Below are 115,343 nucleotides of genomic sequence, written 5' to 3'. Positions count from 1 at the left end.
TGAAGACGTAGTAACCTAAATCGCGGTACCCAAACCAGTTGGCTTTGTTATCCCAGAAGAACTGATAGATATGGTTGGGAACCCCGTCACCGAATACAAAGAACGAAAGTTCCAGTTCATTGTCTTTATTGACAATCAGGTTGGCATGGGGCTTGTCATACCCGGCATAATAGTTTTTCGAATTGATGTATTCCTGCCAGGACCCTTTAACCGGGTCATAGCCAAAAGCCGTAGCGTGCCTGAATTGGGAAAGCAGGTAAAAAATCCGGCCGCTGTCCTGGTCCTGGACCCGCTGCATGTGATGGATATTATCCTCTGTCAGGAGGTCCGTGATATATACGAGTTTTTTATTCTGCTTTACCGTCATGCGGGTATAGCCATAATTGCCTGCCTTGAGACGGATTTCCGTAGGTATGCCGTTATCGACGGATACGATTTTATAATTTTTGGCAGAATGTTGTTTGTCAAAATGAACATCATCGAGGACAACGAATTTGGCAAAAGCCAGATTGCACACCATAAAGGTCATAGTGCAGGCTGCGATTGCAAGTTTCTTGAGCAGTTTCAATTACATTCACGTCTCCCTTTCTGTTATTTCATGGCGTCGCGGATGACGGAATTGACGGCGGCATTGGTCGCTTCATCGTAGAGCGGCGAATGGGACAAGTCCTTATTGGTATCCGTATCGACTTTTTTCGTTTCTCCTGCCGGGCTTGCCGGCTGGGGGCGCATGGCGGCCGTGCGCACGTCATGAATCCGCACGACACCTTTCCCTATCCGTTCATTCAGTTTCTGTACGGTCGTATCGGCCAAAGGACGGCGCACGATGACATCGATGGTTTCGTTCTTATAATCCGGCACGGAACCAACGTAGTTCTGCACGCCTTCTTCGGAAACGATGCAGTTGATAGCCCTTGTCATGAGCTGGTCGTAATCGGCACGGGCAAAGCGGACGTGGCGGAATACCAGCACATCATAGCGGCTCACATCTTTTTTCAGGCGCTGCTTCAGGAACATGCGCGGCGAGCCTCTGAATCCGAGGACCAGTTTGTCCCCATCCCAGTAGAGCGTCCCCTGCTGGAAAAAGGCAGGCATGCTGCCATATTCGGCATTGAGGGCCCGTATGACCTGGCTTTCCACATCGACGTGGGATACGTAATCGGCATCAGAATGCATCATATGGTATATCGTTTCGGCAGCAGCCGCCCGGGTCATACCTTCCCGGGGACGGAACAGGTTGTCCGTCGTCGTCATGAGGTCTTTCCGCTGGAGATATTCTACGGCCGTGCGGTTTTCCGGAGCTACGTCGGCAATGTCGCCGTAGGGCAGCTGGTGGTTTTCAATTTCTTCCAGGCCACAGTACTTCAGGTAGCGGTAGAGGACGGCGGCAAATTCTTCCCGCGTCACCGGTTCATCGGGGTGGAAGGAGCCATCTTCATAGCCTTTGAGTATCCCCTGGGCTGCCACGGCGGCCATGGCATCATTGGCTTTGGGCGTCGGCGCATCACTGAAGACGAGCGGCGATTCCGGCAGTTTCAGGGCGACGCTGTATATGAGCTGCGCCAGGTCTCCCCGCGTCAGTACCTGCTGTGGGGCAAAGGTCTTTCCTGCAGCGAAATCCAGGCACTGGTTATCGTACAGGTAATCGATGGCAGCACGGCTCTTCAGTCCTCCCAGATCGGTATAGGGAGCTTCCGCCAGAGCCGTCACGCCGGAAAACAGGGTAAAGGCCACAAACAGGGCCGCCAGTTTCTTCGGTTTCATCATAGTTCCTCCTGCTACTGAATGACGATACGCAGTACACCGCCGATTTCCTTATTCAGTGCCGTCTGGGTTCCTTTGGAAATGGAATTTACGGTGAGCAATACCTTTTCATTGAGATAATCGACGTCGGTCTTGACAAAGGAGCCGGTCGGTTCATTGGCGCGGTATACCTTTTCGGCCCGGGCCATGATGTTTTTGTAATCATTGTAACTGTAGGTCGAACGCTGGACGATGACGGAACCGCCTTCAATCTGGGAATCTTCCGCCAGGGCCTGTTCCAGCTTGTCCCGGTTGGCCTGGGTCTTGACGCCTACGTGGAGTTTATTGCCCTGCCAGTACATGATGCCGTCTTTGGCAAAGTTCTTGATAGATCCGTAGACATCAGTGATGTCTTTAAATACCTGTGTTTCCAGGGTATTTTGTTTTTCCGAACTGCCCTTGCCGTTAGTGAGGATGCGGTAGAGGACGTTGACAGCTTCGCCACGGGTAATTTCTTCTTTCGGCTGGAAGGTATTATTGGCCCCTTTCATATAACCGGCTGCAGACAGGGTATCGACGGCTTTCCGCGCCCAGGGAGCGATGGCATTTTCATCGTCATAGGGGACAGCCGTATCCTGGACGGTAATGCCTTTATAACTCATATAATTATAGGCGATGACGGCAAATTCTTCCCGCGTAATGTTCTGCGTCGGGCGGAAGGTGTTGTCACTGTAACCGTTCATAATCTGTTTATCGACGAGGGAATCGATGGCCCGCTGGGACCACCGGCCCTGGATATCCTTGAAGCTGGTCTTGGGGACGGCCGGGCTTTCATTGAGCATGTTGTTGATGATGGAGGCAATGCCTTCACGGGTGATGGGATCATCGGGATGGAAATATCCATCGGCACCGCTGACATAATGGTTGTCATAGAAATATTCAACGGCCTGTTTCCCCCAATACGTATCGATATCGCGCAGACCGCCCGTCGTTCCCGCAGCCATGACGCTGCCGCTCAATACGGCGGCAACGGCAGCTGTCATCAGAATTTTTGTATATTTTTTCATGTTCGTCTCTCCTATCCCATGTAGTATGTTCAGGTAGCAATTATACTATCTGTATCATTTTATCACATGCCATGGTATGTCACAAGCCGGCCGGTCAATACTCGCCAAACCAGTGCTGTATCTGTTCTATGTCACTCGTGTCCTGCAATGCCAGCTGCAGCAGCAGCCGTGCTTTCTGGGGCGACAGATTGTCTGCACCGATCATCTGTGGCCACAGGGGTACAGGGCTGACGATGCCGCCGGCCGCCCTCGTCGTACGGGCGAAGACGATTCCCTTCAGCTGTGCCTCTTTGATGACTGGCAGGAGGTATTTCGGCATATTCCCATGGCCCATCCCGGCCAGGACGATACCCCGTACGCCCCGTTCCATCGCCGTTTCGATAAGCGCGGCCGTCATGCCGATATGACAGTACAGAATCCAGACAGGCGGCAGATGGTCTTCTGCCGGGCAGGTCCAGCGGGAGTCATACGTATGGCGGCGCAGCGGCTGCTGATAGAAGACGGGAACTCCATCCTGCATAAATCCCAGGGCGCCCAGCTGGCCATCGGTAAAAGTATGGACATGGGTCGTATCGGTCTTTTCCACGAACCGGGCCGAGCAGATAGTGCTGTTCATGACCTGCAGGACGCCGTATTCCCCCGCTCCGGGCGTTGCTGCCAGACGCACCGCTTCCAGCAGATTCATAGGACCGTCGGCACTGATTGCCGTAGCCGGACGCATGGCTCCGACGAGGACAACGGGTTTGTGGGTGTGAACGGTAAGATTCAAAAAATAGGCTGTTTCATCCATCGTATCCGTGCCGTGGGTAATGACGATACCATCTACGTCGTCCCGGCCAGCTATATCCTGTACATGGCGCGCCAGCTGCAGCAGCAGTTCTTCAGTCATACTGGAACTGTCGATATTGCAGAACTGTTCTCCCCGGATAGAAGCATAGCTGGTCATTTCCGGTACCGATTGGATGAGATCGTCAATAGAAACTTCCCCGGCCTGATAGCCAATGAGTTCAGACTGGGATGCGGCCCGGCCGGCAATAGTCCCTCCACAGCCGATGATATAAATAGCAGGCAGCATAGTGATTTCCCCCTGTCATAAAATGATACAGAATTACTTCATCTATTATACCATATCTGCCATAGTCTTCCTATTTTTACTGTGAAAAGCCAAATGTATAAATGCCGGATGTATAAATAGTATAAAAGTATGTACTGACGCAATACTGAGCAAAATTCATCATAACAGCAAAAAAAAGACCGCCCCACAAAGCAGCGATTGCTGTATGGGGCGGCCTCTCCGTCCGTTTTATCTCTATAGTCGTTCTATTGTCGTTCTATTGTCTTTCTACGCGCCTTCCGGACGGTTTGGCAGGCTTCTTTATTTTGCCATCATCTGGGCAACTTTATTGGCAAAAGCCGCCGGGTCGTCAGGCAGGATGCCTTCCAGAAGCAGGGCCTGATCGTAGAGAAGTTTGCAGTAGTCTTTGAAATCCTGGGAATCTTTGCCAGCGGCATGAAGCGTCTGGAGACGGCCGAACAAGTCGTGATTAGGGTTGATTTCCAGAATGCGGCGGGCTTTGAGCATAGGGTTATTGGCTGCGGCAAAGGCCTGTTCCATGGCGATGGACGGGCCGGCTGCATCAGCGACAAGGCAGACAGCACCGGATTTCAGGCGGTTTGACAGGCGGACATCGGCCACTTTGTCACCGATGACTTCCTTGATATCCTTGAGCAGGTCTTCATTGCTCTTGGCCAGGTCTTCGGCTTTCTTCTTTTCTTCCTTGTATTCGTCATCGTCGAGGTCGAGATCGCCCTGGCTGATAGAATGGAATTTCTTACCATCGTATTCACCAATGGCCTGTACGGCAAATTCATCGACCGGGTCGAGCATGTAGAGGACTTCCAGGTCGCGGTCGCGGAGAAGTTCCATCTGCGGCATGGCATCGATGGCAGCCCGGTCCTTGCCGGTAGCGAAGTAAATCTTTTGCTGACCGTCTTTCATGCGGCCCACGTATTCTTTCAGCGTGCAGAGCTTGCCGTCTTTGGAACTCATGAACAGCAGCAGGTCTTTCAGTTTATCGACGTTGTTTTCACCGGTCATCATGCCGCTGTATACGCCGATTTTCAGGGACTTGCCATATTCAGCCCAGAACTTTTCGTATTTGGCCCGGTCTTTTTCCAGGGTGCGGGCCAGCGTCTTGAGGATGTTCTTTTCCAGATTACGTCCGATGAGTTTCAGTTCACGGCTCTGCTGGAGCAGTTCACGGGAAATATTCAGGGACAGGTCTGGCGAATCGACGAGGCCTTTGACAAAGCGCAGGTAGTCCGGCAGGAGGTCTTTGCATTTGTCCATGATGAAGACGTGGCGGCTGTACAACTGCAGGCCCGCTTCGTAATCCGTATAATACAAATTAAATGGTGCACTGCCGGGAATGAAGAGCAGTGCCGTATATTCGACGGCCCCTTCGGCTTTGGTATGGAAGATTTCCATGGGGTCTTCCCATTCGTAGAACTGGTGTTTGAAGAAATCCTTGTATTCTTCCGGTTTGATATCCGATTTATTGCGCGTCCACAGTGGCTGCATGGAATTGAGGGTCCGCGTTTCAACTTTTTCTTCTTCCGGCGCATCTTCGATAGTCTTGCCATCAGCATCTTTCGGTTTTTCCTTGGTTACATAATCCATGGTAATCGGATAACGGATGTAATCGGAATACTTCTTTACCAGACCGGAAATAGTCATCTGATCGGTATAATTTTCTTCACTCTTGTCGCCGTAGAAATCCTTGCCCAGATGGAGGATGATGGTCGTACCGTGTTTCGGTTTTTCACATTCTTCCAGGCTGTACGTACCATCACCGGACGATTCCCATTTATAGGCCTGTTTTTCACCGGCCTTGCGGGTAACGACCGTCACCGTATCAGCTACCATGAAGGCCGAATAAAAGCCGACACCGAACTGGCCGATGAGGTCTTTGTCCGTCGAATCGCTGTCCTGGGCTTCCTTCAGTTTTTCCAGGAAGGCTTTCGTCCCCGATTTGGCAATGGTCCCCAGATTCTGCACCAGGTCTTCTTTATTCATGCCCAGGCCATTATCGGAAATAGTCAGCGTGTGGGCATCGGGTGTCAGGTGGATTTCAAAAGCCGTATCCCCTTCCAGGATGTCGCGGTTGGTCAGCGATTCATAATGAAGCTTATCGATTGCATCGGATGCGTTGGATATGAGTTCACGCAGGAAAATTTCATGATTCGTATAGATAGAATGAACCATCAGGTCCAGTAGTTGTTTCGTTTCCGCTTGGAATTCAAACGTTTCTTTCGCCATAGTCACATACTCCTTTACAGAAGCTCCCGGCTTCTTTAATTTTGTGTTAGCACTCTTTTTACAGGAGTGCTAATTCTCTTTCTTTATAATACATCAAAAAGTCAAAGTGTCAAGAGGGGAAATAGACCATTGAACGGTTTACAAATTCCGTTTATAATAAGAGTGTGTACTTTACGGCATACTTGTATTTCATTTTACTCATTCATTACATATTATATATTGGGGGGATTCTATATGGAAACATTTGGACTGGAACGGGCAGGTATCATCAATCCGTCTGCCGTATACCACAATCTGAGCCCGGCATGCCTCACGGAAGCGGCACTGCGCCGCGGCGAAGGCGTGCTCAGCGATACGGGAGCCCTGGTCGTCAGGACGGGAAAATTCACGGGCCGGGCACCGAAGGATAAGTTCATCGTCGATACGCCGGGGGTCCACGACCTCATCGCCTGGGGCAGCGTCAACCGCCCGATTACTAAGGATAAATTCCGCGCCCTGAAAGATAAAATGACGGCCTATCTGCAAAACCGGGAAGTCTTCATCTTTGACGGCTTCGCCGGAGCCGACAAAAAGTGCCGCAAGAAATTCCGCGTCATTACGGAACTGGCCAGCGAAAACCTCTTTATCCGCAATCTGCTCATCCGGCCGAGTCAGGAAGAACTGTTACAGTACGGCGAACCGGATTTTACCATCATCGTCACGCCGGGCTTCAAATGCAATCCCACGGCGGATGGCGTCCATTCGGAAGCGGCCATTCTCGTCGATTATGAAACGCGGTTCATCCTCATCGCCGGGACACAGTATGCCGGGGAAATCAAAAAGAGCGTCTTTTCGGTCATGAATTTTCTCCTGCCCCGGGAAGGAGTCCTGCCCATGCACTGTTCGGCCAACATGGACCCGATCACCAAGGAAACGGCTATTTTCTTCGGCCTGTCGGGTACGGGCAAGACGACCTTGTCGGCCGACCCGGACCGCAAACTCATCGGCGACGACGAACACGGCTGGTCCGACCGGGGCATCTTCAACTTTGAAGGTGGCTGCTACGCCAAGTGCATCGACCTCGACCCGGACAAGGAACCAGACATCTACCAGGCCATCCGCTCCGGTACGCTGGTAGAAAATGTCATCCTCGACCCAGATACGCGCAAGCCTAATTATTTTGACCATAAAATCACGGAAAATACCCGCGCCGGCTATCCCATCGAGTACATTCCCAATGCGGCTATTCCCGGCATAGGCGGTGTGCCGACAGTCGTCATCTTCCTCACGGCCGATAGCTTCGGCGTCCTGCCGCCCATTTCCCGGCTTAGCAAGGAAGCTGCCATGTATCACTTTGTCACGGGATTTACCTCCAAAGTAGCCGGTACGGAACAGGGCATCACCGAACCGGTGCCGACCTTCTCTACGCTCTTTGGAGAACCGTTCATGCCGCTGGATCCCGATATCTATGCCCGCATGCTCGGCGAACGGATTGAACATCACAATACGAGCGTCTACCTGGTCAACACGGGATGGACGGGCGGCCCCTACGGCATCGGCAGCCGCATGGAACTGAAATACACCCGGGCCATGATTACGGCAGCCCTGAACGGTACACTGAAAAAAGCAGACTTCGTTCACGATAACCGGTTCAATGTCGATATCCCCCAGTCCTGCCCGGGCGTCCCGCCACAAATCCTCAATCCCCGCGATACCTGGTCAAGTCCCGACGCCTATGATACAATGGCAAAGAAGGTGGCAAAGATGTTTTTCGACAATTTCCATGAAAAATATCCCCACATGCCGGCAGATATCATCAATGCCGGACCACAACCATAACGTCCCGAGGAGGTCTCTATGAAAAAACAAATCATTGCAGCCGTCACCGTCGCATCCCTGCTGGGCTTTGCCGGCGGCAGTGCCGTTCAGGCATTTAATCTCGGTTCTATCCTGAAAGTCGGCGGTATTTCCGTCCTCGTTTCCAAATACGGCGATGAAATCAATACCTTCCTGAATAAACTGCTCATGAAAAACGGCGTCGGCACCGACTACGCCACCAAAGTCGTTCCTATCCTGAGCGGCGGCACGGGAAAATACATCGGCGCCGTCCAGGTCGTCGGGCCGTCCGGACAGGTGGATAAAGTCAAGGCCGTAGCCCAGATTGAAGGCGAATTCAACGGCATCGCCCGTGCCAAGGCGCTCATTCCGGTGGCGACGACCGACGTGACCAATCTGAACCGCGTGCAGGGTGTCGGCGTCTCGGCCATCATCGACTTCAAATTCTGATGTATGTCCCGTTTATCTGAAAAAAATAATCAGGATTGAGTTTCATTACAATTTCACACAAAGGAAAAGCCCTTGTCCGCCCGTCCGTTTCCGGCCTGACAAGGGCTTTTTTTACCGGATTTCCTTCCGATGCTCCAATCGGACAGCAGTCCTGCCCAACTGTAGTAAAAACGACACGCATTTTCTCATTATCATTTAATTTGACATTTTGATAATAGCAGAATATAATAAACTTACGATATAACCCTTGTAACAGGGGATACGGTATTGTGTGCAGGAGGTCGTTTATCATGAAATCCGCTGCTTATATTCTCTCTTATATCATCATGCTGCCCCTGGCAGTAGCCGTCTTTTTCATCGTCATGTTCCTCTGCTGTGTCGCCACCGAATCGTTCCTGCAGGTGGCCCGGACACTGACCGGCCCCCTTCTGTCCGCTGCCGGCCGGAATCTCCTCGTTGTCTGCCTGTCTGCTCCCTTTGCCATACTGGCCGGGTCGGCCATACTGGCAAAGACGGCCCATGAATTCCGCTATACCCTGCTGCGCGCTCTGGGCCAGTAGCAGGACGGATATAAAAAAACTGCCGCATCCATGAGCGGCAGTTTTTTTTATGTTTCTTCATCGAATTGTGCTTCGTACAGCTGGTAATACAATCCGTAACGACTCATGAGTTCATCGTGGGTACCGCTTTCGGCCACGCCTTCTTTGGTCAGGACCAGGATGCGGTCGGCATGGCGGATGGTCGCCAGGCGGTGGGCAATGATCAGCGTCGTCCGGTGTGCCGACAAAGACCGCAGGGATTCCTGTATTTTTTGTTCCGTTTCGTTATCCAGTGATGACGTAGCCTCATCCAGGATCAGCACGGGTGGATTTTTCAGGAAGATGCGGGCAATGGCGATGCGCTGTTTCTGACCGCCTGAAAGGAGGACTCCCCGTTCACCGATGAAGCTGTCATATCCATCGGGCAGGGCGCAGATAAAATCATGGGCATCGGCAGCAGCGGCGGCGGCGCGGACAGCCTGTGGCGATGCCATCTCGTCGCCAAGGGCAATATTTTCCCTGACCGACCCGGCAAAGAGGAACACATCCTGCTGCACCATGCCGACCGCCCGCCGCAGGGAGGCCAGCGTATACGAGCGGATATCGCGGCCATCAAGGAGGATTTCTCCTGCCGTGACGTCATAGAACCGTGGCAGAAGGCTGGCAATGCTGCTCTTCCCTACGCCCGTAGATCCGACGACGGCGACGGTTTCCCCCGGTTCGATGGTGAGGTTGAAATCTCGCAGCACGGCTGGTCCCTTTTCATAGGAAAAGGAGACGTGGCGGAATTCAATGCGCCCGCGGACCGGACCTGCATCTATCGCATGGGGACAGTCGGTGACAGCCGGGGGCGTATCCATGAGCCCCGTATAGCGCCGGAATCCGGCCATGCTGCGCTGATACCGTTCTGTAAGCAGGGTCAGCTGCATAATGGGCCGGATGAACAGGAGCAGGTACATGAGGAAGACGACCAGGTCGGCGACGGTCATAGTGCCCATCATGATGTAATAGCTGCCGGCGGCTATGATGATCAGGTTATTGAGGTTGGTAAAGAATACGACCGTACTCATCAGGTAGGCCTCGAAGAGATAGGTCCGCTGCTGGGCGCAGCGCACATCCGTACTGGTACGGCGGAACCGTTCCAGTTCATACCGTTCGGCGGCAAAGGACTGGATGACCCGGATGGCACTGAAGCTTTCCGCTGCCCTGGCGCTGAGGCGGCCCATCTGCTGCCGGGCCAGGAAAAAGGTCTGCTTCATCCGCCCGTTGAGAAAGACCGTATCCAGCGTTTTGAGTCCCAGCACGAACAACACCAGAAGAGCCAGCTGCCAGTTGATGGAAAACATAAAGAAGGCACTGCCTGCCATGGTGATGACGCAGACCAGGACCAGATTGGGAAGCTGGAAAACGAGGTCGCCGATTTCGGAAATATCGCTGATGATCCGTGAGACCAGCTGGCCGGTCTGTGCCGTATCGAAAAAGGAAAAGCTCAGGCCTTCTATGTGTTCAAAGAGCCGGCAGCGCAGGTCGTGCTCGATGTGGACCCCCATGGTCCTTCCACAGTAGCAGACGGCGAAGCTGATGAGGAGGCAGAGGACGTACAACCCCAGAAGCAGCAGTCCGGTCTGCCAGAGGCGCGCCATATCCCGGGCTGGCAGGATGTCATTCAGGATGTGGCGTACAATCATGGGAAACCCCGTTTCCATACCGGCTGCAAGGACCGAGCCGGTCATGACGACGGCAAGGAGCCGGGTGTACGGACGATAACAGGAAAGGAAGCGCCGGATCATCCCCGGCTCCCCGTATCCGCCATGGTTTCGGGAACGAGGATCAGATAATCACCCTTATCCCGGCACAACGCGGCCGCCTCGCTGCGGCTCAGGCGGGACGGGTCATAGCGGACAGCCGTAATGACCCGGATCGTAAGTCCCGGATTCCGCTGGTGGAGCTGTTCGACTGTCCCCAGCCATCCTTCGCAATGAGCGGCGCCAGTCACATGGAAAACGAGATGTCCGCCGTGCGCCCGGGCATAGCGGTCGATGCTTTCGGCCATGGTATTGTCCTTCAGGCACTGGGCCGCAAAGAGCCGGGGAATCGTATCCTGCGAAATGGGCATAGCCTGCCCCCGGAGACGCATCATCGTTCCGGTAAATGCCCGTTCATACGCCAGGGAGCCGGGATATACGGTCTGCGGCATATAGGCTCCCCATGTCTCTTCTGCCTCCCGGAGGGAGCCTGTATGGGCATAGACGGCTGCGGCTTTCCTCGGTATATTGGCGGCAATTACGGGAATCTTCTGCGTTCTGGCAAAGGTGACCATTGGCCGGTAGGCATCCCTGTAATTGGGCCAGGGGCGCCCGGCTGCAAGGTATTCGTCTTCGCGTATCTTCCCGGCCAGATACGAATCCAGTACAGGCTGGGTATCCCGTTCCGCCATTTCCAGCGACAGTGCCAGTTTCCCCTGTTTCTGCTTGTACAGATCCTGCAGCAGGGCAGCTTCTGTTTCATGGATGGAAGCATTATCATGAAATTCTCCCAGAAACAGGACGTCCGTATCCGTTTCTCTGGCCGCCAGCTCCTGACTGGTCAGGACCTGCCCTGTTTCCGCATCCATGATGGGAAGCTGGCCCGGACGGCTTTCCGTCACCATCGACGCCCCGGCAGCCGCCGGTACCGCCAGGAAGAGAGCGCAGGCTGCAAGGCACAGCCGTTTCCACAGGTTTGCTGTTACGTCATTGCATGTTTCTATGATTACCATTTCCATTCTGCTCCTATACGCCACATCCGCCCGTCGATGTAAATGTCATCGACTTTTTTATTGAATATGTCATCGACGCCGCCGTAGAGAGAAAATCCACTGCCCAGCTTTTTGCGGAATGAGAAGTTCAGCGTATTATACGTGTAATCCTGTCCGTCAAAGCGGTAGTCACTGCTGAACTGGTCCCAGAGGACGGCACTGAATCCGTTTTCTTTGTGGTCGTCATACAAAAGCTGCACCGTCGTCGTATTCTTTGCCCGGTAATTGAGCCGTTCATCGGTCCGGCCATTGACGGCATCGAGATAATTATGGGTCAGTTTCACCGTCCAGCGGTCTCCGAAGCGATGACCCAGTTCGGCTTCTATCCCGTCGATATGGGCTTTGGCGACATTGACATAGGTGTACGTCGTGCCATAGAGACGATCAGCTTCGATGAGGTTGGACACGCGGTTGTTGAAATAGGTCAGCTTGCCAAAGTTCCTGCCCTTATCATATTCCAGGCTGAAATCATAGCTCGTCGATTTTTCCGGATCCAAGTCGGGATTGCCGTAAATATCGACGGTCGTCGAGCCCATGGCCCGGTGCATTTCCATATACAGTTCGCTGATGGAAGGCGCCTTGTAGCCCCGGCCGTAATTGGATTTAAAGCGCCAGTTACTGTTCAGGTTATATGTCAGGCCGATTTTCGGCGTCGTCTGACTGCCAAACTGGCTGTTGTGTTCATACCGGACAGATGGTACGAGGAGTAATTTGTCGTTGACCTGCCACAAGTCTTCGATATAGCCGGCATAGGAGTTGACTTCGTGACCGGCTATATCTTTATCCAGTCCTACAGGAGAACCGGCAAGGCGGGTGCCTTCATATTTCAGTTTGCGATATTCTGCTCCGAATGTCAGATTATGATGGCTTCCCAGATACATCGTATCCCGTGCTTCCGTAACCCAGGTGCTGTATTTGGCCCGGTCCATATCAGACCGGGGATACATGCCTCCCAGGATGGTCTCCATCATTCCCGGGAAGAGATCTCGTCCATTATCGATGAGCGAATTTTTTTTCAGCTCATTATAATACGTTCGGAACATATATTCATTCCGTTTCGTTTTTCCCGTATATTCAACACTGGCGGCCTTTTCCTGTTCATGATAGTATTCATGCTTGTCTTTGGCCGTGTATAATTTCATGGGCCCCCGGGAAAACCATGCCGGAGCGAAATCAGAGCGCAGGTCGTCATCGTGATATTCCAGGTCGAAGCGGAGTTTATTATCATTTTCGTTTTCAAAGTCGTAGACGCTGGCCAGATGATACATGCGGCGCATGCCGTAGAGCGAGCGGTTGGACCCGTCTGTTACAGATGTCATGCCACTCATAGTCGCCGCGCTGCTGTATGTATAGCGGTTGAACGGACGGCGCCGGTCGAGACGGGCATCGAATGAAGTAGACCAGCGGTGATGTTTGCCAAAATTGATGTTCATATATTCTGCCGTATTCTGGGTCCCCGTCACGACGCCCACTGTGCCGCCAGCTTTATCGGGAACTTTGGTGATGATGTTGATGACCCCGCCCATGGCATCAGACCCGTAAAGAGAGCTCGACGGACCGCGGACGATTTCGATGCGGTCGATATCGCTGAGGTCCATCCGCTCCAGGGCATAGACATTGGTCGTCACATCCGTATCTTCGGCCGCATAACGTCTGCCATCTACGAGGATGAGTGAATGATTGGTGCTCATGCCACGTATCATGACGGCGTTGCCAGTCATGCCGGCTTTGGAAAGGTTGACGTTATTGGCCAGCTGCAGTGCCGATACGACATCACTGGCGCCCATGCGCTGCAGGTCTTCCTGAGTCCATACTTCGACGGCCTGCGGCACGGCCCGGACTTCCTCCTTTGTCTTGGTCGCCGTGACGATAACATCTTTGGACTGGAGCTGCTGTTGGCCTTCTGTGCCTGCGGCCTGTACCGGCAGGTACAGGGATGTCATGATGGCAGCAGCCGCCAGGGCCGCTGCGTTCGGGTGTATCATCTTACCATCTCCTTTTATTTTGTAGCATAGGGAATACATACGGTATACAGGCGGTTTCCTTCCCGTACCTGGGTGACAGCAGCCTGTATCTGATACAGAGGTTCAATAATGTCTTTGGTGAATACCTCCTCTACCGGGCCGTCTACGACGATGCGGCCCTTTTTGACGGCAATGAGGCGGTGACTGTAACGGGCGGCGTGATTCAGGTCATGGAGAACCATGACCACCATCATATGGGTCGTCTCATACAGATGGGCAATGAGTTCCATGAGATCGAGCTGATGATGGATATCGAGATACGTCGTCGGCTCGTCGAGAAGGAGGATTTCCGGTTCTTTCGCCAGAGCCAGGGACAGCCAGGCGCGCTGCCGTTCGCCGCCGGAAAGTTCGGACAGGCGGTGATGCCGGAGCTCCGTCATTTCCGTTTCTTCCAGGGCCTTATCGGCCGCCCGTATATCGTCTTCGCTGAGGCTGGAAAACAATCCCTGATAGGGCAGGCGCCCCATGAGGACCAGATCGCGTACGGTCATGTCTCCCGGAGCCTGTGCCGACTGGGGCAGGAAGGAAATAATACGGGCCAGGGCATCGGCTGAAAAGCTGTTCATATCGCGGCCATGGAGATAGACCGTCCCGGCTGACGGCAGGAGCAGGCGGGCCATGGCCTTGAGGAGCGTCGATTTTCCCGACCCGTTGGGGCCGATAATCGACACGATTTCCGGTTTGTCCAGTGTCACCTGCAACTGGTCGGCAATCACCCGGGCGCCGTACTGCAGGCGCAGGTCCTTCATTTCTATACCTGTCATGCAGCTCTCATCCTCCTTTTCAATAAGTAGAGGAAAAAGGGCGCGCCGATGAAGGACATGAAAATGCCTACAGGCACTTCCATGGGGCTGAACAGCGTACGGGCTGCAATATCGGCGCCGGCTACGAGGATTGCCCCGAACAGGGCCGCGCATGGCAGCAGGGGCTCAAAATCAGAGCCCACGACCAGGCGCATGACGTGGGGCACGATGAGACCGACGAATCCCAGGAGTCCGGCGACGCTGACAGCCGATGCCGCCAGCAGGGCCGCCAGGGCGATGAGCATCGTCCGCGTCCGGTCTACGTGTACGCCCAGGGTGCGGGCCACGTCGTCGCCGAGCTGCAGGGCATTGAGCCGGCGGTACAGGCACAGCGTCCCTATGATGCCGATGACACTGTACGGCACGATCATGCGCACGCTCTGCCAGCTGGCACCGGCAAATCCGCCGGCCAGCCACGATACGGTCCCCTGCACCTTATCGGAAAAGAATACGGAAAGGGCGGTCATGCCGCCTCCAAAAAATGCGGCCACGGCGACGCCGGCCAGAACGAGGCGCAGGGGGTTGACGCCCCGTTCCCAGGCCAGCAGGAATACGACAGCCGCCGCCCCCAGTGCCCCGGCAAAGGCGGCCAACGGCACCAGCGCCGTAAGGCTGGGTGCCAGCATCATCAGGGCCATGGCGGCCAGTCCGGCTCCGGCAGAGATGCCGATGATGCCCGGATCAGCCAGCGGATTGCGCAGGATTCCCTGGAGGATGCATCCGGACAAGGCCAGATTGGCGCCGGCCAGAGCGGCACAGATGACGCGGGGCATGCGCAGGGTATAAATAATACGGTAATCCTCAGTCGTTCCCGGTGCCGTAAGGGCCAGCCAGACATCCCGGACGGGAATCGTCACGGCTCCGGCCATAACGGCCAGGACGAGGATAATCAGCAGCAGTACACAGCCCAGCAGGATGACGGCCAGCCGCCGTGTCTGTCTTGTTTTGACTCTGTCGTCATATATACCAGTCATAAGGTTCCTCCTTGATACAGGCACTGGGACATATATTCCATGGCATCGGCAATGTGGCTTCCCGGATTGACCGTGAATAGCCGGGCCGGAAGCTCATACACCCGCCCCTCCCGGACAGCCGTCACCTGGCTCCAGGCATCACTGTCGCTCATGGACTGACGGAACCGCTTCAGTTCGTCTGCGCTCTGTCCCATGGAAATGATGAAAATGACCTGGGGATCGTTTTTGATAACATATTCCATGCTGAGCGGCACATAAGGCCCCTGGAGGGAACTGTCCAGATCGGCAATATTAGTACCGTGGAGCCGCTTGAGCAAATCCCCGGAGAAGCTGTACGATGTAGCCATGTTATTGCTTTCCGGCGAACTGAATACGATAAGGCTCCGCGGGCTCGTCTCATGGGAAGCGGCCTCTACGACGGCATCACACCGTTTTTTGATTTCATCAGCTCTGGCGTTGGCTTCTCCTTCCTTGCCGGTCAGTTCGCCGAAAAAGCGGAGTGTTTTTTCCGTATCTTCCAGCGAATCAAGTGAATTAATATACAGTGGAATACCGTTTTGTTCCAGCGTCTGCCGTATCTGGTTGTGGAACGGCACATTGACACCGATGACCAGATCGGGCTTCAGGGACAAAATCGTTTCCATATTCGGGCTATGGATAATGCCCACAGCCGGTACGTCTTTCATGGCATCGGCCAGTTCCGGCGACATAGAATCCGACGTCGGTTTCCCTGCGATGGTATCTCTGCCACCAGCCGCATAATACAGATCCAGATTGGATACATTGAGAAAGACGACACGCTGCGGATGGACCGGTATGGTCAGTTTCTGCCCCGTCGCATCGGTGACCTGGCGGGTCTGTGCCCGTGGCGCCGTATCTTCCGGTGCTATCATGAGATAGGCCACGATTCCCAGGATAATCAGGCAGACGATGGCAATGATTCCTTTCAGTATATGTTGCAAGAAATTCCCTCCTTTGTTCATAAAATCACTATGGGACCATTGTACAAATATTGTTATCGATTGTCAATATCATTATTTTTAATTCATATATTTATTACAGTTTTCTAACAAATAAAGACGGCACGTTCCCAGGGAGGAGATACGACCTGACAACGTGCCGTCTTTCTATGAAAACTGCAGCGGAAAAGACTACTGTCAAGGGAAGGGAATGACTCTTCCGCTGCAATGAAGGAGGTAGCTTAGTCCATCATGTGTTTCATGACCGCCTGGATTTCATCAGGACGCAGCTGCTTCATCGTTTCTGCCATAAGCTGCATGGCCCTGATTTTATCTGTCATGCCACCGGAATGTTTTTTCATAGCCTTCATCCGGGCAACGATATCGCGGACTTTCTGTGAATCTTGTGCCGCAATGCCTTCCATAGCCAGACCGTTTTTACCTGTCAGGAGATACTGCATACATTCCAACGTCGTCTGCGTCACATTGACCTGCCAGAATTCACCGGCTGCCGTCAGTTTGCATAGGACGCCCGTATCCTGTACGAGTCCCCGCTTTTCCCATAACTGGTACAGCCAGCGCAGTCCGGCCAGTTCCGGTCTTGCCGCAGCCAGGCCATCCAGATTCAGATATCCCTGTTCGAGCTGCTGCTGGACCGTATCAACCAGATTTTGCAAATCATTTTGTTTTATCAAAGCCATGAAGGGTTTCTGCCCATGTTCTATCATTGCTTCATAGGGCAGGAGCGAACGGTGCAGCATTGTCGAATAGCCATCAATATGGCCACCGGCACCGCTTCCAAAAGGAAACATGGCGGCATGGCTGCGGGCCAGGCAGTTGTACAGGCTCCGTTCCCGGTTGCTGCAGCTCCAGTGACAGATGTTCAGCCGTTTCCAGGCGTGACGGTCCATATAATCCCTGGCCAGAGCAAAGAGATTTGCTTCCTCTTCTGTCGTCGCGGCCGGGGGAAGGCGGCCGCTTTCGATAGCCCGGCTGAGGTCACTGTCTTCAAAGACATTGAGCTGATACAAGTCCGCGCCATCGACACCGGATGCAACCAGGGCATCGAGGTCTTCTTTCCATACCCGTTCTGTCTGACCGGGCAGGCCATAGATGAGGTCGATGACCACGGCGCATTGTTCATACGCTTTGAGGGCCGCCAGATTCTTCAGGACCGTATCCTGGTCATCGAGGCGTCCCACCTGACGCCGTATCTGCGTGTGGAAGGACTGTACGCCCAGAGACACGCGGTTGACGCCACATCGGAGCCATGTTTCCATTTTCTCCGGCACCAGATCGTGGATACGGCCTTCCAGTGTCAGTTCATAATCGTTGGCCAGAGGCAGGCAGCGCCGGATAGTCTGCAGCAGCCGCCGTGCATTGGCAGCCGACAGGGACGTCGGCGTACCGCCACCGATGAAGACGGCGTGAATGAGTCCGTCCCGCAGCCGCGGCTGGTCCGCTGCCATTTCCAGTTCCTGTACGAGGCAGTCGATATAGTGGTCTTCTTCGTCCTGATTGGTCCCATTCTGGAAAAAGCCGCAGTAGAGGCATTTGGTCTTGCAGAACGGGATATGGATATACGCCGTCTGCAGCCGGGTCCGGTCCGGGCGCTGTGCCATCAGGCGCTGCCATATATCCTGGGCCTGGTCAGCCGGCAGTACCTGTCCCTGCAGTCCCGCATGAACAACACGCTTGCGGGGGAAGGCCCCCGTAAGCGGATCTGCTGTCTCTACTCCGAATTGCAGGGCCCGTTCCTCTGCCGACAAGGATTGATAATACGTTTCCAGATTCATGTCATCCCTCCGTTATGCGGCGGTACACATCCCGGGCAAACGCTGCCGCCTGACTGAGATCGGCCGCATCAGGGTGTTTTGCCGCTTCTGCATGAAGTGCGTCCCGCTCCGGAGACCGTCCGTGGGGCGACCCGGCAGGAAATTTCTTGTACATCATTTCAATCACTTTCGGATCGACGGCTCCCTGGCAGATAAAGGTCCCGTCTGCCGATTTTCCGTCCGGCAGGAGCGCTTCAGCCTGTTTCAGGCTGCTGGCAGCATGCTCCGACTTAGGATTGGCACCCAGGGTAGCAAAGAGACATATGTGGTCATTTTTCAGAGTGCGGATGACATCCTGCGCCTCCTGATTGGCCGTACCGCGGTCCACCCAGAACCCCAGGAATACGCAGTCGTACGCCGTCAGATCCGGTTCATCTGCCAACGGCTGGCAGGGCGTGCCCGGCGGAAGAGCCGCCGCTATGGCTTCGGCCACTTTTTTGGTATTGCCCGTACGGGTAGAATATACTACGATTGTTTTCATTCGTCTCACCTCATTAATACTAGATAGCTTATGTAACGGTATATCATCTGCGTGTCTGTATCGCCTAATTCAGGCGGAAATTTACATTTGTCGTGATAGTCACGGTGCTGCCCGTGGGATTGGGATAGGGGCAGGAGGCATAGGCCGCACGGACGGCAGCATCATCGAGCAGACTCTGCCCGGAACTACCTGCAACAGATACGCCCAGGCAATTTCCACCAGCATCGAGGGTCGTCTGAATGGTGACAGTTCCCTGCAGATTCCGTTTGACTGCCATGAGCGGATAATTTTTATTGGCATTGACCGCCGCCTGCCAGCCATCGATATCGAACGGTCCCGTTCCTGTACCCGGGGTCTGGCTGTTGCCGCTTCCCTGTCCATCACCAGAACCGTCGCCATATCCCTGGCCGTCGCCGGTCCCATCTCCGGCGCCATCACCGATGCCACTGCCGATGCCACTGCCGTCACCGGTTCCCGTGCCGCTTCCCGTTCCTTCGCCGCTGCCACTGCTGCCGCCGGCAGGAGAATCCCCCCCGTTTCCGGCGTCTGCAGCTGGCGCAGAAGGTGGAGCCGGTGCTGCAGTCTGCGGAGCTGCATCCTGCCGCGGCACGTCGGCTGCCGGTGTCACAGCCGGTACGGCAGCAGGAGTCTGGGGACGCAGGGCCGATTGATTCTCTGTGACTGCTTCCACTCGTTTTTCCATGTCTGCAGCCGACAGTTTATCCGGGAAAAGAGTCTGACCCGCACTGCCACCTCCGCCACCGCCGGCATAGCCGCTACCCTGGCTTTGTGGTTCCGACGAATCGAGATCGATGACGACCATCTTCGGTTCATGATGGATAACGGCTCCGGCGCACAGCAAAACAAATACGGCAGCGACGACTACATGTACGGCCAGGGAAATAGTATATGCTTTTTTCCATGTCATGATCCGTGTCATGTATTATCCCTTCTGTTCTGCCGCGATAGCCAGCCGTTTCACGCCGGCTCCTTTCAGCATATCCATGACGGCTACGACCTGTCCATGTGCCGTCTGCTTGTCTGCCTGGAGAATAACGGCAGCGTTAGCATTTTCCGTCATGTGCTGTTTCATCAGCTGCGACGCTTCATCAATGGTAACAGGTTTATTGTCCAGTGTAATATGGCCTTCCTTGTCCAGGGTCAGAATGATGGGCATCTGCACAGGGGCACTGGCACTCTGCGCCTGGGGCAGCTGCACGGACAGTGCTTTCTGGGCCACAGTCTGCAGGCTGTTCATCATAAAGAAGACGAGAAGGAAAAAGATAATATCTATCATGGGGATAATCATGAAAATAGGTTTCTTTTTCATGCGCATATCTTGAAACATCAGGCTCTCCCCCAGCTTTCTTTCTTGGCATTCAGGACATCGGCGCACAGGCCTTCCGTATCGGTCACGATGACATCGAGCTGATGGCTGAAATAGGTATAGACGCAGAACGCCAGGATAGCCACGCACAACCCGCTGGCCGTCGCTACCAGTGCTTCCCCGACGCCACCGGTAATAGCTGCGGCACCGGCACCGTTATCGAGGATACTGAAGGTATTGATCATTCCCGTTACGGTTCCCAGCAGCCCCAGGAGCGGGGCGATGGTGACGATGGCGCTGAGATAATCGAGATAGCGGCGGAACCCGACGGCTTCTGCTGCCATGCGTTCCATAAAGGCATGACGCATGGCTTTTTCATTCTGATCATTGCGCAGGCCCTGTTCTACGACGCGGCTGATCGCCGTGGGAAAACTCTGGCAGATTTCACCGGCCATATCCCATTGCTGATGGGCCGCCGCATGGCGGACACCAGTAAAGAACTTCTTCGACTGGCGGCGGTTCTTTTTATAATAGGAAAACCGTTCGACGGCAATGGCCACCGTAATCAGCGATAAGAGCAGCAGGGGATACATGACGATGCCACCACTATGAAACAAATGCAAAAAATAAGAAAACCCTTCCATTACTTCCACTCCTTCTGTAATCCATACCGTATTCAGGCGTAGTACTACCTCTGCATATCAGCAGAACAAAAAAGAAACGACCGATACAAATCCCAGCCACAAGGCCACTGTATATCCCAGGCATTCCCAGGTTCCGTCCCGGACTACTTCTCCTCTGATTTTGTGCATAAGGTCCTCCTTTTAATATCGATAGTAATTATCACCTGTAATCATGATATCAAATCTCAACAATATTTTCTACTCCAATTAGTCATCGGCTGCTCCAATCGGACATTTTCTTTTCCCTGTCCACGGATTTTTCCAGGCCGGTTACGGCGTACCCTTTTTAGAACCGGTATTCCATGCCGGCACGCCAGATGCGCCCGTCCAGATAAATTTCATCTATTTTCTTATCGAAAATATTATCTACGCCGGCAAACAGGCGGAACCGGTCATTGAATTTGCGGTTTACGACAAAATTCAGGGTGTTATAGGTATATTTGTCGTTGGAATCACTTTCATAATAGTTGTTGACCCACTGTTCCCAGATGGTGAAATTATATCCGCTGGTCTTATGATCATCATAGGTAAGCTGCAGTGTCGTGATGTTATCGGCTATGCCATCCACGCCGTGAGCTGACGAAGCCGCTGACGCCGACTTATTGCTGGCACTCGTCCAGTTGCTCGTCGCCTTGATATCCCAGCGTTTGGACAGATTGCGCCCCAGGGTCAGTTCGATGCCGTGGGTCTTGGTCGTGCCGTCGATGTTGTAATACTCGCTCACGCCGCGCATACCACTGACACTATGGGTGGAAATCATATTGTCGATAGTATTGTGGAAATAGGTCACCTTGCCAAAGGTCTTCCCCCATTCGCCTTCATAGCTGACGTCCCAGTTCGTCGATTCTTCCGGCTGGAGATCCGGATTGCCCATGGTCAGGACGCCCATGTGGGTGTAGTCCATATACAATTCACTGACCGTCGGGGCCTTGAATCCTTTGCCCCAGTTGGCTTTGAACCGGTTGTTGTCATTGAGAAGATACGTCACGCCCAGATGCGGTGTCGTCTTGCTGCCGAATTCACTGTGCTTGTCATAGCGGACGGCAGGGATGATGATCCACTTGTTCCCAGCCAGCCATTCATCCTGGATATAAGCGGCATAGGTATTGACATCTTTACCATTGTCGCCGCTTTTGCCGAAATTGACTCCTTCGACGACATAGCGGTCATATTCCGTGCCATAGGTCAGGGTATGACTGCCATTGATTTGATGGCTGTTCTTGGCTTCAATGCCCCAAACGGAGTATGTATTGGTTTCTCCCGTTTCTTTTGCCAGGGCCGTATAGGGCAGGAACCGGAATTTATCCATCTTGCTGTAGAATGCGCGGATCATATAATCATCTTTTTTATTCTTCCCCGTCAGGCTCAGGCTGGCATCGCGCCGTTCCGTTTCCAGTTTGGCATCCTGCAGACGGATGATACCGCCCCAGGCACCGGTATTGTATTCCTTGTGGCTCCAGTCGCCGGTCAGCTTATCTTTATAATATCCCAGGTCGAGATTTAAATTCTTATCCTTGCCCAGTTCATAGGTCCCGCTGAAGCGATAATTCTGTTTTGGCCCCTGCAGGTTTTTGATGGGCAGTCCCGATACGTTATGTTCCGTCCACTGGCGGTCTTTAGAGAAATCCATATCAAAAACGCCGCTGAATTTCCCCTGTTTCCCCAAATCGATATGATAATAGTTCTGCATGTTCGTCGTACCGGTCGTAGCTCCTACAGTGACCGACGGTTTTCCTGTCGATTTCTTGGTGATGATATTGATGACGCCAGCCAGCGCATCGGAACCATACTGGGCAGAAGCGGCACCGCGGACGATTTCAATGCGTTCAATCGTATTGACGTTGATCCGGTCCAGGGCCAGCAGATTCTGTGTCGTAGCCGTATCTTCAATAGCTGTACGCTGACCATTGATGAGGATCAGAGTCTGATTGCTGGCCATGCCGCGCATGGAAACGCGGTGGCCAAATCCAGTGCTCGTGTTCATGATCTGTATATTATCTGCCAGTCGCAAAGCCGAGTAGACATCGGTAGCACCCAGCTTCTGGATGTCTTCTGCCGTAATGACTTCTACCGTATTTGGAACCGTCTTTACTTCGGCTTCTGTACGGGTAGCCGTAACGACGACGTCTTTGCTGAGCAGGTTCTGCGTATCTGCCTGTGCCGTACCAGCAGCTGCCGCATAGGCCGGCATGGCCATCGCAGCCAGAATAATGCCTGTCATATATGATTTGTACTGATGATTCATGTTCCTATACACCCCTCTGTTGTTTTATGATATTAATAATCAATAACGATAAAATAATACCATAAAACAAATAAGTATGCCACTCCAATCGGACATTTCCGGCTCCATTTGGACATTTTTCGCAAAAAAAGAGAGACTATCTCATAGAGACAGCCTCTCCAGGCACATCATCATCGTGCCTGATAGTTATGACTTATGTTTCTGCCGGTACATACTGGGCGTCAGGCCTGTAAATTTCTGAAAGGCCTTGGCAAACTTACTGCTGTTTTCATATCCGACACGGGCTGCGATTTCCATAATGCTTTCTTCCCCTTCAACAAGCAGGCGCGCGGCCTCACTGACGCGGTATTCCTGCATGTACTGAAATATGGTCTTACCGTACATTTCTTTAAAGCACCGTTTCAGTGTCGTTGCAGCCAGACCGCCACGCTGTGCCAGTTCGTTGATGGTCAGGTGTTCTTTCACATGCTGGGTCAGGAGATAATGGATTTCCTTCACGGCATCGGCCTGTTTCTTATTGAGCTGTATCTGGTTCTGCTTCTGCACCGGTTCCAGCGTCGTGAGAAACAACAGGATTTCCATTACTTTCAGGCGCAGATACCGCTTCCGTATCGCTTCCGGCACGTGATACAGTTCATAAAACAAATGGCGCATGGATGTATTTTCTTCAAGAATCATACCAAAGCGGCTGTGATAGCAGAACCGGCTGCACAAACCGGACAAGTCCAGCGAATCATCGGTCAGCAGCCGGTCCAGTACTGGCTGGGCTTCCGGGACGTGGACGATCAGGGATACGCCATGATAGTGGGATGACGGGAAAAAGGCATTGTGGCAGTAACCGGCACTGTCCCGCCAGCCGATGGACATATCGCCCTTTCCCATATACAGGTATTCCCCGTTCTGGAAATGGCACTCGATCCGGCCCTTTTCACAATGATTGATGGCAAATACGTCCGGTCTGGGCCGTGCGGGGAAGGTAACGTTCTGCACATGGGATGTAATGTACTGCAAAGTGATGCCGGGATATACGGTATAGGCCGCAATGCGCAGCTTGCCGGACGCACTTTCCATAAGAGTCAGATTATCGTCTTCCGTCTGCCTGATCTGTAATGCCTCTTTCCATTTCATGACTACCGCCTCTTTTCCGTTCCATCATGCCACCGGTAATACTGCCGGGGTGCCCCTTTCTGTCCGGTAAACCCATGCCAGAGGAATTCCGCCTGTTCCAGCGTAATCACCAGGGCATGCAGCACGACAGGCATCTTTTCCACCTGTTCCAGCGTCAGATGGCGTACCGCCAGAGCCTGCTCGTACTCCGCATCACCCGGGCCGTACCAGTCGGCCGTTCCGGTGAGCTGCATCCCCGCAAGGTCCGACAGACCGGTGAACGGGTCGTATACACTGAGACTGACATGACGGTTCCGGTAGAGATTGGCAAACTTCATCCCGCCTTCAGTGAAGAGATACATCATTCCGTCCCGGTACACATACTCGATAGGAGTGCAGCGCACGCTGGTACCGCTTCCCGTCGCCAGTGACGCCGTATTGTGACTGGTCAGGAAGTGCTCCACCGCCTGACGTACATCTTCATCGGGAAGCCTTCCCGTTTCATCCAGCCACTCACGGCGCAGCTGGCAGGCGATGGCAATGACATCATCGGGAAAAGACTCCCGGTCTGCAGGCAGTACCATTTCCAGTGGGATGCCGTCACGGTGAGCCTGCTGATGGAATCGTGCCGCCTCTGCCCGGTTTCCCAGCAGGACCGCAGCCAGATGAGAGGCATGCCAGGAATATCCCGCCAGAGCAGAACGCAGAGACGAGCTGTCCGATGTCACAAACAAGACGGCCCCATACCGGGCGGCCAGGGAAGGAGAAACGTGCTGCCACGACAGATAGCGGCACATGCCAAGGACCCGGGCAAGACATATCGCCGTTTCTTTTGTACGCTCCAGTTCATCATATACTATCAGGGTATTCACCAGTATCGCATCCTTTATGTGAAATTGAATATTATTAGCAATAATATTGTAGCAGAAATCCCTCCATTTGAAAAGATGATTTCTCCCATCCATCCCATCCTGCACCGGCCTGTACGGCCACGAGCCAGTTTTTCTGCCATACCAGTGCAAACGTGCTATAATAAAGATAGACAAAGGGAGCTGATGCGTTTACACCAAAGGAGCTGATTGCTATGACAAAAACAGCAGCAGATATTATGGAAAAAAATGTCATCACAGCTAAAAAAGATACGACGATTTTCGATCTCGTCGATATGTTTGTCGAACATAACATTTCGGCCATCCCCGTCGTAGACGACGACAACACGGTCATCGGTATTGTCACCGACGCGGACCTCCTGTACAAGGAAGTCAAGCCCCATGTTCCACAGTATGTCAATCTCCTGGGGGCCAATATCTACTATGGCAACCTCAAAGAATACGAACAGGGATTCAAGAAGCTGTTCGCCTGCACAGCGGGACAGCTCATGACCAAAAAAGTCGTCATGGCCGGCCCGGATGCCACCATGGAGGACCTGGCCAGCGTCATGGTCGCCGAACACCTGAAATCCATCCCTATCGTCAAGGATAAAAAGCTGCTCGGCCTGGTCGAACGGAAATGTATCTTGAAACAACTCTATACCGAATACGGGGAAGACGATCCGGAACCACAGACCACCTGACAGGATACGTCCACTGCATAAGACAGAGACTGCCGCTTCCACAGCAAATTCCTGACGGACTACCTCTTCCACGAGAACGGTATAACTCATATTTTCCCTCTCCCTTTTTTCTGATTTCTGTCACAACGTTTTTAACCTAATCCGCCAGAAGTCCTCCACCTCTTAGGTGGGGGATGAAGGCGGGTATGGCGAATTTACGTAAGTAATTGAGCCATACCATTGCTCTGTAGATAGTTCTGTAGATAGTTCTGTAGTATAATTAGTCGTATATGAGAAAGAATTGATTATACTATGAAATTGGATAGCAATAACCATTCAGTATTCTTGCTCTATTACCATCTTGTTTTGGTGGTAAAGTATCGCCGCAAAGTATTCTCTATACAGAACTATCAAAATTCATCAATGCTTATAAAAGTGCCAGCTCTAGGCTAATCAAAAAAGATTTTCCAGAGGTTAGGCGTAAATTGTGAATACATAGAACATCAAGGCTGGTGAGATTATAGTGAATAAGGCATACCGATACAGGCTCTATCCAACGGCTGAACAAAAAATTATGTTTGCCAAGACTTTCGGCTGTGTCCGATTCATCTATAACAAGATGCTTGGAGACCGCCTTGATTACTATAAGGAAACCGGTAAGAAACTGAATAATACTCCTGCACAGTACAAGGAAGAATTCCCTTGGCTGAAAGAAGTGGACAGTCTTGCTCTTGCCAATGCACAGATGAACCTGAACAAGGCATATAACAATTTTTTTCGCAACCGAAAACATTTTGGCAAACCGCACTTCAAGTCTAAGAAGACAGGCCACTGCTCATATTCTACGAACAATCAGAAAGGCTCTGTCCGATTAGAAGGAAATAAGGTTAAATTGCCTAAAGTTGGTTGGGTAAAATTATGTCTGCATCGTCCCCTGATGGAAAACAGCACGATAAAGACCGTTACCATAAGCAGAACACCTTCAGGAAAATTCTATATCAGTATTTTGGTGGAGTACGAAAACCAAATACTCCCTATAATGCCGAAGAAATTTCTTGGGCTTGATTTTGCCATGCACGGTCTATATGTTGCTTCTGACGAAGATGATGCGAATTATCCAGACTTTTTGCGTAAAACCGAGAAGAGATTGGCTCAAGCACAAAGAAAACTATCCAAAAGGCAAAAAGGAAGCCACAATCGTGAAAAGCAAAGGCTTCGCGTAGCTGTGCTTCATGAGAAAATTGCCAATCAACGCCGCGACTTCCTGCACAAAAAAGCCCGCTACTTGGTAGACCACTATGATGCCATAGGTATTGAGGATATCAGCGTCAAGGCGATGGCTAAACGCAAGAAAGGCGGTAAATTCAGTTTTGGTAAGTCCGTAGCAGATAATGGCTGGAATATGTTCACAAATATATTGGAATACAAATTAGCATGGCAAGGAAAACAGCTTGTAAAGGTAGACAAGTGGTATCCAAGCAGTCAGCTATGTCATGTTTGTGGCTTCCAAAACGATGCAACTAAGGACTTATCTGTAAGGGAATGGGATTGTCCTAAATGTGGCAGTCACCATAACCGAGATAAGAACGCTGCGATAAATATACGAGAAGAAGCTAGGCGAATATCTGCCTGACATAACGCATAAAGTACCGTGGGTCGCACGGAAACTTACGCCTGTGGAGAGAGTGTAAGTCGCCACAACTCTTCAGAGTCAGTGGTGCTGTTCTCGTTGAAGCAGGAAGCACCCGCCTCTATAGACGGGGGTACGTTCACTCCGCGTATTGCCATCTCATATGCTTACTTTATATACATATAGAATTCCAACATATGATTTCACTTCATTATACGATGTAGCAAAAACAGGATTAATGAAATCTATATAATACGTCCCATAGACGGAGAAAATACACATGACCTACTCTATACATAAAAATAAAGCATCCATAAACCGCCGGGTTTATGGATGCTTTGGTTTTTATGTTCTCACTCAGGCTTTTTCCTGGGTCTGTTTCTTTTTGTGGCTCTTGAAAAACGGCAGGGCTACTTCCGGGAAGAGGGTATAGCTCAGGACGTCTTCCGGGCTGGCATCGGGGAATCCTTCTTTAGCCAGTTCTTCTTTGGCTTTGCCCAGTTCCGGTTCCAGGTCGTCGGCCGGGCGGTGGTCGATGACGGGTTCGTCGCCGATGCACATTTTGCGGAATTCTTCGGAGATGGTACCCGGTACACGGCCGTATTTGCCGCGGACGATGTCGCGGACTTCGTTGGTAATGATTTTATAGCGGCCGAAGAGTACGTTCAGTGCAGCCGCCGAGCCGGTAATCTGGCTGGTCGGTGTGACCAGTGGCGGATAGCCCAGATCGCGACGAACGTTCGGCATTTCAGCCAGTACGTCGTCAAAGCGGTCTTCCGCACCCTGGTTCTTGAGCTGGTTGTACAGGTTGGTCAGCATGCCGCCGGGGATCTGGTATTTGCGGACAGCCGGATTAATCTGGGCCGGCATGGTCAGTTTGAATTCGTCGGCCAGTTCCTTGCGGACTTGTTTGAAGTGTTCCGTCAGGGGCCATAATTTTTCGATATCGATACCGGAATCGTAGATGCTCCCCTGGAGGGCCATGACCATTGTTTCCGTGGCCGGCTGGCTGGTGATTTCCCCAAAGGGGGACAGGGCCGTATCGATGATATCGACGCCGGCTTCGATGGCCTTGAGATAGGTCATTTCTCCAAAGCCGCAGGTGCAGTGCGTATGCAGTTCGATGGGCACGTGAAGGTGCTTTTTCAGCATGCGTACCAGGTTGTAGGCGTCATACGGAGCCAGAAGGCCCGACATATCCTTGATGCAGACCGAATCGACACCCATGTCTTCCAGTTCGCCGGCTACGCGGGTAAACGATTCCAGCGTGTGGATAGGACTGATAGTGTAGACCAATGTTCCCTGCACATGGACGGATTTCGTGTCTTTGGCCGCCTTGATGGCTGCTTCCATGTTGCGCGGGTCGTTGAGGGCATCGAATACGCGGATGATGTCTATGCCGTTATCAACGGCACGATTGACGAATTCGTATACGACATCATCGGCATAATGGCGGTATCCCAGGATGTTCTGTCCCCGGAACAGCATCTGCAGAGGCGTCTTTTTGACGTATTTCTTGATGGTCCGCAACCGTTCCCACGGGTCTTCATCGAGGAAGCGCATGCACGTATCAAAGGTAGCGCCGCCCCAGCATTCCAGGGCATTATAGCCGATGTCATCCATTGCTTCCAGCACGGGCAGCATCTGCCTGAGGCGCATTCGTGTCGCCGCTATGGACTGATGCCCGTCGCGGAGCACTGTTTCTGTAATTTTTACTTGAGCCATTCTATATCCTCCATCTGGTTTCATCCTATAAAATCTAGTACTATTACGTGGTACTAAAGACATATACAGGTATTATACCATATTTGGCTGCAATAAGACAGACTCCCCTTACGTGTATAGACAAAAAGAACATTCCCTCATGATTTATATGCATGAAGGAAATGTTCTTTTCCTTATCCTGTCAGTTTCACTGCTGCAGGAATTTATTTGGCAGCGCCGGCTTTATCGGCAGCCAGGATGGCTTCATAGACTTCATCGGCAGTGATGTCGGCGCGGACGTTTTTGGTGAATTCTTTCGGCGATGCGGCGATTTTAGCAGCCCGGCGGATGTCGGCTTCGACAAATTCCGTTACGCCCAGATCAGCCAGTGTGGACGGCAGGCCGACGGCGTGGATATAGTCGAGGACGGTATTCCATTCTTCTTCCGGAGCTTTTTCGAGGATGAGCTGGGCGATGAGGCCAAAGGCGACTTTTTCGCCGTGGGACGTGCCGTTGGCATGAATCTGCGGTACGGCACCGAGGCCGTCATTGATGGCATGGGCAGCAGCCAGACCGCCGCAGATAGCGCCGAATCCGCTGAGGTAAATGCAGGCTTCGACGACGTTTTCCAGGTCTTCGTTCACTTCGTTGCGGTCTACCGCTTCCAGAGCCTTGACGGAATGTTCGAGGAGGAGGTCATAGCAGAGCTTGGCCATAGCCAGTGACGTGTGGGAGCAGTTGCCCCGTGCCATGGTGCGGGCACCGGTACGCCAGCAGGCGCGGGCTTCAAAATACGTAGCCAGGGCATCGCCCATGCCGGATACGAGGAATTTGCGCGGTGCCTGGGCAATGACGCCCGTATCGACGAGAACGACGTCGGGGTTGCGGACCATATTGATGACTTTGACGACGACGCCTTCTTCATTGTAGACGACGGAAAGGCCGGCACAGGGTGCATCGTTGGATGCGATGGTCGGGATGATGACACAGGGGATGCCGCCCATTTTGGTTGCCACGGCTTTGGCCGTATCGATAGCCGTGCCGCCGCCGGCACCGATGATGATGTCACAGCCGGCAGCCGTTCCGTCGGCTACGGCCTTTTCGATGGCTTCCATGGTGCACTGATTGTGGAATTCGGAATAGACTATTTCCTTTTCTACACTATTCAATGCCGTTTCGATGCGGTCGCCAATACGCTGTTTATTATTGGGGGAACAGATGAGCAAGAATTTATTGCCCAGTTTTTTTACGAATTTTCCCAGGTTATCGAGTTCACCTGCGCCCTGAATATACTGTCCTACGTCTCTGAGTACTACTGCCATTGTACGTAAACCTCCTTGATACTATACCTTTGCATAAAAATAATACCTTCTCATACAGACGATTTTACCATAGAATGAGAAGAAAAGGAAGATTTTTATACGAATTTACGTATGAATTTGTATATTCGTATTTTTCATAGAATCCGTGGAGCGTTTCATTTTGACATTCTCTGCCCGGCATTATACAATAAGACATATATTCATTATTATATGCATGGAAATGGAGGCCTTTTGTATGGCTATTACGACACAGGATATAGAACAGGTACTGGAACGGGACATCCGCCCCATTCTGGCATCGCACCACGGCAATGTAGTACTGCAGGATTTTACAGACGGCAAAGTGTACATCCGCCTGACCGGCATGTGCAGCGGCTGCCCGTCGGCGACGATTACGACGGAAGAAATCGTTGCGGAACGACTGAAAGCGGTGTTCCCGGAAATCGAAGATGTCATCCTCGACACGAGCGTGAGTGATGACCTCATCGCCCAGGCAAAGGCCATTCTCAGCCAGCATCATACAAGGTAACGGCTATGGTTATCGGCATCAAGTACTGCGGTGGCTGCAACAGCACGTACGACCGGGCACAGGAAGTACAGCGCCTCATGAGAGATTTCCCCGACCACACCTGGGTCTATGCAGCCCACGGCGTCCGCCAGGCCGATTACTGGCTCATCGTCTGCGGCTGCCCCTGCATCTGCGCCAATACGGAAGGGCTCGAAGCAAAAAAGGACATCATGACGCTGCAGTGTCCCGACGATTTTACGGCTGTCCGCTCCCTGTTATAACGCCTGCCTGCATCGTATGCGGCAGCAGACAAAACGAAACGAACCTGGTCCCACTCAGGAGGACCAGGTTCGTTTCGTTTTTAGTGAAGGATTGGTATTGTATGAGAAGTAAGAGGATGGCTCTTACAAGGCCGCTAATTTCTTGTACGTTTCCCGCCGTTCCCGTGCGTCATCTTCAGCCTGCTGCAGGAGCTGAGGTGCCATATCGGGGAATTTCTGGATCAGGGACGCATAGCGGACTTCGCCGCGGATGAAATCCTGGAAGCTTTCTGTCGGTTCTTTCGAATCGAGGTGGAACGGATTTTCTCCCTGTTCTTTGAGGTCCGGGTTGTAGCGGTAGAGCGACCAGTAACCCGATTCGACGGCTCTCCTGGCTTCCAGCTGGGTCTTGGCCATGCCGGCTTTGATTCCATGGTTGGAGCACGGTGCATAGGCGATGATCAGGCTCGGGCCGTGGTAGGCTTCGGCTTCGCGGATGGCTTTCAGTGTCTGCTGCTTGTCGGCACCCATAGCAATCTGGGCGACATATACATACCCGTAGGACATGGCCATGAGGCCCAGGTCTTTCTTGCGGACCCGCTTGCCGGCCGAGGCAAATTTGGCAATAGCTGCCGTCGGCGTCGATTTGGACGACTGGCCGCCTGTATTAGAGTACACTTCCTTTACCATGATGTAGTTCTCCCCTTACATATTCGTCATGTACTATTCTTCAATATGGGCAATCTTCTTAGCCAGTTCTTTCTTCATTTCCAGGTTCCCCTGACGGGAAATCATGATGCGCTGTGCCTGCGGGCTGCCGGCACCGTGCATGGATTCTGTCCGGTAGCCGACGGCGGCCGTGCCCAGGCAGAGGTTTTCGATGAGGCGCAGGACTTTCAGGCGGTTTTCCGTCGATACGGACGATACGCCTTTGAGGTATTTATCGACATACGGCCCGATTTTCGGATCCCGCAGGTCGATTTCCGACGGCGCCGTGACGACCAGGCCGCCAGCAATATCTTCGGCCAGGCGGACGATTTCATAGGGGAAACGGGTGACGTTCTGCTTGCACACGTTGGCCAGCAGCAGGTCGATGAGGTAGTTGCCCGATTTCGTCGGTTTGCCCAGGGCCGAGCAGGCGATGCCGCAGCCGAAGAGCGTTTCGTTCAGGTGCTGCATTTCGATGATCTTGTCTTTGATGTGCGATGCTTTGGCACAGCCGTTATAATCGGCTGCCAGTGCCGCAGCCCCGATGAGGACGTCGCCTACGCCGACTTTGCAGCCGCCATAGGACTGACGGTGATATCCGGCAAAGCGTTCGACCATCATGCCGGCAAATTCCACTTCGCCGTTGAGGAAGATCTGGTCATTGGGGATAAATACGTTATCGAAGATAACCAAGGCTTCCGTGCCGCCGAATTCGGGGTTGCCCGTATCCATGGGAGCTCCTTCCAGTTTACGCGTATCGCAGGACTGACGGCCGACGATCATGAAAATGCCTTCGGCATCGGTCGGACAGCAGAAAGAGATAGCGTAATCCTTGTCATCTTCCCGCATGGCGATGGTCGGCATGACGATGACTTCGTGAGAGTTGATAAAGCCTGTCTGATGGGCTTTGGCACCACGTACGACGACGCCGTCAGGACGGCGTTCGACGACGTGGAGATACAAATCGGGATCATCCTGGGCATGAGGAGCCTTGCTGCGGTCGCCTTTCGGGTCGGTCATGGCGCCATCGACGGTAAAGTCGTTCTGCTGTACCCGTGTGAGGAATTTCTTGAAGTTTTCATGATAATGAGTGCCGTATTTCTGGTCGATTTCATAGGTCGTGGAGAATACGGCGTTGGATGCATCCATGCCGACGCAGCGCTGGAAGCAGGCTGCCGTCTTCTGGCCGAGGAGACGCTGCATCCGGACTTTGTTGATGAGGTCCTGGGTGCTCTGGTGGATATGGGTAAAACGGTTGATCTTTTCACCAGTCAGGGACGACGTAGCCGTCATGAGATCTTCGTATTCCGGCATCTGGGCCAGGTCGTAGGTCATGCGGACCGAGTTCAGGGACGGACGCAGGATGGGATCATCGACGACGTTGTCGATTTTTTTGCCGAACATGTACACCTGCAGATTGAGCTTGCGCATGCTTTCGATATACTGTTCACCAGTCATTAATGCCATGAGTGTAACCTCCTAACAAAAAAGTTTTACAAATATTCGTTATACGAATATACGTTTATAATTCTTAATAAAGAACTTTGTTCCATATTTTGTACATTTAGAAGCAGGCAGGCGGTTTGCTTCGCACTGCAAGCCGCGTCTGTCTGCATCTGATTGTTGTTTTATTATAAATACCCAAGACGCATGCTGATTTCCTGTGCTTTTTCCTTGACTTTGCGGCGAAGGAACCGCAGGTAGGAAATGGTTGCCTTGCTGGCCAGGACACTGATACTGATGGCCGCGACGACTTCCTTTTCCCGGTTGTAAACGGGAGCTGCAATACAACAACCTCCGAGGATATTGCCCTGATCATCAAAGGCGTATCCATAGCGCCGTACCCGGCGGATTTCCCGGTAGAGCCGTTTTTTATCGGTAATTGTGTACGGTGTATACTGTTCCAGTGTAACGGGATCGATGAGTGCGTGCAATTCGTCATCGGGAAGAGATGCCAGCATGACCAGGCCGCATCCCGTCGCATGGGCACCCAGTTTAAAGCCGATATTGAGGACAGAGCTGACTGCCTTGGCCGACGCCTGTTTGCCGATAAAGATAGCAAACCGTCCTTCGCGGATAACGGCGTGGGTCGTTTCTCCCGTCTCTTCCTGGAGCGACTTTATGCCCCTCGTCAGTTCGACGGAAAAATTCGTCGTACTCATACACTCTGCAGAGAGCGCCAGCAGGGCCAGCCCTGGATAATACACCTTCGATTCCGGATCGTATTGGACGTATCGTTTCTGCATCAGTTCTTGCATCAGGTAGGATAAGGAACTCTTGGGAATCCCCGATGCCTTCTGTATCATAGTAAACGTCGGAGCTTTTTCAGCCTGTACGACGATTTCCAGCACATCCAGCGCCCGGGCAGCGGAACGTACGATGGTACTATTGCCTGATTTAACCATATATAACCTTCTTCCTTAATGAAGTTCAATATATCGAACATCCCCTTAGGAGACATTGTATCATCGCTCTATTTTTCTTGTCAAATAACGAGTGGCAATACAACGGGAAAACAAAAGGTGTACATGGCATCACTACAGGTGGAAAAATGAATCGTTAGTCACCAAAATCGAAAATCTTGGCCGGATTGAGGATGAGGTTCGGATCCAGTGCTTTCTTGATGGCTTCCATCATGCCCAGTTCGACAGGATCAGTAAACTTCTTCATTTCAGCTAACTTCCGCAGGCCGATGCCGTGTTCGCCCGAGAGGCAGCCGCCCAGACTGTAGACGAAACTGTACAGCGTATTATGATACTGCGGGATTACTTCGTTCCATTTTTCTAAGGACATATCCATCTTCAGGGCGTTGACATGGATATTGCCGTCGCCAATGTGGGCCGCGACCGTCGTTGCGATGTTGTACTGTTTTTCGATTTCCGGCAGTTTGGCCATGAGGTCGGGAATCTTGTCCACGGGTACGACGATATCTTCTGCCAGGAAAACGAGGCTGTCGTTACGGGCAGCTTCACCGTTGCAATAGCGGGCGTTCCAGATACGGTCGTCAGCAACCAGCGTTTCTGCAGCGTGGTTGTTCTGGCAGATTTCATCGGCTGTAGCTACGCGGTTATCGAGGTCATCCTGGTCATAGGAATCGACGGTAACGATGATATAGTTGCCGTTTTCTTTGGAGTACGGCAGATCCATTTTCAGGAACCGTTCGGCACTCTGGATGGCATTGGTATCGAGAAATTCGATAGCCGTCGGCTGTACACCCGCTTTCTGCAGCTGGTTCGGTACAGCCAGGGCATCGTTGACATCCTTGAAAATACCTACCAGATCGAAATGGAACGGTGCAATCGGACGCAGTTTCAGACAGATTTTCGTGACGACGCCCAGCGTGCCTTCACTGCCACAGATGAGTTTTTCCAGAGCATAACCGGTCGTGTTCTTCTGTAGCCGTTTGCCCACGCGGGTGATTTCGCCAGTCGGAGTGACGATTTCCAGCCAGTATACCTGGTCGCGGGTCGTGCCGTATTTGACGACGCGGCTGCCGCCGGCGTTGGTAGCGATGTTGCCGCCGATTTCACTGGATGCTTTGGAGCTGGGGTCACCGGCATAGTAGAGGCCGGCTTCTTTGGCAGCTGCCTGTACGGCCGTCGTGATGGCGCCGGCTTCGGTAATCATGTACAGGGCATCTTTATTGACTTCGATGATTTTATTCATCTTTTCCAAGCACAATACGATGCCATTGTATACGGGAACAGCGCCACAGGCCAGGCTGCTGCCGCCGCCACGGGGTGTGACCGGGACCATGTATTTATTGGCCAGTTTCATGATAGCCGCCACCTGTTCGGTCGTTTCCGGGAATACGACGACTTCCGGTGTGTGGAAATAAATGGGGTTCGATTCTTCATCGGTCTTGTAGGCATCCAGTTTTTCCGGATCGGTAGTCATATTGTGTTTGCCCAGAAGGGCCAGTAATTCATCGAGTAATTCTTTTGAGACTTTGTTATAACGAGCCATGATAATCCTCCTATGTGGTAAAGAGGCATGCCTGTTCCGACTGTATTTCTGAAGCGGCATGCCTCTTTTTAGATTCTATTGCATACACACAGTGTATACTAGATTATTCCATACCAATTTTCTTATTGTAGTTGATAAGAGCTGGCAGGACACCGAGAGCAACAGCCAGTGCCACGAAGAGCATCAATGCCCAGTAATAGCTGCCCGTTGCACCAACGATAAGACCGACGACGATTGGGACGATAGCGCCACCGAGGTTACCAAACATGTTCATTGCGCCGCCAACAGCACCGCTGTGTTTGCGGTCTGTGCACAGTGCCGGCAGAGACCAGTAGAGGCAGCCGCACCATTTTTCGAAGAACATAGCGACGGAAAGGAAAGCTACAGCAATGTATACATCTGTTGCTGCCGAAAGGAGATACATGGGAATAGCGATGCAGATGCCGAGGACCGGGAACAGACGGCGCATGATCTTGTTGCTGTCTGCCGAATTTTTACGCCATTTATCAGTCAGGGTACCACCGACGATTTCGCCGACAACACCAACCATGTAGATAACGAAGATAGCCCAGCCAAGACCTTTGATATCGAGGCCGTGTGTAGCGTGGAGGTACAGAGCGCCCCAGGTCATCAGGCCATACCAGAAGGAGTCATACGCACCGAAACCGAGGCACAGGCTCCAAAAGCTGCGGGATGTCATGTATTTGCTGAGCGTGCTGCCCGTAGAGGTATTACCCGTTTCAGCCTGCATGGCGGAAAGAGATTCAGCATCTTCTTCTTCAAATGCTTTGCGGAGGTATTCCCGTTCGGCTTCGTTGCAGCGCGGGCTGTTTTCCGGAGTGTGGGACATGAGCGGTTTGCAGGCTAGGACGACCAGGATGGTGAGAACCCCGGCTGCCATGAGGGCGCCGCGCCAGCCATCGAGGAAAGCTACAAATACGGCACAAAGAGGAGCGCCGATAGCATTGCCTACAGCCGATCCGGAATCGAGGAGGGCCGAACCTTTACCACGTTCATTTTTTGTCAGCCATACAGACTGTAATTTGCCACCGGCCGGATAAATCGGAGCTTCGGAAATACCGAGGAGTGCGCGGATAGCGATGAACAGCGAACTGCTGGTGATGAAGCCGGTAATAATCTGGAAAATCCCCCATAACACGCCTGTACCGACGATAACTTTCCCCGGCTGGATTTTATCGCACAGCCAGCCGCAGGGTATCTGCATTAAGACGTAGCCCCAGAAGAAAGCACTGAGGATGACACCGACCATTTCCGGTGAAAAGCCCAGATCTGACTGGATAGCCGGCATGAGGACGGAAATGACAGCACGGTCAACATAGTTGATGGAACAGAGAATGAAGATTGCAATAAACACCTGCCAACGTACGTTCGTCGGCTTCTCAACGAGAACTCCTGTCTTAGAATCAAGCGTTGCCATAATAAAACTCCTTTCACAATTAAAGTTGCTATACATGACAGATTCTTTCATACTATCTGCCTTTATCTTTCTAACGGTTTCCCCTGTCCGGACTCTGGAACCCCGTTAGTGCTAGCCTGTTCTTTATTACGAACTTAATTCTGTATTTCGAATATTTTATTAGGAGTTCATATTATTGAACTCCTTTCTTTATTTGGAACATTTTCTATGCTTGTATTCTAGCACGGGTCAACTGCCCTGTCAATGACATTTCTTCATTTTTTAAATTTTATTTAGTAATTCTTTCTATTTTGACATACGAATATTATTGCTCTTAATTTAATTAATATTTTTCGATTATTTTAAAATATGATAAAGTTTTCATATAGTTATTCCTTGTTATTTTCATCATTTACCATAATAAAACGTCCCTTATCTTTTTCACATAATGAAAATATCATACGAAAACGAGGACGGATACACAACTATTTGCTGTGTATCCGTCCTCGTCTTACCCTATAACGTTACGTTAATCGTTTATTTCTATGATAGAACACCTGCCCCGATCCGTATCGATGAGCCACGTTCCCCCATCCGTCTTCACCTGGATATGATACAGGGGGACCGCGTCGTCTTCTTTCCAGAGAAATTCACGTCCATAGCGCAGGCGCGAACGGTGTACCGTAACATTGCGGATGCCCCGTACGCGGCTCGTATCGCGGCGATTATAGGAAATGACACAAGTTTGTCCGGGACAAGCTGACAGAATCTGATCTAGTACACGGAACAGCTGCAGCTGATACCGCCTGGTATCGACCATTTCCCCCATGGCCGGCGTATAGGCTCCGGCCAGTACCTGGGCCGGGTCATCGAGATTTTCCGTTGCCTGCAGTCCTGTACGAATAACTTGAATACCCTTAGAAAGGAACTGCTGCTTCATATAGGCCGCGCGCTGCACTCCTTCATGGATAGTCAGCGCCTGGTATTCCCCGTTCTGCCAGCTGTCTGCCAGTTCCGTACCGGCAATGACTACTACGGGATAAATGCGGGCTATATCCGGCTTCAACCGGCAGATGGCATCGGTCGTCCGGATCAGGCTCTGCCAGTCCTCACCGGGAAGGCCCGGCATGAGCTGATGTCCTACGGTGAACCCATACTGGCGCAGGAGCGCCGTAGCGTCTTTTACCTGCGCCGCCGTATGCCCGCGTCTGGCCCGTTCCAGTACGACATCATCCATAGACTGTACGCCCAGTTCGACCGTCGTCATGCCATAGCGCTGCAGCCTCTCCAGGATAGGTCCGGTAATGCAATCGGGCCGGGTCGAACAGCGAATGGCATCGATACGGCCTTCCTGCAGTGCTTCATAAGCCGGTTCCAGCAGGCTTTCCTGCAAGGAGCCGGGAATAGCCGTAAAACTTCCACCATAAAAGGCGGCTTCCCAGTGACGTTTTTCTACACCCCGGGTATAGGTATCGATAAGATTGCTGACTTCGCTGGCATCGGGTACTCCCTCATGTCCCGTTATCCGCCACTGATTGCAAAATACGCACCGGTAGGGACAACCGATATGAGGAATAAAAATGGGGATGATCGATGTACGCAGTCTTTCTTTTTCCATCATGATGCTCCTGTTCTTATAAAAAAAAATGTGGCCCGAAAGCCACATTTTACTTTATACCACCTAATTTTTTCAATGCTTCATGAGCCGCATGCTGTTCGGCATCTTTCTTGGTTTTTCCTTTTCCTTCGCCCAGAACCGTACCGTTCACCGTGACTTCCATATAGAAGGTCTTATCGTGATCCGGCCCTTCTTCACGGCAGAGTTCATAGACGATATGCTGCTCACCATCACGCTGAACGAATTCCTGAAACAGTGTTTTATAGTCTTTGCCATAATTGCCACTTTTTACCAGATCGAGATATCCTTTCAGCTGGTGAAGGATAAAGGCACGGGCCTCACCATAGGAATGATCGATATATACGGCGCCGACGACGGCTTCGAAGGCATCGGCCAGGATACTGGTCCGCGTCCGGCCGCCGGAGAGCTGTTCGCCCCGTCCCATGAGCATGTAGTCGCCCATATGATACGAGCCAAATACGGAAGCCAGAGGCATTTCACTGACTACACTGGCCCTGGCTTTGGAAAGTTCCCCTTCCGGCATGTGAGGATAATGCATGAACAGGTATTCGCCAATGACCAGGTCCAGAATGGCATCACCGAGAAATTCCAGGCGTTCGTTAAAGTGGACATGGCGGTTCTTATTTTCATTGGCATAGGAAGAATGAGTCAATGCCGCATCGAGGAGCTGCAGGTTGCGGAAGGCAGGCAGCCCCAGGACGGCGATACATTTCTCAAGTTGTGCTTTTCGTTCCGGTTTCATTACGAATGCATCTCTTATTCTGCATACTTCTTGAACAGAAGGGTAGCATTGTGGCCGCCAAATCCGAAGGAATTGGAAATAGCCACCTTGACATCGGCATCTACAGCCTGACCCGGTACGTAATTGAGACCGAGTTCTTTCAGTTCATCTTCCGGTTCGATGAGGTTGATTGTGGGATGTACGTGACCGGTAGCAATGGTCAGTGCGCAGGCAATAGCTTCGACAGCACCGGCAGCGCCCAGGAGATGCCCTGTCATGGATTTCGTCGAGCTGACCAGCATGTCCCTGGCATGGTCGCCGAAGAGACGGGCGATGGCCTTGGATTCATTAAGGTCATTGAGATGCGTGGACGTACCGTGGGCATTGACATAGTCTACATCGTCCGGAGTAAGGCCGGCATCCTTGACGGCGAGAGCCATGCATTTGGACTGCTGGATGCCTTCCGGAGCCGGAGCCGTAATATGATAGGCGTCGGCATTGCTGCCATAGCCGCCAATTTCACAGTAAATATGAGCACCCCGTTTTTTAGCGTGTTCCAGTTCTTCCAGGAATACGATGCCGGCTCCTTCGCCCATGACGAAACCATCGCGGTCTTTATCGAAGGGGCGGGAAGCGTGTGCCGGGTCATCATTGCGGGTACTGAGAGCCTTCATGGCCGCAAAACCAGCTACGGCACCGGGGGATACGGCAGCTTCCGTGCCACCGGCTACGGCTGCGTCGAGTTCGCCGCGCTGGATCATGCGGTATGCCGCGCCGATGGAATTCGTCCCCGTTGCACAGGCGGTGACGACGCTGGCGCAATGGCCCTGGAGACCGAAGATGATGGATACCTGGCCAGATGCCATATTGCCAATCATCTTGGGTACGACGAACGGGTTGACCCGTGACGGACCTTTGGCAAATAATCCCTTGTAGAGATTATGCAGCGTTTCCATGCCGCCAATGCCGGTACCGACAATCGTACCGATACGGTCCCGGTCTTCTTTATCCAGATCGACGCCGGAATCATCGATAGCCAGTTTGGCTGCTGCAACGGCAAATTGGGTAGAAATGTCCATGTGCCGTGCTTCTTTGCGATCAATGTTGTAGTCTGCCGGGTCAAAATCTTTGACTTCACCGGCAATGCGGGCCGCGTATTCCGTCGCATCAAAATGTGTAATCGGGCCAATACCGTTCTTGCCGGATAAGAGGGCGTCCCAAAAAGTATCTTTGCCGATGCCCACCGGGGATACGACACCCAGACCGGTAATTACTACACGTTTTTCCAAAGTGTTCACCTCATCCATAAAAAGTTCGTGATTAATCGGGAATTGCTTCTACTTCCCGTTTCAGATATGCAAATATTTCCTTGACCGGCAGGATATCGTGGATTTCCTGCATGCGCCGGCCGGAAAATACGAGACCAGTTTCGACATCTCCCTGCTGAGCCCGCGTCAGAGCGCGGATGATGCAGTACTTATGGCTGCACTTCTTGAGGCAATGGTCGCACGTAACCGGCTTGGGAGCCGTTCCCAGGAGCACCCGTTCCGAAAAAGGCGTACGGATAGCCTGACCCGGCAGCCCCACGGGGCTGTGCACGAGAATGAAATCTTCCGGGTTGTTCGCACGGAGATAGACTTTTTTCAATTCATCAGAACCATTCGATTCAACGCTGGCAGCAAAACGGCTGCCCATCTGTACCCCATTGGCGCCGAGACGGAGCATTTCTGCTATATCTTCGCCGTGGAGAACGCCGCCGGCACCGATGACCGGAATATCTACGGCAGCGCGTACTTCCGGCACGATGAGCCGGCTGGAACGGTTCGTGCCCAGATGCCCGCCTGCTTCTGCGCCTTCTACGACGACAGCGGCAGCGCCGAGGTTCTGGGATATTTTAGCTAGTTTAGCCGAGGAGACAATTGGCACAATCGGGGTACCCGAAGCGCGGCCCCAGGCAAACATATCCCGGGAAAAGCCAGCCCCTGCTACTACTAGATCGATTCCTTCTTCAATAGCCGTCATTACGATGCCCTTGAAATCACGGGCCGCAACCATGGCATTTATACCAATAATCCCCGTTGGCGCAAGTTTTCTGGCCAACCGGATTTCATATCGTATTTCATCATATGGCATGCCGGAGATGGCAATCAGGCCAATACCGCCTTCATTTGCAACAGCTGCCGCTAAGCGGGCAGTAGACAAACGTATTGCCATGCCGCCCTGGACGATTGGCACTTTGGCTACAAGCTTACCTATATGTAATTCTGGCAGCTTCACTATAGTTTCCTCCATTCAAGATACCATCCGGGGAAAGACCTGCGCCTCTCCCCATCTGGCTCTTATTGCATACTTACGCTTTCTTTTCCTTTTCGATGTAATCAACTGTATCTTTAACAGTTTTGATTTTTTCTGCCACATCATCAGGGATTTCGATATTGAATTCTTCTTCGAAAGCCATGATCAATTCAACAATGTCCAAGGAATCAGCGCCTAAATCATCAATGTACGCAGCGTCCATTTTGACTTCTTTTTCGTCAACGCCTAACTGTTCAACAACGATGCTTTTTACTTTTTCAAAAGTAGCTTCTTCGCTCATTTCCAATTCACCCCCTTTCAGTGTGCTAATTGTATTATATTACATTACCATGCCGCCGTCCACGTTGAGGACCTGGCCTGTAATGTATTTAGCCTGATCAGATGCAAGGAATAAGACGGCCTGCGCCACATCATCGGCTGTAGCCGGGCGGCCAAGCGGGATGGAGCGGAGCATGTCTTCCTTGGCCGAATCGGGAAGTCCGGCAGTCATGTCTGTTTCTACGTAGCCGGGAGCTACGGCATTGACACGTATATTGCGCGATGCCAGTTCTTTGGCAACGGCCTTGGTAAAGCCGATAATGCCTGCTTTGGCAGCGGCGTAATTGGCCTGGCCGGCATTGCCCGTTTCCCCGACGACAGAGGACAGATTGATGACGGCCCCCTGACGCTGTTTCATCATCAGCTTGGAAACAGCTTTCGTACAATGATAGACACCGGTCAGATTCGTATCCAGGACGGCCTGCCAATCCGCTTCTTTCATGCGCATGAGCAGTCCGTCACGGGTGATTCCTGCGTTATTGACCAGGATATCTACGGAACCAAACTGGGTCTTGACGGCTTTGACCATATCCGCCACAGCCTGTTCGTCAGCTACATCGCACTGGAACACGGCAGCAGCTGCGCCCAACGCTTCGGCCTGCTGCTTCGTTTCTTCTGCAGCTGCCGTATTGCCGGCGTAGACGATAGCCACATTGGCACCTTCCCGGGCCAGCAGCAGGGAGACGGCACGGCCGATGCCGCGGGAACCGCCTGTTACAATCGCAGTTTTACCTGTTAAAAGCATTTTATCTGACCCCCTGGAAAAATTCAAGTGTTTTCTGTAAGGACGGGATATCTTCTACGTTTTCACTATGGATTTTGCGGTCAATCTTACGATTGAAGCCGCAGATGGTCTTGCCGGGGCCGACTTCGACGAACGCTTCAGCGCCGAACTGCTGCATGGTGTGCGTGCAGTCGATCCACAGAACCGGGCTAGCCGCCTGTCTGACCAGGGCTTCCTTAATATCGGCAGCCTTTGTTTCCATCTGTCCGTTCACATTGGCTACGACAGGAATCTGTGCATCGCGGATGGTAATCGTATCGAGGACTTCCGCCAGGCGCCGGGCAGCCGGTTCCATGAGGGTGCTGTGGAAGGGGGCACTGACATGGAGCATGACAGCGCGGCGGGCACCGGCCGCTTTCAGGGCATCGGCCGCTGTTTCTACGGCTTTGGCAGAACCGGCAATGACCGTCTGGCCCGGGCAGTTGAAATTGACCGCTTGGACGACGCCGCCCTGGGCAGAAACCTGGGCACAGATTTCCTTGATTTTTTCGTCATCGAGGCCGAGGATAGCTGCCATGCCGCCTTCTCCGAGGGGAACGGCTTCCTGCATGAACTGGCCGCGCAGCCGTACGGTGCGGACGGCATCGGCAAAGCTCAGCGAGCCGGCTGCTACGAGGGCGGAATATTCGCCGAGGCTGTGGCCGGCAGCGATATCCGGTGTCAGTCCTTCCTGCTGAAGGACGCGGCAGCAGGCCGTGCTGGCCGTGAGGATAGCCGGCTGGGTATTGCTGGTCTTCATCAGTTCTTCATCAGGACCTTCAAAAATCAGCTTGGTCAGCGAAAAATGCAGGGCATCATCAGCTTCTTCAAACAGTTCTTTTACGACGGCATAATTGTCGTATAAGTCTTTGATCATGCCCACTTTCTGGGCACCTTGTCCGGGAAATACAAATGCAGTTTTCAAAGGAATCACCTCAATTCTTTTTTAGTACCATTTCATGACGACGCTGGCCCAGGTCAGGCCGGCACCAAAACCGGCGAGGCAGACAATGTCTCCCCGTTTCACCATCCCCGTGCGGACGGCTTCGTCCAGGGCGATAGGGATGGATGCACCCGATGTATTGGCATATTTTTCGATGTTGACGTATACCTTTTCCATAGGCACATGCAGGCGTTTTGCTGCCGATTCGATAATGCGCATGTTGGCCTGGTGAGGTACGAGGACATCAATATCTTTCTTTTCCAGTTCCGCCCGCTGCAGTGCCAGTTCGGCTGCATGAGGCATTGCTTTGACTGCAAATTTATAGACTTCCCTGCCATCCATGACGGCATAAGCCGATCCGTCGGCGCGGCGCGCATCCGTGACGGGGTTGGCGATACCACTGCGGATGGTCAGGAAATCGCCGCCGGTACCGTCGGCACCCATGGCGCCGCTGAGGATGCCGTATCCCGAGGGAACGCGGCCGATGACGGCTGCTCCGGCACCATCGCCAAAGAGGACGCAGGAAGAACGGTCTTTCCAGTTGATGACCCGTGTCAGGACTTCTGCGCCGATGACCAGAATATGGTCATACATGCCGTTTTCAATCATCTGGGAGGCAATAATCGATCCATAGGCAAAGCCGGAGCAGGCTGCTTCCAGATCGAAGGCGGCGGCATTGACGGCTCCCAGATTGGCCTGGACGATGCAGGCTGTGCTAGGCAGCATCTTGTCTGGTGTCAGGGTGCACACGATGATCAAATCGAGATCTTCCGGGCTGACTCCGGCCATTTCCAACGCTTCTTTTGCCGCGCCCGTTGCCAGATCTGACGTGTTGACCCCTTCGGGGGCTACATGCCTGGCACCGATACCGGTACGGCTGCGGATCCATTCATCGGATGTATCCAGAAACGTTTCCAAATACTCATTCGTCCAAACCTGTTCGGGCACACAATGCCCGGTGCCGAGAATCCCTGCCGGATTAGCTTTCACTATCATATTCCTGAACTCCTTCTTCCTCTATACTATTGCGGATATGTCCTGTCACATCCTGCTGTACCAGTTCACCGGCAACGCGGATGGCATTTTTAATAGCCTTTGCCTTGGAACTGCCGTGGCAGATAATAAAACTGCCGTTGACTCCCAACAGGGGAGCCCCTCCATATTCCGTAAAATCCAGGCGTTTCTTCAGCGATTTCAGTGCAGGATAAATCGCCAGAGCACCTAGTTTTGCAATAAACCCACTATTCTTTATGGCCTGCTTGACCAGCCGGTAGATGAACATAGCCATGCTTTCGCCAAACTTCAGGATGACATTACCGACGAATCCGTCGCAGACGACGACATCTACCGTGCCGTTTGGGATATCCCTGCCTTCAACATTGCCATAGAAAGAAATAGTCTTTAATTTTTCCAGCAGCGGATAGGTGCGCTGGCATAATTCATTGCCTTTCGTCACTTCTTCGCCGATATTCAGCAGGCCGACCTGCGGCTTATCTATGCCCAGAATGTACTTGGCATAATGGGATCCCATGATAGCCGCTTCTACGAGATGTTTCGGCTTGCTGTTGGAATTGGCTCCCGAATCGAGCAGCACTGTAATTCCCTTTTTGGAAGGAATCGGCGTAGCGATACAGGGCCGTTCTATGCCGGCGATCCGCCCCAGTCCCAGAAGGGCTGCCGTGACAGCCGCCCCCGTACTACCCGGAGCTACGACAGCCTCACACTGTCCGTCCCGTACGAGTCGTGTCGCCACGACAATAGAGGCATCTTTCTTTTTACGGACTGCCTGCACGGGATGTTCTCCCATTTCGATTACTTCACTGGCATGGACAATAGACAGACGTTCACTTTCTTTCGCGTCATATTGCTGCAGTACCCTCCGTATTTTCTGTTCATCCCCGACGAGTACTACATCGTATTTATATTCGCGTACGGCGTGAATTGCTCCCAGAACGATTTCTTCTGGCGCATAATCCCCGCCCATAGCGTCTACAGCTATTTTCATTACTCTATCTCCGTTATTCCAAAGACTCTACGATAAACTTTGCCCGGAATACTTCTTTGGCATTCTTGCGTATCTTCACCCATACATAATATTTCTGGTCTCTCTGACGGATTACTTCGGCCCGTGCGACGAGCCGGTCCCCGACAGTTACGGGCTGCTTATATTTTAAGTTGGCAACGGCGATGATACAGACCGGAAGATTCAGGACGGCTTTCGTAAGGGAATCCGCCTGGGCATATAAATACCGTGACTGTACGACATGTGCTGCATCCACCATGTCTTCAGTAGCCATCATAATGGATATCGCATCTTTACCAACATTGCATTCAATCAGGTCCCCCATGACATCTGTTCGGTGTTGCTGGGCCTGTGCTGCTTCGGCGCGCTTTTTTATGCGCATGCGAAGCTCTGGTATCCCCAGGGCCATCCGGTCCAGCCGGATAGTCGCCACGCTGACAGAAAATTCTTCCGCCAGTTCCTCGTCATTGATGAAGGGATTTTCCTCAATGCGGCGGGACAGGAGAGCGTGTCTTTTTTCTCTGGCTATACGAACCATTCCATCACCTTTATGTAAATTATGACCAAGTATTAATAGTACATACAACAGAGATTATATAATGTTTCTTCTTCTTTTGCAAGCAAAATAAAAGTATGCTTTCGTCATTATCCGCACTGAATCTGAGAAAGCATACTTCACACCCCTTTAGTATTTATCAAAATCCATCTTATCCAGAATATTACGAAGTTCAATCAATTCGTCTTTTGTCAGGGTAATCCCTTTGGTCATGGCCTGATAATCAGGATCCCACGAGCGAAGGTCGAACTTGGGCGGCCGATTGTTCCAACTGATATAGGTCAGCTGTTTGTGCCAGCCATCCTTATTTTCTGATAAGGTCCCGCGAATATCTTCAATATTAAAATTCAATTGTGCCATTTCTCTGCCTCCTGTGCGAGAAGCTGTCCTGCATGCTTCTTATATTAATATATAACTATATATGCAATTATTTTATATGATATAGCATCTGTTGTGTTTCGTCAACCAAAAGTGCCCCCCATAAACCATTTTACTCATGGTTCTTTTTCCCTTTGAGCAGACCGCCCTGGGTCTCGCGTATATCAAATATCGTAATAAACGCCCGCGGATCTATCCGTTTTACCACGTCCTGCATTTTGGTGATTTCCAGACGGGAGACGACGCAATACAAAATCAGCGTTTTCTTCCGCGTATAGGCGCCTTCCCCGTGGAGAAGGGTCACAGCTCTTCCCATGTCCTGGGTAATGACCCGGGCCACTTCGTCATGCTTTGCCGAAACGATGAACAGTCCCTTCATTTCATCGAGACCGTTCACAACGATATCGATCATCTTATAGGCAATGAAATAGGCTACCAGCGAATAGAGGGCACTGTCTACGCCAAAGACAAAGATAGCAGATCCTAAAATGAACAGGTTGAAAAACATGACGATTTCCCCGACGGAAAAGGGGGAAATCTTTTCAGTGATGATGGCCATGATTTCCGTGCCATCCAGAGAACCGCCCCAGCGGATGATCAGCCCTACGCCGAGCCCCATGATGATACCGCCGAAAATAGTCGATAAAAAGGGGTCATCCGTCATGGGGGACAGATGGAGGAAACTACTCCACAGCGAGAGGCAGAAGACGGAATAGAGCGAAAAAAAGGTAAAGCGCAAACCGATTTTACGGTAACCGATGACGAAGAAGGGAATGTTCAGGGCGACGATAAACACACTGAAGGATATGCCCGTCACATGGGCTGCCATGAGGGCAATCCCGACGACGCCACCATCGATGACATTATTGGGTACCAGGAACACGTGAAGGCCGCAGTTATATACCAGGGCTCCAAAAGCCAGTCCTATAGCGCGTAGTACGTATTCAATCATGAAAGACCTCCCAGGGATTTTATATACCGCTGTCCGATGATCCAGGCCACAAAGTCATCGACCGGTTCCGGCGGATATTGCAGGGACAGAGGGACCAGACGGCGCCAGCCATGGCGGGGCGTATACTGCCAGTACAGCTTTCGCCCCTCTACAGTAGTAAACTTTTCGTCGATGAGGGAAAAGGTCACATCCGGTGCTTCTTTGCGTATCCATTCTTCGGCAACGGGCTGAAGATGACGGTGGTTCGTACCATTTCCCATGACAATATGCGTAAAAGCATACTTTTTATACATCTCCCGCAGATGACAGGAAAAGTCCCCGGTAGGTATGATCTGACGGCAGACCAGGCTGCCATCGGTGCCAAGGACCGCTGTCCCCGTCTTTTCTGATCCGGGATCGATTGCTAAAATCATGAATCCTGCTCCTCTCACGGTGTCCCATAGGACCGGACGGCTATGTCGATGTTCATCGGCCCCGCCGTGTAAATATCCGTACGGGCCACGGCCCGCAGGATGATATCGCCATCGCCACAGGATTTAATCCGCTGGATCGTATCGAACATTTCCGTTGCCGTCAGCGACCCCACGTTGCCTGTCAGCGGGTCGGGCAGGATGCCCTTGCCGACGGCTTTCTGATTGACTTCATGGAGGAAGCGGAAGACGATGTATTCGGCACTGCCATTGACATCGGAAGAGCGGAAATGTTCTTCATAGACGATTTCATTTTTATGATAAATGAGCTGGTTATCGAAGGTTTCCAGATGGACCAGCGCCGGTTCCCCGAGGATGATATTGCCCGCAGCCGTAAGGCGGATCAATTTACTGCCCCTGGCGGCATGCAGCGTCTGGACCGTCTGGTCGATTTCATCCTGCGAAATATAGAGCACGACGGCATTTTCATTGGTGATGCCCAGTTGTTCCCTGATGCGGGTATTGGTCTGGGCCAGCATTTCTCCCAGAGAAGCCCGGATCTTACTTTCATCGGCATCGGCATCGACGACTTTGCTGGCCAGGACTTCACCGACGCGGAACAGTACCTGCCCTTCCCGTATATCGGTCATTTTATCGTTCAGTAATTTTATGCGTTCATCGAGCAGGCCGATGGTGTGATTCATGCGTGCCTGCGTCGCTTCCAGTTCTTTATTTTCTGTGTTAAGCTGCGTATTGCGGGCCATCATTTCATCGCGGGCCACCTGAACGATGGTCAGTTGACGGCTCACATCATCGCGGGCGGCCTGGGTCTGCTCCAGATCCAGCTGTGTCACCCGTATGCGGTCGTTGGCATCGGCCAGCTGCTGTTCCTGATGACGGAGCAGGTTTTCGTTGGCTGCCAGGAGATTGTTCTTTTCTTCCATTTCCAGTCCCAACTCCCGGGCCTGCTGCAGCAACCGGTCCCGCTGCTGTTCCAGTTCGGCCTTCTGCAGCTGCAGCTGGTGCATCCCGAACAGGGCGATGCGGACATTCTGCGAAAGGACCGACATGACGCCAAGGGTAACGGCGGCAATGCTGACGCCGGTAATAATTGTAATCAGGATAGATGAGTATTTCGGCCGCATGCCAAATAATTTTATTTTTCTTTTGCCTACGCGGGAGCCGATTTTATCACCCAGATAGGCTATGACACCGCCCATGACGGCTAAAATCAGCAACATAATCCATCCGTATTCCATTGGCACACCTCCATCCTGTTTTTTATATTATACCATGATATGAATTCTGTCATGGCATTTTGCATCATTTCTGCAGAAATATATAAAAAAAGGCAGAGTGACCGGCAGCCCCAAGGCATACCAATCACTCCGTCTGATTATCTGGATTTGCGGTATACTAAAAATATACCGGCAATGCCACAGACGATATCCGGTAAAAAAGCGGCAATATACGGAGGAATCTTGCCCCCGTTCCCCAGGGCATTCCCCAGAGTCATAATCGTGTAATAAATGAAAATGACGACGACGCTGATGCCAAAACCGATAGAAGAACTGCCCCGTTGTTTCTGCATGCCCAGCGGTGCGCCGACAATAGCGCAGACCAAGCTGGCCAGCGGCATGGCAAAGCGGTTGTACATTTCCACTTTCATCTTATTCGTATTGACCGAATTCTGGTCGAGGAGCGATATCTGTTCCCGCAGTTCCCGTATGGTCATTTCATCAGGCTTCTTCTGGGATGCACTGACTTTATTCGGTTTCTGGGAAATAGGAAGTTCCTGATTTTTGAAGGTCATCGTCCGGGTTACCGTTTCCCCCACCGAAACATCGTAAATACGGCCTTCATGCATGACCCATTTACTGCCGTTCCAGTCGGCATAATCAGCTTTTTCCACCCGTACGAGCGTATCATTTTCAAATTCCTGGACGGTGATGTCCTTGAATTGTTTGAGGTCTGAATCGTACTGCCGGGCGTACATCAGGCTGTTGATATCATGACCCTTGACATCTTTGAGAATGATATGGTCCTGCGTCTTGGGGGCCACCTGATGTTTGATTTCCTGATTGATAATCGTATTATAGGCATTGTTGGCTTTCGGCACGACAAATTCGTTGAACGCTGTCGTCCCCAGAGAAATGATCAGGGCAGCGATAAAAATCGGCATGGCCAGGCGGACAAAATTCTGTCCTCCTGAACGCATGACAATGAGCTCGCTGTTGCTGGACAGGCGTCCAAAGGCCATGAGTGAGCCGAGGAGCACCGACATGGGAAAGGTCACGACGATAATCGAGGGCAGGGCCAGGACGAGGACACGAAAGGCATCCCACAGGGAAGCTCCGTAGTTGTTGATTAAATTGGCTATCCGATAGAGCGTACCTGTACCAATGAAAACAGCCGTAAAGGCGCAGACACCGAACAGGAACGGGCTGATGAATTCCTTTAATATATACTTATCTAATATTCTCATCGTTTCCCCCTGTTACATGGTAAATTCTTCGCCTAAGTAGAATTTCTTGGCTACGGGATCGTTGGCAATCATCTGTGGACTTCCTTCCAGGAGGATCTGCCCCTCGTTGAGGATATACGCCTTATCGACGATGCTCAGCGTTTCCCGGACGTTATGGTCCGTAATGAGAACGCCAATTCCCCGGTCCTTCAGATGACTGATGATATCCTGGATATCATTGACAGCCAACGGGTCGATGCCGGCAAAGGGTTCGTCGAGGAGGATAAAGGCCGGATCCATGACCAGACAGCGGGCGATTTCCACACGCCGCCGTTCGCCGCCGGACAACTGTATGCCCAGGCGGTTACGCAGCTTGGTAATGGTAAATTCTTCCATGAGCGCTTCGGCCTTTTCCTTCTGCTCTTTCCGCGACAAAGTCGTCGTTTCCAGCATGGCCAGCAGATTATCTTCTACGGTCAGCTTGCGGAAAATCGATGCTTCCTGGGGCAGATAGCCGATGCCATAGGCAGCCCGCTTATGGATAGGCAGCCCGGTGATATCGTGGTCATCGATGTAAATCGACCCGTCACTGGGATGCTCGATGCCGACTATCATATAAAATGTCGTCGTCTTGCCTGCCCCATTCGGTCCCAGAAGGCCGACAATCTGCCCCTGGTCTACATGAATGCTGACTCTGTTGACGACATTGCGTTCTTTATACGTTTTGATTAAATCATTGGTCTGGATGTACATCGTTTCCCCTATTCTTCACTGCCCGGTATGAATACAACGGTAGAACGGCCATTAGATTCTACAGAATTATCTGCCAGGTGCACTTCTACGTCATTACCGCTGAGCTGGTTACCCTTCTGGGTAGCATATACATTTCCGGTCATGTGGATGACGCCATTATTCTGTCCCGGCGTCTGTGTATACACGCCCTTGTCGCCATAGGCAGTCAGTTCTTCCGCCGGCGATTCGATATGGACATTGCCCGTACCGACTGCCCGGATTTCCTTGAACCAGCCTTCGATATGGTCGGCCCACATCTGCGAGCCCTGTGCTTCCAGATATCCATGGCCCGTTACGATGCCATGGTCCTGGTCGAGATAATATTCTACCTGATCGCCATTTACCTTTTTATCGCCATACACGCCTTTGACATTGCCCGTAGCGATGAGGTAATTGCGGTTCGTCGAATGAAGTTTGTCGGCAGTCATGTGCATGTCCGGCTGCTGGGCCGTGACGTTGCCTTCCATATCGGCTTCTGCCGTTTTCAGATTATACGTAGCCACGTTCCCCGTGAGGGTTGCCTGGTCCCGTATGATAACGACATTGCCCGTCGCTTTGGCAATCTGTGTTTTGCCATTGTATTCCAGTTTATCTGCCGTCACCGATACAGAAGGATTATCCGCGGCAATCGTAACGGCAGCGGGCAGGAGCATGGCGCTGACCATGACAGCTGCCAGGATTTTCATGCATCGTTTCTGTTTCATGCGCTACTCTCCCTTGGTTATCTTCGCATGGCCCTGCACCGTTACCTGATCCAGGGATGCGTTGGTTTCAAACGAATCACCGCTTACCGCCGTTTTATCATGGCGAGTCAGCAGCACTTTGCCGCCTTTGATAAGCCGTGTATCCATATTATAATACACACTGCCCTCAGTCTGCAATGTATCTCCTTTATCGGTCGAAGCTTCAATAGGCTGTTTCAGCTCAATGGTTTTCTTGGCCCGGTCTACGATGCCCAGTTTCGCTGTCACCGTAAGCTCAGTCCCGTCTTTTTCCCAGATTTCAGCTTTTGGGCTGGTAAAATACATTTTCTGTGTCTTGGGATCGACCTGGATTTTCTCTGATGACAGCCGCCATACCAGACGGTCCCCGTCTTTTTCTTCGATTTCCGAACCCTGGAATTCGACCAGGTCATCGCTGCGGGGCGTATCTTCTACCTGCGTCGGCGCCGATTTCATGAACCAGTATAACATGCCGGCAAATAAAATCAAAACGACTGCCACGAGAATGGCTATTTTATTTTGTATCAGTTTCTGCCGTATGTTCACTGTCCTTCACCGCTCCTTCTTTCTGCAGCGCAATGATATCTTCCGGTTCCGTGCTCCAGCGGTGCTGGAACCAGAGCCATTCCGTAGGATGTTCTTTAATGAATTTTTCCGTCAGTACTGCCATTTTTCGCGTCATGCTGGCAATATCTTCTTCCTTGTTCCCCGTATCTTCAAAATGCATGATTTCACCGATTGCCAGATGAGTGCGATGGTTTTCATCATGAATGGTAAAGACAGGGACGATGGGAGAATGAAATTTCTGGGCAAACATGGCCGGCCCTTTCGGCGTGGAACTCATTTTTCCCAGGAATGGCTGGGGCACGCCATGAAAGCCGCCGTCCTGATCGGCCAGGAACCCCAGCAGTTTCTTCCGCTTCAGCGCCCGGGCGGCAATGATCATTTCATTTCCCCCGCGGGCGAAGACTTCCAGGCCCATGCCTTCCCGGTTTTCATTCAGAAGACGCGTAATGGACGAGTTGGCCTGGTTCTTGACGATAGTCGAAGCCGGATAGCCATACATGGCCAGTGCTCCCAGCCATTCCCAGTTGCCGATATGACCGGTAAGGATGATGACGCCTTTATCTTCTTTCATGGCTTCATCGAGGCGTTCCGGATGATCGAGGGTGACGTATTCAGAAATATTGCCGGGATTCAGGTTGGGCGTATAGAGGATTTCCAATGCTGACTGGCCCAGATTGCAAAACAATTCATCTACGATGCGGCGGGCCTCTTCTTCACTGCATTCCAGTCCCCGCACAGCCTGAAAGATGGCTCTGTCATATTGCTTTTTCATAATCCGGCTGACTAAAGGACCCAGCCTGCGTCCTAATGAAATGACTGTCGGGTAGGACAGATGACGGATTCCTCTGCCAATGGCCCGCATTACGTAATACTGCCATTCCGAAAACACGATGCAGACGCTCCTTTCCTTACTGTTTAAATTCGGCAGTGCCGGTCAGAAAATGATTCACTATATCGTCCCAGATGCCCTGGTTTTTTAAAATATACTCTACCAGCTCACGCAGCGCGCCGTATCCGCCCCGGAAGTTGGAAACGAAGGCGGCTGCCTTGCAGGCTTCTTCACAACCGTCACAGGGAGCGGCACCGAAACCGACGTTGCGGATAAGAGAAATGTCATTCAGGTCATCGCCCATGTAGGATACTTCTTCCATGGCAATACCCGTTTCCCTGCACAGCTGGCGCAGGGCCTGAAGTTTATCCCGGGCATCCTGGATAACATAGTCGATATGCAGGTCCTTGGCCCGCTGTTCTACCATAGGGGATCTGCGCCCTGTAATCAACGCCGTTTTCAGCCCGGCCATACGGGCCAGGGAAATTCCCATGCCATCGCGGGCAGAAAAGCCTTTCATGGCATCTCCCGCCGGGCTGTAGTAGATAATGCCGTCGGTCAGGACGCCATCGACATCGAGGGCCAGCAGTTTTATCTGTGTCAGGTATTTCATCAGACCACTCCCTGCCGCAGCAAATCGGTCAGATGGATCATCCCGACGGCCTTGTGGTCTTTATCTACTACGGGCAGTACCGTAATAGGCCGGGGCTGATTCTTTTCCATGATGTGCATGGCTTCGGCCGCCAGCTTGTCATTGGTAATGGTGCGCGGACTTTTGGTCATCATAGCATCGACGGGCCATTGCAGGAAATTGGAACCCGTTTCCAGCCCGCGCCGTACGTCGCCATCGGTCACGAGGCCGATAAGGACTCCATCTTCATCGACGACCGATACGGCACCGAGTCCTTTTTCGGTCATCATGAACAGGGCATCCTGGACGGTGCTGTCTTCGCTGATGACCGGATTATCTTCACCTTTATGCATGACGTTTTCTACGGTCAGGAGCAGCTTGCGGCCCAGAGATCCACCGGGATGGAAAATGGCAAACTGGTCTTTCGTAAAATGATGGCACGAAAGGAGGACGACTGCCAGGGCATCGCCCAGGGCCAGGGCCACGGTCGTGCTCGTCGTCGGAGCCAGTCCCAGCGGGCAGGCTTCTTTTTCTACGGAAGCGTCAAGGATGACGTCGGAATTCTTTGCCAGTGTCGAGTTGTGTTCGCCGACGATGGCGATAACCTTTGCACCGATGCGCTTCAGACTGGGCAGCATATTCAGTACTTCCCGCGTTTCACCGCTCTTGGAAATGGCCAGGACCACATCGTCGCCGGTCACCATCCCCAGATCGCCGTGAATGGCTTCACCGGGATGAAGGAAAATAGCCGGCGTACCCGTGCTGGCCATGGTGGCGGAAATCTTCCGGGCAATATGGCCGGATTTCCCCATGCCGGTTACGACGACGCGGCCTTTGGATTCCATAATCAGATTGATGGCATTGACAAAATTCTGGTCCAATTTGGGAATCAGGTTTTCAATGCCTCTCGCTTCCTGCTGCAATACATCTTTTGCTTCTTGTAATATATCCATGTCTTTCACCTCTGTTATTATTTCATGGCCGTAGACGCGCTTTTATCGGCAATGGCCTTGATAGCCATCATATCACGCAGCAGCCCTTCTACCTGTGTCAGATAGAGCATGTTAGGACCATCGCAAAGCGCTTCTTCCGGATTGTCATGTACTTCCATGAATACGCCGTCGATGCCGGAACCAGCCGCCGCTCTGGCCAGGTTGCCAATGAACTGGCGCTGGCCGGAAGAATGGGTACCGGCTCCGCCGGGCAGCTGGACGCTGTGGGTAGCATCAAAGACGACAGGATAGCCGAATTCACGCATGATGGGGAAGCTGCGCATATCTACGACGAGATTGTGATAGCCAAGGGATACGCCCCGTTCGGTCAGAATGATGTTTTCATTGCCTTCGTGACTGATTTTTTCTGCCACGTTTTTCATATCCGACGGCGCCATGAACTGCCCTTTTTTGACGTTGATACATTTTCCCGTGCGGGCCGCTGCCTGCAGCAAATCAGTCTGCCGGCAGAGGAAAGCCGGTATCTGCAGGATATCGAGGACTTCTGCCGCCGGTTCTGCCTGGCTGGCATCGTGGATGTCACTGACAACGGGTATCTGTAATTCTTCCTTGACGGCTTTGAGGATTTTCAGCCCTTCTGTAAGGCCCGGGCCGCGGAACGATTTCCAGCTCGAACGGTTAGCTTTATCAAAAGAAGCTTTGAATATATAGGGAAGGCCGAGACGGCTGCAGATGGCTTTCATTTCTCTGCCGATGCGCAGCACCCGTTCCGGGTCCTCTATGACGCAGGGACCGGCCATGACGAATAGTCTGCCGTCGCCGCCGATTTGCCTGTTTCCTACCTGTACTGCTTTCATGATTGGGACTCCTTTGCAAAATATTCACGGATATGTTCCAGATCTTCCGGCGTATCGATGCCGATAAATTCTTGCTCTGTCGTGATAACTTTTATCTTATAGCCATTTTCCAAAACGCGCAACTGTTCCAGCGATTCTACTTCTTCTGCCGGTGTCGGTTCCATAGAAGCATACTGCAGCAGGAAATCCCGGCGGTATGCGTAAATGCCGATATGCTTGTACGGCCGTACGGCATCATGGAAGGGATGACGGGGATAAGGAATGAGGGAACGGGAAAAATACATGGCTTCGTTCCGCTTGTTCATGACGACTTTCACCGCGCTGGGATCGTCATACTCGTCTTCTTTAAGCGGCGTCGCCACCGTCGCCATCATGAGAGAATCGTCTTCTTCAAAGGTCTGGCACAGGGCATCGATGACTTCTGGCGTGATGAGCGGTTCATCCCCCTGAACGTTCACGATGACATCGGCGTCGGGGTAATGCCCCACCGCTTCTGCCAGTCGATCCGTACCGTTGGCATGGTCTTCCCGGGTCATGACGGCATGGCCGCCAAAGGTGACGACCGTATCATATACGCGGGGATTATCGACGGCCACTACGACGGAAGATACTTTCCCGGCCTTTGCGGCCTGTTCATATACGCGCTGGATCAGCGGTTTGCCAACAATATCCGCCAGAGGTTTGCCCGGAAGACGCGTCGAAGCAAACCGTGCGGGAATGATGCAGATAAAGTTCATGTCGTTCCTCCTATATGATTGAGAATACAGGTCTGCAAAGCTTCTTCTCCTTTGCAGATCACTATTTCTATACCCAGTACCCATAGCGGGACCTGTCGTTCCAGTATATCCGATGCCGGCAGTTTGACGGCATCTTTTTCCGTCGTTACCAGTACGGATCCGCATTGGGCGGCCTTTTCTTCCATCATCCGTATATCCGCAGCGGTATAGGGATGATGGTCATCATAGCGGATACGGTCACCCAGATGGTATCCGCAGGCGCAGACCGTCGCTTCAAAGGAGGCGGGATTTCCCAGGGCCGATACGGCAGTTACTGTCGCCCCCACCGTAAGCTGGCTGCAGCCATGCCGGTCTTTCCGGCCTTCATACCAGTCTTTGAAGGAAATACACCAGGCCGGCTGATGAACCGCTTCGGCTACAGGGGCCGTCTCGTTATATTTCCGCAGGGTCTGGCAGATTTTCTCTTTTTCCTCGCGGCTGCATAAATCTGATTTGGTCAGGATGAAGAACCCGGCCCGCCGGAGATGTTCCATCGGCTCCCGCAGGATTCCTCTGGGGAGGAGATGACCGTTACCAAAAGGATTGGTGCTGTCGATGAGGACGATATCCAGATCCCGGGCCAGCTGCCAGTGCTGAAAGGCGTCGTCGAGGAGCAGCACCTGCGCTCCCAGCATGCGGACTGCCATCTGGCCTGTACGGGCCCGTTCCCTTCCGACCAGGACGGGAACGCCGGGAAGGCTGCGGGCCATGAGCAGGGCCTCATCGCCGCCAGCACGGGCATTTAGCAGGATATGCTCACCGTCGGACATGACCGCCGCTCCTTTTTCAGCCTGAGAGCGGTATCCCCTGTTCAGAAGGGCCGGCTTATATCCCTTCCGGCACAGCCATCTGGCCAGGTAGCACGCCGTAGGTGTCTTTCCAGTCCCGCCGGCAGTGATATTCCCCAGACTGATGACCGGGACTGACAGATGGGCCTGCTTTTCCGGGTGAGATACATAAGCTTGGTACCGGCGCCGTACGCCCCAGCCATAGAGCACCGAAAGACCGGAAAGGATTGCCAGCACAGGGCCGTCTTTCCAGCTATGGGGGGTATCTGCCATGAGATATCCCATATAGGCTGCTATTTTACTGTAGATAGACATGACATCATCTCCAGGCGTGAAGGTCATCCAGTATTTTTTGCAGTTCCGCCAGATTGCGGCGCGTCGCCCCCTGATTTTCCTGTACGATTTCAATACAGTGACGTTTCATATTTTCGGCCATCTGCCGGTCATCGACGATGCGCACACAGGTTCTGATGAATTCTTCTTCATTTTTGACCATGATACAGGCGCCGCGGCTGCTCAGCAGGTCGTAAATTTCCACAAAATTGAACATATTGGGGCCGACGACGATCGGTTTGGCATGAGCTGCCGGTTCAAGTATATTATGTCCTCCTATATGGGCCAGGCTGCCGCCGACGAATACCAGATCGCCCAGGCTGTATACCCGCCCCAGTTCGCCAATGGTATCGAGAATGACGCCTTCATAGGGACCGTCCATCTTCTTTCCTGCTTTCATTTCACTGCGTTTGGCCATGGTGATGCCATATTTCCGTCCTTCTTCCCGCACCAGGTCAGACTGGTAAATGTAGCGGGGGGCGATGATCAGACGGGCCTTCGGATGTTTTTCCCGTATGGCAGAAAAGGCCTTGTAGACGGATCCCGTTTCTCCCTTGTGGGTACTGCCGGCAATCATAATAGGATAATCGCTTTCCGAAAATCCCAGCTCAGCCAGGAATTTCTTCTTTTCTTCCGGCGTCACGATACCATAAGTCTGATCGTATTTCGTATTGCCCGTCACGATGACCTTATTGGGATCGGCTCCGATGTCGATGATATACTGGGCGTCAATCCGGCTCTGCATACAGAAAATACGGATGGACGACAAAACATGACGGGTAAAAAAGGTAATCAACCGGTACCGGGAAACACTGCGCTGACTGATACGGCCATTCATCATCATGATGGGGATTTTCTTGCGGTTGGCTATGCGCAGAAAATTCGGCCAGATTTCCGTTTCCACGAGAACGATGATTTTGGGGTTGACGATATTAAGGATACGGCCGGTCAGGTAAGGCAGATCCAGGGGAAAATACAGGATGCCGTCTGCCCCGTCTATGATCTGATGGGCCATGCGGAATCCCGTCGCCGTGACGACAGAAACGATGATGACTTCCTGGGGATGTTCTTTCCGCATTTCCCGCACAATCGGGCTGGCTGCCACGATTTCACCGACCGAAGCCGCATGGACCCAGATGGCGTGCCGGTCTGATATTTTTTTCTTCAGCTCATCTGGCAGAAAACCGATGCTCTGTTTGATGCGCTGATAAAATCCTTCTTCATGTATGAGGCGGTAGATGAGCACAGGAATGAGAGACGCCCAATACATGAGAAGCAGGATATTATACAGCCAGTACATCGATTTGACACGCAGGCGATTTAACATAGTTTTCAACCTTCCGCTTTTTCTTTAAACTGCACGGCATACAAATGAGCGTACAGGCCGCCTCTGGCCAGTAACTCTGCATGCGTTCCTTCTTCAACGATTCGTCCGTGATCGATGACGACGATTTTGTCGGCATCGCGTACGGTGCTCAGGCGATGGGCAATGACGACGGACGTACGGCCCTGCATGAGCCGTTCCAGTGCCGCCTGGACAATTTTTTCTGATTCCGTATCAAGAGCCGATGTCGCTTCATCGAGGATGAGGATGCGCGGATCTTTCAAAATGGCACGGGCAATGGCGATACGCTGGCGCTGGCCACCGGAAAGGGCATTGCCGCGGTCACCGACGATAGTGTCATAGCCATCGGGCAGTCGTGAAATGAATTCGTGGGCATTAGCCGCTTTGGCAGCCTGGACGATTTCATCATCAGTCGCGTCGAGGCGGCCGTACAGGATATTTTCCCGGACGGTAGCGTTGAACAGCATCGTTTCCTGCGGGACCAGGCCAATCTGCTGCCGCAGAGATTGGAAGGTCACATCGCGTACATCCGTACCGTCGATAGTCAGAGAACCACCGGTCACATCGTAAAACCGTGGCAGGAGATTGGCCACCGTCGATTTGCCGGCCCCGCTGGGACCGACGAGGGCAACGATTTCGCCCGGCTGGATTTCCAGATTAAAATCCGTCAGGGCCGGATGATCCGCATCATAGGCAAAGTCCACGTGATGAAAGCAGACATGGCCCTCTACGCGCGGAAGTTCGACAGCATCGTCTTTTTCCTTAACTTCCGGTTCCGTATCGAGGGTTTCAAAGACACGGTCCGCAGCGGCCAGTGATTTCTGGATATCACCGTAAATTTCACTGATACGGCGTACGGGATTTGCCAGGTTGATGGCATAAATCAGGAAGGCGATGAGCGCGCCGGCCGTCATTTCTCCGTTGATGACGCTCATGCCGCCGTACCAGATGATACCGGTCACGGCGATGGCGGCAAAGAACTGGATAAAGGGCGTCAGCATAGCCGTCAGCCGCGTCGTCGCCATGAGAGCCCAGAAATTGCTGTCATTCTGTACGACAAAGCGCTTGATTTCAAACTCTTCCCGGTTAAAAGAGCGGATAATGCGGATGCCGGAAATCGCTTCTTCCAGAAGGGCCGTAATATCGGCCATTTTCCCCTGGACTTTATGCCCGGCCTGGCGCAGCCGCCCGCCAAAGAAACGGATGGTAAAGACAACGAGGGGAACGATAACCAGCGTCAGCAGGGTCAGCTTCCAATACAAGTACAGCATGGAAGCGAGGGAGCCTACGAGGATGACCGCTTCCTGAACAAAGGAAATGAGGTTGCCGGCAATGGCCGTCTGCAGTGCCGTGACGTCGTTGGTCAGATTGCTCATGATATTGCCGGTCTTGCGCTTGTCGAAATACGACAGGGACAGTGTCTGTAAATGGCGGTACAATGCCTCACGGATATCGTTGACAATTTTCTGTCCGACAAAACTCATGAGGTATCGCTGGCCAAAATAGAAAAAGCCTCTGGCAAAGAACAGTGCCAGGATTCCGATGACGATGAGGTTAAGGGTAAATACGTCTTTATTAGCCAGTACCTTATCGATGACGTCCTTGATCAGCCAGGGCACGACGACGTTGCTCAGGCCGGAAAAGGCCATGCAGATGACGGCTACAACCAGTCTTTTTTTATAGGGAAGTACGAAACGTAACAGTCTTTTATAGCTTTGCCAGCTATTATATTGCTTCATGCAGTAGAATTCTCCTTAACGAATTGTAAAATAGTAGCAGCCGTGCGACGGACGGCCCCGGGCTCTCCCATTTCCCTGCGCACAGCCAGCATGGCTTCATGACGCTTCTGCCATGCCTGTTCGTCCGTCAGCAGGTGAATCATGTCCCGGGCTATCGCTTCCGGCGTCACTTCATTCTGCCAGAGTTCCGGCATGATACGGTGTCCCATGATGATATTGGGCAGGCCGATGCTCTTAATGTGTACGAGTACTTTCGACAGCCAGTACGTCAGATTCCCCACACGGTAAATGAGCAGGGTCGGAAGCCCCATGAGAGCCGTCTCCAGCGTAGCCGTTCCCGACGCAGCCACGGCAGCCGTACTGATATGCATCATATCATAGACGCCTTCTGCCGCGATGTGGACAGCCGGCCCGTCCTGGGGAATCAGGCTTTCCAGAAGGCTCCGGTCTATAGTGGAAGCTTCCGGCAGCAGGAACTGCACGTCCGGTATTTGTTCTGCTATGATGGCAGCCGCATCGAGCATGACCGGCAGCAGGCTCCGAACTTCCTGAAGACGGCTGCCCGGCATGAGAAGGATAGTCCGTTTCGACTCATCCAGGCCAAAGATGCGGATGGCTTCTTCCCGCGTCATAGACGGATGCACCGTATCGATCAGCGGGTGACCGGCATAGGCCACATGAGTGCCGATTTGTTCATACAACCGCGCTTCAAAGGGAAACAGTGAAATAGCTAGATCGGTATTTTCGGCTATGACTTTTCCCCGGCTTTTATGCCAGGCCCAGATAGTCGGAAGAATATAATAGATAACACGAATGCCGGCTTCCCGCGCCTTCTTGATGAGGCGCATATTAAATCCGGGATAATCGATACAGACTAGTACATCGGGCTTTTCTTTCCTCATCGTTTCGAGAAGAAAGTCCCGCAGGCGGAAGAAAAAGGGAATCTTGCGGATAATTTCTCCCACGCCGATAAATCCCAGATTTTTAATATCGTATACAATGCGTACGCCGGCTTCTGCCATGCGGGATCCGCCCATGCCCAGCAGTTCCACTTCCGGATCCAGCTCCTTCAGTGCCCGGGCCAGGTTGGCACCGTGCATATCCCCCGATGCTTCACCGGCTGAAAACATAATTTTCATAGAGACTCCTGTCAATACGTCTTATCAACGGCACAAATGCATATGCCCCGCCGGTCTGCCTCCGCCAGGACCTGTTCCTGTTCGACAAACAGCGTACGCCCCGCCTCAATAGCCAGAACGGTACAACCGCTCTCTATCATGCTACGGAGCGTCGTCATCCCCACGGCCGGCACATCGAAGCGCAGGTCCTGATTGGGCTTGGCTACTTTGACGACGACGGCATGGCCCCGGCCCAGCGCACCTCCACGGAGGATGCAGGCATCGGTCCCTTCAATAGCTTCCACGGCCATGACGGCTTTGTGCTTTACGACTACCGTCTGTCCTATATCCATGCCGCCCATGGCTTTGGCCGTGACAAAGCCAAAGCGGATATCATCCGATTCTTCCTCCGTCGGCGGCCGTTTAGATAATACGCCGGCACAGGGCATAAGGGGCTTCAGATACTGCGTCTGATCAACGACTTCAATACCATCTCTGGCCAGTTCATCGACGATAGCCAGCATAATCGTATCGTCTTTCCGGTTGCGCAGGCGTCCCAGTAATTTCAACGCCCGCATGTCAGGCATCTTCAGTCCTTTGAAGAGGATTTCCTTTGTCACTTTCCCTATCATCGTGACTTTATCTACATCATGACTGCGCAGTGTCTTTATGATCTTATTGAGCTTGGCTACATTGATTTCGTAGTAAACATCGGCTTCTTTTGCCAGTTCCGGCGCTACATCAGGCACGACGGCAATGACGACTACGGCATGGCCGCTCTGCTGTGCAGCCCGCATAAACGCCACGGGAAGATTGCCGATTCCGGCCAGTAACCCTACTTTTTCCATGTATATCTCATCCTTATTCTACATAATCAAAACTCATCAGTATATTATACCAAAAAAACACGTATCCTGTCATCACGATGAAGAAACACCATAAAAAAAGGGCGGCAAGGCCGAGCCTTACCTGCCCTCATACATGTTCAATCTTTGGTTCCCCGCATAATACCCCGTTCGGCATTGCGCAGGAAGCGCAGCAGATGTTCCACTTCTTCGCAGCTATCCAGCTCTTGTTCCATCTCGGCAATCGCCTGTCCCAGATTCAGTCCGGAACGATAGAGGATGCGGAAAGCTTTTTTTAATTCACGCCGTACATCATCAGACATGCCAGCCCGGGAAAGGCCGACGCTGTTGAGCCCGATGACGCGGGCAGGCTGGCCATCAGCGATGACAAAAGGCGGAATATCCTGCACGACCTTTGCCAGACCGCCAATCATGCTGTTGCGGCCAACTTTGACGAACTGGTGGACACCAGCAATGCCGCCGATGACAACCCGGTCTTCTACAGTGACATGACCGGCCAGACCGGCACAGTTGCTCATGATGACATGATTTCCTACGACGCAGTTGTGAGCTACATGGGTACATGCCTGGAAAAGGCAGTCACTGCCGATGCGCGTTTCTTCGCCTTCGCCAGTCGCTGTGCTGACCGTTACAAATTCACGGAAAACAGACCGGTCACCAATGATCAGATAACTCTTTTCACCATGATATTTTAAATCCTGTGGTTCCGACCCAATAGAACAGCTCGGGAAGAAACGGCAGTTTTCGCCTATCGTCGTCCAGCCATCAATGGTAACGTGGGCCATGACCTCCGTACCAGCCCCGATTTTTACATGAGGGCCGATGACAGCATAAGGACCTATTTTCACGCCAGGACCGATTTCTGCTTGTGGATCTATAATAGCCGTTGGATGGATCATGCTCTGCGGCATGTTTTCTTTTTCCTCGGTCATTAGAGTCACTCCTTGCTACCCTGTCTGACAGACAGGTGCATAAAAAATTATAGTAATATAATATAAAATCCGTAAAGGCCATACAAAATGTAACCGTAAAAAAAGTAAGATTATATCGTGTTATCTCTTCTATCCACTTTTTTTCTGCAAATTCTGCGTTAATCCGGCCTATTTCTTATTTTCTCGGTTCCTGTCCCGGCATCAGGGCAAAGAGATATTCCCCTTCTGCGCACAGAATGTCCCCTACGTGGGACTGGGCCTTGACTTTTCCCATACGGCCCTTGATTTTTACGATATCCGCCCGCATGACGATCTGATCGCCGGGACGGACGGGATGGCGGAAACGGAGTTTATCAATCCCTGTAAAGAAAGGAATGAGCCCGCGGTTTTCTTCCGGATACAAGAGGGCTACGCCGCCTACCTGAGCCATGGCTTCTGCCAGAAGTACACCGGGCATGACCGGTTTTCCCGGAAAATGTCCCTGGAAAAACAGTTCGTCAAAGGTTGCATTTTTAATACCAATAGCGTACTTCATCGGTTCGAGTTCAATAATACGGTCAACGAGCAGCATCGGATAGCGGTGTGGTAATATTTCCATGATATCCGTTACTTCTAATGTTTTTTCGATTGCCATCTGTAAATTCCTCCCTTAATTCATTTCTTCACTGATCTGTCGTGCCAGCATATTATTCAATTTATGACTCGATTTGACAGCGATGATATGTCCTTTCAAAGGCCGGCCCAGGAGAGCCATGTCCCCGATGACATCCAGGACTTTGTGCCGGACCAGTTCATCGTCGCTCCGCAACACGGACAAGCACGCTGTATCATCATAAACAATCGTATTTTCCAGAGTACCGCCTTTTCCAAGTCCCAGCTTTTTCAGCATATCCAATTCTCTGGTAAAGGCAATAGTACGGGCAAAAGCTATATCGCGGATATAGCTTTCCTTGGTAATTTCTGTATCGCTGAACTGTACTCCCAGCATCGGATGAGGATTGATAGAAGTAAAGGTAATGCGGAATCCGTCATAGGGAAGAACGGCAATGAATTTATCTTCTTCCTGCACGAGATGCTGCCGGCGCACAGCCAGAACATGCCGCGGTGTATCCAGATTCCGTATACCGGCCTTTTCAATCAGTCTGACAAAGGTCAGGCTGCTTCCGTCCGCTACAGGCGGTTCAACAGAATCCATTTCTACAATACAATTATCGACAGCCATGCCCTGCAATGCCGAAAGCAGATGTTCTACCGTAAATACTTTGGCTTCTCCCCGTTCCAGTGTCGTCGCCCTCATGGTATTGGTCACATAGGCTAACTGTGCAGGTACCGATGGCCTATCTGCCAGGTCTGTCCTGACAAATACAATCCCCGTGTCAGCCGGGGCCGGGCGCAATACCATGTGGACTTCATTGGCAGCATGCAGGCCGATACCACTGTATGAAACCGGCTGGGCCAGTGTCGTTTGTACCACATTAGTCATTCCTACGCCCCTCCTTTCTGGATGCAAAATGTTTCTTTTTTATTCATACTTATTTATTATACATTATTTCAGTCATAGTGACTAGTAAAAATTTCACCCGGCCGTCTTTTAAAAAGAATCCCGTTCCTGCCGCAGAAAACGAAAGACTGCCGTTCCCTGTTGAGGACGGCAGTCTTTCGTTGCTGTGTTTATTTGATTAACTCATAGACAGAGGAAACCACAGAATTCCATGATTGGAGCTGTCCTTCTTCTCCTGTTACGACGGCCTTTCCTGAAGCAATCTGACGGGCCACCGATTCCGGTGCCGTTCCGTTGTAGGTACGGCGTTGGGCCACACAGGTTTCGATATCGAGATAATGATGAATATCCTGTTCAAAGAGCGGGCTCATGGCCTGCAGTTCTTCCAGGCTGAGCTGCTGCAGCACCTTGCCGTGTTCAATGCAGTAATGCACGGCTTTGCCGACGACGGCATGGGCTTCGCGGAAGGGCAGTCCCTTCTTAGCCAGGTAATCGGCCATATCGGTTGCATTGGAAAAATCTTTTTCCAGGACATCCCGCATGTGTTTGCCATTGACAGTCATCTTATCGATCATCGCCGCATAGATAGTCAGGGCAAACTTCAGATTATCAATGGCATCAAAAACGCCTTCTTTATCTTCCTGCATATCCTTATCATAGGCCATGGGGATTCCCTTCATCATGGTCAGTACTGCCATGAGATGGCCATAGAATCGGCCCGTTTTGCCGCGGACGAGTTCACAGATATCGGGATTCTTCTTCTGCGGCATGATAGAAGAACCGGTGCAATGGGAATCGTCAAGTTCGATGAACTTGAATTCCGAGCTGGACCAGAGAATGAACTCTTCGGAAAGACGGCTCAGGTGCATCATGAGGACAGCGGCAAATTCCAGGAAAACAATGATATAATCGCGGTCACTGACAGCATCCATACTGTTATCATACAATTTACCGAAATGGAGTACATCGGCAACATAGGGCTGGTCCAGGGGATAGGTCGTCCCTGCCAGTGCCCCCGCCCCGAGAGGCATCCGGTCGGCCATGTTCCAGGCAAACTGCAGATGCTCAAAATCACGGGACAGCATGGAAAAATACGCCATGAGGTGATGACTGAACAAGATCGGCTGAGCCCGCTGCAAATGCGTGTACCCCGGCATGATGACATCGCTATATTTTTCCGCCGCTTTCACGATGGATTGCTGCAGCTGGATGAGCAGCCCTGCCACATCGGCAATTTCCCGGCGCAGGTACAGATGCGTATCGAGCGCTACCTGGTCATTGCGGCTGCGGCCGGTATGCAGGCGCTTGCCTGCTTCGCCGATGGCATCAGTCAGCCGCTTTTCTATATTCATGTGAATATCTTCCAGCTCAATGGAAAATTCGAATTCATCATGCTCAATCTGTTCAAATATCTGTTTCAGTCCGTTTACGATAGCATCTTTATCCGCATCAGAGATAATCCCCTGACGGGCCAGCATCGTCGCATGAGCGATGCTGCCGCAGATATCTTCTGCATACATACGGCAATCAAACTGAATGGATGCATTGAATGCTTCTACATTTTTATCCGTTGCCTTCGTAAACCGGCCACCCCATAACTTCATCAGAAAATCGCTCCTTATTTGTTCTTCTTTTCGTTCTTCTGCATCATCAGAGCACGCATGGTCAGCGGCAGACCAAAGAGGTTGATGAAGCCGCCGGCATCTTTCTGGTCGTATACATCGTCTTCACCAAAGGTGACATATTCTTCACTGTAGAGAGAATAGGGCGACGAAGAACCAGCACTGATGATATTGCCTTTATACAATTTCAATTTTACCGTGCCGCTGCAGGTCTTCTGCGTTTCATCGACGAACGCAGCCAGTGCTTCGCGGAGCGGGGAGAACCACATGCCGTCGTATACGAGTTCAGCGTATTTATTGGCAACGTGTTCTTTGAAGTGATACGTAGCTCTGTCCAGTGTCAGATATTCCAATTCTCTGTGGGCATACATGATGATGGCACCGCCCGGGTTTTCATAAATGCCACGGCTCTTCAGGCCTACGAGACGGTTTTCTACGAGGTCTACGATGCCGATGCCGTTCTTGGCACCGATGGCATTGAGGGTCGTGATCAGTTCGAGAGCATCCATCTTTTTGCCGTTGACGGCTACGGGAATCCCTTTTTCAAAAGTGAGTTCGACGTATTCCGGCGTATCCGGTGCTTTTTCCGGCTGTGTCGTGACCATGTATACCATATCTTTCGGGGCATTGGCCGGATTTTCCAGATCGTCGCCTTCATGGCTCAGATGCCAGATATTCCAGTCCATGCTGTACGGATAGGGATTTTCTTCCGATTTGTAATCGACAGGAACGTTATGTGCTTCTGCATATTTGATTTCGTCTTCCCGCGATTTGAGATCCCAGATTCTCCAGGGAGCAATCAGTTTGATTTCCGGAGCCAGAGCCTTGACGGTCAGTTCAAACCGTACCTGGTCGTTGCCTTTGCCGGTTGCACCATGGGCAATAGCGTCGGCGCCTTCTTTTTTAGCGATTTCGACGAGCTTCTTGGAAATAAGCGGCCGTGCAAAGGAGGTGCCCAGGAGATACTTTCCTTCATATACGGCATCAGCTTTGACGCAGGGCCATACATAGTCTTCCATAAACTCTTTCTTAATATCCATAATATAAGCTTTGGATGCGCCCGATTTGATGGCTTTCTTTTCAATAGCTTCAAAGTCGTCAGGCTGTCCTACATCGGCACAGGCTGCAATAACTTCCGCACCGGGATAATTTTCTTTCAGCCATGGAATAATGCAGGATGTATCCAAACCACCAGAATATGCTAACACGATTTTTTTAATTTCACTCATAATCGGTTCCTCCTCTAAACATCAGCAATTTGTGTCTTTCAACTGTCTACGTGTGATAGTATACAACCATTCGCAAAAATATGCAAGTATTTTGTATAAAAAATTTTCAATGAGTTTTTTCTGGCATCAGGCTGCAGGTAAAACAAGCCCGGACAGGCAATAAACTGGCATTTTCCCCTGTGGGTATGATACAATATGACTATATCAGGAGGCTCTATGAAAAAAAAATATCTTTTCATATTTATTATCGCCTTTATCATCTGTGCTGCCTGGAACATCATCGCCGACACGCCAAAGACAGCACAGCCGGCATCTGCCAGCAAAACTGAACAGCACAGCTTCGTATCCCTGCCTGACACGGGCATAACCGAAAAGCTGTATCCTTATCTGCATTTCCACGCTGCCATGGAAGAACACCGGAAAAAAATTCCCGTGTATGTCGCCAGCGCTGCCATGCCCAAAAGTCTGAAAGAAGCCGTCGTCGCTACAGAGGACCGGCGCTTTTATGAACACGGGGCCATCGACCCTATCGGTATCGCCCGGGCAGTCATAGTGAATTTCAACTCCGGCAGGACAATGGAAGGAGGCAGCTCCATCAGCCAGCAGGTCGTCAAAAACACGTTTCTCACACAGGAGCGCACCCTGACCCGCAAGGCACAGGAACTGATTCTGTCCATCCTCCTGGAACGGAATTACAGCAAGGATGAAATACTGGAAATCTATCTGAACACAGCGTACTTCGGCGCAAATGCGACGGGAATCGAGCAGGCCAGCCGCATCTATTTCAATAAAAAACCGGAATACCTGACGCTGGCCCAGTCTTCCCTGCTGGCCGGTCTTCTCCAGGCACCGAGCTATTACAATCCCCTGGAAAATTACGAAGCGGCCCGCAACCGCCAGAAAATCGTTCTGACGCTGATGGCCGAACAAGGGTATATTACAGACCAGAAGGCGCAGAATGCGTTTAAAGAAAACCTGCGTCTGGAGCGATGACATAAAAAGAACCACGCATGAAGTTTTTTCTACCATCATGCGTGGTTCTTTTTACATAGTTTGCAGTACGGAGCTTGTAGTTTATAGAAGATGACTTTAATTTTTTAGTCATCCACTGCAAACTTAAAACGGATCTGGCCTTGTACGACAGATCCGTTTATGTATGCATAATTCCGTTATGCTCATTCCTGGGGCTTATTTGTCAGATAATAGGAAATCCGGCTCAGGCCGATGGATAAATCTTCTCGGAATACGAATATACGGTCCGGCACGTTCAGGCGCAGCGGGGCAAAGGAAAGGATGCCTTTGATGCCGGCAGCTACCATCTGATCCGCTACCTGCTGTGCCACAGCGGCAGGAGTCGTAATGATGCCGATCTGGATACCTTCCCGTCGTACGACTTCTTCCATTTCTGAAATAGGCGTGACTACGACACCGCCTACATTCTGACCGATAATGCGGTGGTCCACATCAAAGAGCCCCATCGTCCTAAATCCCAGACGGCCAAAGGTCTTGTAATTCGCCAGAGCCCAGCCCAGATGACCGATACCGGCAATACCGATTTTCCAATGCTGCTGCAGACCGATGATTTCCACAATCTGCTGACAGAGTTCGCTCACATAATAGCCGACACCTTTCTTGCCAAAGGCGCCAAAACAGGTCAGATCTTTCCGTATCTGTTCCGGTGTAATTCCCAGCCGTTCGCCAAGCTTTTCCGATGAAATGATATCTATACCGGCATCCTGCAGCAACAATAAATCCCGATAATACAACGGCAGCCGTTCGATGACTGCATCGGATATCGCCTTTTTCTGTCTCATGGGCAGAACCTCCCCACTCTCTATCTCGTTACACACTGATATAAAATCAGATGAATGTGCTAACACTTCACGTTTAATTATATCTTATTGTGAATTATTTCGCAAACTTTTTTTCTCTCTTTTCCCATATTCTTCACGCATATTTGAAAAGAGGCCCAAGAGGAACCAGAGAGTAAGTGATATCTGGGTACTAAATAAATCATAGTCACTGAAGCTGCTAATAGCTACAGCCAGGATGGACGCAGCCGTCATCAGGGCCATAGCCCGGTCCTGGGGCTGTACACCACGCTTGCGTAAAAAGCGGACCGCACAGACACCCGCCCCAAAAAAGAGCCAGCCAAACGCACAGAAACCGGCAATGCCTGTTTCTGCCAGAATATTCAGGTACATGTTATGGGCATGGAAAATGGTAATACCCGCCTGCTGTATCAATTCATTGTATACAGGATATACGAATTTAAATGCCCCCCAGCCGATTCCCAGCAACGGATGATCTGCCACCATCTGCAACGCCGCCAGCCACATATCCATACGCATGGATACAGACGTATCGGTACTGCTGTGATAAAAAATAGACAAGAGCCGGTGGGTGACGCCGCCATGATAGAAGGCCAGGAGGAAGGGAATGCAAAGAAAGGATAGCCAGAGCCTTTTATCCCATACGAGGCCAAAGAAGAATACAAGAGCGCATGCACTCAGCCAGGCGCCGCGGGAATAGGTCAGGATCAGGCAGAGAGCCAGCGCCGCCAGCAGAACCAGCAGGGCTGCCATTTTCTTCGGAGCGCGTTTTCTCACTATGAGCAGGGAAAAGGCCGCACTGATTGCCATGAGCAGGAATTCCGAAAGAAGATTGGGATTGTATAAAGTGGAATACATGCGCCGCCGTAACAGGGGAAAGGCCGAATTATCGACCCATTCTTCTTCATGGAGCGTCAGCATGTGGGCATACTGGTACAGGCCAAATAGAACGACGATGGCTGCACTGGCAAGAAAAACGAGCAGAAACAGGCGCCGTTCTTCTCTGCCGCGGACAAAGACGACTATGAGGTTATAAAAAATAAAATACTGCAGCACTGTAAACAGGTAAAAGGCAACGCCAAACAGCGGCCTGGGCGATCCGGCCAGAGATACAAAAGCCAGGATAGCAAACAGGGCTGCTGGTTTAAAAAGGGGCGTATCATGCCAGGAGGCTATAGGATATTTCCATATATACCGTGCTGCCAGAATCAGTGCCAGGATAAAACAGGCTTCCATGGCGATAATCTGAAGGGGCATAAAAAAAACAGTCCCCAAAAGCGCATACACTACATGTATGCGGGCTTTTTCCTGAGAACTGCTGGCTGTCGGCAATAGAGTCGTAAGTTTCATATGTCATATCCTCCCAATTTAATTATACGGAGTTGTCAGGGAAAAGTCCAGTACAGCCCCTGCCGGGCGCACACAGAAACACCTCCGGCAGGCATACAACAGAAACAGCCCCGGCATTTTCGTTTCATGCCGGGGCTGTCTGCGGAAAGACTCCTATGACCCATTCAGGATATCATGTGCTTTTTATTTTTTTACTTTAACCCATACAGGGTTGGATACGGCATAATGGTCTTTGCCATCCTTTGCAATGACGTTGACCCAGGTGTCGTGTTCCGGTTTTACTTTGACTTGTACAGAAACGGGATCAGTCGTATTGTCGAATGCCTTCGTTTCCACCGGTTTTCCTTCGCTTACGACCTGTACTTCTTTCAGGCCGTTGACAGCCTGTACCTTTGTTTCAAAGGTATACGTGCCATCGGCCGCTGTCTGCTGGGTCGTACCGAACATGGACTGTTCTGCCGGGGTGAAGATAGGCCCCATAGTAACATAAGCCTTGCCTTCTGCCATGGCATTGACAAACTTACGGCCTGTCAATTTGCCATCGACGTGGGAATACATGCGGATGATACCCGGATACAGATTGGATGTCGCATCATGCTGGTCCGATCCGGCACTCAGATATTTCTTGATGCCACGGTTCCAGTAACCTTCTGCCACATCGAGAGTCCGTTTATCCATATTCTTGGCATTGGACAAATCCATTGTCGATTGCAGTTCCAGGAATTCAAAATTTTCCGCACTGGGGTCATCGCCACCCTTGACGCCAGCACGATTGGTCAGGAAACCATAATCGGTGAAGGGATGATGCATGACGACCAGGGCATCCCGGTCATGCCCCTGCTGGATGATTTCACCCGGTGTCAGAGACGGATCCGGACAGGGCATCTTGTCATTGACCATCAGGAAGCCCCAGTGTCCCCATCCCGGAGAAACTTCGACGTTGGGAATGAAAGGCCTTTTGTACTGATTGGCCAGTTCCCGCATAGGCTTGATGTTACCGATGTAGTCGTGATCGAGTACGAGATTCAGGTCCAGGCCGGCTGCCAGCTGTGCGGCAAAGAGTTCCGGGACAGTCGTCGCGCCATCGCCATGGTCGGCATGCTGGTGATTATCATTGCCATACCAGCCCGCCTTTTCAGGATGAATGAGCTGAGGAATGATGAACTGATGCTGAACTGTCTGGCCGCCTTTGACAAAGGTCTTGAATTCAACCGGTTTCGATGTATAATCGGCTCCATGATATGCCGTAAAGGTGAGTTCATTTTCCGGTGCCGATACGTCAAAATCCGCTTTGTGTGTCGCCGGGTCTGTAAAATATACCGAGCCTCCTAATCCTTTTACATCCGATTTGATACCGGTGACGACCACTTTAAAATCGACAGGTTTCCCGTTTTCATCAACAGCCGTCAGCGCCGCTCTGGCACCCGGTTTTACCTGGAAATCAGCCACAGTGTTGCCTTTCAGATCGACATGCTGCACGTCAGACGGTGTCGTTCCCTGGCTCTGTACATAAATGTCGTAGCTGTCCTGCGGCAGTGTGACTTTATACTTGCCATCTTTATCGGTAATCTTCCAGACGAAAGGCTGCATGATATCTTTCATGACCTGATCGACACCATCCGATTTTATCGTCTTTTTATAAGATCCTGGCTTATTGAAGATGACATAGGCATTGGGCAGCGGTTTGCCATTGGGATCGCGGACAACACCTTCAATGACGCCAGCCTTGATAGACGGATCTTTCTGTATCTTCCGCTCGATGACCGGAGCCGTTTCCCCGTTGGGAATAACCAGGATTTCGCCCGTATACGTATACGACTGGCCCGGCATGATGTCGCGGTTCACATAGACATCTTTATAGCCCGATGAACCTTTGTAGGCATTGGCATGATCGGTATTAACAGCTACGGCGTAATTTTTCCCGTACGTAACGACGAAATCCCCGTATTTCGTATTGACTTCGGGATCTTCATTGATACGTATGCCCGTTCTCTTGACATCAGGATAGAAGCCAAAGGGGCCGAACATATTCACGGCAAGGGTACTGATAGAATAGCCACTGTTCATATTCAGATAGGCATCATTCCCTGCCGGATTTTCGACGACTGTCTTCATATCAATATAATTCTTGCCATCTTCCAACGTATACTGAATCGTCACGTTCAAAGGCAGTTTATGACCTTCTGTCCAATATCTCGTCTTCGCCGTTACAGTGACTTTTTTATCGCCTTCCAGCTTGTACGTAATATCTTTTACGGGCGTATGCAGCAGGTCTTCGCCATGCCACGAACCAGTAGCTGTCCAGTAATCGTTGAGGAATTCAATGTCATTGGTCAGATCCGTCCCAAATTTCCCATCTTTCATCATGGCAATGTCCAGGATGCTGCCCGTCGTCATATTCCAGTAGTTATTGGAACCTACGGCAAAGGAAGCAGCAATCTTGTCATTGTAGATAGTGAAATCCTCTGCCTTATTAGCCATGCCCTGGTCAATAGGCGTCGGGCCCTGCACCACTCCTACAGCCGCCATCGCCGTTGCCGATATACCTGCCATCAGCGCAGACATAACTAACATTTTTAACACTTTCTTTTTCCCTGATTTCATATATCATTCTCCTTTCTATGATAAAGACGTACTGGTTAAACAGATACGCATTGGGCTGGAGCCAGAAAATAATGCAATTAATACCTCATTATGACATAGACTGTATCAGCAATTCGTAAAAGACTAGTAAAAAAGTGGTAATACCACAACTATATTAATCTCTAATAAAGGCGTTGATCATCTGCCGGCCGTAGTCATTTACTTTATAATAAACCTGTAACTGACCGGCATCATCCAGTTCAAACCGCGATTCATCGAGAAGCCCATTGGCCTTTGCCGTCATCAATGCTTCCTGTACGGCATCGGGGCGAAGCATTTTAAAACTTCCGTATTCTCCTTTCAGGGCATGGATGACATCCATATTAGATGCTTCTTCTACGGTCGTCATATATTTCATGATTGCGTAATAGAGCGGTTTCATACGATCAGGCCTCCTTTTTCCGGAATGCATGGAGCGGATTGAGATTTCCGACGAGAGCAATGCCGCAGATCATGACAATAGCAGCCGCCCACTGTACCGGCGTGAGCATCCAGCCCGGCTGTCCATCAAACACACCGACGATGATCATGCAGAAGAACGGCCCCCAGAAAGAATACGCTCCATTGCAGACCATGCCGAGTGCGGCACCGCACATCGAATTGCCCTTATACCAGAAGGAATATGCCGGCATGGCACAGAAGCCGGAAATGACAAAGAAGATGATCGACCAGTCGCTCCAGGCGCCGGAAAGAAGGCGTGGAGCCAGTCCGGCACTGCCATCAATCATGCACAACAGGGGCAGCATGATGAGCATATTGGAAAGGCCGGAAACGCACTGACGGATGGTAATGCCGATATTATAATCGATGAGGGTCGTGCCAAAGCCGGCAACGGCGCCTTCAATCCCCCAGCCCAGCGCGCAGAACAGGGCAATGCCGCAGGCCATCAGCGCCGTCGGTCCCACGTCTGAGAAGGATGTACCGCCGATGACACCGGCAGCGACAAGGCAGAGGAGGATACCGCAGACCATCCGTTTATTGATTTCCTGTTTGAATACAAAATGGCCGATGATGGCCCCAAAAGACGCATTGAGAGCACAAATAGGCACGATGATGGAACCGCCCATCTGCAGTGCTGCTACATAAGCTGTAGAAGCCAGCGGGCCGCCGATGAGGGCACAAACGATCATGACCAGGCCCGGCTTTGTTTTTAACGTGCGGAAAAAGTCTCCCAGTTCGCCTTTAATGGATACATTGATAAGGGACCAGATGCCGCTCATAGTATCATTGACGGCCGATCCCAGCGCTGCCAGGCAATAGGTGATGGCAAAGGCGCTCAGGCCGGACATATTGGCGCCATACCAGTCATTACCCCAGATTCCCTTGGACATGCCTAAGGTCAGAAAAGCCGTATAGAGACCGTAAAAAATCCCAGAAAAGATGGCAAAGGTAATCCCACGCCGCTTAAACCCTGCGTCTATCTTTAATTTGACTGCCAAGGCTCTGTTTTCCATTCGCACACACTTCCTTTACTTGATATATATATTTATTGTTATATATTTCACATGTATCAATAAAAAAGAATGAATTCTTTTGTTTTTTCAAAGTTCTTTCGTACATAAACAAATATTTATTATATGAATTTTGCATGATACCGGATAAAATGCAGCGGGCTAAGGTGCTAATAGCCTTAGCCCGCCCTGTGATAGATTATTCTTTTACTGTGAGGTTGTCATGAGGGAGAATCATTTCCACATCAGTATGGGGACGTGGAATAACGTGCACGGAAATGAGTTCGCCAACGCGCTGTGCAGCAGCAGCACCAGCATCGGTAGCAGCCTTGACAGCGCCGACATCGCCGCGTACCATAACCGTTACGAGACCGCCGCCGACGAGAACTTTGCCAATGAGGTAAACGTTTGCCGCTTTTACCATTGCATCAGCTGCTTCAATAGAACCTACAAGACCTTTTGTTTCGATTAAACCTAAAGCTTCTGTTGTACTCATGTTATTTTCCTCCTAATAATATATAAGATTTAATTATTTAATAATTGTTATCCTGGAACCATTTTTAAGATTCATAGCATTAGCTTCTTCCATGTCGATATGGCATTCTAATGCCGATGTTGTTGTCACTCGGATAACAACATTACCGAAAGTACCGCCACGGTCGCCATCGATATTGATGGAAACGACCTGGCCATTCGTCACGCCAAAACGCTGCGCGTCTTCAGGAAGCATATGGATATGGCGTTTGGCAATAATGACACCGCGGGGAAGGCAGATACTGCCTTTTGGTCCGATGAGCGTCAGGCCCGGCGTACCTTCCAGTTCACCGGACATACGCAGCGGCACCTTGATCCCCAATTTAAAACAATCGGACCGGAGTAATTCCACCTGGGATTCTTTGCGGACGGGACCGAGGATGCGGACTTTTTCCAGAACGCCCTTCGGCCCTGCCAGGGTTACCGTTTCCTTGCAGGCAAACTGTCCCGGCTGCGAAATATCTTTGATCTTTGTCAGCTGGCTGCCCGGTCCGAAAAGAGCATCCTGATCCGCCTGGGACAAATGGACATGCCGGTTGGATACTCCTACGGGAATCGTATCCGGCTGTAGATTCAAATGGCTGTCCCTGACGGCTTCTACCAGCAAATCGACTAAAGCATCATATTTCCCCATTAAAACTCACCTTTCTGTTTTAGCAGCTGGAGCACTTCATTGACGACAGCGATGAGCTGGTCATCACCAGAATCCGCTGCTCCGGCAGCCGTTCCACAGCTCGTTGCCTGGCCCGCATACGGTACGGACGGCTTGACTTCGCGGATACCATAGGCTACGCGTTTGATATTCATCAGATGCTGCGGCGTAACGTTATCAGCCGTAGCGCTTCCACCCCAGGTACCACATCCCAGTGTAAAGGCCGGTGCCAGTCCGGTGCTGATACCCGTGCCCCCCTGAGTAGCCGGTGTGTTAACAATGATGCGGAATACCGGTTTTTCATAGAACCGGCGGACAATTTCCGGATCTTCCGTATGAATCGACATGGTGTGGCCGAGACCACAATTCTTTAAAAGGCGGATGCAGAGGTCGCACGCATCCTGCCAATCACGGACCGTATAGAAGCCGAGGACGCTGGTCAGTTTTTCATAAGAAAGAGGATAGCCGTTTCCTACGCCGTCCTGTTCCCCGATGAGGACCCGCGTACCGGCCGGAATCGTGATTCCCGCTGCATCGGCAATGACCTGGGGAGAACGGCCTACGAATTTGGCATTCATAGCGTGCCCGTTTTTGAAGAGAAGCTGGCAGACTTTATCTGTTTCTTCTTTCGTCATGAAGTAGCCGCCCTGGCGTTTAAACTCTTCCACAACCTGTGTCCGGTTGCATTCTTCGACGACGATAGACTGTTCAGAAGCGCAGATAGTGCCGTAGTCAAAGGTCTTGCTGAGCATAATATCTTCAACGGACTTTTTGACATCTGCCGTCCGTTCGATATAAGACGGGCCATTGCCGGGGCCTACGCCCAGAGCCGGTTTGCCGCAGCTGTAGGCTGCTTTTACCATGGCCGAACCGCCCGTAGCAATGATCATCTTAACTTCTTCGCTGTGCATCAATTCATTAGTAGCACCCATAGATGGATGGATAATGGTGCTGATAGTCCCCAGCGGCGCACCAGCTGTTTCTGCCGCTTCTGCCATGAGGCGGGCTGCTTCTATCGTACATTTCAATGCCGCCGGATGGGGTGAAAATACGATGGTATTCCGTGCTTTTAGAGCAATCATGGCATTGTAGATGACCGTAGAGGTCGGGTTGGTAGAGGGGATAATTCCCAGTACGACACCGACGGGTTCACCAATTTCCGTAATCCGGTTGACCGTATCTTCGTGAATGACACCGATGGTCTTCATATCCTTGATGTAATTGTATACATCGCGGGATGCTACCTGATTCTTGATGATTTTGTCTTCTACCTTGCCAAAGCCCGTTTCTTCAACGGCCATGCGGGCTAATTTGGCCGCGTTTTCTTCTGCCACGCGGACCATATTCTGCAAAATGCGGTCTACCTGTTCATTGGTAAACTTGCAGAATACATCTTCCGCTTTCTGCGCCTGCCGTGCCAGATTTCTGGCTTCCTGCACGGTCTGCAAATCATAATCAAATGTTTCCAAAAAGTATCTCCCCTTTCAGATTTCCTTTAAACCAGCTGCTTCCTGCTTCCGTTATAGTAATCTGCAAGCAGGCGGAGCAAAACAGCTTTCTTCGCCCGCGACACGGCACGGCCGGTCAGGCCGATATCCGTATATTCCCGGACGAGACGCCGCAAAGCTGGGACGGGCATCTTTCTGAACACCCCGTCAAGATTCACGCCGGGCTGTACGGCCAGTGCGTCAGCCTCAGTTTTGTGGAAATTTTTAAAATCTATGTCCTCAAAAGAAACCTCAGGGGCTTCTTCTTTTGGCGTAGTATCCGTCCCCTGCCATGTTTCAGGAGACACCGTATCAGCTGCACCAGTACCGGTTTCTGCGCCGGATGCATCGATACGTTCTTCTGCCAGCGTCAGCCCTTCTTTAGACGAAACCGGGTCTGGCGGATCTGGTTTATCCGGGCCATTTGAGGGAAGGATCCCGGCTATGGCCGCATCAGGACGGGGAATCACGTGACGTGAAATCAGAAGGTCTTTACCCAGATGAAGCACAGCCGCTTCTCCTGCATCGACGGAAGCTTTGACTGCTCCTACATCACCGCTGACACAGACCGTCACCAGTCCGCCACCAACGAGGGTCCTGCCACTCAGTACCACGTCTGCTGCCTTGAGCATCACATCGGCACATTCTATAGCGGCTGCCAGTCCTCTGGTCTCTATCATTCCCAAGGCATCCATTGATTTCCACCTCCTTTAACGCTCATATCATCCTGCCCAGTCTGCCGGATAGGTCGAATAAAACAATTTTACATGATCTTCGGCATTCCACACGACGGTAGCATCTTTAGGAATGAAGAGCACATCTCCCTGGCTGGCGTAATAGGTCTTACCATTAATCGTAATGGAGAGACTTCCTTCCAGGATAATATCTGTTTCTTCATATCCCGTCAGTGTCCAGGTAAAGGAAGAGTAATCGATGGTCAGGAATCCTGAGCTCATATGAGATTCAGTTTTACTGATAACTTCCCTGTATCCAACTTTTGTTACGGGATTACCCGTATCGAAGACTTCATAGGTCACAGAATGACCACGTACTACTTTGAGGCCGCTGTCATCTTTTTCTTCCCTGTACGGCTGTGCAGCCTGGCCACGGGCTAAAAGCACCTGACGGACAATTTCCGCTACCAGACCTTTATCCAGACCTTTCACACTGCCTGCTGCCGGTTTGTGTACGTCCGGTGCGGCAGGAGCCGTCTGCTTGTCAACAAAGGCAATCCCTTTGTCACGGGCATAGTCGCTGGCCGCTGCCGTAATAATGGCTCCGGGCTCTACATACAGTTCATGCTTCCCGGCTGCAGCCGCTTCTTTTACGTGACTGACACAAATCAATGGTTTCAATGTATCACCTCCTGATTCCATCTGCATAATTTATAACAACGTATCCCATAACCGTTCTGCCGGAGACGGGATGACCTCGATATCTACCAGCAGTCCGCTGTCTCTCACCAGTGCTTTTCCTGCATCGGCAGCTGCTTCTACAGCAGCTACATCACCGGTGAAGGTAAAATACGCTTTGCCACCGAGGCCGCTGCCAAGTCGGAGTTCAATGCCCTGTATATCAGCCGCTTTGAGAGCCGCATCAGCAGAATGAATCATCGACGCCAGAGAGAACGATTCGATGATTCCCAGGGCCGCCCGCTGTTCCGGCAGGGTTGTAGAAGAAATAGCCGGGAAGATACCGGGATGAACATTGGGAATAATGAAATGATCGACAATATATTCTCCTGCCGACTGGATGCCGGCATCGACCGAACTTTCTACGGCAGCTACATCACCCTGGATCAGGACAATGTACTTGCCGGGACATACGGCAGTGCAGCTGACGGCTTCTACAGCAGCAGTCTTGATCATCCGGTCGGCCGTATAAATTCCCCTGGCGATGCTGCTCAACTCTACCATACCTATCGCATTATACATGGATCGACCCCACCTTTATCTTAATGACTGAATCGGTAACTTCTGTGACTACGCCGTCCATGCTCGTATGGACGGGAGCACCGAGGCTCCCTTCACGGATGGCACCTACCATCTGACCGGCCGTAACCGCATCGCCGGCCTGTACGACCGGTTGTGCCGGAGCACCTACGTGCTGGCTGAGCAGGATACCGATTTCATCGATATTCCATTCCACTCCCGTAAGCGGCGCCGGACCATCAAAAGAGCTGAGGCCCAGCCGGGCAATAAGGCGTTTACTGGGAACGAGCCGGTAGGAACGGGCTTCGCGGGGCTTATAATCTCTTTCTGCCGGTGTGTATTTAATGCCGGCTGTACGCATCCGGTCCTTATACCAGCTGTTGATGTTACGCGGGCTGAGATGGGCCGGACAGGAAAAGAGTTCACACAGATTGCACTGGCTGCAGAGCTGTGCCGTAAGGGCACTTTGCAGATCATCGGGCATGTACTTCATAGTTCTCATGATTTTATGGGGCTGCATGTTGTGACCCAGGAGATAGCGGGGACACAGATCGGTACACATCCGGCACTGTTCGCAGGCCGTACGGCCAATAATGCGTGCCTGCCGCTCGTTCATGCTCTTTTTCCGGATGAGATAATGGTCTTTCTTCAATATGATGTAGCCCTTGTTCTTTTTCGAAACATAGCCATCGTAGGAATTCATGATCCGGCCCATCATGGGACCGCCATCAATGACGCCATAATCATCCAGGCTGGTAATCCCGCTTTTCATGAGGACTTCGCGGACCGGCATCCCTACCGGCACTTTAAGCGTCACCGGTCTGGGAATATCGCCCTGGAGCGTCACATACGTTTCTGTTACGCTTTTACCTTCTAGGGCACGGGCGATATTGAAAGCTGTTTCGGCATTGACGACGACACAGCCAACGGAAAGAGGAATAGAACATTCCGGTACGATACGGCCTGTCAGTTCGTAGACCAGTACTTGTTCATCACCAGCAGGATAGACATCCGGAAGGATATGAATCTGTACAAATGGAGAAAAGCCCAGGGCTTCGATACGCTTTTTTAAAATTTCGATGACCTCTTTATGCTTGCCCTTGATGCCGATAATGGCCCGCTTTGCCTGTACCTGATGGCCGGCAGCGGCAAAACCGGTAATAATGGCATCGGGATACAACGCCAGCAATTGCTGGTCCACTCTCAGAAGGGGCTCGCATTCAGCACCGTTCAGTAATATGTATTCCGCTGTCGCATTCAGCTTGGCATGAGTGGGAAATCCGGCACCACCGGCACCGATGACACCGGCCTCCCGCACTTGATTTAATACGTCCAAGCGGATTCACCTCCACAATTTAAAACGTACATTCTTCATCAATGATTCCAATAATTGCCGCATCAATGGGCAGTGTATCCGGTTGAAACATCTGCCGGGCAGCACTGCCCTGGCTGACGATGACATTTTCACCGATACCGGCATTGATCAGGTCGGCAGCAATAAAACGGCGTCCTGCATCTTTGCCATCGATGACTTCTACTATCATAAATTTGATTCCGACGAGGCAGTCTGCCTTGCGCGTGGACCAAATGTTGTCAATCACTCTGGCTGCTATCATAATGTCACCTGCCTATGTTCCTGAAAGACTCTGCATATATCGGAAATTGCCGCCTCTACAGCTGCCGTATCACCAAATATGGCTATCATAACGAGATTCTGCGGGCAGCTGCCCCGGATATCTTCGACGAAGACACCGGCCGCTTTTTCTGCAATATCGGCTGCTACGACCATATCGATGAGTCTTCCCTGTACGAGTCCCACGGCATCAAAATCGCTCATATCGTGCGAAGCCGGAGAACCCTTACGCCGCATAAGGATATCTATCGTTCCCGGTGAAGGGGACTTGATGATTTTCCATTCCATAGAACCGCCTCTATTCTTCCAGCTGTTTACAATTAAGGGCAATACCGAGCGGCGTTGCAAACATGGGATTCTGTGGCTTGCGCGTCGGAAGTCCCGTCCGCTTTTCAATGATGCTTTCAATTCCCGTCAGACAACACGTACCGCCTACGAGATAAATCTCTTTCACATCATAATCCTTGATGTGGCGGGTAATGATGGAAGATACTTTTTCAATGACTGGTTGCAATATCGGCAGAATTTCACGGTGGTTTTTCTGATCCCGCTTATATAATTCGGCTTCTTCAAACGGCATCTTGTAGGCTCCCGATACGACGAGGGAAAAATGTGTGCCCCCGGTCGGTTCATCGGCCACATGTACGACCTCGCCATCTTTAAAAATCGCAATTCCTGTCGTACCGCCGCCAATATCGACGATTGCGCCGTTTTTGATTTTCAGGACGGCATTAGCGGCCGTCGGTTCATCGAGCAGATTAGTCACTTCAAACCCGGCACCTTCTACGACGTGTTTGATAGCACCGGAATCGAGATCAAACGTCCCCGGCGGCAAGGCCGCAGCGGCATACTTCAGTTCTGTACCCAGTTTCTTTTCCAGGTTTTCTTTCATTTCCCGGACGATGCGGATAGCTCCCAGATAATCCACAATCATGCCATCTTTGACAACACTGGCATATCGGTACTCTCCGGCTATAGGGCGGAAATGCTCATCAAGGACGGCGACGACAATAAAGGCCGTGCCGAGATCGACACCTGTATAGTATACAGAAGACGGTTTGGTCACCGGCTTTCTGACCACATTTTCAAACTCTTTGATTATTTCATTGCAATAGGTAAAATCTGAATTTAAAGTACTCATACTGAACCTCTCATATATTTTCCCATCATGATACAAAGGACATTGGTCAGGCTATGGAGAATGTGTATCAGCCCTTCATATACTCCCGGGCCGGCATCACCATGGCGGCTCTGTGTTTCCAGAACGAGCGGTTCCAGCATCTGCAGATATGTGCGGAGGTGATTCAGCATGAGAAGTTTGGCGCGCAGCACTTCATCTTCCGGCAGTTTTTCCAGACTAAAGGGGATGACCGTATCATCTACTTTTTCACGAAGTTCGCCTTCCGTACAATTCCAGAAGGTAAGGGCTGGCGGTATTTCTCCTTGTTCACAGGCCAGACGGGTCCGCTGCAGCGTCCTGGCCAGTGCGGTAAAATCTTCCGCTGCCAGATGTTCGCCATGGCGGGAAAACCATTCTGCCGTCACCATGATGAGTGATTCTGCATGCTCCAGTGTATGCCACAGTTTCATCAACTGCCACGACGGCGCAGGCTCCGTTTCTTCTGCAGCCGGTACTGCATCAGCTTTTCTCTCCTGTCTTTCTCCCCATGCGGTTTCACAGGGAATGCGCCGGTCTGTCAGGAATTGTCTGGCCCCCGGTGTCAGGCGGTTGTCTGTTGCCAGGTAATACGTCGTAAACGGTTCTTCATGATACAAATCCCGTAAATCCATTTCCGTTATATATCGCAATGTATCACCTCCTCTTATGTATCTCGTCAGCCGGCATGGGTAGCAGCCAGCCGTCGTTCCAACGCCGCAAGGCCAGCTCCCGTCCTGAGGGAAATAGGAAGAATGACTTCTTGTATACCACAGCGCCGGAGCTGTCTTACACACATATCGTAATTTTCCGGATGTTCATCGCATTTCGTGATTATGCCCGTAACAGGACAGGTAAAAATACAGGCAAATCCGGGAGAATATACTTCAACAGGGCGGGACTGGTCTACCAGGATCAGTATATGGGACGCTCCCTGGGATAAGGCGATGATATATTTGTACATCCAGGGATTTTCTAAATACGCACCGGGTATATCAATGGTGCGTCTGCCATAAATGGCATCCTGTGTTTTGCGCAGCGGCCGGTCCGTCTGATTCAGCCAGTTAGCCAGTGTCGATTTGCCCGACTGTCCTGCGCCTATAATCATGATGCGCTTCTTCATGTCCGTGTAATCCTGGCAGGTGTGAATCCCAAGAGTGTTTCCAGTGTCGTATTTATGGCCTTCATGGCCGTCTCCACACTGGCTACATCTCCGGAAATCACCAACGAGCCCGTGAAGCGGTCCAGAAAACCGATTTCCACATCCGACGCCTTAGTCGCTATATCGGCCGCAATAATCGCTGTCTCGCAGGGAGTCAGTGTGGCAATACCGATAGCTCCTTTTCCTTCAATGCCCAGCCGCTCGTAAATATCTTCGACCGGAGAGGCAATCACGTGGGCCAGTGTTACCTGTTTTCCGGGGACATATTCCTGAATAATGCGCGTCTTATTTTCAAATTCATTAGTCATAGGCACGCCTCCATCTGGCATTAATGCCTGATGACATTGGCATCCATACCATACTCTGTAATCCAGCTTTCGATGCGGTCCAGATCTTCTTTGGTCATGGACACATCTTCTTCGATGCCATAGGGTTTGCCAAGCTGTTTATACTTGTTGACTCCCAGCTTATGATAGGGCAGGAGGTCTACACCGAGAAAATTCGGTCGTCCCTGGAAAGGTTTTAAAAACTCCATGGCCCGGCGGATGACATCTTCTGACGTGTTCAGCCCTTTTATCATAGGCATGCGGACTTTGACCCGGTAACCCCGGTTTATCAGTTCTGTCAGATTGTGGAGTATCCTTTCGTTCCGCACCCCGGTCAGCATCTCATGCTGGTCTGAATCAATATTTTTAATATCGTATAAGAATAAATCATTGAACCGGGCTATTTCCAGCAGAGCATCGAGCCCGGCATACCCGCAGGTTTCGATGGCCGTATTAATGCCCAGTTTTTTACATTCCATGAGAAGATTGGCCGCAAAGGCTGGCTGCATACATACTTCACCGCCGCTCAATGTAACACCGCCGCCAGAACTCCGGTAAAAGGCGGCATCCTGCTGAATAAAATCCAACACCTCCGTCAGAGTCAGATCCCGGCCCACTACGTTGAGAGCCTGTCTGGGACAAACGCTTTCACAAGTCCGGCAGCCTATACAGTCTATATCGCGGTGTAATTTATGCTCCGGCCTGTCACCCGATTCATCTAAATAATGAATCTGGACGGGGCAGCCGGGAACACATTTACCGCAGTGAATGCACAATTCCTGCTGGAACATGACCTGATACTTCCGCTCCAGCCCTTCCGGATTGGCACACCAGCGGCATCGCAGCGGGCAGCCTTTAAAAAATATGATGGTGCGTATGCCAGGTCCGTCATAGATGGAATATTTCTGCATGTTGAAGATTCTTGCTTTTCGTTCCAATCTCCGGAACTGTTGTAATCTCATACTCACACTTTCCCTTCAGGAACTATCGGCCATACATTCCGGAACTTGCGGCCCGGTCCAGAAAACCGGACCGCCAGTCTTCCGGTCGTAAGGTTTAGAAATGATCCAGCATGGTACGGCTGATAATTTCATCCTGTACTTCTTTACATAATTCGACGAAGTACGCACTGTAGCCGGCAACACGGATAATCAGATCCCGGTATTTGTCCGGTTCTTTCTGCGCTTTCTTGAGCACTTCATTATCGACGTAACTAAACTGCATCTGTCCATTACCGAGAATCGACGCCGTACGCAACAGCGTAATCAGGCCGTTTTCCCCTTCTGGTGTTTCCAGTATGCCTTTGAGAAGCTTGAAATTATGAACCATGCCGATGGTCATGGCGTCACAATTCATCTTGCTGACCGACTTGATGATAGCCGTCGGCCCCAGTTTATCCGCCCCCTGTGTCGGACTGATACCGTCTGAAAGCGGTGTCCAGGCCAGGCGCCCGTTCGGCGTCGCACCGGTAAGCTCGCCAATAGGAGTGTTATTGGAAATAGACAATGTACCATGACTGAACTTGGCATAGAGCATATCGAATTTATTATGTTCATCTTCCGTCCAGTTGACAATATCGGCGGCGATAGAATCGACATAATTGTCGTCATTCCCGAACTTCGGTGCATTCATGCAGTCTGTCCTCAGCTGGTCAAAGCCCTCAAAGTTGGCATCCAGTGCTTCCTTGAATTGTTCCAGTGTATATTTTTTATCATCGTATACCAGCTTCTTGATGGCAGCCATAGAATCGGCGTACGTGCTGAGGCCGGAGAAAATGAGACCTGGGCCGCTGTTGACCATAGCGCCGCCTTCAGTAACATCCAGACCTTTTTCCATGCATCCTTCGACGAGGCTGGACATGAACGGCTTTGGCGCATAATCGCGGTGTACCCGCTGGCTGATGACCGTGCCGATAGCCGAAAGGCGGATAATATGCTGAATTTGTTTTTTTACGGCTTTATCGAAATCCTCATAGGTCTTGAACTGACTGAGATCGCCCAGGTCAAGGCCCTGCTTCGTACCATGCCATCTCATGACGCCGTGGTTAAATACAAATTCAATGGCAATGGGCCACTGGGTGTAGCCTGTCGAGGTCCACTGATAAATGCGGCCTGATTTCTGTGGTTCAACACATCCCATGAGGCAGTAATCGCGGGCGTCTTCCAGGGAGAACCCTTTTGCCAGCATCATCTTGATATGCGTATCATCAAAATGGCAGGCCGGGAAGCCCATGCCGGCGCGGACGACATCGACGATTTTCTTCATGTATTTCTGCGGCGACTGATTATGAATCCGGCAGGCCAGGGATGGCTGATACATCTTAATGAAGCGGACGGCATCCATGATGAGATAAGTCAGATTGTTGCAGGCATCTCCGCCAGTCCGTTTCTGACCACCTATGGTGCAGTTTACGAAAGGCTGATAACCGGCAAAATATTTTGCCGCTGCTTCGCTGGAAAGCCACATGACTTCCGAGCATTTGATGATGAAGCAGCATAACAGTTCAAAAGCTTCTTTTTTCGTAATGCGTCCGGCTTCACGATCCGCTTTGTAGACGGGATATAAGTACTGGTCGAGACGGCCCAGGGAAATACCCGTCTGGTTTTCAGCAATGTTGAACAGAGATTCCATGGTCCATACAGACTGGAGCCCTTCATGGAAGGTACGGGGCGGATTGGCCGGTACATGGGCCATAATATCCGACAGCTGGTATAATTCCTGGCGGCGCTGGGGATTGCTTTCCTGATCGCCAAGCTGCTTGGCATAATCAGAAAGGCGTTTAGCATAGGCAAGGACACCGTCACAGACCATGATTTCGGCTTTATAGAAGTAAATCTTATCAATGTCTTTCGGCCGGTCCATATTGAGCGTCTTCAGCTTTTCAACAGCTTCCTGCCGCACGCCGTTGACACCTTTTTTTACCAGGATGACATCATAACCCGGGCAGGTGTCGCCACCGCCATTTACCTGATGATAAGACAGATCGCTGACGAAGGATTCGCCGGAAAAAGACCATACGCCGGCATCTTCATATTGTTTCTGGCATATTTCATCGAGGCTGCGGCCTTCCCAGAAGGGAAATACTTTTTCCCGCAGCGTCCGTTTATCTTCCTCGCTGATCTGGAACGGATCCTGAGGCCGGGTAGACATGGTATCCAGTTCGTCGCGGATCCAGCGCCATGCAATTTCCGGAGAAACACTGCCGGCGCGGGGACGGCCACAGGGATGACCGATGATCAGTTCATCAGGCTGAATGAGAAGCGGTGCCGTTTCGCAGGCTTTTTTAAAAGCCAGGGCGCGAAGCATCTTCAGCGGCAGGCCGGCATTGTTCCGGTACACTTCCGTCGTAACGACAGCACGCTGTACGGAAACGCTGGGCTTTACTTTCAGATAGGCCGCTTTCAGCCTTTCCAGTCGTGGTGTCAGACCGGTAATTTCTTCATCGTCATCGACAGCATTATGGAACGTCTGTGTTGCCGGAGCCATGACTGCCACACTGGTTTTGCCGCCTGAAAGCTGCGCAGAGATACCAGCAAACAATTTCATAACTGCTTTCTTTTCTTCGGGCGACAAATGGGCCGTCGCCTGTGCAAATTTACTGGAGAATTCTTTTTCGTCCAATGTATATTCCCTCACTTTCTCTCTTAATAAGCCGCTTTATAAATAGCTATAATATCTTCCTTTGCAGGTGTACGGGGATTCGACGGCGTGCAGCGGTCTGCCAGGGCCTGTTCCGCCATCTTCCCTGTCGCAGCCATGAATGCCTCTTCCTGAATCCCCGCCGCTCTGATAGACGCTGGAATATGCAAATCTCGTTTCAGCTGGCGTACAGCCTGCAGAAAGTTGACATACCCTTCGCGGGTCGTCCGGGCAGGAAGTCCCAGGATCCGTGCCAGCTGGCCGTACTTGGCCGCAACCTGCTGATCCGATGTATCTTTGAGATTGGCATTATATTCGATGACTTTCTCCATCAAAAGAGCATTGGAACGGCCGTGGGAGAGGTGGAATGTGCCGCCGAACGCGTGGGCCATACTGTGGGTAATTCCCAGATTGGCATTAGTAAAAGCCATACCGGCCAGACAGGATGCACGCTGGATGCATTCCCGTGCATCCTTATCTTCTGAATTACGATAAAAACGGACCAGGTTATGGCAGAGGATATAAACGGCCTTTTCAGCCAGAGCGTCCGTACAGTCCGTTGCTTTATTGGATACATACGCTTCTACTGCGTGAACCAGCGCATCCAGTCCCGTGTCGGCAATGACTTGTGGCGGCAGGCTTCTCGTGCAGGTGGAATCGAGGATGGCAATATCCGGTGCCATGAGATCATCAATCAATGCCGTCTTCTTTCCATTAATAGTAATAACGGAAAAATCCGTCACTTCCGATCCGGTACCGCTCGTCGTCGGAATGGCTATGAACTGAGGTTTATTAAAGGATTTACCGGTCTTGGACACGGCCTGATGGAGAAAATAAATCATAGCCTTGGCTGTATCCATAGCAGACCCGCCGCCGAGGGCGATGACCGTATGCCCCTGATGTACCATGTAATGTTCCAGCGAATCCATGACTGCCAACAAGTCCGGTTCCGGTTTGATATTGGTATATACATCACACTGGACACCGGCCGATTCAAGAAAATCAACAGCCTGCTTCAGATAGCCTAATTTTTCCATGATGCCATCAGACAGGATAAATGCATTCTTGCTCTTTACTTCGCGTAAATATTCGAGGGAGCCTTCGTCGAAATAGATTCTGGGCTTGATCTCAAATTCTTTCATTTATCTATCGCCTCCATATATCCCTTGTTTTTTCAATTCACTCACGATTTCTTCTATCAGGCCTGAAACGGCTGCTTTTTCCTGTTCATTCCTCATCCGGTCCATTATCTGGGCCGGGTTCGTCCGCTGCTGCATCTGGCCGGTTCCGGTAATATCCTGTACCAGTTCGCCCAGGTTACGGACACCATATCCAACCTTTCGGATATTAATCAGATTCATGGGCGATACGTTATCCGACGTTATGGTGCCGCCGGCCGCTCCCAGTCCTAAAGTAAAGGCAGGAAACAGATTAGTTGTCGCTCCCATGCCGCCGACCGTTGCCGGCGTATTGACCAGTACGCGGGAAACAGGTTTTTTCAGGGCAAATTCCCGGATGACTTCTTCATTCTGCGAATGAATGACCAACATATTGCCCAGCCCTTTATTGCACAGGAGTTCAATGCATTTTTCACAGGCATTTCTCCAATCTCTTTCTACATAAAATGCCAGGACAGGACACAATTTCTCCCGGGCATAGGGATTGCAGAGATCGGCGTACTTCTGCTCAGAAATGAGTACGGTCGTCCCGGCCGGTACGGCAATACCGTTCATACTGGCAATTTCCGCAGCCGGCCGTCCGACGTACTGCAGGTTGATACTGCCGTCGTGATGGAATAGTGCCTTGCCGATTGTTTCTGTTTCTTCTTCATTCAGAAAGTACGCCCCCTGATGTTTCAGTTCCTGACGTACGTCTTCTGCTATGCATTCTTCAGCGACGATGGATTGCTCTGCCGCTGAAATAATACCGTTATCAAAGGTGCGGCTGAATACGATGTCCCGGACTGCTTTTTTTACATCAGCCGTCTTTTCTATAAAGGCCGGTCCATTGCCGGGACCGCCGTAAATAGCCGGTTTTCCCGATGCATGTACCAGTGGGAGCAGTCTGGGAACACTGGTAATCAGGATCAGCGATGTATCTTTATGATAGATCATCTCTTTCGTACCGCTCAGGGTAACAGTCCTGAGGTATTCTACGGCACATTCGGGCATCCCCGCTTTGATTCCGGCATCTATGAGGATGTCCAGTGTCCGCCCGATTACTTTTTGTGCCCTCGGATGGGGTGAGAAAATAATGGCATTGCCCGATTTTATGGCAATGAGTGCATTATAGACTGTCGTAGAAACGGGGCTGGTGCACGGTGGCAGAGCGGTAATGACTCCAACGGGGATACCGATATCGAGTGTTTTCTTTTCTGCATCTTCAGCTATGATGCCAACGGCCTTCATTCCCTTCATATGACGGCAGACATAGCGGCTGGCGAATATGTCTTTAATGTATTTATCTTCCCAGCGGCCAAATCCCGTTTCTTCAGCTGACAGGAGGGCCAGTTCTTTGGCATGAGGATACACGGCCTCCGCCATGGCAGCGACGATGTCATCGAGCCGGTCCTGGGAAAAAGAAGCCAGCATACGCTGGGCATCACGGCCATTTTCAATGAGGATCCGCGCTTCCTGCATAGAACATAAATCATAGTCGAGTCTGTTCATTCCGTTCACCACTTTACTTCCTGTACTCACCAATCAAGCACATATTTAGAAACGATTTTTTCTACATCCGGATGCGGGCTCGGTATGACCACGTGGCTGTATACCTGGTCCTTACCTACCTCTTCTGCCCGTTTCACACCGGCATCGACAGCTGACTGGACAGCGCCGACATCTCCGCGGACGACGACAGAAATCAGTCCGGAAGCCGTATTTTCATATCCAATCAGTTCTACATCGGCCGCTTTGCACATGGCATCTGCCGCTTCCAGTACAGAAACCAGGCCGCATGTTTCAATGAATCCCAAAGCATCTCTTTTTCGTTCCATGTGTCCGGTTCTCCTTTACTGCGTATCTATATCATGTACAGAAACAATCGTTCCCACACGTCCCACCGGGCGGGGCATGACATTTTGTGCAGTCAGGGTGCCAATGCTGGCAGCAGCTTCTGCGCCCCGTTCTACGGCTGTCCGCACGGCAGCGACATCTCCTTTTACCAGAACCGTAACCAGGCCGGATCCTATATTTTCATACGATACAAGGACGACATCTGCCGATTTGCACATGACATCGAGGGCATATATGGCTGGCACCATACCCCTCGTTTCAACAAGGCCCAATGCTTCTTCTCCGTAATATTTCATAACCTTTTTGCTCCTCTTCGAGTTAAACTTAAAAAATGCAAAGGTCTTATTAATTTTTATATCATTATTACATCTCATATGTAATATGCGTTTTTGCGATGTGTCTATTCTAGCATGCCCGTATGATTTTTTATTGAAAAATCAGGAGCTGTCTATGTGATTTTTTTTACTTGTTATAATTGTTACTTTTGTGAAAATTGTACAAAGAAGACTTTTTATATTATTCATACTATTTATGCAAAAATGTATTAAAAAATCAGTATACTCACAGATTTTTTTGTATAATAGATAAGAAGAATTCCTGCAGAATCGTAACCAAACAAAAAATAGACACGGATTTACCGTGTCAGAAGGGATATTGTGATGAATATACCGTTAGATGAAAAAAATTTGTTATTGGAGCGCATTAGATGCAGCTTACGTAAATTAAACAATTTATTATCGCTTTCGAAAATTCCCCTGCAGCTGGTGACAGCAGATGGCAATACAATTGTTGAATTAAACCCGTCACCAGACTTCTGCAAAAAAATCTGCCAGCGTCGGCGGGATTATATATGCGAAGATTATCACAACCATTGTGTCGCACCAGATAACACGATTACCCGGTTTACCTGCCACTGTGGATTGTATAATTTTGTCATTCCTATTCACACCGGTTCTGCCGGCCTCCAGTTATTCCTCCTTGGGGGCCAGATATATGAAGAACAATTTGTGTATCACAAGTATATGCTGAACGCCGGTCAGTTGGCGAAGTCAAAGAAAATAGCCCCCCATGAAGTAGCTAAAGCCATCGGCCGCATCCAAAGTATGGCCCAGGCGCAGATTACGACTTACGAACGCATGGCCCAGTACATTGCCCACAACCTGGCCGAAGACCTGAAAACGTCGGATACCCAGGCCGGACGGCTTTCTCTGGAAAAAGAACTGTTAGAGAGGAAAATCATCGATTTGGAAACAAAAAATAGTTTTCTCGTCGTCAATCCTCACTTTTTATTTAACACCCTGAATACCATTGCCCGCGTAGCTTATTATGAAAAGTCGCGGAAAACAGAAGAACTGATATACTGCCTTTCGGACCTGCTGCGCTATAATTTAAAGCAGGACAACGAACTCCATCCTCTTTCAGAAGAGCTGGAAAACATCAAGAAATACCTTTACATCCAGAAAATACGATTTAAAGACCGCCTCGAATATGAAATCAACATTCCCGATGAGATGCAGCAGTACCAGATTCCCAACATGATTCTCCAGCCCCTCGTGGAAAATGCCCTGCTTCATGGTGTCACGCCCAAATGCAATGGCGGGAACATACGCATCACGGCCCGTAAACAGGGAGAGGATTTCACCTTATTCGTCAACGACAACGGATACGGCTTTCCTCCGGAAATATTAAGCCTCATAGCCGATGGCGATTATTCCCGCATCAAGACTCATGCTAAATCAGGAATCGGCCTGCTCAGTACGCACAACCGCATCCGTCATTATTTCGGTCCGCCTTACGGCCTTACGGTCAGACAATCCGATTTTAGTGGAACGACCATTGCCATTTATCTCCCCATCAGGCAATAAGGGGTGAGCCTATGCATACTATTTTAATCGTAGAAGATGAAATACTGGAACAACAGTTCCTGAAAGAAATCGTTGAAGAAGAGATGCGGGGACAGTGCCATATCATAACGTGTACTACGGGGACGCAGGCTATCGAAGCCGCCAGGGAAACAAAGCCCGATATCATCCTGATGGACGTGTGGCTGCCTGAATTAGATGGCATGAAAGCCCTGACGGTTATACGCCAGTTTTGTCCCCAGGCAGCGGTCATCATACTATCCGCCTCCAGGTACGGGAATATCTGCTCAAGCCCATCCGGCCTTCAGAAATACGGCAGTCCATCCAGACGATTCTGGCTGCCAGCACAGTTATGCCCGCCGGCAGCAATCCGGTGGAACTGACGACGCCGGTCATCCCCCTGCCGAAGGATTCGGCTCACATGGAAGTCATTGATAAATCCATCCATTATATCCAGGACAATTTTAAGAGAAAATTATCGTTAAAAGATGTATCGGAACACGTCTACATGAATCCCCAGTACCTGAGCCGCATTTTTAAAAAAGAAGTAGGCATCAGCTGCATCGATTATATCAACCGCCTGAAAATCGAGTATGCCTGTAAACTGCTGACGACCACCGATGAATCAATCTGCCACATCTCATCACTGTGCGGATATTCCGATCAATCGTATTTTAACCGCGTGTTTATTAATCAGATGAAAATTACGCCAAAAACGTTTCGTCAGAAGAATAAGGACAAGTAGTCCCTCATACCGTTTATTCCCATTACAGCATCCGAGGAGTATACCATGCAAATAGAAGAACTCATACAGCTCACGCTGCGGCGCTTCTTTCATGACGAAACGCTGCGCTTTGACAAATCACGGTTCGCCGGCGGCCTGACAAATTACAATTACATCATGAATATCCACGGCAAGGACTATGTCATACGCCAGCCCGGCGGCATGACAGAACGGATAATCGACCGCCAGACGGAACTGGAAAACAATATCCAGGCTTCCCAGGCCGGTATCAACTGCCCGTGCCTGTATTTTGATGCCAAAAGCGGTATCAAAATCACGACCTACGTGCCGGGCAGCCGTAACCTCTCCCAGACGGGACCGCAGCTGAAAGAAAATATACAAATTGTCGTCTCACTCATGAAACAAGTCCATCAATTGACAAATCCCTTTCCCAACCGTTTTGACTGGCTGTCAGAACTATCGAAATACGAAGAAATCATAAAGGAACAGCACGGTGAATTATTTACCGATCACAATGTCATTAAAGAACAGTTATGCACCTGGCAGGATACGTACGACGCATCTCCTTTCCTCGTCCCCTGTCATAATGATACGGTCCCGGAAAATTTTCTCGTCAGCATGACGACGGGAGATGCCTATCTCATCGACTGGGAATATGCCGGCATGAACAGTCTGTACTGGGATATCGCCGGTTATATACTGGAGTCCCGACTCCCTGCTTTCGCTATAGACTATCTGCTGCAGCACTATTTCCAGCGTCCGGTCTCCGATGACGAACTGATGAAAATTAAGATTTCCATGCTGGAACAGGATTTCCTATGGACAAACTGGGCCCTCATACGCCACTATAATGGCGATGATTTTCTCGATTACTGTGCGTTCCGGTATGAACGGCTGCGAAAGAATATGGACCTGCTCAAAGAAGACATGCATGCTGATTTAAAAAATCTTGTCCTATGACAAAAGAGGCATCTCCTCGCGTTCAAGACGTAATGAGATGCCTCTTTATCTTGCTATGTTTATTCTTCTATATGGATGACTTTATCGGGGTTTAAGATATCGTTGGGGTCGAGTGCCCGTTTAATGGTTTTCATCAGTTCCAGTTCAACCGGATCGGCACATCGTTCCAGATAGGGCATCCGCTTGTATCCGATGCCATGTTCACCGGAAAGGCGTCCCCCCAGTTTATAGACATAGGGATAGGCAAAGTCACGGAAAGCGGCTACTTGTTTTTTCCATTCTTCGTCGCTCATATCGCGCTTCATGATCTGGAAGTGAAGGTTTCCATCACCGGCATGAGCCAGACAGAACAGAAGGAAATCGTATTTTTTACTTTCTGCCACTAAGGTCTGGATGCACTCTGCAATTTTAGGCACCGGCACGACCAGATCTTCGGACGTAGCCACTTTCGACAACGCCCGCGTACTTTCCAGGCAATTGCGGCGTACTTTCCAGACACGGTCATCGGCTTCCACCACGTCCGTAGCACCTGCTTTTTCACAGATAGATGCCAGTATATCCATCTTGGCATCGAGTTCTGCTTCACTGAACGTTTCGATAGAAATAATATCATAGAACCCGTCTTCATAATGGGGCAGGCGCAATTCACTATAATCACTGGCCCGGCGGACGAAGTTGTTATCCATAAATTCTACAGACGTCGGATTGAGTCCGGCCTTTACCAGTTTCGGCACCAGGGCCGTCGCCTTGGCAAGATCCGTAAAGACAGCCAGCACGTCCAGCTTGTACGGGCAGAGCGGCACCAGCTTGAGTGTGACCTGGGTAATGATGCCCAACGTACCTTCCGACCCGATAATCAGCTGGTCCAGGCAATATCCGGTCGAGCATTTTTTTAAGGGTGCTCCCAGATGTGTGATTTTACCGTTGGGTAAAACGACTTCAATGGCATAGACCTGATGTCGTGTCGTTCCATAGCGGACGGCCTTATTTCCGCCGGCATTGGTAGCCAGATTGCCTCCGATGAGACAGCTGTCTGCACTGCACGGGTCCCCGGCATACATCAGTCCTCTGGCCTTGGCTGCATTTTGTATGTCTGACGTGCGGGCCCCGGCCTGGGCGACGAGATACATGCCGTCTTCGTTAATTTCCAGGATGCGGTTCATCCGTTCCATCAGAAGGACGATGCCTCCACAGACGGGAACGGCCCCGCAGCTGACACTGGTCCCGGCACTGCGCGGAGTGACGGGTATCTTGTATTGGTTCGCCACCTCCATGATACGCGCGACTTCTTCCGTACTTCCCGGCGCTACGACGACTTCCGGCAGATGCCACATATCGGGAGCCAGGCTTTCATCAGACTGATAGGCCGCCAGTACATCCGGATTGGTCTTGACATATTTTTCTCCGGTGATCTGCTGCAGTGCCTGTATCACATCGCCGGTTACGGGATTATATTTCATAAGTGTATATCCTTTCTATTACGTATCAATATTACATAGCACAGGAAGTGTAGCCGCCGCATGACTCATGATGGTAACGCCATAATCGCGGCATCCTTCCTCTTCCAGGACAGTCCGGGCCATCTGCCAGGCCTCTTCCAGCGTAGCCGCCGGAATCTGGCCGCTTCGGCGGATGACATCAAAATTTTCTTTCCGTGTCACGACGTATACGGCCTTCATCGACTGAATGATGCAGCGTGCCTTAAAGGCAACAAATCCGGGCATGAGGAACTGATTGCGCAGTTCGCGTTCACACGCATCCAGGTCATTGCGGAAAAACCAGTCCGTAAAAATAGCCGGTTCCTGAATGTCAGGACATTCCAGTGTAAAGATGAGTATTCCTCCCGGTCTGGTCGCCAGGACGGCATTCATGTGCGCCTTCACAGACTGATACAAATTCAGGTCCTTGGGATATCCGCCGGCAGACGCTATAGTCACATCAGCCAGTTTCTGTATCGGTACACTCCCTATACGAAGCAAATCACGGCATCCTTTTTCCCATGCTGTATTCCAGTGACCGGCTACGACTTCATATAAATCCCCGTCAGGTGTAAATACGGTATTGATGAGAAAGTCGGGCCGGACCATGGCACAGGCTTCCTTCATATCTTCATGGAAGGGATTTCCCTCTAGAGCTCCGGCATGACAACCGGGATGACAGCCACCGCCCGGAACCTCTGAAAGAGCCAGGGAGTGATTGCGCATAATCGTATCAAAGCCGGCAATCCCTGGCAATACGGCTTTCCTCCCACCGCCAAATCCGGCCATGGGATGGAAGGAAACGGCTCCCGTCAGGATCAGTTTATCGGCCTTTGCCGCCAGGGAATTGATATAGACATCATTACCAAAGCTCGTACGGCCCACGCAGGTCAGGGCACTGGCATCATGGCAGTCATGCTGGACGATGTGCAGGCGGCGCACCATATCGCTGCCGCAGACTATTTCATTTTCTTGTTCCGTGTGAGCCCGGTGGGTTCCCTGGGAAACGAGGACCGTGATCTGATGGTCCTGTACGCCAATACGGTTCAATTCCTGCACCAGTACGGGCAGCATGCGGTCCGTATGAACCAGCCGGGTTATATCACTGACGACGATGCAGACCGTATCGGACGGCTGTATGATATCATCCAGAGGCTGGCAGTCAATGGGATGACGCAGGGCCTCCCGTACAGCCTGTTCTTCGTCCTCAACGGCTTCCGCATGAGGGCCATGCAAATCATATAATACATGGTCTTCCGGTATATCTGCCTTTTGATTTCCTTTTCCATAGGGCAATACATATGTCTTCATTCAAATAACCCCCAATGTCCCATATATATGGCCACCAGGACCCGGACAAATAACAATACAAACAGCATAAATGCCAGAATAAAGAGAAATTCTTCAAAATCGTCATCGCGGTCAAACTTATGCCGGAATGTTTTCAAACAATGAGTCAACTGATGCATGAGCGTCACACCTGCCTGTTACGAATGCTCTTCAGGAGAATGAGGAAACAGTTCGTGTACCCAGCGGGCCGATTCCTCATCCTTGCTGATGCCTTTGAGCAGTGTTTTTTCAGAATTTTCCATATGTTTTTTCGCAATTTTACGCGCCTGTGCACTATTGTGGTTGGCTATATTTTCCACGAGCTGCCGGTGTTCTTCCCAGGTTGCTGCCAGGCGGCCCGGATAGTGCATGGAAATAGAACGGAAACGCAGCATCTGTTCCCTGAGGTTATTCAGTATATCGACGAGCCGGTTATTGCGGCTGGCATGGTACAGAACGTCGTGGAATCGGATGTCGGCATCGACGATCTTATCGAAATCATCGTTGGCAATATACTCGTTAATTTCTACGAGTATCCGTTCCAGGTCCTCCAGTTCATCGGGTGTAATCCGTTCTGCCGCCAGCCCCGCCGACAATTCTTCGAGAGCACTGCGGATTTCAAAGACCTGGGCAATATCCTTGAGAGAAATATCAGCCACATAGGTACCGCGTCTCGGCACCATGACGACAAACCCTTCCAGCTCCAGTTTGCGGATGGCTTCCCGGATAGGCGTGCGGCTGACCCCCAGTTCATCGGCCAGTTGGATTTCCATGAGCCGTTCGCCCGGTTTTAAAACACCATCTTTAATCGCTTTGCGCAATGACTCACTGACGACTTCGCGCAGTGGTTTATACGCATCTAATTTAATCGGTTCCAGCTTTGTATGTCTTGTATTCGTTTCCATCGTATTCAATCCCCCGTAACTAATGTACTGGTAAAGATATCGGCATCACCTGCCAGCTGCCGCAGCCGTCCCGCAACCTCATGATGTTTCAGAGAAGGCGGAACGAGTGCAAAGAGAGTCGGGCCACTGCCTGACATGAGCGGTTTCAGTCCTTCTTTGCGCAATAACTGTTTGAACCGGCTGATTTCCGGCACGTCGGGAATGACCAGTTCTTCAAAGGTATTTCCCAGTGCCGACGTAACCCGTTCCAACAGGCCGGCCCGTACGGCTTCTTCCTGGGCATTGATATCGACCGGAGAACGTACAGGCTGGGAATCAAACAGGCTGTACGCTCTACCCGTATGAACGGCAATATGTGGATGGACGATGAGTACAGGCCAGTCTGGCAGCGAAGGCAGTTTTTTCAGTATTTCCCCAATGCCCGTACCGCGGGCCGTACCACCGCGGATACAAAAGGGAACGTCTGCACCGAGACGTGCGCCGATATGACACAAACGGTCGTAGGAAAGACCCAGGTGCCAGAGCCGGTTCAGGCCGCGCAGAACAGCGGCACAATCGGTACTGCCACCGGCCAATCCGGCAGCGATAGGGATTTTCTTGATAATATGGATACGGACGCCTGCCCTGCCCTTGCAATACGGCCTCAGCGCTTCATACGCCTTGTAGGCCAGGTTAGACTGGTCACAGGGAAGAGCTAGTTCAGAGCAGGAAATTTCCAAAGAATCCGCTTGTTCCAGCTGAATCGTGTCACACAGGCCGATAGACTGGAATACCGTGTCAATGTCATGGTATCCATCTTCACGTCTGCCCGTAATCTGCAGCGCCAGATTGATTTTTCCATATGCTTTTTCTTCTATCATGTTATATCTCCTGTTCTCTGTCCATGATACGCCGTATTTTTCTATTGGGATTTACATTTTTTTGTGTTGAATTAAAACTTACGTATGCTATAATGATGAGACAGCCGGATATCCATGTGACAGGCCGTGTACCGGCGGGCATACGTATACATACAATGCCTGTATTGTAATCTTCATTATAATGTTTTTTTTCGCATTTTACAACGTACTTTCAACTATTCAGATCAGGGAGGCATCATGAAAGTAAAAGAAGATTTCAATTTGAAAGAGTTTCTGATTCCGTACATCGCCACCACCATTGGAAGCTTTATCGCCGCAGCGGGGGTCACGGCATTTTTCATTCCCCACCATCTCCTGAGCGGAGGAATTGGCGGTATTTCCATTCTCATTTATTACCTGACAGGTCTTCCCATCGGTATCGGCATGTTCATCCTGAATATACCAATCATGGCAGCCTGTTACAAGTTCATGGGCCGTCAGTATACGATACTCAGTATTGTCGGAACGATTGTTATTTCCATTGCCTTCGATGCCACGGCCTTTCTGACCGACCTGATGCTTGTCAAGGACCCGATTATTTCCGCCATTACCGGCGGCGCCGTAAACGGTCTCGGCATGGGAATCATTTACAAGTACAACGGAAACAGCGGCGGCCTGGATGTCGTCGGAGCCATCGTGAAAAAATATTATTCCCTGGAAATGGGGAATGTCGTCATGATTCTCAACGGCTTCATCCTCATTTTTGCAGCTTACTTATTCACGCTGGAACTGGCTGTCCTGACCTTCGTCGGAGTCTATATTTCTGCCTTTGTCACCAACAAAGTCGTCGTCGGGCTCAAACAGCGCAAATCGGTCGTCATCATTTCAAACCGGGCCAGCATGATTGCCCAGGTCCTGATGCGCTATACCGGTCATGGCGCCACGTATCTCCATGGTCAGGGTGCTTATACGATGCAGGATAAGCAGATTGTCTATGCCATCATTAAACTGACGGAAGTATCTAAGGTAAAAGAACTGGTAAACAAACTGGATCCCCAGGCATTCATGATCATCAGCGACGCATCAGAAGTCGTAGGACAGGGTTTTACCCGCCCGGCTGCCAAAGATGATGATATACAGAAATCGTCCATGGGAATTCCCCACACAAAAAACACACTGCCACCGGAATATTAATCGGATTACATCAAAAGGGCTGTCACACGAAGCAGAATTGTTTCGTGTGACAGCCCTTCTTACGGTATAAAACAAACGAAATACTATATGCGCAGTTCGTTCGTATCGCGGTATATGAGCCATTCGGCAATGTTGTTGGCATGGTCGGCCATGCGTTCAATATATTTGACCACCAGGACGATGGCGATATAATCACGGGAGTTTTCCGGATGGGCTGTAATTTCTTTAGAGATTTCTGCCATGATAGAATTAAATGCCATATCGACAATATCATCCTTGTCACGCATCATCCCGGCACGGCCAGCTGATCCTTTTTCTTTATAAAAATCGATGACATCGCTGACCATAGACGACATGACGCCATACATTTCCCTAAGGCCTGCCGGCAGGGGTACATTATGATGTGTTTTTTCCAGATGAATGACATAATGGCTGATATCGGCACAGTGATCGGCTATCCGTTCCAGATCGGAAAGAATTTTCAATGTAGCCATCAGGGCGCGGTAGTCGGCTGCAACAGGGCCCTGCATCATGCTGATTGTCAGGTCTTTTTTCATGCAATCCTTGACCATGGCGTCGATTTCGTCATCACCGTTATAGATCCGGTTGGCCAGTTCGATATCTTTATGTTCCAGAGCCTTCCAGGCGTTATCGACGGCCTGTTCCACTTTGATGCCCAATTCAATCATTTCATTCCGCAGTTCCGTTACGGACTTTTCGTAAATTTCCAACATAGTGTATTGACGCTCCCCTCTTAGCCGAACCGGCCCGTAATATACTCTTCCGTCTTCGGATTGGACGGATTGGTGAACATATCCAGCGTATTGTTGAATTCAATGAGTTCCCCCAGAAGGAAAAATCCGGTCTTGTCAGAAATACGCCGTGCCTGCTGCATGCTATGTGTGACAATGACGATAGTATAATTTTCTTTTAGTTCCAATGCCAAATCTTCGATTTTCTGTGTGGAAATCGGGTCCAGTGCCGACGTCGGTTCGTCCATGAGAATGACCGACGGGTCAGCTGCCAGCGTGCGGGCGATACAGAGACGCTGCTGCTGGCCGCCGGACAGGCCGAGAGCACTCTTGCTGAGACGGTCTTTCATTTCGTCCCAGCAGGCTGCCTGACGCAGGCTCTTTTCTACGATTTCATCGAGTTTCTTTTTATCTTTGATACCCTGGATACGAGGGCCATAAGCAATGTTTTCATAGATGCTCTTCGGGAACGGTGTCGGCTGTTGGAAGACCATGCCAACCCGATAGCGCAGAGCCAGGGGATCGACTTCCTTGAAGATATCCTTGCCTTCAAAGAGAATTTTACCGGTGACACGACACCCCTCCACCCAGTCATTCATCCGGTTCAGGGTCTTGAGAAACGTCGATTTTCCGCAGCCGGAAGGTCCGATGAGGGCAGTGATTTCATGTTTTTTTATTTTCATACTGATACTATTCAGCGCCTGGAAATCACCATAGAACAAATCCATATCGGTAACGTCAAATGTATATTCCGCTGTGCCAGCAGCTTCCTGTGCTACAGCTTGTTCCTGTGCCCGTACTGCTCCCTGTTTTTTTTCAATTTCCGCAGCGGCAAAGCCGGTCAGCGTTTTTGTCATTTCTGCCATTATTTATTTCCTCCCATTTTCTTATCAATACGATAGCTCAGGTAACGGGCTGCCAAACTAAAGGTCAGGACCATGATCATCAAGATGGCCGAAGAGGCGGCAGCCTGCTGAGCCGCATCAGCCTGCAGGGCTTCTGTACGGAGAGCCCAGATATTCAGTGCCAATGTTTCGCCGGGGCGGAACGGGTTGAGCGGGCACGAAGTCGATGTAATATCCCAATTCGTCCAATTAATATCGGTCGACATACCGGCGGTAAACATCAGGGCAGCCGCTTCACCAAAGCCACGGCCAGCAGCCATGATAAGCCCCGTCATAATGCGCGGGAAGCAGGCCGGTAGCAGAACCCGCCAGATAGTCTGCCAATGGGAAGCCCCCAGTCCCAGGCTGCCGTTACGGTAACTGGACGGCAGATTGCGCAGCGCATCTTCCGTAACCGATGTGACCAGCGGCAATGTCAGGATAGAAACGGCCAGTGCGCCGGCAAACAGGTTCCACTGCGAACCGGTCATGACGATAAATACGAGGTAGCCAAACAAGCCGACGACGATGGATGGCAGGGACGCCAGCGTTTCTACGGCCATGCGGACCCAGTGGGTCAGGCGGCCCTTCTTTGCATATTCAGCCAGAAAAATACCTGCGGGAATCCCCGTAATCGTACTGGCAATCAGGGCCAGAAAAACAAGGTAAATCGTATTAAAGAACATGTTACCCAGCCCCTGGGGACCAAAGGAAAGCATCTTTTCCGTCATACCGCTGACCCCGTCGATGACGACGTACAAGACAAAGGCGATGAGCAGAATGACGGCAAAGGCTGCCCCGGCGACGAAAACACGGGTCATGCATGCATCTTTTCTTTTTTTTGCTTCAACACTGATCATATTAGTTTCTGCCTCCTTTTAATTCGGAAGCGGCATTTATTTGATGGATAATAAAGATAAAGAGGAACGATAACAGGAACAGCACCAGTGCCATCGTCCACAGCGCCGCATTATATTCGCCGCCTTCCATGGCACCACCCATATCGGCAGATATAGCTGTCGTCAGCGTACTGGCCGGTAAAAAGAGGGATGTGGGAAAGACTTTCATCTGACCGATGACCATGGCGACAGCAAGAGCTTCCCCAAGGGCACGGGCCAGGCCGAGGATAATGCCTGTAAAGATACCGCTCTTGGCTGCAGGCAGGACGATATGGGCAATCGTTTCCCAACGGGTAGCGCCAAGGCCATACGAAGCTTCACGCCAGGACTTCGGTACCGCTGCCATAGCATCGGCAGCCATGGTAGTAATCGTTGGGAAAATCATGATGGCCAGGACGATGCCAGCTGCCAAAACGGAAAAGCCGAAGGGCATGGGAAAAATTTTCCGCAGCGCCGGAATCAAGACCGTCATACCCACAAAGCCATAGACAACGGAGGGAATCCCCGTAAAGAGCTCGATGGCCGGCTGAATCAGACGGCGCCGCTGTGGCGTTGCAATTTCTGTCATGTAAATCGACGAAGCCATACTGAAGGGCAGAGAAATAAGCAATGCCAGTGCACAGGTTACGAGCGAACCTGCCATAAACATGGCGGCTCCGACCTGTCCACCACCTTCTGCTGTATCGCTCGGCTTCCACTGACCGGAAAATAAGAATTCTGTTACACTGTGACCAAATAACGTAAATGTGTCGGTACCTTTGATAAAGAGAAACGCCCCAATGAGAAGCGGCACCAGTGCCATACCGATGCCGCAAATCGTGATAAAGGTCCGGGCGGCTTTCTCGTTACGGTGAGCCCTGCGGACTACCGAATCCATTGCCTTCATAACCTGTCCCCCTGTGAGAAACAACGTGCCGGATTTTTTATAAAAAACCCGGCCGTTTTATCTAAATCAACGTATATTAGTGAACTTCTTTGGTCTGCATCTTGGAACTTACGCCATAGCCAAGTTCTTCGATCCGTTTGCCGTAATCATTGCCCTGGATGAATTCGATAAAGGCTTTAACAGCTGCTTTCGGTTCTTTGCTGGTGTAAATGTGTTCATATCCCCAAACACTGTATGTACCGTTATAGGTATTTTCCAACGTCGGTGCTACACCATCGATAGAAACGGAGTCTACGCTGCTGTCTTTGATGAGATAAGGAAGAGCGACATAACCAATGGCACCGGGATTCTGGGCTACACTCTGGATAAGAATGCCGGAGTTATCTGTTTCCAGGGATTTGTTGTCCGCTTCTTCAGCGCCATTAATGGCATACTGTTTAAAGAGAGCCCGTGTACCAGACGTTTTCGGCCGCGTTACGAGAACAATCGGCATATCTTTGCCGCCAACATCTTTCCAGTTGGTGATTTTAGCGGTGAAGATATCCTGCAGCTGCTGACGCGTGAGATTCTTTACTCCTACATCTTTATTAATAATCGCAGCGACCGTCATAACGCAGACTTTATGGTCTTCCAGTTTTTCTGCTTTGGCCTTGTCCAGTTTCGTTTCAGCCGGGACATCGGAGTTGCCCATATCGACGGACCCATCGGATACCTGTTTCAGACCCGTACCGGAACCACCTGCATTCAGGGTAATGGTAACATCCTTATTACCAGCCTTGAACTGTTCGGCTGCGTCTTTAACCAGTGGCAGCAGTGCGGAAGAACCGGAACCGGTAATACTACCGGAAACAGCTGCCTGTTTGCCAGAAGCACCCTTATCCTTATCTCCGGAACTGCCGCATCCGGCAGCCGTCACAACCATCATAGCAGCTAAGGCTACGAGAACTAATTTTTTCCATTTCATCGTAAATCGTCTCCTTTTTGGAAATTGGTTTCCTTGTTCGATTGCAACCTTATGGTAACAAGGCCGTGTAAGGAATCTATGTAAAGAATGTAAAGATTCTGTCAAAAAAATCCGTTTATACCGTCTCCTGAAGTCCCATGAAACATAAAGAACGCTGCCCCGGCTGTCTTCTCCCGCTGGGAGAGGACGGCCGGGGCAGCACCTCTGGTTATCCTATATTTTATTTATATGGTATTACATCTGTATGACATCGTCCTATGGATTCATCAGCTTCTGTCATGTTTTTGATAAACCGGCAGTGTCGCCGCCGCATAGGGCATGACGGTAACAGTATAGTCCGTCTTATTTTCTGCCCGCAGCGTCTTCTGTGCCATCTGCCAGGCCTCTTCCATCGTCTCTGCCGGAATTTCTCCGGTCCTTCGGATGACATCAAAATAGGCGCGGTCGGTAACAATGTACACTTCTTTCATCATCCGTATGAGACAACGGGTCTTATATGCCGAAAAGGCAGGAATGGTAAAATGCTGGCGCACGGCAGACAGCACCTCGTCGAGGTCATCCCGGAAAAACCAGTCCGTGAAGTCCGCCGGTTCATACATATCCGGGCAGGCCATGGCCAGAATCAGGATACCGCCCGGCTTTACAGCAAAAACGGCATTCATATGAGCCTTGGTTGCCTGATACAAATTGATATCTTTGGGATGTCCCCCGGCTGACCCGATCACGACATCCGACAGATGCTCAATGGGCACGCCGTCCAGTGCCAGGAGGCGCCGGCATCCTTCCTGCCATGCCGTCTGCCAGTCGCCGCTTACGACATCGTGTAATTTTCCCTCCGCCGTGAGGACCAAGTTGACGAGAAAGGCCGGTTTCAAGAAAGCTGCTCCTTCCATCATATCGCAGTGGATGGGATTGTCTGAAAGTTTTCCCGCATCACATCGGGAATCCATCCCGTACGGGCAGACAGGATTCAATGCCAGGGCATGGTTAGTCATAATGGTGTCATAGCCGGCAATTCCCGGCAGTACGGCCTTGCGGCCGCCGCCAAAACCCGCCATATCGTGGAACGAAACAGCCCCGGTCAAGATGACCGTATCGGCTTCTACAGCCAGGCGGTTCAATTTCACATCATTACCATAAGATGTCGTTCCCACCGATACGAGTTGATTTTCATCATGACAATCATGCTGGACGATGTTCAGACGCTGCATCATATCCCGGCCACATACGGCCGCCGTTTCCTCTTCCGTCTGTTGGCGATGCGTGCCCAGGGCGACGAGGACCGTAATCTGATCATCAGCAATGCCTGCCTCTTCCAATTCTGCCACAATAGCCCGCAGCATGCGGTCCGTATGAACCGCCCGGGTCATATCACTGACAATGATGACGACCGTGCCGCCCGGCTTTACACAATCCACCAGAGGACGGCTGTCTATGGGATGGCGCAGGGAATAGCGGATTGCCTCTTCCTCATGGGCTGTTTCTTTTGTTTGGGTGCTGGTGAAGTGATACTGTATATGCTGTTCGTCCAGAACCAGAGACTGTGTTCCAGTTCCGTAGGGAAACTCAAATGATTTCATGCCCTTCAATCTGCCTTTCCTTAGTTTGTATGATACAGGGGAAATGAAACAGTAATCGTCGTCCCTTCCCATTCTTTGCTCTGAAGAGAAATCTTCCCCTGATGTTGTTCTACGATATGCTTGACAATGGCCAGTCCCAGCCCACTGCCGGAAATCGCCTGGGATCGGCTGGCATCAGCGCGGTAAAACCGCTCAAATACGCGTTTTTGCTTATCTTCCGGAATGCCGATGCCCGTATCGCGGACGATAAGCAGGACCCGGTGTTCTTCAGAGCGGACAGTCACATACACATGACCGCCGGGCCGGTTATATTTTACGGCATTATCGATGAGATTCATGACAACTTCTCTCAGGCGGCCCGTTTCTCCCCATACAGGCACTTTTTCCAATGCACAATGGACAGTGACCTGTTTTTCATGAAGGACCGGTTCCATAAATCCTACGACATCCTGCACAATGCCTTCCAGATAGACAGGCTGGCATTCCTGTACTTTCCGCCGCTCCTCAATACGGGATAAATGAATGATTTCCTCAATCATGGCAAGCAGCCGTTCGGCCTGCTCGTGGATCCGGCTGCCAAAATGCTGGGCATCTTCCTTATTTTTAAACATGCCGGCTGACAGTATTTCAGAAAAGCCCCGGATAGACGTAAGGGGTGTCTTCAGTTCGTGAGAAACATTCGACGTAAATTCCCGGCGCAGCTGTTCCCGCCGTTCCCGTTCCGTTATATCGTCGAGAATGAACAGGATACCGTATACTTCCTTATTTTTATACACCGGCTGTACGGTCAGCTGATATAGCAGGTCATTTTTGCTCAGCCGCTGTTCCTGCGCTGTCCCGGATATATCATTGCCACGGATAGCCTGCCAGTCCGGTTCTGTAAACAGAGATGGCAGGGAAAGTCCCGTCACGGCCAAATCACGGCGCAGGTTCAGGACAGAGAGCGCACACTGATTGATGACCAGTACTTTATAGGATGTGTCGGTCAGGATAACGCCTTCCTGAAGATTTTCCAGCATCAGACGGATGACATTCCGCTGTTTTTCCAGCGTCTGGATCGTGTGTTCTATCGTCTGGCTCTGTTCGAGTATTTTTTCTACCAGTGGTCTCAATTCACTGTATACAGGCGGCACTTTTCCACGGATACTATCGGGGGAACCAATATGTTCCATAATCAGGGCAGTCCGGCGCAGCGGCGCCAGAAGGCTGGCCGTCAGTTTACGTGATGCCACGATGCAGCAAAGAAACATACACAGCAGGAGCAGGCACAAGAGAGGCAGCAGAGATACAAAATGGGCATACAGAGAGTCCCGTTCCAGGCTGAGCCTGAGGACGGATCCATCATCCAGCCGCCGGGCCCGATAATACAACATCTTTGACAATGTATGGGAATCCCTGACAGAAGAACCAGCCCCCGTACGCATAGCCTGCTGCACTTCCGGCCGTTCCAGATGGTTTTCCATCGCCGCCCGGTCATAATCCGACTCGTATAATACACTGCCATCCGGCCCGATCCAGGTAATCCGTATGATTCCCTTTTCCGCATGGCCCGTTTCCTGCAGATACGCTAAGGGCCTATCCACCTGCTTTATTCCTGCCGTCAGCACGGTCATCGTATTTTTGAGCTCTTCCTCAGCCTGTCCCTGCAGGGAGTGCCAGACAAGGATACTATACAGGATCATCGTGACTGCCATACAGGCAAATCCGATGGCCAGCAGGCTGAGATAAATGCGCTTTTTCATTTTATTTTAGTTTTTAAGGACATAACCGACACCGCGTATGGTGTAAATGATCCGGTTATTGGTGCCTAACTTTTGACGCAGGCTGCGGATATGCATATCGATAGTGCGTGTTTCCCCTTCATAGGAAAACCCCCAGACGGCCTCCATAATACGTTCCCGCGTCAGGACAATGTTCTGGTTAATCATCATATAGCGCAGCAATTCAAATTCTTTAACAGTAAGAGGACACGCCGTACCATTTACCGTCACTTCATGCCGTTCCTCATCCATACGGATTGGTCCGCATTCTAATATATGCGGCATTTCTTTTCTCGCCTGGCAGCGGCGGAGTACGGCATGGATACGGGATGTCAGTTCTACGATACCAAAGGGTTTTTTGACGTAATCGTCGGCTCCTTCATTCAGTCCCTTGGCAATATCAAATTCACTGGTTTTCGCTGTAAGCATGATAACCGGCAGCGTTTTATATGCGGCCTGATCACGCAGACGGCTCAGTATACTCAGGCCGCTTTCGCCAGGCAGCATAATATCGAGGAGAACAAGATCTGGCTTTTCACTTTCCATCGCCTGCCAGAATTCATGGCTGTCTGCCATCGTTTTTACAGCGAAATTCTGACTTTCCAGCGCATACCCTATGAGCTCCCGGATACTTGCATCATCTTCTACACAATAAATTAAAGACACGTGTACCACCCTTCCTTCAGGTCATTATATGTTACAGTAAAGTATACAAACAAAATATGTATACACTATGTAACTTCTGTAAAAGATATGTAAAAAGCAGCTGCGCCCAGGCACAGCTGCCGGATAATTAGAAATCTAAATCTTTAGATATAAGCTGAACTTCCCATTCTTTATCCACCTGCTTGTACGTAACGGTGGCGATAAAAGAGTGAAGATCACGGACCCATGTAAAGTTGCGGTCGTCAATATTGCCATTATCGAGATTCTTGTTAAAGGTGAACATAATCGTATCGAGAGGCGTCAGGACATATCCTACCGAGAACCCTTTCTGGCGGGGATGATCTATCGTATCGAACCGGTACGGCGTATATCCGCTCAGATTATGTTTTTTATACCAGAAACTCGTCCACAGCCGCGAATTGATACCCTGATTGAGGACAACGCCCCAGTACGGATCCTTCCGTACGGCATCGCGGTAAGAATACAAATCCTTCCGGTATCCCGCAAAGAAGCGGAGATTGGCCTTTGACCATAAATGAATGGGATTATGGGTCAGTTCTGTCCGGAACCCCTTATGCGTACCTTCCCGGTCTCCTTCGGCCCAACGGCCCCAGCTGGCACTGCCATCGATATAAATACCAGAATTTCCCGCATAGATACGGGGCATATAATAGCGCAGTTCCGGCCAGCGCGTAGCCCAGATATGATCGTCGTTATCGGTACTTTCTTCCTTGCTGTACCCGAATGTAAAGGTACCGACAGGCGTCCTTTTGCCGACTTTAAGGCCTGGCTTAAACCCTTCTTTAGAGTAAACGGCATAGTTCACATCCATATAGAGGTCCCCGTTGCGATTCATGGGGAACCGGGCATCGCCGCGAAGGCCGATGCCATTATCATTATTATACGTAGGCCGTGGAAGAAGCGAAAAAATCCACGGTTTCTGATTCCGGTCTTTGTCCAGCCGGCCTTCATAATGTCCATACGTGAAGAGACAGATATTCTTGAACCACAATTTCGTATTTTCTGCAGTAAACTTTTCGCCGGGATAAATATGAATATCATCACCAGTAATATAATAATCCGGCGTCTTAGCTACGGCATGAGGTGTCGTAATGAGCCCGTGTCTGACATATCCCGAGCCATCGTACATTTCTGCCCCGGTGCCGCGGATATAGGTCGTAGGATCAATAAAGCCCTGAACCGTATCCATGGAAGCGGCAGGACCTGTACCAGAATAGGTAAGGCCTGTCGTTTCCAAAGCCATCGTACTATCCAGATAGACCGCTTTTCCCGATGTATGATACACCTGGGACTTGGTATTGCCTTCTATCGTATTGGCATGGATTTCATCCATGCCCCGCATGACGTCCACATTGCCACGACCTGCAACGAATCCGTCATTGCCGCGGACCAGGAGTTTGTCTGCCGTCATATGGACAGGCTGCTGAGGCAGGACTACATCATGGGCAGCCGAAGCTTCATCCAGATTGACGGCCTGCACGCCGCCCGCTGTCGTCCGGGCTACCGGTAATACGTCTTCCCTATGATTTTTTATTGTAATGCTGCTCTTGTCAGCCGGAACGTCCTGGGCAGAAATCTGCAAAGAAAGAGGCAGTAATGCCGAAAGGACAGCCACTGTCAAACGTTTATTCATCTATGTCACCTGTCAGTTATTCATTAGTCGGTGTAATCGTCACAGTAGACTGGATATCGTCGGAGTCTGCCGCATCATCGTGTTCCAGCGGCACAGGAGTCACCGCTTCCGCCTGTTTTAATTCCGCTGTTGTCGTGTCTGTCGCCGGGTTTTCATCCGGTACGGTACGGCTTACAGAAGAAGACGGTACAGCGACGCCGCTGGCTGCCATATCCGCCGTAGCCGTATCTGTTTTTTCCCCATCCTGGCGGAATCCGACCACATCCGTATTCGCCTTCGTTTCTGCATACATGACCGTGCCCACGGGAATATCGACATCATTTCCCTTGACAAAAAGCCCGCCTACCAGGCCGACCGGTCCGAGGATGATAGCGCCCGCAGCCGATGCTCCGACAGCCCCGGCTGTACGTTTGTACTGTTCTTTCGTCTTTTCGCCTACAGTCAGTTCCACCGGGGTTCCATCGGCAGCCCGTACCGTATGATACGAAATTTCTATTTTTCCATCGCGGCCGAACCGTCCAGCCTTGCGTGCCTTGCTGACTGTCGCGTCTGTTTCCATTCCCCGGGGAATGGCCACGACATCTCCCACCTGAACGTCTTCAGCTACAATGAACCGTACCGTATCGCCTTCCGTCAGTGTCTTGGACTGGATGGGATCCATATTTTTCATCGTAACAATTGTTCCGGCCGGAACCGATACGGTTTCCGAGGTAAATTTCTTATTTCCCAGAAGGCTCGTCCGCAATGCATGGACACGCCCGGAAAGAGATCCCGTAGCCGCTTTGCCGTCCAGACCTTCTTCTAATTCGGAAACGCGGCTTACCAGTGGTTCTTCCGTGATTTTGCCGGAATACTGCCACTGCATCATATTGACAGCTGCCAAAAGTGATAAATCAGAACCTGAATTTCCGTATACATCGGTATATAAGGAATCAGTCCGGCTCTGGACACTGCCAGAAAGTCCGGCTTGTCCATTCAATGTCTTATCCAGTGCCCGGATCCGGTCGTTGAGTGACCCGCTCTGCGGAGCACCATATACAGTCGTTTCTACCTTTTCGGCTTTTTCCAGAATTGTATAGTCGGCCGCGCCGGCAGCCATCGTACCGCATACTGCCAGGACAGCCAGTAAGCAGGCCGCTTTCTTTCTCCACATGCTGCATCCCTCCATTATATGTCACATACATCGTATGCCATAGCATTCGTATAAATTTTTTTGTCTATTCTATATAATTATATCGGTTTCATATGTAAAAAGCAACACTAGCAGTAATAATAACCTGCGTGTCCATCCTGCCGGCAGGAACATCGAAGTAACAAAAAAAGCATCGCATTCCGGTCCCGGCCACAATGCGATGCCTCGTTTACTTTTTCCTGCCTTCTACGCCCGGCGTTTGTTTGCCTGTTTTTTACGCCACCATAAAAATCCATAAATGGCGACGACAATAACCGTCAGAACGAGCAGTCGTTCCCAATGTTCATTAATCCGCAGTAAATCGTGGCCAAACCACACTTCGACAACGACCGCCGGAATTTTTCCAATGGCATTGGCAATAAAATGATCCCTGTAGGAAATATGGCTCAAAGCACTGAACGCCGTCACTACTACATTGGGAGAATACGGGATAGCCCGTCCCAGCATGATGGTACGTATACAGCTGTAAGAGTCCAGTTTTTCCAGCTTATTGCTGCGCTGAATCACTTTTTTTGCCTGATTCCTCAGCAGCGTCCGCGTCAGCCGGAAACTCACTTCAATTCCCAGTACTTCACCGATCCAGGAAATAATAATCCCCGGCACCAGTCCGAAAATAACGCCATTTACCGTCAGAAAGGGAATAGACGGAATAGCCAGCGCATTGGCAAATACAATCATGAATACACTGACCAGAATGGCACTATAGCCAAAAGACGCAATATAATCGGTCAGACCATCCAGATCGCCTTCCACAGTCAGCCGCCACATGGTCGAATAAAAATCTGGCAGAAACCACTGGATGGACCACAGGAACAGAATTACCGCCAATACGCCGATAATCCGTACAGTCCAGCCTATTGTCTTATCAGTCATATGGATACTATCCTCTTTTTACCCTTTGCAATAACCTTAAAAAGGCTGCCTTGACAGACAAGGCAGACACCTTCTTTTGTACGACTGTATCATCCATTGTCTGCATAATACAGCAGACGTTCAGCACCATGACAATACAGACTAAATAATATTATACCATAGTTTCCACCGTTACGATAGGGTAAATATACGTTTTCACCGTGCCAGCCAATGGCCGGCACGCAGATCATCAAGGCACTGATGTAAACGCCGTTCATCATAAAACACTTCTTCCAGGCACAAGCCCTGGGCAGGTGCCGTAGCCCCCAGCTGATTTCTATCCCTGCTTTCCAATATTTCCCGAAAGCGTACAGGCGTCAGCCGGTGAAGTCCTAAATCAACCAGTCCGCCGGCAATATTGCGTACCATATGATAGAGGAATCCATCACCCAGGACATCTATATGGACGATGGCCCCCTCTTTTTCCACAAGGACAGCATACATGGTTTTTACGGGATTCATAGGCGTCGTATTTTTTCCCTCGAAAGCTGAGAAATCGTGAGTTCCCAGCAGTATTTCTGCCCCCTGGCGCATAGCGTCCAGATCAAGGGCGTTGCGGATGAACCAGGCGTAGCGGAGGCGGAACGGATCGTGTATACGGCTGTTGACAACCGTATACCGGTAATGTTTGCCTACGTTATCATGGCGCACACTGAAGTGTTCCGGCATTTCCCTGGCCGAAAGGACGGCAATTTGAAGAGGCAGATACCCTTTCATGGCATAAGGGATCTTTTCTACGGGAATCGTTCCTTCGCCATAAAAATTGACAACCTGCCCCCGGGCATGTACGCCCGCATCAGTACGGGCCGCGCCATACACCGTAATAGGAGAAGAAAAAATCTGCGATAATCCCTGTTCCAGATGCCATTGTATGGAAGAGGCATTCGTCTGGCGCTGAAAACCGTGAAAGTCCGTGCCATCATAGGCGACGATGAGACAGATGTTTTTTTTCATACAAACCACCGCATAACCACTAAAACAGCTGTCAGACCTATCACTATGACCATAGCAATGCTGTCGCGGAAGGTATATGCCAGTTCGTGCATACGCGTCCGCCCTTCCCCGCCACGGTAACACCGGGCTTCCATCGCCGTAGCCAGATCGTCAGCCCTTCGGAAAGCACTGACAAACAAAGGTACCAGAAGGGGTATCATATTTCTGCCCCGCTGCATGATACTGCCGCTGGTAAAGTTAGCACCACGCGCCGTCTGAGCTTTCATGATGCGGTCCGTTTCTTCCAGAAGAGTCGGTATAAAACGCAGGGCAATGGTCATCATCATCGCCAGTTCATGAGCTGGCACGCCGATGCGCCGGAAAGGGTTCAGCAGATGTTCGATTCCATCGGTGAGGACGATGGGCGATGTCGTATACGTAAGCAGGGAAGAGAACACAATCAGATAAATAAGCCGTGCCGTCATAAGCGCGCCCTGGCGGATTCCTTCCCAGGTAATATGCAGGATGCCCCATTGCCAGATGACCGTACCAGGTGTCGTAAAGACATGGATCCCCATAGTCAGGATGATGATGACCCATAGCGGTTTCAGTGACTTCAATATAAGCTTTAATGGCAGATGGGAAATAAAAAAGCATGCCAGGATAAATACCGTTATCAAACCGTACGCCGGGAGCGATTCCGCCAGAAAAATAGCTACAATAACAATCAGCGTCGCTATGATTTTGCAGCGCGGATCCAGCTGGTGGAGAAAAGAAGTACCAGGAAAATACTGTCCCAGCGTAATATCTTTAAGCATGGTCTTTCCCCCTTATACATTGAAAAATGGAATCAGCAGCTTCTTCTACCGTATGCACCCGGTCCTCGAGTGGCAGGCCTCGTTGTTTCAGATATTGCATCACTTCCGTCACCGGTGGCACGGAAACGCCGGCACGGTGGAGCGTTTCCTGTTCCGTAGCAAAAACAGACAGAGGTTCCCCATCAATACAGATTTTTCCCTGGGAAAGGACGATGAGGCGGCTTGCCATGCGGGATATGTCGTCCATATTGTGAGAAACGAGGATTACGGTAATATTCTTTTCCCGGTGCCAGCGCTGAATTTCCGCAAAAATTTCCCGCCGTCCTGCCGGGTCCAGTCCGGCCGACGGTTCATCCAGGATGAGATACTGTGGATGGATGGCAATGACGCCGGCAATGGCGACACGGCGCATCTGACCACCGCTCAGGCGGAACGGCGACCGGTCGGCATAGGTTTGGTAATCCAGGCCGACAAATTCCATCGCTTCCCTGACCCGTTCTTCTATTTCATCGTCATTAAGGCCGAAATTACGGGGACCAAAGGCGATGTCTCTGGCTATGGTTTCTTCAAAGAGCTGATATTCCGGATACTGGAAAACCATGCCCACTTTATGGCGCATCTGCATGGCTTCCTTTGTTTTCTGGCTGATGTCCGTGCCATCGACGGTAACCGTACCCTGCGTAGGCTGCAAAAGACCATTTAAAAGCTGGACCAGTGTCGATTTACCCGATCCCGTATGCCCGATAATACCGACAAACTCACCCGATTTGATTTCCAGACTCACGTCATGCAGGGCCGTTTTTTCAAACGGCGACCCCAGGCCGTACGTATGCGTAACATGTTCCAGCTTTATTGACATAATGCGTCTCCCAATTCTTCCTTGCTGATAATACTCCCTTCAATGGGGATTCCCTTTCTGCGCAGGCGGGCAGCCAGTTCTGCCGGTACAGGCACATCCAGCCCCAGTTCCAGCAGTTCATCGACATGAGTAAATACCTCGCGG

Annotated in this window: 114 protein-coding genes and 3 pseudogenes (2 of these 117 only partly in view); 14 read left to right on the top strand and 103 right to left on the bottom strand. The window is 51.1% G+C overall.

Going from position 1 to position 115,343, the window contains the following annotated elements; translation table 11 throughout:
• The 5 genes from ACGTIC_RS04605 to htpG all read right to left on the bottom strand — a co-directional run.
• Positions 1-568, bottom strand: the 5' portion of a protein-coding gene (locus ACGTIC_RS04605) for a hypothetical protein (protein ID WP_059075717.1). 26 nt of this gene lie to the left of the window's left edge; 568 of the gene's 594 nt are visible here — the first part of the coding sequence; its start codon is at positions 566-568; the stop codon falls past the left edge of the window.
• 23 nt (positions 569-591) lie between these two features.
• Positions 592-1,767: an S-layer homology domain-containing protein gene (locus tag ACGTIC_RS04600; protein WP_083237105.1), complete on the bottom strand. Its 1,176-nt coding sequence runs from the start codon at positions 1,765-1,767 to the stop codon at positions 592-594.
• Between the two features lie 11 nt (positions 1,768-1,778).
• Positions 1,779-2,810, bottom strand: a complete 1,032-nt coding sequence (locus ACGTIC_RS04595) for an S-layer homology domain-containing protein (RefSeq protein WP_075582044.1) — start codon at positions 2,808-2,810, stop codon at positions 1,779-1,781.
• Positions 2,811-2,904: 94 nt separating this feature from the next.
• A complete protein-coding gene (locus ACGTIC_RS04590; protein WP_113855488.1) occupies positions 2,905-3,885 on the bottom strand; it encodes an asparaginase in 981 nt (326 codons plus the stop codon).
• 300 nt (positions 3,886-4,185) lie between these two features.
• Complete coding sequence (htpG, locus tag ACGTIC_RS04585; RefSeq protein ID WP_113855487.1) at positions 4,186-6,129, bottom strand: molecular chaperone HtpG; 1,944 nt, start codon at positions 6,127-6,129, stop codon at positions 4,186-4,188.
• Between the two features lie 234 nt (positions 6,130-6,363).
• On the opposite strand from htpG, the gene pckA reads away from it, so the two are divergent.
• From pckA to ACGTIC_RS04570, 3 genes are all read left to right on the top strand, one after another.
• On the top strand, positions 6,364-7,947 hold the full coding sequence (gene pckA, locus ACGTIC_RS04580; protein WP_113855486.1) for a phosphoenolpyruvate carboxykinase (ATP): 1,584 nt from the start codon (positions 6,364-6,366) through the stop codon (positions 7,945-7,947).
• Positions 7,948-7,965: 18 nt separating this feature from the next.
• Positions 7,966-8,394: a hypothetical protein gene (locus tag ACGTIC_RS04575; protein WP_059075711.1), complete on the top strand. Its 429-nt coding sequence runs from the start codon at positions 7,966-7,968 to the stop codon at positions 8,392-8,394.
• A 290-nt stretch (positions 8,395-8,684) separates the two neighbouring features.
• The gene (locus tag ACGTIC_RS04570; RefSeq protein WP_113855484.1) at positions 8,685-8,954 is read left to right on the top strand and encodes a hypothetical protein; all 270 of its coding nucleotides are present in this window, start codon (positions 8,685-8,687) and stop codon (positions 8,952-8,954) included.
• A 47-nt stretch (positions 8,955-9,001) separates the two neighbouring features.
• On the opposite strand, the gene ACGTIC_RS04565 is transcribed toward ACGTIC_RS04570, so the two are convergent.
• The 14 genes from ACGTIC_RS04565 to ACGTIC_RS04500 form a co-directional block, all read right to left on the bottom strand.
• Positions 9,002-10,723 (bottom strand): ABC transporter ATP-binding protein, encoded by a 1,722-nt coding sequence (locus ACGTIC_RS04565; protein WP_257536642.1) that lies wholly within the window; start codon positions 10,721-10,723, stop codon positions 9,002-9,004.
• Entirely contained in the window at positions 10,720-11,691 is a 972-nt protein-coding gene (locus tag ACGTIC_RS04560) for a ChaN family lipoprotein (RefSeq protein WP_162816219.1), read from the bottom strand. Before ACGTIC_RS04560 ends, ACGTIC_RS04565 begins: the two co-directional genes overlap by 4 nt.
• Positions 11,685-13,715 (bottom strand): TonB-dependent siderophore receptor, encoded by a 2,031-nt coding sequence (locus ACGTIC_RS04555; protein ID WP_113855482.1) that lies wholly within the window; start codon positions 13,713-13,715, stop codon positions 11,685-11,687. Before ACGTIC_RS04555 ends, ACGTIC_RS04560 begins: the two co-directional genes overlap by 7 nt.
• 14 nt (positions 13,716-13,729) lie before the next feature.
• Positions 13,730-14,518, bottom strand: coding sequence for an ABC transporter ATP-binding protein (locus ACGTIC_RS04550; RefSeq protein WP_113855481.1), 789 nt, complete (start codon positions 14,516-14,518; stop codon positions 13,730-13,732).
• Positions 14,515-15,531, bottom strand: a complete 1,017-nt coding sequence (locus ACGTIC_RS04545) for an iron ABC transporter permease (protein ID WP_113855480.1) — start codon at positions 15,529-15,531, stop codon at positions 14,515-14,517. The genes ACGTIC_RS04550 and ACGTIC_RS04545 overlap by 4 nt, the downstream gene beginning before the upstream one ends.
• Positions 15,528-16,493 (bottom strand): ABC transporter substrate-binding protein, encoded by a 966-nt coding sequence (locus ACGTIC_RS04540; RefSeq protein WP_257536641.1) that lies wholly within the window; start codon positions 16,491-16,493, stop codon positions 15,528-15,530. Before ACGTIC_RS04540 ends, ACGTIC_RS04545 begins: the two co-directional genes overlap by 4 nt.
• A 239-nt stretch (positions 16,494-16,732) precedes the next feature.
• On the bottom strand, positions 16,733-18,286 hold the full coding sequence (gene hutW, locus ACGTIC_RS04535) for a heme anaerobic degradation radical SAM methyltransferase ChuW/HutW (protein ID WP_113855479.1): 1,554 nt from the start codon (positions 18,284-18,286) through the stop codon (positions 16,733-16,735).
• 1 nt (position 18,287) lies between these two features.
• The gene (locus ACGTIC_RS04530) at positions 18,288-18,806 is read right to left on the bottom strand and encodes a flavodoxin family protein (protein ID WP_113855478.1); all 519 of its coding nucleotides are present in this window, start codon (positions 18,804-18,806) and stop codon (positions 18,288-18,290) included.
• Positions 18,807-18,870: 64 nt separating this feature from the next.
• Positions 18,871-19,746: an energy transducer TonB gene (locus ACGTIC_RS04525; RefSeq protein ID WP_113855477.1), complete on the bottom strand. Its 876-nt coding sequence runs from the start codon at positions 19,744-19,746 to the stop codon at positions 18,871-18,873.
• 3 nt (positions 19,747-19,749) lie between these two features.
• Positions 19,750-20,154, bottom strand: coding sequence for a biopolymer transporter ExbD (locus ACGTIC_RS04520; protein WP_075582031.1), 405 nt, complete (start codon positions 20,152-20,154; stop codon positions 19,750-19,752).
• Entirely contained in the window at positions 20,154-20,777 is a 624-nt protein-coding gene (locus ACGTIC_RS04515) for a MotA/TolQ/ExbB proton channel family protein (RefSeq protein WP_075582030.1), read from the bottom strand. Before ACGTIC_RS04515 ends, ACGTIC_RS04520 begins: the two co-directional genes overlap by 1 nt.
• Positions 20,778-21,102: 325 nt before the next feature.
• The gene (locus ACGTIC_RS04510) at positions 21,103-23,061 is read right to left on the bottom strand and encodes a TonB-dependent siderophore receptor (RefSeq protein WP_113855476.1); all 1,959 of its coding nucleotides are present in this window, start codon (positions 23,059-23,061) and stop codon (positions 21,103-21,105) included.
• 186 nt (positions 23,062-23,247) lie between these two features.
• Positions 23,248-24,189, bottom strand: a complete 942-nt coding sequence (locus tag ACGTIC_RS04505; RefSeq protein ID WP_113855475.1) for an AraC family transcriptional regulator — start codon at positions 24,187-24,189, stop codon at positions 23,248-23,250.
• A 2-nt stretch (positions 24,190-24,191) separates the two neighbouring features.
• Entirely contained in the window at positions 24,192-25,040 is an 849-nt protein-coding gene (locus ACGTIC_RS04500) for a pyridoxamine 5'-phosphate oxidase family protein (RefSeq protein ID WP_162816218.1), read from the bottom strand.
• Between the two features lie 212 nt (positions 25,041-25,252).
• Here ACGTIC_RS04500 and ACGTIC_RS04495 point away from each other — a divergent pair, with 212 nt between their 5' ends.
• The 3 genes and pseudogenes from ACGTIC_RS04495 to tnpB all read left to right on the top strand — a co-directional run bounded on the left by ACGTIC_RS04495 (position 25,253) and on the right by tnpB (position 27,353).
• Positions 25,253-25,741, top strand: coding sequence for a CBS domain-containing protein (locus ACGTIC_RS04495; protein WP_059075705.1), 489 nt, complete (start codon positions 25,253-25,255; stop codon positions 25,739-25,741).
• Positions 25,742-26,032: 291 nt separating this feature from the next.
• Positions 26,033-26,208, top strand: a pseudogene (locus ACGTIC_RS04490) (IS200/IS605 family transposase); the annotation flags it as partial.
• Positions 26,209-26,243: 35 nt separating this feature from the next.
• Positions 26,244-27,353, top strand: a complete 1,110-nt coding sequence (gene tnpB / locus ACGTIC_RS04485; protein ID WP_394542147.1) for an IS200/IS605 family element RNA-guided endonuclease TnpB — start codon at positions 26,244-26,246, stop codon at positions 27,351-27,353.
• A 354-nt stretch (positions 27,354-27,707) separates the two neighbouring features.
• On the opposite strand, the gene ACGTIC_RS04480 is transcribed toward tnpB, so the two are convergent.
• Positions 27,708-29,075 (bottom strand): pyruvate carboxylase subunit B, encoded by a 1,368-nt coding sequence (locus tag ACGTIC_RS04480; protein ID WP_113855473.1) that lies wholly within the window; start codon positions 29,073-29,075, stop codon positions 27,708-27,710.
• Between the two features lie 203 nt (positions 29,076-29,278).
• Complete coding sequence (locus tag ACGTIC_RS04475) at positions 29,279-30,376, bottom strand: glycerol dehydrogenase (protein ID WP_113855472.1); 1,098 nt, start codon at positions 30,374-30,376, stop codon at positions 29,279-29,281.
• Between the two features lie 235 nt (positions 30,377-30,611).
• Between ACGTIC_RS04475 and ACGTIC_RS04470 the strand changes: the two genes are divergently transcribed.
• Both ACGTIC_RS04470 and ACGTIC_RS04465 read left to right on the top strand, forming a co-directional pair.
• Positions 30,612-30,905, top strand: coding sequence for a NifU family protein (locus ACGTIC_RS04470; RefSeq protein ID WP_059075702.1), 294 nt, complete (start codon positions 30,612-30,614; stop codon positions 30,903-30,905).
• A 5-nt stretch (positions 30,906-30,910) separates the two neighbouring features.
• Positions 30,911-31,165: a hypothetical protein gene (locus ACGTIC_RS04465; protein WP_113855471.1), complete on the top strand. Its 255-nt coding sequence runs from the start codon at positions 30,911-30,913 to the stop codon at positions 31,163-31,165.
• 123 nt (positions 31,166-31,288) lie between these two features.
• Here the strand turns inward: ACGTIC_RS04465 and ACGTIC_RS04460 are convergent.
• From ACGTIC_RS04460 to ACGTIC_RS04275, 38 genes and pseudogenes are all read right to left on the bottom strand, one after another.
• Positions 31,289-31,840 (bottom strand): annotated as a pseudogene (locus ACGTIC_RS04460) (pyruvate:ferredoxin (flavodoxin) oxidoreductase); the annotation flags it as partial.
• Between the two features lie 27 nt (positions 31,841-31,867).
• A complete protein-coding gene (locus ACGTIC_RS04455; protein ID WP_113855470.1) occupies positions 31,868-33,319 on the bottom strand; it encodes a 4-hydroxyphenylacetate 3-hydroxylase family protein in 1,452 nt (483 codons plus the stop codon).
• Between the two features lie 164 nt (positions 33,320-33,483).
• A complete protein-coding gene (locus ACGTIC_RS04450) occupies positions 33,484-34,257 on the bottom strand; it encodes an IclR family transcriptional regulator (protein ID WP_059076799.1) in 774 nt (257 codons plus the stop codon).
• A gap of 154 nt (positions 34,258-34,411) precedes the next feature.
• Positions 34,412-35,818: an FAD-binding oxidoreductase gene (locus tag ACGTIC_RS04445; RefSeq protein WP_113855469.1), complete on the bottom strand. Its 1,407-nt coding sequence runs from the start codon at positions 35,816-35,818 to the stop codon at positions 34,412-34,414.
• Positions 35,819-35,921: 103 nt separating this feature from the next.
• Positions 35,922-37,256 carry an MFS transporter gene (locus tag ACGTIC_RS04440; protein WP_075582020.1) on the bottom strand — a complete coding sequence of 445 codons (1,335 nt, stop codon included), beginning with the start codon at positions 37,254-37,256 and terminating at the stop codon, positions 35,922-35,924.
• A gap of 508 nt (positions 37,257-37,764) precedes the next feature.
• A complete protein-coding gene (locus tag ACGTIC_RS04435) occupies positions 37,765-38,856 on the bottom strand; it encodes an elongator complex protein 3 (RefSeq protein ID WP_257536639.1) in 1,092 nt (363 codons plus the stop codon).
• 46 nt (positions 38,857-38,902) lie between these two features.
• Positions 38,903-39,616, bottom strand: a complete 714-nt coding sequence (gene rnc / locus ACGTIC_RS04430) for a ribonuclease III (protein WP_059076796.1) — start codon at positions 39,614-39,616, stop codon at positions 38,903-38,905.
• A 14-nt stretch (positions 39,617-39,630) separates the two neighbouring features.
• On the bottom strand, positions 39,631-40,884 hold the full coding sequence (gene fabF, locus ACGTIC_RS04425) for a beta-ketoacyl-ACP synthase II (protein ID WP_059076795.1): 1,254 nt from the start codon (positions 40,882-40,884) through the stop codon (positions 39,631-39,633).
• A 31-nt stretch (positions 40,885-40,915) separates the two neighbouring features.
• Complete coding sequence (locus ACGTIC_RS04420) at positions 40,916-41,872, bottom strand: nitronate monooxygenase family protein (RefSeq protein WP_172793345.1); 957 nt, start codon at positions 41,870-41,872, stop codon at positions 40,916-40,918.
• A gap of 73 nt (positions 41,873-41,945) precedes the next feature.
• Positions 41,946-42,191, bottom strand: a complete 246-nt coding sequence (locus tag ACGTIC_RS04415; RefSeq protein WP_059076793.1) for an acyl carrier protein — start codon at positions 42,189-42,191, stop codon at positions 41,946-41,948.
• A gap of 39 nt (positions 42,192-42,230) precedes the next feature.
• Positions 42,231-42,974: a 3-oxoacyl-[acyl-carrier-protein] reductase gene (gene fabG, locus ACGTIC_RS04410; RefSeq protein WP_059076792.1), complete on the bottom strand. Its 744-nt coding sequence runs from the start codon at positions 42,972-42,974 to the stop codon at positions 42,231-42,233.
• A gap of 1 nt (position 42,975) precedes the next feature.
• On the bottom strand, positions 42,976-43,917 hold the full coding sequence (fabD, locus tag ACGTIC_RS04405; protein ID WP_059076791.1) for an ACP S-malonyltransferase: 942 nt from the start codon (positions 43,915-43,917) through the stop codon (positions 42,976-42,978).
• Between the two features lie 21 nt (positions 43,918-43,938).
• Entirely contained in the window at positions 43,939-44,931 is a 993-nt protein-coding gene (locus tag ACGTIC_RS04400; RefSeq protein WP_059076790.1) for a beta-ketoacyl-ACP synthase III, read from the bottom strand.
• Entirely contained in the window at positions 44,915-45,940 is a 1,026-nt protein-coding gene (gene plsX / locus ACGTIC_RS04395) for a phosphate acyltransferase PlsX (protein ID WP_113855468.1), read from the bottom strand. Before plsX ends, ACGTIC_RS04400 begins: the two co-directional genes overlap by 17 nt.
• A 13-nt stretch (positions 45,941-45,953) precedes the next feature.
• Entirely contained in the window at positions 45,954-46,496 is a 543-nt protein-coding gene (fapR, locus tag ACGTIC_RS04390) for a transcription factor FapR (RefSeq protein ID WP_059076788.1), read from the bottom strand.
• Positions 46,497-46,643: 147 nt separating this feature from the next.
• Positions 46,644-46,874, bottom strand: coding sequence for a YdbC family protein (locus tag ACGTIC_RS04385; protein WP_394522538.1), 231 nt, complete (start codon positions 46,872-46,874; stop codon positions 46,644-46,646).
• Between the two features lie 130 nt (positions 46,875-47,004).
• Positions 47,005-47,844 (bottom strand): YitT family protein, encoded by an 840-nt coding sequence (locus ACGTIC_RS04380; RefSeq protein WP_059076786.1) that lies wholly within the window; start codon positions 47,842-47,844, stop codon positions 47,005-47,007.
• Positions 47,841-48,257, bottom strand: coding sequence for a hypothetical protein (locus ACGTIC_RS04375; protein WP_113855467.1), 417 nt, complete (start codon positions 48,255-48,257; stop codon positions 47,841-47,843). Before ACGTIC_RS04375 ends, ACGTIC_RS04380 begins: the two co-directional genes overlap by 4 nt.
• A gap of 14 nt (positions 48,258-48,271) precedes the next feature.
• Positions 48,272-49,513, bottom strand: coding sequence for a DUF3084 domain-containing protein (locus ACGTIC_RS04370; RefSeq protein ID WP_113855466.1), 1,242 nt, complete (start codon positions 49,511-49,513; stop codon positions 48,272-48,274).
• Between the two features lie 137 nt (positions 49,514-49,650).
• Complete coding sequence (gene lptG / locus ACGTIC_RS04365) at positions 49,651-50,739, bottom strand: LPS export ABC transporter permease LptG (RefSeq protein WP_059076783.1); 1,089 nt, start codon at positions 50,737-50,739, stop codon at positions 49,651-49,653.
• A 12-nt stretch (positions 50,740-50,751) separates the two neighbouring features.
• Positions 50,752-51,471: an LPS export ABC transporter ATP-binding protein gene (gene lptB, locus ACGTIC_RS04360; protein ID WP_059076782.1), complete on the bottom strand. Its 720-nt coding sequence runs from the start codon at positions 51,469-51,471 to the stop codon at positions 50,752-50,754.
• A gap of 8 nt (positions 51,472-51,479) precedes the next feature.
• Positions 51,480-52,214 (bottom strand): LptA/OstA family protein, encoded by a 735-nt coding sequence (locus ACGTIC_RS04355; protein ID WP_257536638.1) that lies wholly within the window; start codon positions 52,212-52,214, stop codon positions 51,480-51,482.
• A 3-nt stretch (positions 52,215-52,217) separates the two neighbouring features.
• Positions 52,218-52,778, bottom strand: coding sequence for an LPS export ABC transporter periplasmic protein LptC (gene lptC / locus ACGTIC_RS04350; RefSeq protein WP_234995341.1), 561 nt, complete (start codon positions 52,776-52,778; stop codon positions 52,218-52,220).
• Positions 52,747-53,688 carry a lysophospholipid acyltransferase family protein gene (locus tag ACGTIC_RS04345; protein WP_072235730.1) on the bottom strand — a complete coding sequence of 314 codons (942 nt, stop codon included), beginning with the start codon at positions 53,686-53,688 and terminating at the stop codon, positions 52,747-52,749. Before ACGTIC_RS04345 ends, lptC begins: the two co-directional genes overlap by 32 nt.
• A 19-nt stretch (positions 53,689-53,707) precedes the next feature.
• A complete protein-coding gene (locus ACGTIC_RS04340; protein WP_113855465.1) occupies positions 53,708-54,241 on the bottom strand; it encodes an HAD family hydrolase in 534 nt (177 codons plus the stop codon).
• Complete coding sequence (locus ACGTIC_RS04335) at positions 54,241-55,212, bottom strand: SIS domain-containing protein (RefSeq protein WP_059076779.1); 972 nt, start codon at positions 55,210-55,212, stop codon at positions 54,241-54,243. Before ACGTIC_RS04335 ends, ACGTIC_RS04340 begins: the two co-directional genes overlap by 1 nt.
• Positions 55,213-55,229: 17 nt before the next feature.
• Positions 55,230-56,069 (bottom strand): 3-deoxy-8-phosphooctulonate synthase, encoded by an 840-nt coding sequence (gene kdsA, locus ACGTIC_RS04330; protein WP_059076778.1) that lies wholly within the window; start codon positions 56,067-56,069, stop codon positions 55,230-55,232.
• Complete coding sequence (kdsB, locus tag ACGTIC_RS04325) at positions 56,066-56,806, bottom strand: 3-deoxy-manno-octulosonate cytidylyltransferase (protein ID WP_113855464.1); 741 nt, start codon at positions 56,804-56,806, stop codon at positions 56,066-56,068. The genes kdsA and kdsB overlap by 4 nt, the downstream gene beginning before the upstream one ends.
• Positions 56,803-57,948, bottom strand: coding sequence for a tetraacyldisaccharide 4'-kinase (lpxK, locus tag ACGTIC_RS04320; RefSeq protein ID WP_113855463.1), 1,146 nt, complete (start codon positions 57,946-57,948; stop codon positions 56,803-56,805). Before lpxK ends, kdsB begins: the two co-directional genes overlap by 4 nt.
• A gap of 4 nt (positions 57,949-57,952) precedes the next feature.
• Positions 57,953-59,266: a 3-deoxy-D-manno-octulosonic acid transferase gene (locus tag ACGTIC_RS04315; RefSeq protein WP_059076808.1), complete on the bottom strand. Its 1,314-nt coding sequence runs from the start codon at positions 59,264-59,266 to the stop codon at positions 57,953-57,955.
• A gap of 32 nt (positions 59,267-59,298) precedes the next feature.
• Complete coding sequence (msbA, locus tag ACGTIC_RS04310) at positions 59,299-61,050, bottom strand: lipid A export permease/ATP-binding protein MsbA (RefSeq protein ID WP_113855462.1); 1,752 nt, start codon at positions 61,048-61,050, stop codon at positions 59,299-59,301.
• Positions 61,047-62,189 carry a lipid-A-disaccharide synthase gene (gene lpxB, locus ACGTIC_RS04305; RefSeq protein WP_059076774.1) on the bottom strand — a complete coding sequence of 381 codons (1,143 nt, stop codon included), beginning with the start codon at positions 62,187-62,189 and terminating at the stop codon, positions 61,047-61,049. The genes msbA and lpxB overlap by 4 nt, the downstream gene beginning before the upstream one ends.
• 11 nt (positions 62,190-62,200) lie before the next feature.
• A complete protein-coding gene (locus ACGTIC_RS04300) occupies positions 62,201-63,016 on the bottom strand; it encodes an LpxI family protein (RefSeq protein ID WP_113855461.1) in 816 nt (271 codons plus the stop codon).
• A 137-nt stretch (positions 63,017-63,153) separates the two neighbouring features.
• On the bottom strand, positions 63,154-63,966 hold the full coding sequence (gene lpxA / locus ACGTIC_RS04295) for an acyl-ACP--UDP-N-acetylglucosamine O-acyltransferase (RefSeq protein ID WP_059076772.1): 813 nt from the start codon (positions 63,964-63,966) through the stop codon (positions 63,154-63,156).
• A 175-nt stretch (positions 63,967-64,141) separates the two neighbouring features.
• Positions 64,142-64,600, bottom strand: a complete 459-nt coding sequence (gene fabZ, locus ACGTIC_RS04290) for a 3-hydroxyacyl-ACP dehydratase FabZ (RefSeq protein ID WP_113855460.1) — start codon at positions 64,598-64,600, stop codon at positions 64,142-64,144.
• A 15-nt stretch (positions 64,601-64,615) separates the two neighbouring features.
• Positions 64,616-65,449 carry a UDP-3-O-acyl-N-acetylglucosamine deacetylase gene (gene lpxC / locus ACGTIC_RS04285; RefSeq protein ID WP_113855459.1) on the bottom strand — a complete coding sequence of 278 codons (834 nt, stop codon included), beginning with the start codon at positions 65,447-65,449 and terminating at the stop codon, positions 64,616-64,618.
• 188 nt (positions 65,450-65,637) lie between these two features.
• The gene (gene argH / locus ACGTIC_RS04280; RefSeq protein WP_113855458.1) at positions 65,638-67,071 is read right to left on the bottom strand and encodes an argininosuccinate lyase; all 1,434 of its coding nucleotides are present in this window, start codon (positions 67,069-67,071) and stop codon (positions 65,638-65,640) included.
• 14 nt (positions 67,072-67,085) lie between these two features.
• Positions 67,086-68,318, bottom strand: coding sequence for an argininosuccinate synthase (locus tag ACGTIC_RS04275; protein WP_059076768.1), 1,233 nt, complete (start codon positions 68,316-68,318; stop codon positions 67,086-67,088).
• A gap of 216 nt (positions 68,319-68,534) precedes the next feature.
• Here ACGTIC_RS04275 and ACGTIC_RS04270 point away from each other — a divergent pair, with 216 nt between their 5' ends.
• Positions 68,535-69,311: a transglycosylase domain-containing protein gene (locus ACGTIC_RS04270; protein WP_113855457.1), complete on the top strand. Its 777-nt coding sequence runs from the start codon at positions 68,535-68,537 to the stop codon at positions 69,309-69,311.
• A gap of 182 nt (positions 69,312-69,493) precedes the next feature.
• On the opposite strand, the gene ACGTIC_RS04265 is transcribed toward ACGTIC_RS04270, so the two are convergent.
• The 24 genes and pseudogenes from ACGTIC_RS04265 to ACGTIC_RS04150 form a co-directional block, all read right to left on the bottom strand.
• Positions 69,494-70,132 (bottom strand): redox-sensing transcriptional repressor Rex, encoded by a 639-nt coding sequence (locus ACGTIC_RS04265; RefSeq protein ID WP_059076766.1) that lies wholly within the window; start codon positions 70,130-70,132, stop codon positions 69,494-69,496.
• Positions 70,133-70,216: 84 nt separating this feature from the next.
• Complete coding sequence (locus tag ACGTIC_RS04260) at positions 70,217-71,500, bottom strand: O-antigen ligase (protein ID WP_113855456.1); 1,284 nt, start codon at positions 71,498-71,500, stop codon at positions 70,217-70,219.
• Between the two features lie 183 nt (positions 71,501-71,683).
• The gene (locus ACGTIC_RS04255) at positions 71,684-74,104 is read right to left on the bottom strand and encodes a CehA/McbA family metallohydrolase (RefSeq protein WP_113855455.1); all 2,421 of its coding nucleotides are present in this window, start codon (positions 74,102-74,104) and stop codon (positions 71,684-71,686) included.
• A 154-nt stretch (positions 74,105-74,258) separates the two neighbouring features.
• Positions 74,259-74,525, bottom strand: coding sequence for a hypothetical protein (locus tag ACGTIC_RS04250; RefSeq protein ID WP_059076763.1), 267 nt, complete (start codon positions 74,523-74,525; stop codon positions 74,259-74,261).
• A 4-nt stretch (positions 74,526-74,529) separates the two neighbouring features.
• Positions 74,530-75,597 (bottom strand): hypothetical protein, encoded by a 1,068-nt coding sequence (locus tag ACGTIC_RS04245; RefSeq protein WP_113855454.1) that lies wholly within the window; start codon positions 75,595-75,597, stop codon positions 74,530-74,532.
• A 196-nt stretch (positions 75,598-75,793) separates the two neighbouring features.
• Positions 75,794-76,090, bottom strand: a complete 297-nt coding sequence (gene eutM / locus ACGTIC_RS04240) for an ethanolamine utilization microcompartment protein EutM (protein WP_059076761.1) — start codon at positions 76,088-76,090, stop codon at positions 75,794-75,796.
• Positions 76,091-76,123: 33 nt separating this feature from the next.
• On the bottom strand, positions 76,124-76,762 hold the full coding sequence (locus ACGTIC_RS04235; protein ID WP_059076760.1) for a phosphate propanoyltransferase: 639 nt from the start codon (positions 76,760-76,762) through the stop codon (positions 76,124-76,126).
• A complete protein-coding gene (locus tag ACGTIC_RS04230; protein WP_113855453.1) occupies positions 76,762-78,249 on the bottom strand; it encodes an acetaldehyde dehydrogenase (acetylating) in 1,488 nt (495 codons plus the stop codon). The genes ACGTIC_RS04235 and ACGTIC_RS04230 overlap by 1 nt, the downstream gene beginning before the upstream one ends.
• A 446-nt stretch (positions 78,250-78,695) precedes the next feature.
• A pseudogene (locus tag ACGTIC_RS04225) lies at positions 78,696-78,962 on the bottom strand (BMC domain-containing protein); the annotation flags it as partial.
• Between the two features lie 27 nt (positions 78,963-78,989).
• Entirely contained in the window at positions 78,990-79,622 is a 633-nt protein-coding gene (locus ACGTIC_RS04220) for a cupin domain-containing protein (RefSeq protein WP_113855451.1), read from the bottom strand.
• A 30-nt stretch (positions 79,623-79,652) separates the two neighbouring features.
• Positions 79,653-80,201 carry a BMC domain-containing protein gene (locus tag ACGTIC_RS04215; RefSeq protein ID WP_059076756.1) on the bottom strand — a complete coding sequence of 183 codons (549 nt, stop codon included), beginning with the start codon at positions 80,199-80,201 and terminating at the stop codon, positions 79,653-79,655.
• Positions 80,194-81,534 carry a 4Fe-4S dicluster domain-containing protein gene (locus ACGTIC_RS04210; RefSeq protein ID WP_113855450.1) on the bottom strand — a complete coding sequence of 447 codons (1,341 nt, stop codon included), beginning with the start codon at positions 81,532-81,534 and terminating at the stop codon, positions 80,194-80,196. The genes ACGTIC_RS04215 and ACGTIC_RS04210 overlap by 8 nt, the downstream gene beginning before the upstream one ends.
• Before the next feature lie 19 nt (positions 81,535-81,553).
• Positions 81,554-81,814 (bottom strand): EutN/CcmL family microcompartment protein, encoded by a 261-nt coding sequence (locus tag ACGTIC_RS04205; RefSeq protein WP_059076754.1) that lies wholly within the window; start codon positions 81,812-81,814, stop codon positions 81,554-81,556.
• Positions 81,811-82,119, bottom strand: coding sequence for a BMC domain-containing protein (locus tag ACGTIC_RS04200; RefSeq protein ID WP_059076753.1), 309 nt, complete (start codon positions 82,117-82,119; stop codon positions 81,811-81,813). The genes ACGTIC_RS04205 and ACGTIC_RS04200 overlap by 4 nt, the downstream gene beginning before the upstream one ends.
• Positions 82,120-82,129: 10 nt before the next feature.
• Positions 82,130-82,972 carry an ethanolamine utilization protein EutJ gene (eutJ, locus tag ACGTIC_RS04195; RefSeq protein WP_059076752.1) on the bottom strand — a complete coding sequence of 281 codons (843 nt, stop codon included), beginning with the start codon at positions 82,970-82,972 and terminating at the stop codon, positions 82,130-82,132.
• Entirely contained in the window at positions 82,969-83,640 is a 672-nt protein-coding gene (locus tag ACGTIC_RS04190; RefSeq protein ID WP_113855449.1) for a hypothetical protein, read from the bottom strand. The genes eutJ and ACGTIC_RS04190 overlap by 4 nt, the downstream gene beginning before the upstream one ends.
• Before the next feature lie 26 nt (positions 83,641-83,666).
• Positions 83,667-84,110: a EutP/PduV family microcompartment system protein gene (locus tag ACGTIC_RS04185; RefSeq protein WP_113855448.1), complete on the bottom strand. Its 444-nt coding sequence runs from the start codon at positions 84,108-84,110 to the stop codon at positions 83,667-83,669.
• Positions 84,107-84,457, bottom strand: a complete 351-nt coding sequence (gene eutS, locus ACGTIC_RS04180) for an ethanolamine utilization microcompartment protein EutS (RefSeq protein WP_059076749.1) — start codon at positions 84,455-84,457, stop codon at positions 84,107-84,109. The genes ACGTIC_RS04185 and eutS overlap by 4 nt, the downstream gene beginning before the upstream one ends.
• A gap of 20 nt (positions 84,458-84,477) precedes the next feature.
• The gene (gene cutD / locus ACGTIC_RS04175; protein ID WP_059076748.1) at positions 84,478-85,437 is read right to left on the bottom strand and encodes a choline TMA-lyase-activating enzyme; all 960 of its coding nucleotides are present in this window, start codon (positions 85,435-85,437) and stop codon (positions 84,478-84,480) included.
• Positions 85,438-85,531: 94 nt separating this feature from the next.
• Positions 85,532-88,096 carry a choline trimethylamine-lyase gene (gene cutC / locus ACGTIC_RS04170; RefSeq protein WP_113856516.1) on the bottom strand — a complete coding sequence of 855 codons (2,565 nt, stop codon included), beginning with the start codon at positions 88,094-88,096 and terminating at the stop codon, positions 85,532-85,534.
• A gap of 23 nt (positions 88,097-88,119) precedes the next feature.
• Entirely contained in the window at positions 88,120-89,256 is a 1,137-nt protein-coding gene (locus ACGTIC_RS04165; protein WP_059076747.1) for a 1-propanol dehydrogenase PduQ, read from the bottom strand.
• Positions 89,257-90,783 (bottom strand): aldehyde dehydrogenase family protein, encoded by a 1,527-nt coding sequence (locus ACGTIC_RS04160; protein WP_072235732.1) that lies wholly within the window; start codon positions 90,781-90,783, stop codon positions 89,257-89,259.
• Between the two features lie 26 nt (positions 90,784-90,809).
• Entirely contained in the window at positions 90,810-91,109 is a 300-nt protein-coding gene (locus ACGTIC_RS04155; protein WP_059076745.1) for a BMC domain-containing protein, read from the bottom strand.
• A 15-nt stretch (positions 91,110-91,124) separates the two neighbouring features.
• Positions 91,125-91,424 (bottom strand): BMC domain-containing protein, encoded by a 300-nt coding sequence (locus ACGTIC_RS04150; protein WP_059076744.1) that lies wholly within the window; start codon positions 91,422-91,424, stop codon positions 91,125-91,127.
• 363 nt (positions 91,425-91,787) lie between these two features.
• Here ACGTIC_RS04150 and ACGTIC_RS04145 point away from each other — a divergent pair, with 363 nt between their 5' ends.
• Genes ACGTIC_RS04145 through ACGTIC_RS04130 form a run of 4 tightly spaced genes read left to right on the top strand, consistent with a single transcriptional unit; the run spans position 91,788 to position 94,695 of the window.
• Positions 91,788-92,993: a histidine kinase gene (locus ACGTIC_RS04145; protein ID WP_113855447.1), complete on the top strand. Its 1,206-nt coding sequence runs from the start codon at positions 91,788-91,790 to the stop codon at positions 92,991-92,993.
• 11 nt (positions 92,994-93,004) lie between these two features.
• Complete coding sequence (locus ACGTIC_RS04140) at positions 93,005-93,373, top strand: response regulator transcription factor (RefSeq protein WP_257536637.1); 369 nt, start codon at positions 93,005-93,007, stop codon at positions 93,371-93,373.
• On the top strand, positions 93,364-93,735 hold the full coding sequence (locus tag ACGTIC_RS04135) for a helix-turn-helix transcriptional regulator (RefSeq protein WP_257536636.1): 372 nt from the start codon (positions 93,364-93,366) through the stop codon (positions 93,733-93,735). The genes ACGTIC_RS04140 and ACGTIC_RS04135 overlap by 10 nt, the downstream gene beginning before the upstream one ends.
• A 45-nt stretch (positions 93,736-93,780) precedes the next feature.
• Positions 93,781-94,695, top strand: a complete 915-nt coding sequence (locus ACGTIC_RS04130) for a phosphotransferase (protein WP_113855446.1) — start codon at positions 93,781-93,783, stop codon at positions 94,693-94,695.
• A gap of 59 nt (positions 94,696-94,754) precedes the next feature.
• Here ACGTIC_RS04130 and ACGTIC_RS04125 read toward each other — a convergent pair whose 3' ends face one another.
• Genes ACGTIC_RS04125 through ispE form a run of 5 tightly spaced genes read right to left on the bottom strand, consistent with a single transcriptional unit; the run spans position 94,755 to position 99,267 of the window.
• A complete protein-coding gene (locus ACGTIC_RS04125; RefSeq protein WP_113855445.1) occupies positions 94,755-96,155 on the bottom strand; it encodes an FAD-binding oxidoreductase in 1,401 nt (466 codons plus the stop codon).
• A gap of 18 nt (positions 96,156-96,173) precedes the next feature.
• Positions 96,174-97,484 carry a nickel-dependent lactate racemase gene (gene larA / locus ACGTIC_RS04120; protein ID WP_113855444.1) on the bottom strand — a complete coding sequence of 437 codons (1,311 nt, stop codon included), beginning with the start codon at positions 97,482-97,484 and terminating at the stop codon, positions 96,174-96,176.
• Positions 97,481-97,642, bottom strand: a complete 162-nt coding sequence (locus ACGTIC_RS04115) for a hypothetical protein (RefSeq protein ID WP_170087610.1) — start codon at positions 97,640-97,642, stop codon at positions 97,481-97,483. The genes larA (ACGTIC_RS04120) and ACGTIC_RS04115 overlap by 4 nt, the downstream gene beginning before the upstream one ends.
• An 18-nt stretch (positions 97,643-97,660) precedes the next feature.
• Complete coding sequence (locus ACGTIC_RS04110) at positions 97,661-98,407, bottom strand: GntR family transcriptional regulator (RefSeq protein ID WP_113855443.1); 747 nt, start codon at positions 98,405-98,407, stop codon at positions 97,661-97,663.
• A 5-nt stretch (positions 98,408-98,412) separates the two neighbouring features.
• Positions 98,413-99,267 (bottom strand): 4-(cytidine 5'-diphospho)-2-C-methyl-D-erythritol kinase, encoded by an 855-nt coding sequence (gene ispE / locus ACGTIC_RS04105; RefSeq protein ID WP_113855442.1) that lies wholly within the window; start codon positions 99,265-99,267, stop codon positions 98,413-98,415.
• Between the two features lie 237 nt (positions 99,268-99,504).
• On the opposite strand from ispE, the gene ACGTIC_RS04100 reads away from it, so the two are divergent.
• Complete coding sequence (locus tag ACGTIC_RS04100) at positions 99,505-100,440, top strand: YitT family protein (RefSeq protein WP_075581997.1); 936 nt, start codon at positions 99,505-99,507, stop codon at positions 100,438-100,440.
• 83 nt (positions 100,441-100,523) lie between these two features.
• On the opposite strand, the gene phoU is transcribed toward ACGTIC_RS04100, so the two are convergent.
• From phoU to ACGTIC_RS04025, 15 genes are all read right to left on the bottom strand, one after another.
• A complete protein-coding gene (phoU, locus tag ACGTIC_RS04095) occupies positions 100,524-101,174 on the bottom strand; it encodes a phosphate signaling complex protein PhoU (protein ID WP_113855441.1) in 651 nt (216 codons plus the stop codon).
• 20 nt (positions 101,175-101,194) lie between these two features.
• Positions 101,195-102,058 (bottom strand): phosphate ABC transporter ATP-binding protein PstB, encoded by an 864-nt coding sequence (gene pstB, locus ACGTIC_RS04090; RefSeq protein WP_113855440.1) that lies wholly within the window; start codon positions 102,056-102,058, stop codon positions 101,195-101,197.
• Positions 102,058-102,936: a phosphate ABC transporter permease PstA gene (gene pstA / locus ACGTIC_RS04085; RefSeq protein WP_113855439.1), complete on the bottom strand. Its 879-nt coding sequence runs from the start codon at positions 102,934-102,936 to the stop codon at positions 102,058-102,060. Before pstA ends, pstB begins: the two co-directional genes overlap by 1 nt.
• 1 nt (position 102,937) lies before the next feature.
• A complete protein-coding gene (gene pstC / locus ACGTIC_RS04080; RefSeq protein ID WP_113855438.1) occupies positions 102,938-103,861 on the bottom strand; it encodes a phosphate ABC transporter permease subunit PstC in 924 nt (307 codons plus the stop codon).
• Between the two features lie 76 nt (positions 103,862-103,937).
• Positions 103,938-104,825, bottom strand: coding sequence for a phosphate ABC transporter substrate-binding protein (locus ACGTIC_RS04075; RefSeq protein ID WP_113855437.1), 888 nt, complete (start codon positions 104,823-104,825; stop codon positions 103,938-103,940).
• Positions 104,826-105,091: 266 nt separating this feature from the next.
• Complete coding sequence (gene larA / locus ACGTIC_RS04070; protein WP_113856515.1) at positions 105,092-106,405, bottom strand: nickel-dependent lactate racemase; 1,314 nt, start codon at positions 106,403-106,405, stop codon at positions 105,092-105,094.
• Between the two features lie 20 nt (positions 106,406-106,425).
• A complete protein-coding gene (locus ACGTIC_RS04065) occupies positions 106,426-108,147 on the bottom strand; it encodes a cell wall metabolism sensor histidine kinase WalK (protein ID WP_113855436.1) in 1,722 nt (573 codons plus the stop codon).
• A 6-nt stretch (positions 108,148-108,153) separates the two neighbouring features.
• On the bottom strand, positions 108,154-108,831 hold the full coding sequence (locus tag ACGTIC_RS04060) for a response regulator transcription factor (RefSeq protein ID WP_113855435.1): 678 nt from the start codon (positions 108,829-108,831) through the stop codon (positions 108,154-108,156).
• Positions 108,832-108,958: 127 nt separating this feature from the next.
• On the bottom strand, positions 108,959-110,485 hold the full coding sequence (locus ACGTIC_RS04055; RefSeq protein ID WP_113855434.1) for a hypothetical protein: 1,527 nt from the start codon (positions 110,483-110,485) through the stop codon (positions 108,959-108,961).
• A 16-nt stretch (positions 110,486-110,501) separates the two neighbouring features.
• Positions 110,502-111,638, bottom strand: a complete 1,137-nt coding sequence (locus ACGTIC_RS04050; RefSeq protein WP_113855433.1) for a hypothetical protein — start codon at positions 111,636-111,638, stop codon at positions 110,502-110,504.
• 225 nt (positions 111,639-111,863) lie between these two features.
• Positions 111,864-112,550, bottom strand: coding sequence for a TVP38/TMEM64 family protein (locus tag ACGTIC_RS04045; protein ID WP_059076726.1), 687 nt, complete (start codon positions 112,548-112,550; stop codon positions 111,864-111,866).
• A gap of 195 nt (positions 112,551-112,745) precedes the next feature.
• On the bottom strand, positions 112,746-113,543 hold the full coding sequence (gene truA, locus ACGTIC_RS04040) for a tRNA pseudouridine(38-40) synthase TruA (protein WP_113855432.1): 798 nt from the start codon (positions 113,541-113,543) through the stop codon (positions 112,746-112,748).
• On the bottom strand, positions 113,540-114,340 hold the full coding sequence (locus ACGTIC_RS04035; protein ID WP_059076724.1) for an energy-coupling factor transporter transmembrane protein EcfT: 801 nt from the start codon (positions 114,338-114,340) through the stop codon (positions 113,540-113,542). The genes truA and ACGTIC_RS04035 overlap by 4 nt, the downstream gene beginning before the upstream one ends.
• Entirely contained in the window at positions 114,333-115,199 is an 867-nt protein-coding gene (locus tag ACGTIC_RS04030; RefSeq protein ID WP_059076723.1) for an energy-coupling factor transporter ATPase, read from the bottom strand. The genes ACGTIC_RS04035 and ACGTIC_RS04030 overlap by 8 nt, the downstream gene beginning before the upstream one ends.
• On the bottom strand, positions 115,190-115,343 hold the end of the coding sequence (locus tag ACGTIC_RS04025) for an energy-coupling factor transporter ATPase (protein WP_059076722.1). The gene runs 680 nt beyond the window's last position; the window shows 154 of its 834 coding nt (coding positions 681-834); its start codon lies beyond the right edge, outside the window; its stop codon occupies positions 115,190-115,192. Before ACGTIC_RS04025 ends, ACGTIC_RS04030 begins: the two co-directional genes overlap by 10 nt.

The organism is Megasphaera hexanoica, assembly GCF_043520715.1.
Classification (GTDB): domain Bacteria; phylum Bacillota; class Negativicutes; order Veillonellales; family Megasphaeraceae; genus Megasphaera; species Megasphaera hexanoica.
Note: the sequence above shows the minus strand (reverse complement) of the source record. Positions and strands in the feature narration are given on the sequence as shown.

Excerpts from the sequence above, each read along its gene's own strand:
- ACGTIC_RS04600 (WP_083237105.1), bottom strand. The coding sequence starts at position 1,767 with ATGATGAAACCGAAGAAACTGGCGGCCCTGTTTGTGGCCTTTACCCTG.
- ACGTIC_RS04595 (WP_075582044.1), bottom strand. The coding sequence starts at position 2,810 with ATGAAAAAATATACAAAAATTCTGATGACAGCTGCCGTTGCCGCCGTA.
- ACGTIC_RS04590 (WP_113855488.1), bottom strand. The coding sequence starts at position 3,885 with ATGCTGCCTGCTATTTATATCATCGGCTGTGGAGGGACTATTGCCGGC.
- htpG (WP_113855487.1), bottom strand. The coding sequence starts at position 6,129 with ATGGCGAAAGAAACGTTTGAATTCCAAGCGGAAACGAAACAACTACTG.
- pckA (WP_113855486.1), top strand. The coding sequence starts at position 6,364 with ATGGAAACATTTGGACTGGAACGGGCAGGTATCATCAATCCGTCTGCC.
- ACGTIC_RS04575 (WP_059075711.1), top strand. The coding sequence starts at position 7,966 with ATGAAAAAACAAATCATTGCAGCCGTCACCGTCGCATCCCTGCTGGGC.
- ACGTIC_RS04570 (WP_113855484.1), top strand. The coding sequence starts at position 8,685 with ATGAAATCCGCTGCTTATATTCTCTCTTATATCATCATGCTGCCCCTG.
- ACGTIC_RS04565 (WP_257536642.1), bottom strand. The coding sequence starts at position 10,723 with ATGATCCGGCGCTTCCTTTCCTGTTATCGTCCGTACACCCGGCTCCTT.
- ACGTIC_RS04560 (WP_162816219.1), bottom strand. The coding sequence starts at position 11,691 with ATGGTAATCATAGAAACATGCAATGACGTAACAGCAAACCTGTGGAAA.
- ACGTIC_RS04555 (WP_113855482.1), bottom strand. The coding sequence starts at position 13,715 with ATGATACACCCGAACGCAGCGGCCCTGGCGGCTGCTGCCATCATGACA.
- ACGTIC_RS04550 (WP_113855481.1), bottom strand. The coding sequence starts at position 14,518 with ATGACAGGTATAGAAATGAAGGACCTGCGCCTGCAGTACGGCGCCCGG.
- ACGTIC_RS04545 (WP_113855480.1), bottom strand. The coding sequence starts at position 15,531 with ATGACTGGTATATATGACGACAGAGTCAAAACAAGACAGACACGGCGG.
- hutW (WP_113855479.1), bottom strand. The coding sequence starts at position 18,286 with ATGAATCTGGAAACGTATTATCAATCCTTGTCGGCAGAGGAACGGGCC.
- ACGTIC_RS04530 (WP_113855478.1), bottom strand. The coding sequence starts at position 18,806 with ATGAAAACAATCGTAGTATATTCTACCCGTACGGGCAATACCAAAAAA.
- ACGTIC_RS04525 (WP_113855477.1), bottom strand. The coding sequence starts at position 19,746 with ATGACACGGATCATGACATGGAAAAAAGCATATACTATTTCCCTGGCC.
- ACGTIC_RS04520 (WP_075582031.1), bottom strand. The coding sequence starts at position 20,154 with ATGTTTCAAGATATGCGCATGAAAAAGAAACCTATTTTCATGATTATC.
- ACGTIC_RS04515 (WP_075582030.1), bottom strand. The coding sequence starts at position 20,777 with ATGGAAGGGTTTTCTTATTTTTTGCATTTGTTTCATAGTGGTGGCATC.
- ACGTIC_RS04510 (WP_113855476.1), bottom strand. The coding sequence starts at position 23,061 with ATGAATCATCAGTACAAATCATATATGACAGGCATTATTCTGGCTGCG.
- ACGTIC_RS04505 (WP_113855475.1), bottom strand. The coding sequence starts at position 24,189 with ATGAAATGGAAAGAGGCATTACAGATCAGGCAGACGGAAGACGATAAT.
- ACGTIC_RS04495 (WP_059075705.1), top strand. The coding sequence starts at position 25,253 with ATGACAAAAACAGCAGCAGATATTATGGAAAAAAATGTCATCACAGCT.
- ACGTIC_RS04480 (WP_113855473.1), bottom strand. The coding sequence starts at position 29,075 with ATGGCTCAAGTAAAAATTACAGAAACAGTGCTCCGCGACGGGCATCAG.
- ACGTIC_RS04475 (WP_113855472.1), bottom strand. The coding sequence starts at position 30,376 with ATGGCAGTAGTACTCAGAGACGTAGGACAGTATATTCAGGGCGCAGGT.
- ACGTIC_RS04470 (WP_059075702.1), top strand. The coding sequence starts at position 30,612 with ATGGCTATTACGACACAGGATATAGAACAGGTACTGGAACGGGACATC.
- ACGTIC_RS04465 (WP_113855471.1), top strand. The coding sequence starts at position 30,911 with ATGGTTATCGGCATCAAGTACTGCGGTGGCTGCAACAGCACGTACGAC.
- ACGTIC_RS04455 (WP_113855470.1), bottom strand. The coding sequence starts at position 33,319 with ATGGCATTAATGACTGGTGAACAGTATATCGAAAGCATGCGCAAGCTC.
- ACGTIC_RS04450 (WP_059076799.1), bottom strand. The coding sequence starts at position 34,257 with ATGGTTAAATCAGGCAATAGTACCATCGTACGTTCCGCTGCCCGGGCG.
- ACGTIC_RS04445 (WP_113855469.1), bottom strand. The coding sequence starts at position 35,818 with ATGGCTCGTTATAACAAAGTCTCAAAAGAATTACTCGATGAATTACTG.
- ACGTIC_RS04440 (WP_075582020.1), bottom strand. The coding sequence starts at position 37,256 with ATGGCAACGCTTGATTCTAAGACAGGAGTTCTCGTTGAGAAGCCGACG.
- ACGTIC_RS04435 (WP_257536639.1), bottom strand. The coding sequence starts at position 38,856 with ATGATGGAAAAAGAAAGACTGCGTACATCGATCATCCCCATTTTTATT.
- rnc (WP_059076796.1), bottom strand. The coding sequence starts at position 39,616 with ATGAAACCGGAACGAAAAGCACAACTTGAGAAATGTATCGCCGTCCTG.
- ACGTIC_RS04415 (WP_059076793.1), bottom strand. The coding sequence starts at position 42,191 with ATGAGCGAAGAAGCTACTTTTGAAAAAGTAAAAAGCATCGTTGTTGAA.
- fabG (WP_059076792.1), bottom strand. The coding sequence starts at position 42,974 with ATGCTTTTAACAGGTAAAACTGCGATTGTAACAGGCGGTTCCCGCGGC.
- ACGTIC_RS04400 (WP_059076790.1), bottom strand. The coding sequence starts at position 44,931 with ATGATAGTGAAAGCTAATCCGGCAGGGATTCTCGGCACCGGGCATTGT.
- plsX (WP_113855468.1), bottom strand. The coding sequence starts at position 45,940 with ATGAAAATAGCTGTAGACGCTATGGGCGGGGATTATGCGCCAGAAGAA.
- fapR (WP_059076788.1), bottom strand. The coding sequence starts at position 46,496 with ATGGTTCGTATAGCCAGAGAAAAAAGACACGCTCTCCTGTCCCGCCGC.
- ACGTIC_RS04385 (WP_394522538.1), bottom strand. The coding sequence starts at position 46,874 with ATGGCACAATTGAATTTTAATATTGAAGATATTCGCGGGACCTTATCA.
- ACGTIC_RS04380 (WP_059076786.1), bottom strand. The coding sequence starts at position 47,844 with ATGATTGAATACGTACTACGCGCTATAGGACTGGCTTTTGGAGCCCTG.
- ACGTIC_RS04375 (WP_113855467.1), bottom strand. The coding sequence starts at position 48,257 with ATGATTTTAGCAATCGATCCCGGATCAGAAAAGACGGGGACAGCGGTC.
- ACGTIC_RS04370 (WP_113855466.1), bottom strand. The coding sequence starts at position 49,513 with ATGGAATACGGATGGATTATGTTGCTGATTTTAGCCGTCATGGGCGGT.
- lptG (WP_059076783.1), bottom strand. The coding sequence starts at position 50,739 with ATGAGAATATTAGATAAGTATATATTAAAGGAATTCATCAGCCCGTTC.
- lptB (WP_059076782.1), bottom strand. The coding sequence starts at position 51,471 with ATGTACATCCAGACCAATGATTTAATCAAAACGTATAAAGAACGCAAT.
- ACGTIC_RS04355 (WP_257536638.1), bottom strand. The coding sequence starts at position 52,214 with ATGAAACAGAAACGATGCATGAAAATCCTGGCAGCTGTCATGGTCAGC.
- ACGTIC_RS04340 (WP_113855465.1), bottom strand. The coding sequence starts at position 54,241 with ATGAAATACCTGACACAGATAAAACTGCTGGCCCTCGATGTCGATGGC.
- ACGTIC_RS04335 (WP_059076779.1), bottom strand. The coding sequence starts at position 55,212 with ATGGATATATTACAAGAAGCAAAAGATGTATTGCAGCAGGAAGCGAGA.
- kdsA (WP_059076778.1), bottom strand. The coding sequence starts at position 56,069 with ATGAAAGCAGTACAGGTAGGAAACAGGCAAATCGGCGGCGACGGCAGA.
- kdsB (WP_113855464.1), bottom strand. The coding sequence starts at position 56,806 with ATGAACTTTATCTGCATCATTCCCGCACGGTTTGCTTCGACGCGTCTT.
- lpxK (WP_113855463.1), bottom strand. The coding sequence starts at position 57,948 with ATGTCTATCTACAGTAAAATAGCAGCCTATATGGGATATCTCATGGCA.
- ACGTIC_RS04315 (WP_059076808.1), bottom strand. The coding sequence starts at position 59,266 with ATGTACTGGCTGTATAATATCCTGCTTCTCATGTATTGGGCGTCTCTC.
- msbA (WP_113855462.1), bottom strand. The coding sequence starts at position 61,050 with ATGAAGCAATATAATAGCTGGCAAAGCTATAAAAGACTGTTACGTTTC.
- lpxB (WP_059076774.1), bottom strand. The coding sequence starts at position 62,189 with ATGAAAATTATGTTTTCAGCCGGTGAAGCATCGGGGGATATGCACGGT.
- ACGTIC_RS04300 (WP_113855461.1), bottom strand. The coding sequence starts at position 63,016 with ATGGAAAAAGTAGGGTTACTGGCCGGAATCGGCAATCTTCCCGTGGCG.
- lpxA (WP_059076772.1), bottom strand. The coding sequence starts at position 63,966 with ATGACCGAGGAAAAAGAAAACATGCCGCAGAGCATGATCCATCCAACG.
- fabZ (WP_113855460.1), bottom strand. The coding sequence starts at position 64,600 with ATGGCAATCGAAAAAACATTAGAAGTAACGGATATCATGGAAATATTA.
- lpxC (WP_113855459.1), bottom strand. The coding sequence starts at position 65,449 with ATGACTAATGTGGTACAAACGACACTGGCCCAGCCGGTTTCATACAGT.
- argH (WP_113855458.1), bottom strand. The coding sequence starts at position 67,071 with ATGAAGTTATGGGGTGGCCGGTTTACGAAGGCAACGGATAAAAATGTA.
- ACGTIC_RS04275 (WP_059076768.1), bottom strand. The coding sequence starts at position 68,318 with ATGAGTGAAATTAAAAAAATCGTGTTAGCATATTCTGGTGGTTTGGAT.
- ACGTIC_RS04270 (WP_113855457.1), top strand. The coding sequence starts at position 68,535 with ATGAAAAAAAAATATCTTTTCATATTTATTATCGCCTTTATCATCTGT.
- ACGTIC_RS04265 (WP_059076766.1), bottom strand. The coding sequence starts at position 70,132 with ATGAGACAGAAAAAGGCGATATCCGATGCAGTCATCGAACGGCTGCCG.
- ACGTIC_RS04260 (WP_113855456.1), bottom strand. The coding sequence starts at position 71,500 with ATGAAACTTACGACTCTATTGCCGACAGCCAGCAGTTCTCAGGAAAAA.
- ACGTIC_RS04255 (WP_113855455.1), bottom strand. The coding sequence starts at position 74,104 with ATGAAATCAGGGAAAAAGAAAGTGTTAAAAATGTTAGTTATGTCTGCG.
- ACGTIC_RS04250 (WP_059076763.1), bottom strand. The coding sequence starts at position 74,525 with ATGAAACCGCTCTATTACGCAATCATGAAATATATGACGACCGTAGAA.
- ACGTIC_RS04245 (WP_113855454.1), bottom strand. The coding sequence starts at position 75,597 with ATGGAAAACAGAGCCTTGGCAGTCAAATTAAAGATAGACGCAGGGTTT.
- eutM (WP_059076761.1), bottom strand. The coding sequence starts at position 76,090 with ATGAGTACAACAGAAGCTTTAGGTTTAATCGAAACAAAAGGTCTTGTA.
- ACGTIC_RS04235 (WP_059076760.1), bottom strand. The coding sequence starts at position 76,762 with ATGGGGAAATATGATGCTTTAGTCGATTTGCTGGTAGAAGCCGTCAGG.
- ACGTIC_RS04215 (WP_059076756.1), bottom strand. The coding sequence starts at position 80,201 with ATGTATAATGCGATAGGTATGGTAGAGTTGAGCAGCATCGCCAGGGGA.
- ACGTIC_RS04205 (WP_059076754.1), bottom strand. The coding sequence starts at position 81,814 with ATGATAGCAGCCAGAGTGATTGACAACATTTGGTCCACGCGCAAGGCA.
- ACGTIC_RS04200 (WP_059076753.1), bottom strand. The coding sequence starts at position 82,119 with ATGGAATGGAAAATCATCAAGTCCCCTTCACCGGGAACGATAGATATC.
- eutJ (WP_059076752.1), bottom strand. The coding sequence starts at position 82,972 with ATGAGTACTTTAAATTCAGATTTTACCTATTGCAATGAAATAATCAAA.
- ACGTIC_RS04185 (WP_113855448.1), bottom strand. The coding sequence starts at position 84,110 with ATGAAGAAGCGCATCATGATTATAGGCGCAGGACAGTCGGGCAAATCG.
- eutS (WP_059076749.1), bottom strand. The coding sequence starts at position 84,457 with ATGACTAATGAATTTGAAAATAAGACGCGCATTATTCAGGAATATGTC.
- cutD (WP_059076748.1), bottom strand. The coding sequence starts at position 85,437 with ATGAGATTACAACAGTTCCGGAGATTGGAACGAAAAGCAAGAATCTTC.
- ACGTIC_RS04165 (WP_059076747.1), bottom strand. The coding sequence starts at position 89,256 with ATGAAAGAATTTGAGATCAAGCCCAGAATCTATTTCGACGAAGGCTCC.
- ACGTIC_RS04160 (WP_072235732.1), bottom strand. The coding sequence starts at position 90,783 with ATGAACAGACTCGACTATGATTTATGTTCTATGCAGGAAGCGCGGATC.
- ACGTIC_RS04155 (WP_059076745.1), bottom strand. The coding sequence starts at position 91,109 with ATGGAACGAAAAAGAGATGCTTTGGGATTCATTGAAACATGCGGCCTG.
- ACGTIC_RS04150 (WP_059076744.1), bottom strand. The coding sequence starts at position 91,424 with ATGAAATATTACGGAGAAGAAGCATTGGGCCTTGTTGAAACGAGGGGT.
- ACGTIC_RS04145 (WP_113855447.1), top strand. The coding sequence starts at position 91,788 with ATGAATATACCGTTAGATGAAAAAAATTTGTTATTGGAGCGCATTAGA.
- ACGTIC_RS04140 (WP_257536637.1), top strand. The coding sequence starts at position 93,005 with ATGCATACTATTTTAATCGTAGAAGATGAAATACTGGAACAACAGTTC.
- ACGTIC_RS04130 (WP_113855446.1), top strand. The coding sequence starts at position 93,781 with ATGCAAATAGAAGAACTCATACAGCTCACGCTGCGGCGCTTCTTTCAT.
- ACGTIC_RS04125 (WP_113855445.1), bottom strand. The coding sequence starts at position 96,155 with ATGAAATATAATCCCGTAACCGGCGATGTGATACAGGCACTGCAGCAG.
- larA (WP_113855444.1), bottom strand. The coding sequence starts at position 97,484 with ATGAAGACATATGTATTGCCCTATGGAAAAGGAAATCAAAAGGCAGAT.
- ACGTIC_RS04115 (WP_170087610.1), bottom strand. The coding sequence starts at position 97,642 with ATGCATCAGTTGACTCATTGTTTGAAAACATTCCGGCATAAGTTTGAC.
- ACGTIC_RS04110 (WP_113855443.1), bottom strand. The coding sequence starts at position 98,407 with ATGGAAACGAATACAAGACATACAAAGCTGGAACCGATTAAATTAGAT.
- ispE (WP_113855442.1), bottom strand. The coding sequence starts at position 99,267 with ATGATAGAAGAAAAAGCATATGGAAAAATCAATCTGGCGCTGCAGATT.
- ACGTIC_RS04100 (WP_075581997.1), top strand. The coding sequence starts at position 99,505 with ATGAAAGTAAAAGAAGATTTCAATTTGAAAGAGTTTCTGATTCCGTAC.
- phoU (WP_113855441.1), bottom strand. The coding sequence starts at position 101,174 with ATGTTGGAAATTTACGAAAAGTCCGTAACGGAACTGCGGAATGAAATG.
- pstB (WP_113855440.1), bottom strand. The coding sequence starts at position 102,058 with ATGGCAGAAATGACAAAAACGCTGACCGGCTTTGCCGCTGCGGAAATT.
- pstA (WP_113855439.1), bottom strand. The coding sequence starts at position 102,936 with ATGATCAGTGTTGAAGCAAAAAAAAGAAAAGATGCATGCATGACCCGT.
- pstC (WP_113855438.1), bottom strand. The coding sequence starts at position 103,861 with ATGAAGGCAATGGATTCGGTAGTCCGCAGGGCTCACCGTAACGAGAAA.
- ACGTIC_RS04075 (WP_113855437.1), bottom strand. The coding sequence starts at position 104,825 with ATGAAATGGAAAAAATTAGTTCTCGTAGCCTTAGCTGCTATGATGGTT.
- larA (WP_113856515.1), bottom strand. The coding sequence starts at position 106,405 with ATGAAATCATTTGAGTTTCCCTACGGAACTGGAACACAGTCTCTGGTT.
- ACGTIC_RS04065 (WP_113855436.1), bottom strand. The coding sequence starts at position 108,147 with ATGAAAAAGCGCATTTATCTCAGCCTGCTGGCCATCGGATTTGCCTGT.
- ACGTIC_RS04055 (WP_113855434.1), bottom strand. The coding sequence starts at position 110,485 with ATGAATAAACGTTTGACAGTGGCTGTCCTTTCGGCATTACTGCCTCTT.
- ACGTIC_RS04050 (WP_113855433.1), bottom strand. The coding sequence starts at position 111,638 with ATGTGGAGAAAGAAAGCGGCCTGCTTACTGGCTGTCCTGGCAGTATGC.
- ACGTIC_RS04045 (WP_059076726.1), bottom strand. The coding sequence starts at position 112,550 with ATGACTGATAAGACAATAGGCTGGACTGTACGGATTATCGGCGTATTG.
- truA (WP_113855432.1), bottom strand. The coding sequence starts at position 113,543 with ATGAAAAAAAACATCTGTCTCATCGTCGCCTATGATGGCACGGACTTT.
- ACGTIC_RS04035 (WP_059076724.1), bottom strand. The coding sequence starts at position 114,340 with ATGCTTAAAGATATTACGCTGGGACAGTATTTTCCTGGTACTTCTTTT.
- ACGTIC_RS04030 (WP_059076723.1), bottom strand. The coding sequence starts at position 115,199 with ATGTCAATAAAGCTGGAACATGTTACGCATACGTACGGCCTGGGGTCG.